Raw genomic sequence first — 80,938 nt, 5'->3', positions numbered from 1 at the left:
AGCCCCGGTTTCCCGGAGTTATCCCAGTCTTATGGGCAGGTTACCCACGTGTTACTCACCCGTCCGCCGCTAACTTCTTGAGAGCAAGCTCTCAATCCATTCGCTCGACTTGCATGTATTAGGCACGCCGCCAGCGTTCATCCTGAGCCAGGATCAAACTCTCCAATAAAGTTAGTTTGTCTAGCATCTAAAAATAAAAATTGACGTTTCACGTTGTTTGTTTCGTTCAGTTTTCAAAGAACTACTTGGTCGCTCATTTGCGACTTCCTTATGTTAACATCTTCATTTTTCAATGTCAACTAAGTTTTTCAATTTCTTTTTTGTCGTTTTCTGCGTTTCCGCATCAGCGACGGTTATTAATATATCATGCAGTATATACAGGGTCAATACTTTTTACAAAAAAATTTCACATCCCGTTAAAAACTTAAAAATCGCTGTAAAAATCATTATAGCACCCATTCATTCTTCATGGCTCCCCTCCTATCCATTTCATATCTTATCCCTTTATCAATTTACACGAGAGTGAAAATTCTAAATTTTATGTTATATTATTATTATAGGAGTGTGGTGAGAATGAGCATTAAGTATTCAAACAAAATCAATAAAATCCGGACCTTTGCATTAAGTTTAGTATTTATCGGCCTCTTCATTGCATACTTAGGTGTCTTTTTCCGCGAAAACATTATTGTTATGACAACGTTTATGATGGTTGGCTTTTTAGCTGTTATCGCTAGCACTGTCGTTTACTTTTGGATTGGTATGTTATCTACTAAGACTATCCAAATTATTTGTCCAAGCTGTGATAAGCCAACAAAAATGCTCGGCCGTGTCGATGCATGTATGCACTGCAATCAACCTTTAACACTAGATCGAGATCTAGAAGGAAAAGAATTTGATGAAAAGTATAATAAGAAGAGTTATAAATCATAAGTATCAAGGGAAATACGAGTTTGCAACACTACAAACGTTTCAACTCATTAAAAAGTTGATTTCTTAAGAAATCAACTTTTTAATTGTTTTATTAAATTTATTACACCTATTTTTTCGAAATAACAGTAAACATCCCTGTCATGTTAGGCGAATAATCTTTAAAATCATATTTTTCGTAGAATGACGTTTTACCTTGCGACGCAAACAAACCAATGAATGCTTTATCTGGAGCATTCTGATTTAAGTATTCTACTAAAGTATTCATTATTTTCTTTCCAATACCATTCTTTTGATACTCTGGATGAACCACTATATCTTGAATATAGAAATAGATAGCCCCATCACCAACAATTCTCCCCATGCCGATGATTTGATTATTATCCTTGACTGTTATACAGTAAATCGAATTTTGAAGTGATATTTCCGCCACCTCAAAGTTCATATAATTAGTCCATCCCACAGAATCACATAAATATTTATATTCTTCCAATGTTGGAATGTCACTTTTAATCTCATATTTCTTCAAAATGTCCCCTCCAAGAATTCATTTCCACCAATACAAAGTAAATTCGACAAACTTTTATCTAACCCTTCTTACTAACTTAGCACTGTAAATCCCGATTAACCTCACGCTAATCCTTATATAATAAAGAAAGAGGCTGACGTATAGCCGTCAGCCTCTTTCTTTATTATATATTACGCCTTATGACACTCTGGACAAACGCCATAAATTTCTAAGCGATGACTATTAATAACGAAGCCTGTCGTTTTTGCAGCTTCCTCTTCAAGTTGTTCCAAACCTCCATAAGGAAAATCAACAATCTTACCACATTTTTCACAAATCACATGATAATGTTGACTTGTAACATAATCAAATCTACTTGAAGCGTCTCCATAAGTTAATTCCTTTACAAGTCCAACCTCTTTAAATACACGTAAGTTATTATAGACAGTTGCAACACTCATATTTGGAAACTTACCTTCTAATGCTTTATAAATGTCATCCGCTGTTGGGTGCGTCATTGATTCCACAAGGTACTCTAAAATAGCATGACGCTGTGGAGTAATGCGTACACCCGTATTTTTCAGCATTTCTAGCGCTTCTTTTAATTCTTCTTTGACCACCGTCATGCACCCCGATTCTATACGGATTATTATTTTATAATTCTTATAAAGAGTGTACTCCTTTTCTTATAAATCGTCAATATTTCTACTATAAGTATGTGGTTTATTTTTATATTCAGGGCTTGTTTTTATGTATCTTTCCCTTTTTCTTCATATATTACATAGAAAAAAGTGCGACATAATCGCACTTGGAATACTATCATCTGAGGAGGTATGCCCTACACTTCCACTTTATGTAAGGCAGTAAAATATGTATAGACACTTGCCTTGTTTCTGCATATTTTATCTCCACTATAGATTTATTTTATATAAGAAAGAACATCCTCAATATGTCCTTTCACTTTCACTTTACGCCACTCTTTCACAAGTTCACCATCTTTATTAATAAGGAATGTAGAACGCTCGATTCCCATATACTCTTTCCCAAAGTTCTTTTTCAGCTTCCAAACATCATATAACTCTGCTACTTTATGATCTTCATCTACTAAAAGTGTAAATGGCAATTCATGTTTCTCAATGAATTTCAAATGTCTATTCGCTGAATCAGGACTTACTCCAAGAATAACCGTATCCTTCTCTTGAAATACTCCATACGCATCACGAAAATCACATGCTTCAGTTGTACATCCTGGCGTCATATCTTTCGGGTAAAAATAGAGAACTACATTTTTACCGCGGAAATCAGCTAGGCTAACTTCTTCTCCGTTACTTCCCTCTAATGTGAATTCTGGTGCCATTTCTCCTACTGTAATCATAGTTATCACTCCTACTCTTTTCCTTTACTATAACAAATGCTTCCTTATTTTTCATTGTCTATTACAGACCTCATCACAAAAGCAAAAGGGAGTGTATATCCAATTAGCGCTTCTGCAATTGCAATCCATCGCCCAATTCCAATCGGAGATATGTCACCATATCCAACAGACAATAAAGTAACTGCGCTAAAATATAAACAAACTTCAACGAGTTGAAAAGAATGAGCGTTCAAACTTTCTCCGTCCTCTTTCAAAACTGCGAAACCCATTTCCTCTAATACAACGTAACTTAATCCAAACGCGATCAGTACTGTTGTATAGATTAAAAATAATGTGGCCAAATTATACAGCGAAAAAAAACGCGTTGAATCTGAATAGGAACTCCATAATAATTGGACACTTTTCAAAATAGCGATTGCTGCAAGTAATAGAATAAATCCCCATAACATGTCCTCCACCTCATTTTATATGTATGAGACGACCATTGGATTTATCCCTTAGAAACAAACAAGCTTCTATAATTAATTCCCAGCACCACGGTACCTTTTTACCCCTTGATTCCAAAGAGTGATTGCAATCGTAAAACAGATAACACCAACAATTGGCGTCGCGAATGCATAACTATTCCATTCTGTTTTTCTTAAAAAGTATGCTGCTGGATATACTCCAACAAACGCAAACGGTAAAACAAACGTTAAAATGAAACGAATTACACGATTATAAATATTAACAGGATAGCGCCCGTAATTACCTATGTTATACATAAGGGGCATAATTGAACTTTTCGCATCTGACCAAAAACCAAGGCTCGCAAGCGTAACAAATATCCCTCCATATACAAGTGCGCCTCCTCCTACCATCAATATAAATAAGAAGAAATCATACCAGTAAAAAGATAATTGTAACTCTACAGCTGCATATCCCATTACAATCATTCCTGTAATGGCCCCAATTAAAGACTCAAGTTCCATTCTTTCTAATATAATTTGAAACAAGCTATGAATCGGTCTCGTTAATATACGATCCATCTCCCCTTTAATAATGTAACGATCATTAAAGTCCCATATGTTAAAGAAAGCTGAGAAAATGGCAAACGGCACTAAAAAGAAACCATAAATAAAGATTACTTCTTCTCTACTCCAGCCTTTTAATGCTTGTGTATGCCCAAACACAACGAGAATAAAGATTAAATTAACAGCCTGTAGTGATAAATCAGAAAGTAATCCAACGATAAAATCGCCCCGATACTCCAATTTTGTTTTTATATATTGGCTTGCATATTGCAAAAATAGTTTTATATATATCATCTCATCATCCCCCTTGTACAATTAGACGTTTTCTCGCCGTTCTCCACATAAGTACAATTGGAATAATAAGGACAATCGCCCAAATTACTTGGAATAATAATGCCTCATACAATTTATTTCCTTGTATACCTTCTGAAAAAATCATACTCGGAATATAACTAATGGCTTGAAACGGTAAAAACATCATTGCCTTTTGGGCCCATAACGGATAAAAACTAATCGGTAATAATAGACCAGAAAATAAATCAATAACAACGCGTTTTGCATACATAATTCCACTATTATTAAATAGGAAGAACGTGAGCATTCCCGTCATTAAATTAATTTGTGTATTAATAATAAAACTAAATATTAGAGACAAGAAGAAATATAACCACGTTTGAAAATTCGTTGTAATTTGCAATGAAAATAATAACGTAACGATAACCATACCTGGAATTGAAAAAAATGCAAAACGAAATATCCCTTCCCCAAGACCTTGCATCACTTTCATCCCTAAATAATTATATGGACGAATCAGTTCTACCGCTACACGTCCTTCTTGAATCTCCATCGCAATTTCCCTATCTATATTATTAAAATAAAAGGCACGTGCCATCCACGCAATTGCGATATACGTAGTCATTTGCGAAATAGATAAACTTTCAATGTTCTCTTTTCCGCTATAAATTGCTTGCCATAAAAAATAATACGCACCGATATTAATCGTATAAATTAAAATCCCGCTATAATAATTTGTGCGATACGCAAGCATCATTAAAAAGCGAATTCGAATCATTTCAATATACTTACCCATGTTTAATACCTTCTTCATAAATGTTACGAATAATTTCCTCTGTAGACACTTCATTAATTTTTAAATCTTTAATTTGAAAGGCTTGTACTACTTTAGAAATAAGCATTGAAATAATAACTTCTTCATTCGGTATTTTTGCAACCCACGCGTTTTCCTCTTTCGCTTTCGACCAAACGACATGACTATCTGGCATAACCATTGATAAAGCCTGATAGGAAACTGGTGCAATAAACTGAAAATGTATTTCCTTCTCTGCTCCCCACTGCGTACGAAGATTATTTAAAGAACCGTCATACATAATATTTCCTTCATCCAGCATGATAACACGCTCACATAATGCTTCAATATCAGTAATATCATGGGTTGTTAATAAAATTGTTGTTTTATAACGTTCATTCATTTCTTTTAAAAATTCACGTATTTTCAATTTCACAAGTACATCTAGCCCAATTGTTGGTTCATCTAAAAATAATAACGGTGGGTTATGAATTAATGCTGCCGCTAATTCACAACGCATTCTTTGACCTAGAGATAACTTTCGAACTGGTTTATCTAATAAAGGACCAATATCTAACGTTTCAATCACGTGTTCCATATGCTCTTTATACTGAGCGTCTGATACACCGTACACTTTTTTTAATAAACGAAAAGATTCTTGTACAGCAATATCCCACCAAAGTTGTGAACGTTGACCGAAAACAACACCAATGGTTCTTACAAATTCTTCTCTCTGCTTATGTGGGTTCATCCCATTTACTAAAATCTCTCCTGATGTCGGAGTCAAAATCCCCGTAAGCATTTTAATTGTTGTTGATTTACCAGCACCGTTCTCACCGATATAACCAACCATCTCACCTTGTTTTACAGTAAAAGATACATCATTTACTGCTGGTACTATTTTATAATTACGATTTAATAAATCGCGAAATGCACCCTTTAAACCCGGACGACTTGAATAGGCTGTAAATTCTTTACGTAACCCTTGTACCTCAATTACCGATTTCATAATCGGACCCCCCTCCTAAATGTCACAACGAATAGTTTACCCAACTGCCTTCTCTATCACAAACAATACGTCTTTTCGAAAAACATGTTAGAATAATACATAGATTTTTGTAAGGAGATGAATGGTAGTGAAATTCACAAAATCAGAAGCATTACATAAAGAAGCTTTAGAACATATCGTTGGCGGCGTTAATAGTCCTTCTCGTTCTTTTAAAGCAGTTGGCGGTGGCGCTCCTGTTGCTATGGAACGTGGAAAAGGTGCTTATTTCTGGGATGTAGACGGAAATAAATATATCGATTATTTAGCAGCATACGGTCCTATTATTACTGGACATGCTCACCCGCACATCACAAAAGCAATTACAACAGCTGCTGAAAATGGTGTACTTTACGGAACACCAACAGCGCTAGAAGTAAAATTTGCAAAAATGTTAAAAGAGGCAATGCCTGCTTTAGATAAAGTACGCTTTGTAAACTCTGGTACTGAAGCAGTAATGACGACAATTCGTGTTGCTCGTGCTTACACAGGCCGCACAAAAATCATGAAATTTGCTGGTTGTTACCACGGTCATTCTGATTTAGTACTTGTAGCAGCTGGATCTGGTCCTTCTACACTAGGAACACCTGACTCAGCCGGCGTACCACAAAGTATCGCTCAAGAAGTTATTACTGTTCCATTTAATAATGTAGAAACTTTAAAAGAAGCGTTAGATAAATGGGGACATGAAGTAGCGGCTATTCTTGTAGAACCGATTGTTGGAAACTTCGGTATTGTAGAGCCAAAACCTGGATTCCTTGAGAAAGTGAATGAACTTGTTCATGAAGCTGGCGCACTAGTAATTTATGATGAAGTTATTACCGCTTTCCGCTTCATGTACGGTGGTGCTCAAGATTTACTTGGCGTAACACCAGACTTAACAGCTCTTGGTAAAGTTATTGGCGGCGGACTTCCAATCGGTGCTTACGGTGGTAAGAAAGAAATTATGGAACAAGTTGCTCCGCTTGGCCCTGCATATCAAGCAGGTACAATGGCAGGAAATCCTGCTTCTATGGCATCTGGTATTGCTTGTCTAGAAGTTCTTCAACAAGAAGGACTTTATGAGAAATTAGATGAACTTGGTGCCATGCTTGAAAAAGGAATTTTAGAGCAAGCTGCAAAACATAATATCGATATTACATTAAACCGCCTAAAAGGCGCTTTAACTGTATACTTCACAACAAATACAATTGAAGATTACGATGCAGCACAAGATACAGACGGTGAAATGTTCGGTAAATTCTTCAAGCTAATGCTTCAAGAAGGAGTTAACTTAGCACCTTCAAAATACGAGGCATGGTTCTTAACGACAGAACATACAAAAGAAGATATTGAATATACAATTGAAGCTGTAGGCAGAGCATTTGCTGCTTTAGCAGATAGCAAATAATCTCGTCATTAAAAGGAAAAAAGAAAGCACATCTTTCTTTTTTCCTTTTTTCTATTTCATAAATCCCACATTAATAGTATAATTATTCATAATTATCTGTTTTATATTCTTTTACATCATTACTATCTCTGTGTACAAGGTGATTCACACCTTAAATAGTAAGATTATTCTAACTTTTACAAGAGGGGGGATTGACGGATGCTCAATAAAACAAATACATGGACACCGTCTTTATTTCGAGATTATAGAAATGCAGAACATGATGCGTGTGGAATCGTTTCCGTTATGGAGAAACGAAAAATTCCTACAAAAGAAAACATTGACCTTTGCATACAATCACTCGTCAAAATGAATCATAGAGCTGGTTTCATTAATGGCGAGGGCGATGGCATCGGCATTCACATTGATGTACCAAAAACGCTTTGGAATGAAAAACTAAAAAGTAGTGGATATAATCCAACGATTGTGGATCATCCCCACTTTATCGTTGGACATTTTTTTCTAAATAAAAAAGAAAACATTACTGCCTTAAAAGATTATATTCGTACGCAATTAAACAACAAAAACTTTACTATCATTTTCGAAAGTGATGATGCAACAAACTCAGATGCGCTCGGTCCACTCGGTAAACAAGAAGAACCTTTATTTTGGCAAGTTGCCCTTATCGCAGAAAATGAAATTACAAATATTGAGCAAACATTATTTTCTGTCACAATAAAAATAGAGGAAAACGAAGCAATTCATGTTGCTTCATTAAGTCGTGATCATGTTGTATATAAAGTTCTAGGTGCTGGTGATACACTTGTTGCCTACTATAATGATTTACAACATCCACTTATCGCTTCAACTATGACATTAGGACATAACCGCTACTCTACTAATACATTATCTAATTTTTTTCGTGTACAACCATTTAGTATTCTCGGACATAATGGTGAAATTAACACAATCGCAAAATTACGCGATCAAGCTGAAATGATTGATGTACCACTTACTGCTGGAGGCAGTGACTCTCAAGATTTAAACCGCACCTTAGAAACCCTACTTGTTCAATACGACTACAGTTTATTTGAAGCAATGGAAATACTATTTCCACCAATTATTAATGAAATTAAACTTTATGAAACACCTTTACAAGATTTATATACGTATATACGTGAAGCATGGGGACATTTTGCACAAGGACCAGCTGGCATCATTTCCCGTTTTAAAGATGAAGCTGTTTTCAGCGTTGATTCCCTTGGATTACGCCCAGTATGGAAAGTAGAGACAGAAAGCTCTTATATTTTCTCTTCTGAACCTGGAGTTGTATCACCAACTAAATATGTAGCAGAACCAAAGCCACTCGCCCCTGGAGAAAAGGTCGGATTAAAATGGAATGAACAAGATGAACTTGTTCTTTATGAATATGACAAATATCAAATCCAAGTATATAACCGTTTTAAAAAGCGAATTGATACTACCAATTATCATTTAAATTTATCTATCCCTGAAACGCAAAAAATCCAAGGGCTATGTGATTTTGTTCAAGTTGAAACGAAACAATACGTCGCTTTCGGATGGGACCGAGAACATATTCAGCTTCTTGAACAGATGGCAACAAAAGGTGTTGAACCAATACGCTCACTTGGGCATGACTCACCACTTGCCGCACTTGATACTGATAGACGAAATATCGCTGACTTTATTAAAGAAAGTGTAGCTGTTGTTACAAACCCAGCAATTGACCGTGACCGTGAAATTGAACACTTCTCTACACGTACTGTACTTGGAGAGCGTCCAAGTTTATTAAGCGGCGCAAAACGGCCATTTGTAGTTGAAATGCTTTCACCAATTATTTTAGAAGGCAGCGTGGCACAACCTATTGCAGAGGAATTACACACAATTACGTACGAACAACTCACAGCGTTATTTAGGACTCATAACTCTATTGCCACAATCTCTGCTACATTCAGCTCGTCAGAAACCCTGCAATGTGCATTAAGCCGCATTAGTTCTGAAGCGATAGCTGCTGTTAACAATGGTGCTTCCCTACTAGTATTAGATGACGCAAAAGCCCATCTAAATGAACGCTTGTGGATTGATCCACATTTAGTTACCGCGAAAGTACATCAAGAATTAAGTGAAAATAAATTACGCCGCAATTGTTCTCTCGTTATACGTTCTGGTGCCCTTCGCTCCTTACATGACATTGTCACGCTATATGGATTAGGAGCAGATAGTATTAATCCATATTTATTATTCGCGACTGTAAGTGATGGAACAAAAATACCAATTACGAATCTGTATAATGCACTTAATAAAGGATTAGAAAAAGTCATTTCAACAATTGGAATTCATGAGTTACGTGGTTACGGACGTCTCTATTCATCTATTGGGTTACATGAGGAAATTGCAAATATATTACAAATCACAAATTTCTTCGGTTCAAATGATTTAGCTTTTTCACTTGAATCACTTGCTGAAGATGCAAAAATACGAGCAGAGGATTATAACAATCCTAAAATTAGAATGCGAAAATCATTTCATATATTCCCGCGAATTTGGAAAGCAATCGGCGATGTTGCAAAAGGAAATCCTTATGATGACTACCGTGACAAGTTAAGTGAACTAGAAGAGAATAATCCAATCGCAATCAGACACCTTGTTCAAACGAAACAAACAAAACATGTCGTTCCAACTGAAGAAGTATCTATCGGCATTCAAAATCATAATTTACCATTTATTATTAGTTCTATGTCATTTGGTTCTCAAAACGAAATTGCCTTTCGCGCATATGCAGAAGCGGCCGATCAGCTAAATATGATTAGCTTGAACGGTGAAGGCGGCGAAATTAAAGATATGATCGGGAAATACCCACATACACGCGGACAACAAGTGGCATCTGGGCGATTTGGAGTAAATGCCGAACTACTAAACTCATCGAATTTAATTGAAATCAAAATCGGTCAAGGCGCAAAGCCTGGTGAAGGTGGGCATTTACCTGGTTCAAAAGTGACAGCCAAAATCGCTGAAGCACGTAATGCGACAATCGGCTCAGATTTAATTTCACCTTCTAACAACCATGATATTTATTCAATTGAAGATTTAGCTCAAATGATTACCGAAATTAAAACAGCTAATCAACTTGCCAAAGTAGCCGTGAAAGTCCCTGTTGTTCCTAATATCGGAACAATTGCTGTCGGTATCGCCAAAGCTGGTGCTGATTTTATTAACATTAGCGGATTCGATGGTGGAACAGGTGCTGCACGTATTCACGCCTTGCAACATGTAGGTCTTCCTGTAGAAATTGGTGTTAAAGCCGCTCACAACGCTTTATTAGAAGCGAGCATGAGACATAAAGTAGAGATTTGGGCAGATGGTGGTATTCGAAGTGTAAATGATGCCTTGAAAATCATGCTCCTCGGAGCAAACCGTATTGGATTTGGCACACTGTCAATGATTGCAATCGGCTGTACTACTTGCCGTGGGTGCCATCTAGATACTTGCCATGTTGGAATTGCGACACAAATTGAGTCTGAAGCACAGGCAAAAGAACATGGATTACGCCGCTTCGTCCCACGCGAATTAGAAAGCGCAGTTGCTGGCCTGCTAAATTTATTCACCTCTTTCGGTGTAGAACTAAAACGATTAACAGGACAGCTTGGGTATACAAATTTACAAGCAATTGTCGGGCGGTCTGATTTATTAGAGCAAGTTCGGGGCGAAAATTTATTAAACTTATGTAATTTACTACAAATAATAGAACATCCATCTGTTACAACAACAAAAGACGTACCAGAAAAACAATTTAAAACAGTTCATTCCGCTGACTCAAAAGAATTAGTAGGCGTTGGTGTAGAGCAACGCGTTATGGGCGGTCTAGAATCATGTTATCGCGTTCGCAGTAAACTATATGAAGCTACTCAACTTGAACCACTTACATTAAAGTATACGAATGGTTCTATCCCTGGAAATGGGTTAGGTGCTTACAATAGTGAAAATTTATTTATACACGTAAATGGCGGCGCACAAGATGGCATTGGTAAAACTTCCTTTGGTGGTGGTATTTATATAACGAAATCAAAAGGAAAAGACGGAGTATATTATAACGGTTCTGTCGGAAAAGGATTTGGATATGGGGCACAAAAAGGGGCACTATACGTGCAAGGGAACGCTGATGCTCGTGCTGGCATTCGCCTTTCTGGGGCAGACATGATCATTGGAGGTAGAATAACAAAACCACTCCGTGAAAAAGAGCAAGGAAATATAGGTGCATACTCCAATATTAAAGGTTTTGCTTTTGAATATATGACAAATGGGCGAGCGCTTGTTTTAGGTGACCCTGGTCCATGGATTTGCGCTGGCATGACTGGCGGTGTTGTTTATTTGCGTCATGATTCAAACTTAGGCTTAACAGAACAGGCCTTAAAAAGAAGAATTGCAAAAGGGGCAAATGTTACATTACAATCAATTAGTAAAAATGGTTTGAAAGATGTAACTGAATTATTGCTAGACTATATTCGTGTACTAAACGAGCATGAGCAATATGAGGAAGTTGCTTTGTTAACCCCATTATTAGATGATATACAGAACCAGTTTTTTGAAATTATCCCGAAAAAAGAACAGGCAGATCCATCTATCTCAACAGAGTAACATGAGTAATTTTCATTATTAAGAAAAAATTGACGAAGTACACTTCTCATAGTAATCTATAGTAACAATTTGAGACCTGCTGAAATTCAGCAGGTCTTTTTACTAAAAACTGATGTTTAAAAGAAATTAGGAAAAATTATAAAGTGAAACTTTAATTAGCCTACAGCAATTGAGCGTTTACCGGCATCCAGCTACTGAATTTAGAGGCGGGAATCTTACTGTTCACAATTAGCCGGATAAAATGAATACTAATTTCTTTTAACGTCACTAAAATATCACTTGCTAACATATTGTAATGAATGTATAGTATCATGTTGTACATTCATTATGACAAGAGAAAGGATCTTATTAAGGGTATGAAACTTGGTGCTCGCATTTTAAAAACGGGTATTGCCATCACGTTAGCTTTATTTGCTTGTATTTTACTTCAATTACCGAGTCCGGTATTTGCGGGAATTTCAGCTATCTTTGCTGTTCAACCGTCTGTATACCGTTCTTATTTAACCGCACTTGAACAGATTCAAGCAAATGTAATCGGTGCGATATTTGCTATCGCATTTGCTACTGCTTTTGGACATAATCCTTTTATTATTGGATTAACATGTATATTAGTAATTGCTCTTACACTGCAATTACGATTAGAAAACACAATATCAATTGCTTTAGTAACAGTTATCGCCATTATGGAGTATCAAGGCGAAGACTTCTTTAGTTTTGCCTTACTTCGATTTGCGACAATTATGATTGGTATTATTGCGGCTTCACTTGTAAATTTAGTATTTATGCCGCCGAAATATGAAACAAAACTTTATCATCGTATCGTTGATAATACAGAAGAAATTGTAAAATGGATTCGAATGAATAGCAGGCAGGCTTCTGATTTTACAACGCTAAAAACTGATATTGATCGTATGAAAGAAAAAATGATCAAACTAAATCATTACTATTTGCTGTATAAAGAAGAAAGAAGCTACACGAAAAAAGTAAAGTTCGCAAAAATTCGTAAGCTCGTTTTATTCAGACAAATGTTAGCGACAACAAGCCGTGCTTTAAGTACGTTAAAATCATTACACCGTACTGAAAATGAACTACGCTACATGCCGGAAGAATTTCAGGAATCTATCCAAAACGAACTTGATTCATTAACGCATTATCATGAACAAGTTTTATTAAAATTCATTGGTAAAGCAAAAAAACAACAATCAGTTGAAATGCTTGATGAAGTTGAAACAGGTAAACAAGAATTAATTGATATCTTTATGGAATATCAAAACAAGGACGATGAAGAAGCATATAAAACATGGTTACATCTCTTCCCTCTTATTTCTTCCATCATTAACTATAGTGAAGAAGTAGAGCATTTAGATTTACTTGTAGATAGCTTCTACACATACCATAAACCAGAAAAAGAACTCCAAATCGATGATAAAAAAGAAGACGAATAAAAAAGCAGCTCCTTTTATGCTAAAGGAGCTGTTTCTGTTATATGTTGAAGTTGATATAAATTATAATAAAATCCTCTTTTTCGCATTAACTCTTCATGAGAACCGGTTTCTTTAATCTGACCGTCTTCAATGTAAATGATCGTATCAACATGCGTAATTGTCGCTAATCGATGTGCAATTATAATCGTTGTCCGGTCAGCAGCTAACGTCTGAAGCGCCTCTTGAATATACCTTTCATTTTCTAAATCTAAAGCCGAAGTTGCTTCATCCAATATAAGTACCGACGGATTCTTTAGAAATACGCGTGCAATTGCCACGCGTTGCCTTTGCCCACCCGATAGCTTCACACCACGTTCTCCAACGACAGTATTATAACCATCTGGTAAATCTATAATAAAATCATGAATTTGCGCAGCTTTGGCAGCTGCAATCACTTCTTTCTCTGTAGCTTTCGGATTTCCATATAAAATATTAGCTTCAATTGTATCGCTAAACAATAAATTATCTTGCAGTACAATTCCAATATTACTACGTAAATTTCTCATATTATACTTCCTTACATCTATGCCATCTACATAAACCGTGCCTTCAGAAACATCATAGAAACGCGGGATCAAACTAGCAAGAGATGACTTCCCTCCTCCACTCGCTCCTACAAGCGCTACTTTCTCTCCAGACTGCATAGTTAATGACAAGTTGTGTAATATCTCTTTTTCATCTGCATTATAACGAAAAGAAACATTATCAAATACAATTTCTCCATTTAATTTTTTCGTTTGTATCGCATTTGGCACATTAACAATATCGTATTTTTCATCTAACAGTTCAAACACACGATCCATCGATGCAAAAGATTGTGTCAATGTTGTAGATGAATTAACAAGGCGGCGAAGCGGACTATATAAACTATCCATATATCCAACAAAGGCTACCATCGTCCCTAGCGTTAACTGCCCCTGAATTACTTCATATGCTGCAAAACCAATCACAAGTAACGGACCTAAATCGGTTAACGTATTTACTGCCGAAAATGTTCTCGCCGTCCAACTTGTATGGTTTAATGCTTTCGTTAAAAATTCATTATTTCTTTTTTCAAACTGCTTCCCCTCATACTCTTCTAACGCAAAGCTACGTGTCACTTGCATTCCTTGAATACGTTCATGCAAATACCCTTGCATCGTCGCTAACGCTTGTGAACGCTCTTTCGTCAATTTCCGAAGACGTCCGAAAAAATATTTCACTGCTATTACATAAATAGGTAAAATCAATAACGCAACAAATGTTAATTTTATATTCATAGAAAACATAACAATGATAGCGATAGCAATTGTTGCAGTATCTAACCAGACGTTCATCAAACCTGTAATTACAAAATCTTTCGTTTGTTCTACATCATGGATGACCCGTGAAATAATCTCCCCTGTTTTCGTATTCGAATAATAACGTAAGCTTAACTTTTGTAAGTGACCGAAAATATGCTTCCGCAAATCATACAGTATTGTATTTGCGATACGTTGCGCGAAATATTGACGATAATATTCAATCGGTGGTCTTAATACCGCAAAAATAAAAAAAGCAATTCCAATCGCTGTTATTAATTGAGATGTTTTATCTTGAAGTGAACCCGCCCCTTGAATTACATCATCGATAATATACTTTAATAACCACGGCATAATAAGTGGAATACCGAACTTAACTAGTCCAATAATAATTGTAATAGCAATAAGCCATCGATATGGTTTAACAAATTGTAAATATCTTTTTATGCCCTGCACATAATCCCCCCTCTAATAGGACAAACCTGCCGGGAAATTCCCTGCAGGTTTGTTTTAATTTCTGTACATTAAATATCGTTCATACCACATATCTACGAAATCTGGTGCGAATGGACCTTTTCTTTGATGAATCCACTGTGTTAAATGTGCTACATTTCGTTTTAAAATTGTATCTATAACAGGTGGATACTGCATAATTTGACTATGTTTTTCATACTCATCTTCATCTAGAAGCGTATATGTCATATCTGGATACACTTTAATATCTAAATCATAATCAATATACTTTAATGCTTCAGAATCATACGCAAAAGGTGAGCTTAAATTGCAATAATAATATACGCCATCCTCCCTAAGCATCCCAATCACATTAAACCAATAGTTAGCATGAAAATAACAAATTGCTGGTTCGCGCGTAATCCATGTTCGACCATCTGATTCTGTAACTACTGTACGATCATTCGCTCCGATCACAAGACTCTGTGTCCCTTTTAAAATTGTTGTTTCTTCCCACATTCTATGAATGGAGCCATTATGTTTATAACTATGTATTTGTACTTTTTCTCCTTCTTTGGGAAATCCCATATATGCTCCCTTCTTTCAACTGCAAATGCCCTTTGAACGGCATTCACTTTTTTTCTATTATAACTTTTTTGTCAAAATTTTAAAACTAAAGGGATAAGACTCTATTTTCCACACTGAATATGCAGGAGGTTTATCGTTGAATACAATAATCCCCAATCTTCTCAGGAAACAAGGTTTGTATTGTATTATTTATAAAGTGAAACTTTAATCAGCCCTCACCAATCGGGCTTTTACGGGCAGCCCGCCCCCCACCTAACTTCTTTGCTTTCGCTGAATTTTGAGGTGGGGGTCTTACTGCCCGGCAAATAGCGGGATAAACGAGGACATGTAATAAAAAAAGCCCTTCTCTATTTGAAGGACTTTTCACCTGAGACAATGATATATCTTATCCTAAATTTGAAATCATTTTTTCAGTTGCAAAAGATTGGATTACACTATTTGTTTGTTCTTCAAATTTCTCATGTAACATCTTCAACGCTACTTCTGTTCTATATATTTCCTGACGGATAAAATGCAGTTCCTTTTTATCGCACATATCTTTTTCATTCATTTCAATTTGTTGATACTTCTCTAGATGTGCTTGTAACTTTAACAACTCATCCATCGTTTCTAATTGCTCCCCTACCAACTTATCAAAATCGTTCATTACTTACCCCCTTTGGACTTATTCATCAGTTATTATTCCTAATTACATATTTCTAATTGTTAACTTCCTTTTCCTTTGACTACATTTGTTGACTTATTAGAAGTTATGTCGTTCATTTTCTTTTCATTACAAAGATCCACACACAAAGAAAACACTTCTCTCGAATTGGAGAAGTGTTTTTCTTTCATTACTCGTTTGAACTAGAAGATTGTGATTGTTTTGCAGCTGACTTAGCATTTTGTTTTTTCACAGCATGCACGTCTGTTTCAGTTGCAAATTCTGTACCATAGCTAGCGTTTGCACTTTGTGCACCAGAAGCTTGTGCTTTCTTTGCTTCTGATTGTGCGTTTGCTTGTTTTACTGCTTGTACATTTGTTTCAGTCGCAAACTCTGTACCATAACTAGCATTTGTACTTTGAATGCTAGCACCAGAAGTTGCCTTGTTATAACCTTGTTGTTTTTTACTCATCTTTCTCACCTCCACAACCAATAATGTAACCAATTCACTTAGAGGCTATCCGTAATTTTATTTTGAATAATTTCCGCATATATCTTTTGTTACTTATTCAAACTATAAGAAATGGAGGTGGAAATATGTATATAGGACGCGATATGACTGAACTAACAATGGTTTCAAAACATGAATGGAAAGAAGATGAATTAGCTTATTTTCATCACTCACTACAACAGATTCTGCCTTATTTAAATGCAGAAGGTCAAAGTATTTACAAAGAAATTGTAGTAGAAATTGAATCAAGAGGCGGCTTACAAGAAGGTGAAGCTAGTTGGACTCATGGGACAAAAATTTCTTACGACTAAAAAAGTGTTCCCTAGATTGGGAACACTTTTTTATTTATTGTATTGTAATTTTCTCCACGCAATTTTCGTAAATAGTACGATGCGATTTCGAAAAAGGTAATTGCTCAAATGCTTCTTTCGATACAAATTTCAATGTATCTGTATCAACAATATTGCCAGTTACCTTTCCATAAAATACAAATATATCCCAAGTACGATGTGTAAACGTATGTTGTACATTCATTGCATATTCATCAATAGAAACCGCGAGTTCAAATTTTTCTTTCATATAATCTATAAGCTGTTCCTTCTGATTTCGAATACCTTCTCCAAGTTCAGCATTAGGAAACTCCCACATATTAGCTAACAAACCTGTACTTGGACGTTTATTAATAACGTAACGACCGTCTTCAGTTTGAAGTACTCCTGCAACAATAGGTACCATTTTAGGAGCTTTCGCTTTACTTTTTACTGGTAATTCTTTTTGAACACCTTCAGCATATCCTCTGCAATGCTCACGTACAGGACAAAGTAAGCACGATGGATTTTTAGGAATACAAATCAGTGCACCTAATTCCATCAATCCCTGATTAAAATAAGATGGGTTTTCTACTGAAATAATTTCACGCACAATCTCTTCAAAAACTTTTCGAGTCTTCGGTTTTGCAATATCATCCCATACTGATAAAATGCGAGATAATACACGCATAACATTTCCATCAACTGCCGGCTCTGGTATACCATATGCAATACTTAAAATAGCACCTTTTGTATATGGTCCGACTCCTTTTAACTTTTCAATTTTCTTTACATCACTTGGTACAACCCCGCCGTATACTTCTTTTACCTCTTTTACTGCCGCATGTAAATTACGTGCTCTAGAATAATATCCTAAACCTTCCCATGCTTTTAATACTTCTTCATCATCTGCGTTCGCTAACGCTTCAAGTGTAGGAAACTTCCCCATAAAATTTGCGTAATATGGTTTTACGGCTTCTACTCTTGTTTGCTGTAACATAATCTCAGAAACCCAAACGCGGTATGGATCTTTATTTTTTCTCCATGGTAAGTCGCGCTGCTCCTCTTCAAACCAACCAATTAAATCATTTTGAAACTGCTCTATATTAAATTTTTTTAGTATTTCAAGTGTCAAACTTGATCCCCCTCATTTTTTTGCATATAAGTACTATTATAAAGATTTTAGGAAAAAATTTAAGTAAGATGACATAGGAAATTGAAGGCAAAGGACTTGAGGTATCGAATAAAAAGAGTTACATTAATAAAAAACGGAGGTGGATTTTTATGGACACAGCCACTCACCTTGTTATGGGTATCACTTTAGGTAGCTTAGCAACATTAGATCCAGCCATAGCACAAAGTGATATTGGCCCACAAGCTGTTATGCTTGCTACAATTGCTGGTTCCAACATTCCTGACATTGACACAGTTTTAAAATTGCGTAATAACGCTAAATATATAAGAAATCATCGCGGAGTTACTCATTCCATTCCCGCGGTAATTCTTTGGTCATTTCTTATAAGTGGCATCTCTTTCGCCTTCTTTTCAGACGCTCCATATCTTCATCTACTACTTTGGTCATTTATTGCAGTCTTCCTTCACGTCTTTGTCGATATTTTTAACGCCTATGGTACACAAGCATTACGGCCTTTCACAAAAAAATGGGTCGCACTCGGCGTGATTAATACATTTGATACCGTAATTTTCTTTATCCATATACTTGCAATTGCTTGCATGCTCGTCGGTTCTCATAAAGGATACACAGCCTTAGCAGCATATATATTAATGATTATTTACTATATCGGACGGGTTATGATGCACCGAAATATAAGAAGCGTTGTACACAAACGTTTCAAAAATGTCGAAAAGATTATCATTTCTCCTTCTTACCGATTTTATCATTATCATTTAGCAGTCGTTACAGCTGATTATTACTACGTTGCGAGATGGCACCGTGGTAACATCATGATATATGACAAATTCGATCGGGTACCGTTCCCAGAAAATGATATTATGCGAGCAGCTAAACAAGATGAAAACATCTCGGCCTTCCTATCTTTCTCTCCTGTATATCGCTGGGATATTTTTGATCATGATCATTATTATGAAGTACGATTCATTGATTTACGGTATCGCAGTAAAGATTATTATCCATTTGTCGCGATTGTTCAGCTCGACCATAATTTAAATATTATTAGTTCCTATACAGGATGGATTTTTAGTGAAGAAAAACTTCGAAAAAAGCTGGAATTACTTCCACATTAAAAAAAGCGACTTAAGTCGCTTTTTTTAATGTTTCAAATGATCTTCTTGATTAATTAAATGGCTATACTTCGGATTATTTGTACGCATTTCATGAAGGCGTACACCATGATTATTAATCCATGATCGTACCACTTGCTCAGTCATTTCCTCACCTTGATAACGCCCTGATTTTGCATAAGTTGTTTGAAAATCTTCCCAAAGTAATTCAACCCACGCACGTGCTTGTCCGTAAGAAAGCTTGTCATTCTTATCTAATAATTCTTTCGTTAATGCTTCATAAATATCATTCATGTTCTAATCTCCTTTTCCCTATTTATCCCTTCATTTCTAAAGGATAGTTTCTTCTGTTTTGCACATTCTATAAGTGATACTTCTTAAAGAGGTATCAACTGATGATGAGGAGGGCGTTCGCAATGGGTAAACAAGCCGAATTTTGGTCTGAGTCAAAAAATAACAGCAAAATCGACGGTCAGCCGAAAGCGAAATCACGCTTCGCTTCGAAGCGACCTAACGGCACAATTAACACGCACCCACAAGAACGTATGCGTGCTGCAAATCAGCAGGAAGAGTAATACAGTTACAACCTAAAAAATTAACTTCCTACACGAGGTGATAAAGATGAGCTACCGTGATCGTTTAGATAGTCGTTCTGAATTATTTAACCATACGTGGACTCGTCCGAAACATGCGAAAGCGCAAGTTAACGGACAGACGCAGCAAACCCAGTCTCTCATTATATTGGCCAACGAATGTAAAAAACGCCAATTTTAGAATCTCCTATCTCCTTTAACGCCTACCAAAGATGAAAACCAGAGAGATATTTGCTCTCTGGTTTTTATTTTTCTTGCAATAAGGAAATTGGTATTCCAATCTCTTCATTATCATTTTGTTTATAACCCCAAGCGAATACCCCATTGAAGTAAGTAATTTTAAATAATATACCAGGTTCTTCTATTAATTCATATGTTTCACCAATATGGAATTTGTTTATATCAGTCATATAAGCGCGAGCCATTGCCATCTTTCTCATTAATACATCGAACTCATTTACAATTCCAAGCTGTTCAGCCTTTATTGCTTGCTCCTTCAAATCCCCAATTTCTTCTCTAAGCTCATGTGGTGTCATTTCACTGTAGCGTTTTGGCATATTCATCTCATTATTCCCCTCATCCCTCTTCACGTTTCATTTGTAAAAATATCTCTATCTCATCAATAGAGAATCCTTTTCGATATAACGCTTGTTTCATCTTGTTTTCAAATGTCCATCCATCATACTTCTTATATTTCTCATAATACTTATTCCCATGATAGTGTAACGCTTCTTGTTGCTTTTCGTCATCTCTTTCGTCTTTCAATTCTTCCAAACAAATTTGAATTACTTCTCTAGAATACCCTTTTCGAACAAGCATCTCATCCAACTTTAGCTTCATTTGTAAAAAAGAATGCTTTTGATAAGATTTTTTTTTCTTTTCTATGAGAAACAAGGCATTCTCAATTTGCTTTTCCTTCGGATATTCTTGTAAACTATGCATAATAATTAAATCCTGAACACCTTTATTTAACAACTCTCTTTTAATAACAGTTGGACCTTTTCGATTCACATTACTTTGCGTTCGCGTATATAAAACCGCGTACTCTTTATCATTAATATATCGGTCATGTAATAATTTCGAAACGACTTCAGAGATGATGGCCTGTCCCACTTCTTTTTTTCGTAAAAAATCTTCTATTTCTTGTTTTGTTCTCATTTGATAGGATAAATAGGAGATTGCTTGTAAATATGCTTTTTGTACCTCTTCATTGTACAAAATATTTCCTAACTCTATTTCATCAATTTCTAAGCCTTTTTGTAATCCATGTTTCATTAAGATTACTTGATCCACACTAAACCCGTACTCTTCACCTTGGCCTTTATCAATATAAATATTAAATCGTTCTTTCGATCGCTTTTGTACTTCTATTTTTGTAATGACAGCCATACTCTCACCTCCCTATTATTTTAACATAGTCGAGGAACATTTTTTCTTTTCAAGAATATATATAATGAGGAGGAAATGATTATGAAAATCGCAATTTCTGGTGGCACTGGTTTTATTGGTAAATACCTCTCTACTTTTTTTATTCAAAAAGGATATATGGTCTACATTCTTACTCGAAAGAAAACTACTAGAACCTCAAACCATAACCTTCAATACGTACACTGGACACCAGATTTATCTACCTTTCCACTCTCCTCTATCGATGTAGTCATTAATCTAGCTGGAGAATCTATCAATAGTAGATGGACAAAAAAACAAAAAGAAACAATATTAAACAGTAGAATTCAAACAACAAAAGGACTTATTCAACAACTACAAGTAATGGAAACAAAACCACATACATTTATTAATGCAAGTGCTATTGGATACTACGGAACATCTGAAATAGAGTCTTTTACTGAGCAACAAGAAACTCCCGGAAATGATTTTTTAGCAGAAACAGTATTTTTATGGGAGCAAGAAGCAGCTAAAGCATGTTCTCTCGGAATAAGAACAATTTACACAAGATTTGGCGTTGTATTAGGTGCAGATGGCGGAGCCTTGCCAAAGATGTTACTTCCCTATCAATTCTATATCGGCGGCACCATTGGTTCTGGGAAGCAATGGTTATCATGGATTCATATAGACGATGTCGTTCGTATGATGGATTTCATCATACACAAAAAAGAAATTGATGGCCCTCTTAATATGACAGCACCAACACCTATAAGAATGAAGGAATTTGGAAAAACCATCGCTGTCGCAACGAGAAAACCACATTGGCTGCCTGTCCCTTCATTTATGCTTCACGCCTTATTAGGTGAGATGAGCATACTTGTACTAGAAGGGCAACATGTATTACCTAGTAAAGCAATTAAACATGGATACCAATACACATTTCCGGCAATAGACCATGCATTACAAAATATACTTTCGCATACAATGTAGTACTTCTAAAACAAAATTTTACATGGGCCCTTTTAAAACTTTCATTTTCTAGGATCCGAAGCATTACCATACAAATAACCTTTCAGTTACTTTCCCTTAACTTCCATTAGCATTATAAAGTAACAGAAATGAGGTACCTATGAAAATATTGCTCAAACAAGCCATTGTATACCCTATTACATCTCCAAAGTTTCAAGGCGATGTACTCGTTACAGAAGAGCGAATTACCGAGGTCAAACCTTTTATTCAACCTACTCAAGATATGACCGTTATAGATGCACGGGCACTCCATCTCTTACCTGGCTTTATTGATGTCCATACTCACCTTGGTCTCTATGATGAAGGTACTGGTTGGGCTGGAAATGATGCCAATGAAACATCTGAAGTTTCAACACCACATATTCGTTCTTTAGATGGTATCCACCCTTTCGATATTGCCTTTCAAGACGCTGTGCAAAATGGAATTACAACCGTTCACGTTATGCCTGGTAGTCAAAATATTATCGGGGGTACTACTTGTGTAATAAAAACAGCTGGAACTTGTATTGATCATATGATTATTCAAGAACCTGCTGGTTTAAAGATTGCCTTTGGAGAAAATCCTAAAAAGGTCCATAGTAATGGAACGAAAGAATCCATAACACGTATGGGGATTATGGGGTTACTACGGGAATCATTCTATGAAGCACAACACTACGGGCACGAAGCTGATTTTCGAATGCTTCCTATTTTAAAAGCATTACGTCGTGAAATACCCGTACGTATCCACGCTCACCGAGCAGATGATATTAGTTCTGCGCTACGCTTTGCAACGGAATTCAACCTCGATCTACGTATTGAACATTGTACAGAAGGACACTTTCTTGTTGAAGAGCTTTCGAAACACAATTTGAAGGTTTCAGTTGGTCCCACTCTGACACGCCGTTCTAAAATCGAACTAAAAAACAAGACATGGGATACTTACCATATATTATCCAAAAATGGTGTGGAAGTTTCTATAACGACAGACCATCCTTATACACCCATTCAATATTTAAATATTTGTGCTGCTGTTGCAGTAAGAGAAGGGTTAGATGAGAAAACAGCACTAGAAGGAATCACCATATTCCCAGCGCGAAATTTGCGTTTAGAGGATAGAATTGGAAGTATCGAGGTTGGAAAAGACGCCGATCTCGTGTTATGGACTCATCATCCTTTTCATTATTTAGCCAAGCCTGTACTAACTATGATTGATGGAAAAATAATTTACAAAAAAAATAAAAAAAACTAGTTTATTTTTTTGACTAGATAAAGTATTATACGATTATAAACTGAATGAAACCATAATCAATTTGTGTCGTGATTATCATTTTCAAATTGATGAATGGGGAAGGCAAATGGTGCGCCACCAGCGTTAGAAACTGGTTCTAGTGGGTTCGATTCCCACCCCGAAATTTTTTAAAGATTGATATAAAAATTTCGAGGGTGGGGTGTTTTTTCGTCATGCTACCCTCGTGTGAGGAGGAGTTAGTATGTTGAAAAAACGCGACTTACACGACAGCCACGTTCTATACGAGTTAATGGTGGATCCAGCTGTCTTCCCTTTTGTGCGTCAAAAGGCTTATTCTTATGAAGAATATTTATTCTTAACGAAACAAACAATTGAAGCTGAAGAGCGTGGTGAATTAATTTCACGCACAATTTTAGATGAATGGGGTAACCCCATCGGAACAATTACTTTATTTGATGTGCAAGAAAAAGCTGGGTTTCTCGGGACATGGCTCGGCAAACCATATCATGGAAAAGGCTATAATAAATTAGCAAAAGATTCATTTTTTAGTGAACTTTTCTATGAATTAGATATTGAAACAATCTTCATGCGTATTCGTAAAATAAATATTCGTTCTATTAAAGCTGCAGAAAAACTGCAATATGTAAATCTAGCAAACGAAACAAGAAAAGCCGTATATGATGAAATTAACGCAAACGAAGAAGTATATAACTTATATGAAATTCCAAAAGATCAATACACACTTGCTACAATGCGAGATACAACCTTCCAAGATGCTCATCAATTAAAAGAAGCATAATCTAAATTTTCTGAAATGATAATCAATCATTAACATTTTCCATATGCGTATATCCCCTCATGTCTTTGGAAACGATAAATAGTAACTTTAAGACACGAGGTGATTTGTAATGGATAAAAAGAAACGTGATAAAGCAAAAAATACATTATCTAGTACACAAGAAGTTCTCTATCAACGAGAATTTCAAAAAGCAGATCGTGCAGCAGGATATCGCTCGAAAAGCATTTAAAGTGAAAATGAATAATTAGAAGTTTCCCCCCTAATTATTCATTTTCATTACATAATTTTCTCGACTGATAGAAGTAAGCAAAAAGGACCCTTATACATAAGGGTCCTTTTTGCTGTGGACAACTTTATCCACAAAACCAACGAAATTGTTAGTAATTTTCAAAAACATTTAATATTTTTCTATATTAAAGTATATATCAGCTGTTTTAATTGTGGATATTTTTCTAAAAATTGTGGACAATGTGGATATAGTTGTTAATATTCCGACTTTACTGTTTAATGAAAGCGCAATCCTTTTGTGGATAACTAGCTGAATTTTCTTTGAAAATAATAAAGAACCCTCTTTACATATACAAAGAGGGTTTCATATTAAGTAAAAGATTGTGCAAGAGCAGGTGATTTAATAGGTATATGCCGCGGTTCTGCATGATTTTCTGCCAAAATTGCATCTACAATATGACCAGCTGGCTCTGGAAGATAGATGCTTTTCATTGCTTCTTTCATTTGAAGAAGCTTCACATCATCTTGTAATAATGCCTCTGTTTTTGCAAAAACCTCACTATCATCGCGAATGACAACTGCTGCTCCTTTTTTTTCAAAGTACATCGCATTTTCATTTTCTTGTCCTGGAACAGGTTTATATAAAATGACAGGTACTTGCAACGCTGCTGCTTCACTTAATGTTATTCCGCCTGGCTTCGTAATCATACACGAAGTAACTCGGAATAATTCATCAATATTTTCAACATACCCAAACACTTTTAATGCATCGGAATTTTGATTCTGTAAACTTAATAAATCCTGTTTTAAAGCTTCATTTTTCCCACAAACGACAACTACTTGTAAATTAGGCACTGACATAAATGATTGGCATAGTTCTTTTACATTTCCTAATACCCCATGAGCACCTGCTACAATTAGTAAAATCTTTTTATTCTTACATAACTGATATTTATTATATATGATGTCTGGATTTACCTTTAACTCAAAACTACTCCGAATTGGAATTCCTGTTTCAACAATTTGTTCCGCAGGTACACCGATATCAACCATCAATTCTTTCACGTGATCCGTTGCAACAAAATAACGATCTACTTCTCGATGAATCCATATTTTGTGCACGCAAAAATCAGTTAATACGTTATAGACAGGAATTGAAATCCCTGTTTGTTTCTTCAATTCTGGTACAGCGATAATTGGAAATGTATTAATTACAATATCTGGTTTCTCCACCTGTAACAGTGTTTTCAAACGTTTTCTTCCAAAGTTCGCATACCAAGATGCTATTTTCTTATCATAAATTTTTTCTACCCCGTAATAAAACAAACGATATAATTCTTTTCCTATTGTATAACTTTTTAAATATAAATATTTTGTAATGTCAGTTATAAATGGATGTGATTCTCCAAACAAGTCGCATACAATAACATCTTCAATTCCTTTTTGGCGAAATGTTTGTTCTAATGTTTTTGCTACTTGCACATGACCATTACCGTAATGTGCAGTTAATATTAAAACCTTGGGGTTTTTTATCAAACAAATCCACTCCTAGCTTTTTGTTTCTCCATATTGCATATACGACAATAGGAAAAACATTTTCCTTAAAAATTACATAAACAGATTCTAATAATTCCCTTTTCAGCTATGTACCTGTCGTGGATATGCAAAGCATATAAGATTGACCCCTTAATCCTATCTGTGCTCATATCTTTACATTATACTTTCCTATAAGAGCTTTCGCAATAACTTACAAATGTTCTCTATTCCATGATACTCACTCTTTTACTTCTTAATTCTTTTTACTATTTTGATTTCCCTTTACAATTATGTAAATTTCTCCACTTATTCCGTACAAAATTATGGATATTCTACTTTCAGTATACTCTTTTATCAATATATACTCTAGATTTTATTGTAAAGAAAGCAAAAAGCCTAATCCAATATTTGGATTAGACCGCTTGTAAAATATGTTTAGCATGTTCTACATTTTTCTCAGTAGGTGGTTCTACATTTGCGAGTGGATACTTATGTCCAAGCGCCTCCCATTTATATACACCAAGCTTGTGATATGGTAACACTTCAACTTTTTGAACATTAGACAGACTTTGAATAAAGCTAGATAGTTTTTGTAGATCCTCTTCATTATCCGTAACACCAGGAACTAATACGTGTCGTACCCAAATCGGTTTATCCTTATTCGATAAATAACGAGCGAATTGTAAAATATGTTCATTTGGTTTCCCTGTTAATTTACGATGCTTTTTGGAATCGATATGTTTCAAATCCAATAAAACTAAATCTGTATAATCCATTAAAATATCTAGCTTACTTTGGAATTCTGGTTCCTCAGAATAACAACCACCCGAAGAGTCGATTGTTGTATGGATACCAGCCTCTTTACACTTTTTAAACAACTCAATTAAAAAGTCTAGCTGTAATAATGGCTCTCCACCGCTAACTGTTATACCGCCTCCGGAGGCTTCAATAAATGGAAGGTAACATGTCACATCCTGCATCACTTCTTCAACTGTTATTTCTTTACCTTTACCGATTTCCCAAGTATCAGCATTATGACAATATTGACAACGTAATAAACACCCTTGTGTAAATATGACATAACGAATCCCTGGGCCATCAACAGTACCACAAGACTCTACAGAATGTATTCTTCCTTTTACCATGTTACTTCCTCCTTTATTGAAACAGCCTCCCTTCGCTATATATTAAGAGCGAAGGGACACTTTTTTCATTTACATGCTTTCATGCATTGTACGGTTAATTACATCAATTTGTTGTTCACGAGTTAATTTAATAAAGTTTACAGCGTAACCAGATACGCGAATTGTTAATTGTGGATATTTCTCAGGATGTTCCATTGCATCCATTAATGTTTCACGATTAAATACGTTAATATTTAAGTGATGGCCTTCTTTTACTGCATAGCCATCAAGCATAGATACTAAGTTACGTACTTGTACATCATCTTCTTTACCAAGTGCTTTTGGAATAATAGAGAATGTATTAGAAATACCATCTTGTGCATCTTCATATGGTAATTTAGCTACAGATAATAATGAAGCTAATGCACCTTTTGTATCACGTCCGTGCATTGGATTTGCACCTGGTGCAAATGGTTCTCCAGTACGGCGTCCATCTGGAGTGTTACCAGTTTTCTTACCGTATACAACGTTAGATGTAATAGTTAAAATTGACATTGTATGAACGGAATTACGATATGTTTTATGTTTACGAAGTTTATTCATAAATGTTTTCACGAGATTTACAGCGATTTCATCTACACGATCATCATTGTTACCGTATTTAGGGAAGTCTCCTTCAATTTCGAAGTCCACTGCAATACCGTTTTCATCACGGATTGGTTTTACTTGTGCGTATTTAATTGCACTTAATGAGTCTGCTACTACAGATAGACCCGCGATACCTGTTGCCATTGTACGAAGAACATTCGTATCATGAAGTGCCATTTCAATACGTTCATAGCTATATTTATCATGCATGTAATGGATAACATTTAGTGTGTTTAAATATAGACCCGCTAACCATTCCATTGTCATATCAAACTTATGCATAACTTCTTCGTAATTTAATACTTCAGAAGTAATTGGTGCGTACTCAGGACCAACTTGTGCTTTTGATTTTTCATCTTTACCACCGTTAATCGCATATAATAATGCTTTCGCTAAGTTTGCACGAGCTCCGAAGAACTGCATTTGCTTACCGATTCTCATTGCAGATACACAACAAGCAATTCCGTAATCATCGCCGTAATCAGCACGCATAATGTCATCATTTTCATATTGAATTGCTGATGTTTTGATGGACATTTTCGCACAGTAGTTTTTAAAGTTCTCTGGTAATTGTTTAGACCAAAGAACTGTTAAATTCGGTTCTGGAGCTGGTCCTAAATTATCTAATGTATGCAAGAAACGGAATGAGTTCTTTGTTACTAATGGACGACCATCTAATGCAATACCACCGATAGATTCAGTTACCCAAGTTGGGTCACCAGAGAATAATTCATTATAATCAGGTGTTCTTGCGAATTTCACAAGACGTAATTTCATAATGAAGTGATCTACAATTTCTTGTACTTCTTCTTCTGTTAAAGTACCATTTGCTAAATCTCTTTCAATGTAAATATCTAAGAATGTAGAAGTACGTCCAAGACTCATTGCAGCTCCGTTTTGCTCTTTAATCGCCGCAAGATATGCGAAGTATAACCATTGGAACGCTTCTTGTGCATTTGTTGCTGGTTTAGAAATATCGAAACCATGAGAAGCAGCCATTTGTTTTAGTTCTTGAAGTGCACGCATTTGCTCAGATAATTCTTCGCGTAAACGCATTGTATCTTCGCTCATTACACCGCCAGTTAAATTTAAATCAGCTTTTTTCGCTTCAATTAAATGATCAATACCATATAATGCTACGCGTCGATAGTCACCGATAATGCGTCCACGACCGTATGCATCTGGAAGACCAGTAATAACGCCTGATTTACGTGCATTTCTCATTTCTGGTGTATAGGCATCGAATACACCTTGGTTATGAGTTTTTCTCCAATCTCTAAAAATACGACTAAGTTCTTTGTCCATTTCGTATCCATAAGATTCACAAGCTTGCTCCGCCATACGAATACCACCATATGGTTGTAAAGAACGTTTAAATGGTTTATCAGTTTGGAAACCGACTACCTTTTCAATATCTTTATTTAAGTATCCTGGGTCATGTGATGTAATAGAAGAAACAATTTTTGTATCCATATCAAGAACGCCACCGTTTTCACGTTCTTTTGTTGTTAAATCCATTACTTGATCCCAAAGTTGTTTCGTTGCTTCAGTTGCTTCTGCTAAGAAAGATTCGTCTCCTTCGAAAACGTTTACATTATTTAAAATGAAATCGCGAACATCAATCTCTGCTTTCCATTTTTCACCTTTAAAGTTTTCCCATGCGTTTTTAACATTTTCTAATACTTGAGTCATCCTAATCTCCTCCATTTTTGATTAGTACAGGACTAAGATTTTTTATATAACAGCTTACACACTTAGAATACTACTTTTTTAAGAAAGTGAACGAAATAGTTGTGACATGTTTGTGAAAAGTTGAGCAAACCACTATATATATAGTGGTAACTTCATTTAAAAGTCTTTAAAATTAACCCTTTCCTTAATTGTATTTTTTTGGTATTCTTATATACGAGTCCTATTTTGTAATATAAGAACAATACCCATTGTAGAGCTGTAATACTCTTATCTCCTAATCTGTTATAGTTTTTATAACAGAACAAAAAAGTGTACACATGTTGTACACTTTTTTGTTACTTCTATAAAACATCTCTTTTTCTATTGCCATCATAGAATCCGCCACGATTGTCTGTTAATGCAATTATTTGCTCTAGTCCCTCTATATGATCACCTATAATTCGAAGTACAGCTGGAGGATGACCTATTTTTGCAAAATGTTCACTGGGACGAATACGGTTCATCTTATCAACCTCAACACGATATACACACGCAATTTCAAATCCAGAAAGAAGAGCCTTCACTTGTGCTACACAAGGTGACAATAAAGATTTATACCCAATTGCTTTCAAACACTTGTGGCTAAATGCATTAGGTACCGCAATAAGTGATCCTACCCCTAAATCCTTTCTATCACAAGCTAAATTTAGTGCATACTTAAACGCAGTTACAAGATGAAGTGGTACTCTTAGATCTAAATAATGATTTAAATCATTTAATGCGACGTCCTTTCCATCTGCAATAGCTTTTGCAAAAGGATATAGCTCCCTAGCTGGAATAACAAAATCACCATCTATAAATAACACAATTTCTCCTTTTGCAAAATAAGTTCCAAGTGAACGCCCTACATCGTTTCCAAGGGCTTCTTTATATACAATTGTCGTTGCGCCCTTGTCTTTTGCAATCGTTGCTGTTTTATCTGACGAACCATTTACGACGACGATGATTTCAAAAGGTTCAATTTTACGAAGCTCTTCTATAACGTTTCCAATTGTTTTCTCTTCATCTTGTACAGGAATAACAACCGATAGTTGCTTTCCTTTATACAAATTGGATGTAACGCCCCCTCCTTGATAAAAATCTTCGAAATTTAAAGTATGATAGACGCTATTCCTTTTCCTATTTCCATCATAATATCCCCCGCGTGTATCACTGCTTACTATCCGTTCCGCAACAGCTTCTATATGATCACCTATCATTCTTCTTTCAGATTGAGAAAGGCTCGTGCCATATGCAGCATGTTCAACCGGTCGAAATTTATTCGGCGTAATAACATCAATAGCACAATGACGGCTAATTCTCCATTTACTTTGTGCTATACGTAAATGAGCTACAATAGGATTAACTAAACATTCGTATCCAATACTCTGGACGACTTCTTTCGTCAACGCATGAGGTACAGATAATAAAGAATCTATTTTTAATTCTTCACGCTCTAACATTGCATTTAATATTTGACGCCACACTGTAACAGAATGGGGTTTTTGTTTCTTTAAAAACAATGCGTCCAAATTATTTAAAACGATGTCAGTCTGATCATGTAAAATCGGATTAAGAAACAATTGTAATTTTGAAGTTGGAATAGCAAAGTCCCCATCTATAAATAGTAATACATCACCTATCGCATATTTTGCGCCAACTGCACGTCCAACATCGTTTCCTAATAGTTCTGTATGCCTGATTACTTTACATCCTAACCGATTAGCAACCTCTTCTGTACCATCATTACAACCATTTGCTATTACAATAATCTCTACTGGATTTAACGGTTTTACCGATTGAATAACGTCTGAAATTGTATCCACTTCATTACTTGCAGGAATAATAACTGATAGCGACTTAGCCATTGTTTTCTTCATGAAACCACTTAATAGTTTCTTTCAATCCTTGTTCCCACGTTACTGTCGCTTGAAATTGAACAAGCTCTCTTAACTTCGTTACGTTCGGCCTTCTATTTGGAATTTCTTCAAAGCCATGTGGATATACTTCCTCAAAAGGAACTTGTATAATTTTTGAAGAAGATTTCGTTAGTTTTTTAATTGTTTCTGCTACTTCTTTTATACTCTTTTCGTTCTCGGAACCTATATTAATAATCTCACCATTTACCTTCTCATCCATTGCTCGAATCGTTGCCTCTACCGCATCACTTACATACGTAAAGCAACGTGTCTGCTTTCCATCTCCATATACGAGAATATCTTCTCCTTGCAGGGCCGCACTGATAAATCGCGGGATTACCCCTGCATACGGACCATCTTTCGCTCTTGGACCATAAATATTAAAATAACGAACAATTGTTACCGGTAAACCTTCTAATGCGTAGCCTAAACATAATGTTTCTTCTAATGTTTTACACACTGCATAACTCCAACGTATTTTAGAAGTTGCCCCGTACAATCGGTCCCCTTCTTCTGAGAAAGGCGGTTTGCCCTTGCCATATACTTCGGAAGTAGATGCAAAAACTACTTTCTTCTTTCCTTTTAATGCTGCTTGTAAAATGTTTCTCGTTCCATCAAAATTCGTTTCAATGAGCTCTATACTTTTTTCCATTGTCGTTTTAACACCTAAAATTGCTGCTAAATGAAACACTACATCATGTTGATTTACTAACTCATAAATAGAATTTTTGTCTAAAACACTTATTAGAATAACCCGCATCTCTCTCATTAGCTCATTATGATACTTATTTTTCCCTTTATAGAAGTTATCCACAATCGTGACTTCATAACCCCTTCTCACCAACTCTTCAGCTAAATGAGATCCAATAAATCCGGCCCCACCTGTAATTAAACATTTCTTACTCATACACTCACCTTCTTTATAATTCCCCTTGTATCTATTACTCGGTTCATTCCTTTAAAAAGCTTCCAATCGATATTAGAATGATCAGTTAAAATTAAAATACAACCTGCCTCTTTAACTGTTTGTTCATCCAAGGCAACGGATTGATACACCTTATCTCCAATTTCTGCAGAAGAAATATATGAATCATGGTATTTTATCTTGTATCCTTCTTTTATTAGTAATTGAATAATTGGCAAAGCCGGTGATTCCCTCAAATCATTTACATCTTTCTTATACGCGATTCCTACAATTAAAACTAGTCCGGGTGATTGCACCATGCCCTTTACTTTCCGGACAATTTTCTCTGGCATTTCTTCATTAATTACATGTGCCGCCTCAATTAATTGACTAATTGCCCCATTCTTTTTTATTCTCCATTGAAAATATAAAGGATCTACGGGAATACAGTGCCCCCCTATCCCTGGTCCTGGCCAATACGGAGTAAATCCAAACGGTTTTGTAGATGCCGCTTCAATAACCTCATAAAAATCAATCCCTAAACTTTCACATAGTGTGTTTAACTCATTTACTAAAGAAATGTTAACTAAGCGCTGAATATTTTCAAATAGCTTACACATCTCTGCTACTTTCGGAGAGCTAACAGGTACAACTAAGTCAAAAATGCTACTATATAAATCCTGTACTTTTTGTTTGCACTTTTCTGTTTGTCCACTAATAACTTTTGGAATAGCTTGAACTGAATATTGACTATTTGCTGGATCAATTCTCTCAGGAGAATATCCAATATAGAAATCTTCTCCTACCTTTTTGCCGGCTTGAGAAATAATAGGAATAATAACTTCCTCAAGTGTGCCTGGGTATGTGGAACTTTCAAAAATGAAGGTTTGTCCTTTTTGGAGATTTTGTTGTATATAATGCGAAGCTGAAATGAGGGCACTTAAATCTGGTTCTCTTCGTTCATTAATTGGAGTTGGAACAGTAACAATAACATAATCACTATTTTGGAAATCAGTAATACCTTTATCTGGTGTATTTACTATTAATTTATTTTTAGTCAATAAACTTTGTAACACTTTAGAAGAAACATCTGGAATATAACTTTCTCCTTTTATAATCGATTCTATTTTTCTAGTATCTTTATCTAATCCTAGTACGGTATATCCTCTTTCTGCAAAATGGACTGCTAAAGGAAGACCAACATACCCTAATCCAATAATAGCTACTTTACTACTAGCATTCATCTGTATTCTTTTCTTCCTTTCTCAATTGTTGAATAATGTCTCTATCGCGATCTCCATCCGTAAAACTCCCACGTTCGTCTGTATATTGTAATAGATAAGCAATCGCCTCAAGTTGATCACCGAAAATACGGTCAAATGCCGGAATACGTCCATTTACAAACCCATGTTGCTCCGGGCGTACCCGATTGGTTTTTATAACATCTACAAATTCTACTGCTGTAATAGAAAAAACCTCCAAAATAGCTTTCATTTGGGCTAATGGCGGAATAACAAGCGAGTCATATCCTATTTTCTCTATTACCCTTTTATGCATAGCATGTGGTACTGCCGTTAATGAGTTATTCCATAAATCCGGTCTTTTCGCTACTAAATTCACAAAATATTTCCCCATACTAATTGGATCTGCAGGATGAAACATATCTAATAAGCATTGTAAATCATTTAAAACCACGTCACTTCCATCTTCAACAGCTTGCAAAAATGGAGTGAGTTTTTTTGCTGGAATAACAAAATCACCATCAACGAATAAACAAATATCTGCCGTAGCATGCATGGCACCTATCGCTCGTGCTACATTATGTCCAAGCGCCTTCGTAAATTCAACAACAATAACATTTTCTAGCTTTGCGTGTTTAACAGTCTCAAAATCTGCGCCATTCGCGACAACAATAATTTCATCTACCCCTGCTTTTTTCACTTCTTGTATAACAGATCTTATCGTCATTTTTTCTTCTGACACTGGTATAATCGCACTATATTTCGCTTTTTCCTTCTTTAATACAACGGGTTTATAGTTCCCTATAAACTCTCTATCCCTGTTTCCCTCCGAAAAACCGCCGCGTTTACCATATGTTTCGATTACGTATTGTAAAGCACGTAAATGATCACCCATAATACGGCTAGTCGCTTTCGGATAAGGAGAACCAGGTGATGTTCCCGTATGCACAGGACGAACCTTATTTGTGTGAATTACATCGACCGAAGCCGTATCAACAATATCTACTCCTCTAGACATCGCCATCGCTTGAAATAGTGCTGGATCTGCTAAATTCCACCACCCAAGTTTCTCGATAACTTTCCTGTTCATCGCATGTGGAATTGCGATTAAAGATCCAACAACAAGCTCCTTTTTATTCAAATAACGATTCAACATGAACTTTCCAACTGTCGTATAATGTGGTCTCATCTTTAAATAAACCGACCATGTTAAATTATTCACAACAATTTGATGCCCTTGTTGAATCCCTTTCACGAAACGTTGTAACTCTTTACTATCAATAACAATATCACCATCTAAAAACAAGACAATTTCACCTTTTGCTTCTCTAGCTCCAATAGCCCGTCCAACATCATTGCCAAGAGAATGTTTATAATAAATCATGTGACAATGATGTTGTAACGCTATTTCTTTCGTCCCATCTGTTGACCCATTATCTACCACGATAATTTCGTAAGGCTCGAGCTTCTCCACTTCTACTAAAACTTGCGATAAAGTACTCGCTTCATTGTGCGCTGGAATAACAACTGATACTCTCATACTTGTATCACGCTTACCCTTCCAATCGAACATAAGCAATAATAGGAGTACGCACAATTACATCTTCCGGTGGTCCATAAGAAGGAGAAGTACGCACAATTATCGCCCCATCTGTCACAGATAAAAGAATGCCTGTAACAATTTCTACAGCTGTCACAACTTGCACTAGCTCACCAACATGGTTACGTAATTCATCAGTAAATAACATATATAACTCTCCTTTCTTACACTTCTTTAATTGATATAATGCTTGTAAATGGTAATAAAACTTCAGTTCCTATTCCTTCTTGCAATGTTAAGAAATCATCACCAACTGCTACAATAACGCCTGTTAATTGTCCAACCGTCACCGTAATTTCTACGTTTTTACCTAAATACTGCTTTGCAATTTCTTTAAAAGGTGATGTATTGCATTCTTTTAAAATATTACAAATAATAGATTGAAATTGACTTGATTTTATAAATTCTTCCGTAGCTTGCTTAGAGTTTCTTTGAATAAACCTTGCAAAGTTTTGCGAAAATAAAAGTCGTTCCACAGCAGGCAATAATTTGTCATCTAAAAAATAGCCTAATTGTCTATTAAATAATCTTGATAACTTATGCCAATATTTTCCGAACAGACACATACACTTCTCCTCCTATTATTTTTAGATTACAAAATTTTACATCCATACATCTTAATGTATACAAAACAGATATTTTTGTGATAGGTAAGACATACATTTTCTAAAAGAAATATTTGTTTAAGGGCATAAAAAAAACTATCCAAAAGGATAGTTTCTTACACTTCAATATTCCGCAACATTGTATAAATGTCGTTATTCACTTTACCAAACGATTTAATGTTGTTTTGGATGTTAGATAATAAAACGACATACACACTTCCGCTTTTACTAAATCCATTTAAGCAATTCCATCCTGGCATTACACCGTGATTCGAATAACTTCCTGGGTCTACGTACCATCCAAATCCGTAATCTTTTTTTCCGCCTGTAAACATTTGATCATAGCTCTCTTTTGAAATTAACTTTCCAGAGAAGAGTGCTTCGTTAAATAAATATAAATCATGTGCACTCGTATATATATCACCACAACCATATAGTTGTGACATGCTCGGAATATTAGGTGTTGTCATATTGTTATTTACTATTTTATAACCCGTTGATGGGAATCTTGTTTGTTCTAATTCTGTGCCAAAACCAGAATGTTTCATACCCACAGTAGCAAAAATATGTTGTTTAATATATTCTTCGAGCGGCTGTCCACTTACCTTCTCGGCAATGTATGCAAGTATAGAGTAGTTCGAATCGGAATACTTCCACTTCTCTCCTGGACCACCAATACGCTTTTGATTTCCTATTCGCTTTATCAGTTCTTCATGAGAAATATCTTCTTTTCCCTGCTCATATTCTGGAATCCCTGATGTATGTGTTAATAGATGTTTTAGCTGAATACTATTACCTTGTGGAAAATCTGGAATATACTTCGCAACAGTATCTTCTACTTGTAATTTTTTTTGATCTTTCAACTGCATAATAGCGGTTGCTACAAACGCCTTTGAAATAGAACCAATATAAAAAGTCGTCTCTGAATTATTGGGTACTTGCTGCTCTTTATTTGCCATACCGTACCCTTTATTCAGAAGAACTTTTCCGTTCTTCACAATAACAGCTGTCCCGCTAAATCCTGCGTTTTGTAAATACTGGTCCAATTGAGCGTTTTCATTAATTTCTTGAGGTGGTCCTTCAGTAGGCTGTTCCGCAGCTTGCGCTTGCTTCACTTGTTCTTCCTGCTCTTTTTGTTTTTGTTCTTCTTGCTTCTTTTTTTCTTCTTCTTTCTTTTTTAGCTCTTCTTGTTTCTTCATTTCTGCTGCCGCTTTTAAAGTTTCTTCTTTCTTATTATGCTCAACAATTTTTGTATACATGAAATATACAAGTGATAATAGTAAGACGAGAATGATTGTCCTTTTTATGTATACAATCGGCCGATGTGCTTTCCCATTCGCATTATTTTTTTCCTGATCCATAATTGCTTTTTTCCCCTTACTCACCAATAATTTAATTCCTCTACTAAAGATTTATTTTAGTAGATTATGGATAATCCATTCTATATCATCCCTACTTTATCACGCACTGCAGATATTACCAACCCATATGTACAAAAAAGAAAAAGAAAATTTACAAAAGTAAGATTCCCTTTAAATTATAAAAAAAAAAAGAAGATATCCTGTAAAAAATTGATGTTATCAATCTTTTTGGACATCCTCTTATCTCATTATTTATACGTGTTTTTTCATATCATCGGCAACAGATTCAACATTTGTACCTACGATAACTTGTACACTTGTGTCACTTAATTTCATAACGCCTTTTGCACCGGCACGTTTTAATGCTGCTTCGTTTACTTGACTAGCATCTTTTACTTGTAAGCGTAGACGTGTTGCACAGTTATCAATAACTGTTAAGTTTTCTTTTCCACCTAGAGCTGCTACGTAAGTTTCACCAATTGAACCTGCAACTGGTGCATCCACATCTTCAACTAACTCATCGTCATCTTCACGACCTGGAGTTTTTAAGTTGAACTTCTTAATTAAGAAGTAGAATACTGCAAAGTAAATTGCTGCATAAATTAAACCGATACCTGCTAATAATACAGGTTTTGTTGCAATACCAAAGTTAATAACATAATCAATAGCACCTGCGCTAAATGTGAAACCATCACGAATGCCAAGTGATGTTGTTATGAATAAAGAAAGACCTGTTAATACTGCATGCACACCATATAATACTGGTGATAAGAACATGAATGAGAATTCGATTGGCTCTGTAATACCAGTTAAGAATGAAGTTAATGCTAAACCAGCTAACATACCAGTAACTGCTTTGCGTTTTTCTGGTTTAGCAGCCGCAATCATTGCGAAACACGCTGCTGGTAAACCAAACATCATAACTGGGAAGAAACCAGTCATAAACATACCTGCTGATGGATCTTTTGCAAAGAAACGAGCAATATCACCATGAACAAGATCACCAGCTGCATTTGTAAAGTCACCAAGTACAAACCAGAAATAAGTGTTCATTACGTGATGTAAACCGATTGGAATTAATAAACGGTTTAATAATCCGAATAACCCTGCACCGATTGAACCTAGGTTTACAATACCGTGTGACACTGCATCAATACCAGTTTGGATTGTTGGCCAAATTTGACCAAATAATAATCCTAAAAGAAGCATTACAATAGACGTAATGATCGGTACGAAACGTTTTCCAGCGAAGAATCCTAACCATTCTGGTAGTTTAATCTTATGGAATTTGTTGTATAGTAATCCAGCGATAACCCCGGCAATAATACCACCGAGTATAGCCATATTTATTTTTGGTGTCAAAGCTGCTGCTTTAGAAACTTTATTCATCGTATCTGCTAATTTAGTTGGATCTACTGAACCGACTAAATCTTGAACACTTTTTAATTTATCATTTAATTCTGCTGTTGAGTAAGTAACACTTAAAGCATTAGTTGTATTCTTCATAACTAAATAACCAATTGCACCTGCAAGACCAGCTGCACCACTACCGTCAACAGATAAGCCGATTGCAACACCAATTGCAAAAATAAGTGCTAAATTATCAAAAATTGCTGCACCGGCCTGTGCCATAACAGGAATGTTTAATACGTCTTCTTGTCCTAGACGAAGCAATAATCCTGCTGCTGGTAGTACTGCGATCGGAAGCATTAAAGCTTTACCAATACGTTGTAAAAACTGCAACATTTTAATTCCCCCTAATTCAATTTATGAAATCGTTATCATTATAAGTACGCCTTAGAAAACGCTTTCTATTTACATAACCATAATAACATATAGTTGTATAGATGTGTAGTTTTTATTTTTGGATTTTTTATGGATAAATCTCCTATTTCCAAACTGTTATATAAAAGGGAAATTCTCCTTTTTTAATACAGAGGACCCGAAACGAACGACCTGCTATAGAACATGTAACTTTCGTTTTATCATTCCACTTTTTCATGTTATTATTTATTTCCGAGCATATCGGGAAAAGTAAACTTAGTTAATTCGAAATAGGAGCGTTGGTACTATGCAGTGCATTGAAACAAACAACTTACAACAGTTGTTAGAACAAGTAAAACCATATACAAAAAAAGGAAAACTTGCTACTTATATCCCCGAACTAGGAAATGCAAATCCAGACGATTTAGGGATTGCCATTTTCCATAAAGAATCAGAATATATCCATGCAGGCAACTCACAAACACTATTTACTCTTCAAAGTATTTCCAAAGTAATTACACTTGCCCTTGCCCTTTTAGACCGTGGCGAAGAATATGTATTTTCTAAAGTTGGAATGGAACCAACGGGTGACCCATTTAATTCTATTATTAAGTTAGAAACGACAAGTCCGTCCAAACCCCTTAATCCAATGATTAATGCAGGAGCATTAGCTATTACAAGCATGTTAGCAGGAAAAGATAACGAGGAAAAAACGGAGCGTATCCTTCATTTTGTACGTGAAATAACAGATAATCCTACTATTAATTATTCTTCTAAAGTTGCCAATTCAGAATTAGAGACAGCTTACTTAAATCGTTCACTTTGTTACTATATGAAACAAAACGGAATTATCGATTGTGACATCGAAGAACTTATGGATTTATACACTCGTCAATGTGCAGTTGAAGTAAACTGTATTGATTTAGCACGTATTGGCTTAATTTTTGCAATGGATGGATATGATCCATATAAAAAGAAACAGATTATCCCTAAACATATTACAAAAATTTGCAAAACATTTATGGTCACATGTGGTATGTATAACGAATCTGGTGAATTTGCAATCCGTGTTGGTATCCCTGCAAAAAGTGGTGTAGCCGGTGGCATTTTCGGCTGCGTAAAAGGTGAAATGGGAATCGGTATTTTCGGGCCAGCTTTAGATGCAAACGGAAATAGTATCGCTGGTTTTAAAATTCTTGAACTTCTTTCTGCTCAAGAAGGCTGGAGTATTTTTTAATGGAAAGTTATCCTGCTAGTATAGCGGGATTTTTTTATTTGATCTGTTATCAATATCCATACAAAAACGGTATTGAAAGTTTCTCTTTATTATGCATATTTGCTCCCCCCTCCCGAATAATATAGTACAACCTAGCGCTATATGTGGAGGTGTGAAAGATGAAACTAATATTTCAAATGGGAAAACAACCTGTTCTTGAAAAAACAATTCTTCTTTTTATATTGAGTATTGTAGAAAGCTTAAAGCTAAAAGTTGTTTCACTCGACGAAGCTCACCGATACATATTCAATTTAGAAGTACTTGAACTATTAATGGACCGGAACATCGATGATCAAGTACTTGAACTTATTCATTTCGGAATGGGACTTGAAGACATTCACCATGTGCTTCCTGAAGAACTTGAGCATACGATCGAAGAATTAAAGTGGCTTTGCATTCAAGTATTAAGTGAGTACAGTATGCATGAAGAATCCGAACAATTAATTGAAGATATACGGTAAAAAAAGCACCTATGTAGGTGCTTTTAATGTTTTTTTAAACTATTTTTATACGCCTCAATATTTACTGGTAGCTCTTCCTCTTCCAAAGTATGTTCATTTACATCTTTATGAATGAACGCACCTTTAGGTGGTTGATGATCATGCCCTTTTTTCTTATGATCAAATGCTTTCCCGCGTCCCATACAAATCCCCCTTTCTTAAAAGAAATCCGTATTAGTATGGAGAAAAGTACGTCGATATATGCAATCCCTTGCTGTATTTCCAAGGAAATACTCGAACCTTGTTTTCTACTCTCCTTACAACAACTGATCAATCCCAATAAGAATTAATAACACTCCTGCAATAACCGTCGCCCATTTCCCTAAGTATTCTGCTAAATATCGTTTTCCTACATACCCAAAACCACTTATGCAAATAAAACTAAACACCCCAGAAATAGTCGCTGTAAGCCAAAGGTTTAAATTTGTTACTCCAGCATCGAACCCACCTGCGATATTATTAATAGACAATGCAACCCCTAAAACAAGTGCTTCAGAAAAACTAATTGTTTTAGATCCATCGAAATCTGCTTTTTCTGGATCACGTAAAATTCCCATAAGTACATTATCATCTTTAGAACCTGCTGTATTTTTTTGACTCAAGAAAGGCTGGCATAAAATAAACACCCCGATTATCCCTAAAACGATTGCTCCAATCAAGTTTGCTGTAAACTCTGAAATAAATAACGCAATCCAGTTCCCAAAAAATCCCGCTAATAAAGTAAATAAAAATCCAAAGAATGCGATGATAAAATTGTTAAACCACGAAATACGAATTTTACGAATGCCATACGCAATTCCAACACCTGCATTATCTAAATTAGAAGCGATCCCGATTAAAAAAATTGAAAATAAGCCTGCCGTACTCATAAATAGTCACCCCTTTTTCTCACTTTTCAATGCATATTATGAAAATGTTGAGCAACTGTGCCTGTCTGTTTCATATACTTGTAATAAATGCTCAACATTTTTTCAACACTAAAAAAGGAGTGCCTACACTATGGCTAATGAAAACCCGAATGATCGGCTTGGTAAATTAATAAAAAAACTTTTAAAAGAACGCGCCCTATCTATGCGCCAACTAGGAATACTTACAAATATTGATCCTGCAACGGTCTCAAGAATTATTAATGGCAAACAACCGCCGAAACAAAAACATCTACAAAAATTTGCAGAATGTCTTCAAGTTCCACCCCAATTGTTATTTGATGAAATGTACCCTGATTCTCCTCACATAAATAAAGAAAAAACGGATATGTACACATCTCTTGATACCATTCAGCAAACTTTACAATCCTCTAACTTATTCGATTTCGATTACACTACAACTCGCGTAAAACAAGAACTCGAAAATTACGAACGCTATGCCCAGACAACAGAAGGCGAAAATCGTATTCGTGACAGTTTCGCAAGCAAATTAGAGCAAATTGATAGTGCTGGTCCTTTTATTGAACAATTAACAGATATGTATCAACAATTTTGCAATGAAACCATTTCAAAAGAAGAACGTGCAGTTCTTGGGAGCGCATTACTTTATTTCATTTTATCGACAGATATTATTCCCGACTATCTCTTTCCAATTGGCTATTTAGATGATGCGATTGCCGTTGAATTAGCAAAAGAGAAATTACTTGAAATGAAACGAAAGACATAGCAAAATAAAGAACTATTTCAGTTGTTTCTATTTAACTCTGAAATAGTTCACTAAAAAATAGTACAAGTATACATACCTGTACTATTTCAACATACTAATCTATTTTTTCATATGACACCATTCATATATAAATGCTGTTATTACTTTTGTAAATTCAATTAACTGCTCTACTTCTACTTTCTCATTTATTGAATGAGCTTCCTCTAATGTGCCTGGTCCGTAAATAACAGCCGGAATATGAAATTCACTAAACCAACCACCATCCGTTACCGTTGCAGACATATCTAAAATTGCGTTTTTAGAAAGAATTGATTCATGTACTGAGCTAAGCGTTTTTACAGCTGTATGTTCACTATCTATTTCTAAAGAAGGAAAAATTTCACCACGATCTACAATCATTGATTCTCCGCCCCACTTAAATTGTGGCGGATTTTCACTTAACCATGGATCGGCAGCTGCCACCTTTCCAATATACTCTTCAATTTCGTTTATTATTTGTTCATGTGTTTCATTCGGATAGAAGTGCACTGTTATCCACAATCGGCACTCATCCGCAATGAACGCCGCATGCCTTCCTCCCTCAATAACAGCTGGATTAATTGTTGTTGTTCCAGATGGATAGCCTTCATATGTTTTCATGACTGCCCAGTGGCGCTCTAATTCTTGTAAGCTTTGCACAATTTTCAGCATTTTTTCAATCGCACTCGCTCCAAATAAACGTCCTCCAGCATGGATCATTTGTCTACGCGTTGCATCATGAAACGTTTGCGGACTTTTCACTGTAATCCATCCAGTAATGACACCGCCTTGCCCTTGCATATGTAAATCACTCGTATCCACTACGACTGCAAAATCAGCATCGTAACCCCTTTTGCAGCATTGAAGTGTACCTGCTTCTCCAACTTCTTCTCCAATTACTGATTGAAAAGTTAAATCTCCAGGTAATTCAATACCAGCTTCTTGTAAAAGTTGAATGGCAAATAGCGCTCCAGCCAACCCACCTTTCATATCTGCTGCGCCACGTCCAACTAACCAGCCATCTTTTATAAATGGATTAAATGGATTTGTTTCCCACGCCTCATCTGCTGAAACTTCAGCTACATCCATATGCCCATTAATAATAAGACTTTTATATGAGTCACTTTTTATTCCTTTTTTTACTCCAACAACGTTCGGATCATTCCGATATACATCCCATTTATCAATACTAAAATTTCGTTTTCTTAAAAACTCTGCAATAAATTCTTGCGCTTCATTTGTATTTCTCGCTGGTGGTGCTGGTGTTTCAAAACGAATTAAAGTTTTTGTAAGTTCTAGTAATTCCTCTTTCCTTGAATCTATTTGTTTTAACAACTGCGAAACTTCTGGATTCATCGCTAATTCCCCTTTGCATACATAGTATGTTTCCAGCTTTATTTTCACAAAAAAAGAGACTGTTTACAATTTTACAGTCTCCTAATTAATCACTATTATAAATTCTCTACTTCCGTTGTATTTGTCTTTTCAATATGCTCCACATTACTTCCCTTATTTCTTGTAGCACGATAAAACAGTAAACAAACAATCATAAATGGAATACCACAATACAATGCCATTCTTTGTTCTGGAATAAAGGCCATGCCAACGATTACTGTTAAATTTAATACTAACGCAAGAAGTGGTACAAATGGATACAATGGTGTTTTAAATTTCAAGTCCTTAACATCCCCGCCCCGCTTCATGTATGACCTTCTAGCTAATAAATTTGATAAAGCAATAGATGCCCAAACTAGTATCGCTCCGAACCCAGCGATAGAAAGCAGCCATAAATAAACTGTATCTTCCGCATAAATACCTGATAGTAGTGAGAGACACCCTACAATTGTGCTTACGATTAATGCATAAATAGGAACACCGTTTTTAGATAACTTGCCAAAAATTGGACTAATCATTCCTTGATTAGACATAGACCATAGCATACGCGAAGTTGCATATAATCCTGAATTCGCAACGGATAGTACTGCTGTAATAATAACGAAATTTATAATATCTGCTGCATAAGGAATACCAATTTTATCAAATACAACTACGAATGGACTTTCTATTACTCCTGCTTGCTGCCAAGGGAATAGTCCAGCAAGAATAAAAATAGATAGTACAAAGAAAACAAGTATACGCCAAACTGTATTGTTAATTGCCTTCGGGATCGTTTTCTCTGGATTTTCACTCTCACCTGCTGCAATACCAACTAATTCTGTTCCTTGGAAAGAAAAATTAACTGCAATCATTGTAATTAAAATGGCTGATAATCCATTTGGAAACAATCCACCATAATCAGTAAAGCTAGAGAACATTGGCGCTGGTTCATTTCCTTTCATATCTAGAAAACCAAACATTGCTGCCCCGCCCAAAATAATAAATGCAATAATTGTAATTACTTTAATACTTGCAAACCAAAATTCCACTTCCGCAAAACTTCTTGAAGATAACGCATTAATAGCAAAGAGCAGTACTGCGAACACTACACACCAAATCCATGACGGTACATCGGGAAACCAGCGTTTCATCAAAATACTAACTGCAATTAATTCAATGCCTATCGTAGCAGACCAGTTTAACCACGACATCCATCCCACTACATAACCCGCTGCAGGGGAAATGTGCTTTGTCGCATACGTTTGATAAGACCCTGCGTCAGGCATCGCAACAGCTAATTCTCCTAAACAGAGCATCGTTAAATACATTACAAATCCACCGACAAGATACGCTACAATTGCTCCTCCAGGTCCAGCTTCATGAATCGTATAACCTGACCCTAAAAAAAGTCCTGTACCAATAACTCCACCGAGTGCAATCATAAATATGTGCCTGCTTTTCAATTCTCTTTTTAATCCTTGGTTTTGATCCATCATATAAATCCCCCTTTTCACTTTGCCAACCCATTTAATGTAAGCGTTTTTAAAATTATTCACCGTAAAAATAATGAGTTAAAAGAGCAAAATTACACGTCACTTACATTAATCACTGCCTGTTACTAAAAGGTCATCCCTTACTGTTATTAATAACTTTTGATCAGCAATAGCTTGTCCTTCTACTACTTCTAATGATTCAATATAACCACTGATCCCTATCTTAATTTCTACTTTCTGTTTATCTATTGTTTCAATTAACGCTAATTTCTCCCACTCGTATACGTAAGAACTTTCCGTAACAAATAACTTCTCTACTTTTCCATAACAAGGACTATACACACCTTCTATAACTGTCTTCACTTTATAAATTCCCCCTCTTATTAATTGACACCGCAACGTTGTATATCCTATAAAAATTCATATTCTCCCCTCTAGAGATTTCGAATATTATTTATGCAAAATACGTACCAAGTCTCTGATTCATATATTAAATGAGAGTTTCACACAAAAAAGCGTGCACAACCGCAAAATTTTTCTATCATTTGAGAAGTTTTAAAAGGAAAATAGCAAAAAAATTTTGCGGTTTTATAAGAATTTTAATAAAATTATAAAAAGTCAGTCTTCATAGGGTGAAATGAGGAGAAGATAATCTATGCGTACAGAAGACATTAATTTTAAACAGATCATTGAAATGAATATGCTATATGAAACTTTACTCAATGAACTCGATATCGGGATTCATATTATTAATGAGGAAAGTAAAACGATTGTCTATAACCGCAAAATGATGGAAATTGAATCAATGGATCGCTTAGATGTGCTATATAAAAGTCCTTTAGAGGTATTTGCATTTGAAGAAAATAAAAATAGTACTCTTATAGAGGCATTAAAATTTGGAAAAACAAAGAAAAATATAAAACAAACGTATTTTAACAATAAAGGACAAGAAATTACAACGATTAACGATACTTTCCCTATAATAGAAAATGGAAAAATTAAAGGTGCCATTGAAATATCAAAAGAGATCAGTCACTTAAAGCAAACAATAAGAATAGGCCCTTCTCGAAAACAAAGCACTAAATTTACCTTTGATCACATAATTGGTGATTCTGAAGCAATTCAATCCATCATTACAGAAGGAAAAAGAGTAATTCGTACATCTTCCTCCATACTTCTCGTAGGAGAAACAGGTACTGGTAAGGAACTATTTGCACAAAGCATCCATAATGAAAGTCAGCGTTCAACAAAACCTTTTATTTCACAAAACTGTGCCGCTATACCTGATACCTTAATGGAAAGCCTATTATTTGGTACAAATCGAGGTGCCTTTACAGGAGCAATAGATAAACCAGGTTTATTCGAAGAATCAAACGGAGGAACTTTGTTATTAGATGAAATCAATTCATTAAGCCCAATTCTTCAAGCTAAGTTGCTACGGGCTATACAAGAAAAAACAATAAGAAGAATCGGAGGTACACACGAAAAAGAAATTGATGTTCGTATTATAGCAACTATTAATGAAGATCCCTTCGAAGCCATCGCACATGATCGATTAAGAGAAGACTTATATTACCGATTAAGCGTCGTTACTTTATGTCTTCCGCCTTTACGGGAAAGAAAAGAAGATATTCCAGCTCTTGTTCAGCACTTTATTAAAAAATATAATACTCAATTCGTGCTCAACGTAACCGATGTAGATGTAAATGTAAGTGAATTTTTCTATGCATACGATTGGCCTGGAAACGTACGGGAATTGGAACATATAATTGAAGGTTCCATGAACTTGATAGAAGATGAAACCATCATTACAGCTTTTCATCTTCCTACTCGCTTTCGCGAACAAATAAAAAAAGAATTCAACATGCAGCATACACTAACTAATCACAATACTGATGCACCTAAAACTTTAAAACACACAATAGAAAAAATGGAAAAAAACTACATCAATCAAATTCTTAAAGAGAATCACGGTAACATCTCACAAGCTGCAAAATTTTTAGGATTAAGTAGACAAAATTTACAATATCGAATTAAAAAACTGCATTTACACATATGAAATGAACATTTCTCCAAATGCAAAAAATAATTTGGTAAAACATGTTACAATGAACATATAACATGCTAGAAAGGGGTTATATATATGAGTAATGATAAAAAATTAAAGTTATTACAATACTTATACTTTTTCCCTGCCATGCTCTGTATGATGTTATTCATTAATTCCGATGTAAGCAGCTCTCCTTATGCAAAGCTATTAGGAACAATTTCGGGCTCCTTTGCAGCTATTATGCTTGCTGCTTTTTGGAATTTGAAGCTACATATAAAAAACGAGAAATCTTCGTAATACTAAAAAAATCGAGCTACTTAGCCCGATTTTTTTATTTGCCATTAAAACTCAACATTCTCTAAATACAACCCACTTGCCTCAGCAAGACAATTAATTTGATTGCGCTGCTTTTCTTCTAAAATGTTTGGAATTGCTTCAGCATCTAATTGTCCTAATCCAACTTCAATTAATGCCCCAACAATTTTTCTTACCATGTTATGAAGGAATCCGTTCCCACTTACTCTAATTTGTACAAATCCTGCCTCTTCCATCACATCAAGTGTATATACTTCTCGAACCATAGATTTTTTCTTTGATTTCGCATTTGAAAAAGCAGTAAAGTCATGTGAACCAACTAAATGTTTTGCAGCTGCTTTCATGCTTTTCACATTTAATTTTTTATTCACATGCATGCTGTATTTACGCATAAATGGATTTGTATGCTCTTCATTCCAAATTTTATACAGATATGTTTTTGCTTTAGAATTGTAACGAGCATGGAAACGATCATGTACTTCTTCCACATTCGTAATGCTAATATCATTAGGTAAATATTGATTTAAATATTTTTTCACTTTATGTTCCACTAACTTCTCATCACTTTGAAAGTTAGCAACTTGATTCAAAGCATGTACACCAGCGTCTGTTCTACTACAACCGATAATTTCAATTTCTTTTCCGATCATTTCAGATATGACACTTTCGATTTTTCCTTGAATCGTATTATCGTTATTACCAAGACGTTGCCATCCTTTAAAACGTGCACCATCGTACTGAATCGTTAATTTATAATTATTCATCGTATTCTCCTTGTCTTAATGGGCTAAAAATATAATCCCTCATACAGCTTTTCCATATGAGGGAACTATAACATATTGTTACTTCATTCTAAAAGGAATAAAGTAATCTATTTACTAATTACGATTCGTTCGAATCCAGGAATCTCCTAAGTATGTTCTAATTTTTAACCAACCAAATGATGTTGTAGATTCTTCAACTACAAATACAGTTTGTGGTGCAAAAGTACCGATTGCTCTACCGAAAGGTTGATCAAATGCCGTAAATACATTTGGGACATGGTAATAAGATCCTTGTGGTGCAATCCATTTTTCTCCAACCTCAACCTTAATTTTCTTCCAACCATTTTCTCCTTGTTGAAGTACTCTTACAGATTGGGCTGAGAATTTCACACCGTGATGCATGTACTTAGGTTCATTGTATGCATAAAAATCACGATTAATATGTTCCACGTGTGGATAACGAACAATCCACTTTGGCCCTAAATACGTGTTAATTAAAGACCAACCGTTTTCTTTTGTCTGCAAAATATTAACCGTTTGTGGAGCGAACCAAGCATCTGGATTTTTAGCTTCAGGGCTACTGTATGCTGCAAAATTCTGCTTCATTATTTGTGGCATTCCATTTACACTTGTCCACTTCTGCCCCAAATATGTATCAATCAAAATTTCACCTCTTAGTGTACCATCACGTGCAATAACAGTTTGAGGACCAAATACGTACTTCGCACTGTCCATATTAATCCAATCAAAAGCTTCAAAAGTTCGATTAATTTCTACTTTAGCGCCCTCTGGTGCGATAAATCCACCACTTATCTTCCACCATCCACTAGGATGTTGATTTGTAACATAAACCCTTTCTCCTGGCTGCAGTTCTTTTTTCACAGGCGAATTAAAACTACGACTTTCATATACTTTTAATGTTTTTGTTGTTTCATATGATTCCGCATGTGCAGAAGTTGCAAATAAAGAAACCATCCCAAAAACAAACAATGCCAACCATTTTTTCATAAATCTTCTCCCTTTCAGCTTATTTTCTATAGCAAAATTGCTATGTTACATCCATATTGTAATTTATTAATACAAAGTGGTCTATACAATCTGAATACTGTATATTTTTACAAATTCTTTTCAAATGCAGAAAATAATTTCATATACTTCATACAGAAAGTATGTATATTGATTACGTAACGTGATTTAGCTGCCAGCATAACAAAAAATGTTGATGTAGTTAACTACATCAACATTTTTAATCCTTCTTATTTCAACTTTAATCTAACTACATTTTCTACATGCGCAGTATGCGGGAACATATCAACTGGTTGCACATACTCCACTTCATAACTCTTCATTAATGCTTGTACATCACGTGCTAATGAAGAAGGATTACAAGACACGTACACAACTTGTTTCGGTTTCACCTTTAAAATTGTTTCCAGTAATTTATCATCGCAACCTGTACGTGGTGGATCGACAACAATTACATCTGGACGCCATCCTTCTTTTACCCATTTCGGTAACCATTGTTCAGCTTTACCTGCTTCATATTTCGTATTTGTAAATCCGTGACGCTTCGCATTTTTTCTTGCATCTGCAATCGCTTCTGGAATTACATCCATACCACGTACTTCCGCTGCATCGTTCGCAAGCCAAAGTCCGATTGTACCAACACCACAATACGCATCTACAATTTTCTCATCGCCTGTTAACGCAGCTGCTTTTTTCGCTTCATCATATAAAACAATTGTTTGTTCTGGATTTAACTGGAAGAATGCACGTGCTGATAATTCAAATGATAAATCGCCAAGTGTTTCTTGAATTACTTCTTTTCCAGCTAATTTAAATGTTTTATCTCCAAAAATAACAGATGTTTTACGCCAGTTTACATTTTGCATAATTGATTTAACCGCTGGCATCTGTTTTTGTACTTCTGCAACAAATTGTTCTTTATTTGGTAATTCTTCTTTTGTTGTAATAAGTGTAACTTGTACTTCCCCTGTTTGAACTGCAGTACGTGTTACAATTGTGCGTACTAAACCTTTTTGTTTTTTCTCATTGTAAATAGAAACATTTAATTTTTCTAAAATACGTCTTACAACTTTTGTCGCTTCATTCGTTGCTTTATGTTGAATCATACAGTGAGCAATATCAATTAACTGATGTGAGTTTTGTTTATATAGCCCTGTAATAACCTTTTCGTCTTTACGCCCCACTTGTAATTGACTCTTATTACGGTAATGCCATGGATTTTCCATGCCAAGCGTTGGACGAATTTTCTCTTCCATACTGTTTTTCATGTACTTCTCAAATGCTTGTACAACGATATCACGCTTTTGATTCAATTGTTCTTTATAATCTAAATGTTGCAGCTGACAACCGCCACACTCCTCATATACTGGACACGGTGCTTTCACACGATGCGGTGAAGCTTTACGAACTTTTTTCACTTTCGCTTCAGCGAAGCCACGCTGAATTTTCGTTGTTTCTGCAACAACTTCTTCTCCTGGTAATGCCCCTGGAATGAAAACAACTTGTCTCTTAAAATAACCAACGCCTTCTCCGTTAATCCCAAGACGTTTAATTGTCACAGGAAACGTTTGACCAACTTCCAACTTACTCTCATGTTGCTTTTGTATCATTATTACACCTCTACTCTATACTTTTCCATAAATATAACGCTGCATAACTGCAGTATGGTTCACACTCTTGTTTCACTTTTTCTAAAAATGCATCATCAGGTTTATCATCTAATTGAAATATACCTTGCACTGCACGCTGAATCCCAATGTCCGCTTTCGGAAACATATTTTTCCGTCCAATCCCAAACATTAAAAAGTTTTGCACTGTCCATGCACCAATTCCCCTAATTGGCAACAATTGTGCTGAAACTTCTTCTTCCGTCCCAGTTTCTATACTCGCTAAATTTAATGTACCACTGACAATACTTCGACCTAATCCTACTATATATTCAGCCTTTCGCTGACTAAATTTCTGCTCTCTCAATTCTTCTATTGAAATATTTGCTACTATTTCCGGAGTGGGGAAAAAGAATACACCGTTCTTCTCTGTTCCATACCGTTTCACAAATTGTTCTGTTAACACAGTAGCAAATTTCAAATTTATTTGTTGGTGAATGATACAGCGAAGAAGACAAGCAAAATAATCAAATTCTAAAATAATTGGAGTATAAGCATATGTTTCAAATAGTGGACGTAATGATGTGTTTAAAAAATGATTTTGTATATCTTGAAACGGTTCATTCCAATGAAAAATGGCCCTCATTCGTTTCATGACTTTCTCCGGATCTCCTGTCTGACTAGAAATCCAAAACTGTGGATTTTGAACAGTACCAATCCCTTGTAAGCGAACAACAACCTGTTCCTCTTCTATGCAAAGCGGGATATAAATGACTTTCTCATCTAATTGAATGACGTTAAGAGGATCAAAAGATAAACGTTTTAATACTTCTTCAAAATGATACGGATACTCTAACGTAACATGTTCGCTCCACATACGTTTCCCCATCCTTTTTACACATCATTATAGCATGAGAAAACCGTAAGCATACATGCTTACGGTTGATTGCTTTTTACTAAGTCATCTAGACTTTTAAAATGATACCCTTTCTCGCGCAAATCATCAATGATTTTCGCAAGTGCTTCTGCATTATCTTTTGATATTGCATGAAGTAATAAAATAGATCCTGGGTGAATCATCGTCATAACATTATTATGCGCATATTGCCATCCTCTTTGCTGATCCACTTTCCAATCCAAAAATGCAAGTGACCAAAATACATTATAGTAGCCCATTTCTTTCGTAAGAGCTAACGTTCTTTCACTAAATACGCCGCGCGGAGGACGTACATATTTCACTTCTTTTTGCCCAGTTACTTTTTTAATTTCTTCCGTTACACTCGTTAATTCTTCACGAAGCTTCTCATCATTTACCGCTGTAAAATCAGGATGACTCCAAGAATGATTTCCAATAATGTGTCCTTCATCCTTCATTCTTAACAATAAATCTTTTTGTGTTTTAATGTAATGCCCCGTTACAAAGAAAGTTGCTGGTACTTTTTTCTCTTTTAATACATCTAAGATTTTCCCTGTGTATCCATTCTCATATCCATTATCAAATGTTAAATAAATATCTTTTTTCTTCGTATCTCCTAAATAAAACCCGCCATTTTTTTGCAGTAAATCCGTATATAACTTTCCTGCATCTGGTACTGTTTCATTTTTAGGACGCGGGATTCCCCAGTTATGTGGAGTATTTGTATAAGCCAATGTTGAAACTGGAACAAGTGCCATCATAATTGAAAAAATGAGACCGATATATAACCATTTATATTTCATAAATAGTCTCCTTTCCATATATAATCGTACCTGTAGTTTCTGTTTCCTTACTTACTTTCATGCTGTGCATGTTTTTCTATATATACCAAAAAATGCATCTCGAAAGATTCGAGATGCATTTTTGTTTATTTAAATACCGGCTCTTTAAAGCTCGCTAATTTTTCAAGTGATGTTTTATCAACATCTGCATGTAAACTATTACCATGAGAGTCCATCGTTACAACTGCTTTAAAACCTTCAATGCGTAAATGCCACATTGCTTCTGGAATACCAAATTGTAAGAAATCAACATCTTCCACTTCTTTAATACATTCAGCATAATATTGCGCGGCACCGCCGATTGCGTTTAAGTACACGCCACCGTGTTCTTCTAAAGCCGCTAATGTTTTCGCACCCATACCGCCTTTTCCAATAACAGCGCGAATACCAAATTTCTTCATAATATCGCCTTGGTACGGTTCTTCACGAATACTTGTCGTTGGACCTGCCGCTTTAATTTGCCAATTGTCATTGTCATCTTTCACAACAACTGGACCACAGTGGTAAATAATTTGTCCGTTTAAATCTACTGGACAATCATTATCCATTAAATGCTTATGGATTGCGTCACGACCTGTATACATCATGCCATTAATTGTTACAACATCACCAACGCGAAGTCCACGAATTTGCTCTTCTGTAATTGGTGCTTGTAATACAATCTCACGTTGCTCTGTTTTTTCTTGTGCTTCATGCTGAAGTGTATCTTCACCTTCTTGATATAACCAATCCATAATTTCACCTGTTTCAGGATGGATTGTTACACCTAGGCGGCGATATGCCCAGCAATTATACGCCACAGATACGTAGAAGCTAGCTGGCAGGCGGTTATACACGCCAATTTTACAGCCCAGTAAAGTTGTTTCTCCACCAAATCCCATCGTACCAATGCCAAGCTTATTCGCATTTTCTAATACGTACTCTTCAAGTTGTTGTAACTCTGGTACTGGATTGACATCATCTAATGTACGGAATAATTGATTTTTTGCTAATTCATAACCTGATGTGCGGTCTCCCCCGATACCAACACCAATTACACCAGCACTACATCCTTGACCTTGTGCTTGGTATACTGCATGAAGAAGGCATTTACGAATTCCTTCTAAATCACGGCCAGCTCGTCCAAGTCCTTCTAGTTCACACGGTAAGCTATATTGAATATTTTTATTCTCACAGCCACCACCTTTTAGGATTAAACGTGCATCAATATAATCTTTTTCCCATTGTTCAAACTTAATAACCGGTGTACCTGGTCCTAAATTATTTCCACTATTGTCTCCAAAAAGAGAGTCAACAGAATTTGGACGAAGTTTACCATCTTTTGTCGCCCGCTCAAGCGCATTATAGATAGCTTCCTTCAACTTTAATTGATTCACACCAACTGGTGTATAAATTTTAAACGTTGGCATCCCTGTATCTTGGCAAATCGGTGAGATGTTATCATCAGCCATTTTAATATTATTTGTAATTGTGCCAAGTGCCATCGCAGAACGAGTCCCTACATTTTCTCGCTCTTTCGCTTGTTGAATCGCACGACGAACATCTTTCGGTAAGTTCGTTGACGTTTCAACAATTAGTTGATACATGCTTTCTTGAAGCTTTTCCATTGTTACTTCCCCCTCAATTGTGAACGCTACCAAAACGTTATGAGCTGAAAATTCCATTGTTATGCTCTTTAGCTTTTTATTTGTTTCACGCTATTAAAGAATAAATGAAATTTTTCACAACTTGATTATACCTCTTTTTCTATCGTCCTTCTATTATCCGCACAGAAAAAGGCTACCAAATTGGAATTGGCAGCCTTTTTAATATATTATTCGTCTTTTTTAAATTGCTCACATTTTAATTCTAATTCATCTAACATTGCAAGAAGACGATCTACATCTTCTAATTCTACTTCTTCAGGTTCAATTGTATCAATTACTTCAATGAACATATTTAAACGCTCTTTTAAATATACTAATTGTGTATCTTTATCTTGAATTGCTTTTCCCATGAAGGCACTCTCCTTTTAATTCGAGTTGCTTTTATTATACCGCAAAAATGATTGCTATGGGCATGAAATTTCACCAATTTTGTCACAGTCATCCACTATAATGTAAGCCCTCTCTCTTTTCATGCTAAAAAGTTTCACTTTATAAAAAGCACATATTCTTCTATTATAGAGAATGGACAAATTGTTATTTCAATAGTCAAAGGAGTATTTCATATGACGATATCACAAAAAATGAAGCCGATTACTCCTTCTTACGATCCATGGGAAGCGTATATGGACCTTGAAGAGTACGGCAAACTACTATTAACAAATGTTGAATTTACAACGACGACGTTATGCAATATGCGCTGTGAGCATTGCGCTGTTGGTTACACGTTACAGCCGAAAGACCCAAATCCGCTTCCGATGGATCTTTTATTAAAACGATTAGATGAGATTCCTCATTTACGTTCTTTAAGTATTACTGGCGGAGAACCTATGCTTTCAAAAAAATCCGTCGACAACTATGTAACACCACTCTTAAAATACGCCCATGAACGAGGCGTTCGCACTCAAATCAACTCTAACTTAACTATAGATTTAGCACGTTACGAACAAATTATTCCTTATTTAGACGTGTTGCATATCTCTCATAACTGGGGAACAATTGATGACTTCGTTGAAGGCGGATTTGCAATGATGGAGCGTAAACCTACTTACGAACAACGTGCAAAATTATTCGAAAAAATGATTACAAATAGTAAGGCTCTATCAGATGCAGGTGTACTTGTATCTGCCGAAACAATGTTAAACAAAAGAACTCTACCACATATTGAACATATTCACCGCCAAATCGTCGAAGAGATGGGCTGTAAACGTCATGAAGTTCACCCAATGTATCCAAGTGACTTCGCGAGTAATCTAGAGATTTTAACAAAAGCTGAAATTCGTGATGCGATTGAGCATTTACTAGAAATTCGCGATGAAAATGTATGGATGTTATTTGGAACTTTACCTTTCTATGCTTGTAGCGATGACGAGCGAGACATTGCCACATTTAAAAAATTACAAGAGAGCAAAAATGTAACCGTTCGTAACGATCCAGATGGCCGTTCTCGTTTAAATGTAAATATTTTCGATGGAAATATTATTGTGACGGACTTTGGTGATGTTCCACTTCTAGGAAACATACAAACAAACACATTACAAGAAGCATATGACAAATGGAGTGCTTCAAAAACAGCAAAATCATTAAGCTGTCACTGTCCTGCAGTAAAATGTCTTGGACCAAATGTTCTTGTAAAAAACAGCTACTATCCGACAGAAGATTTCTTATCAAAAACAGCAAACATTACATTATAAAAAAACGTCAGCTTATAAGCTGACGTTTTTTTATGTTATTGCGAGTGGGAAGAAGAAATGAATTTAAAAAATAAATGATCATGAATTGGAATCGCCGCTCCAATTCCTTGAGAAGTAATATTTTTCACAACAAGTCTTTTTTGATTTCCCTTTAATACAAGATACACTTCTCCAAATGTTACTTTTCCCTTTTCATTTACTGCTGGTGTATAAGCGTATAAATATCCGAGTTGACTCGGACTAATATTATACACACGCTCATGTCCAGTACCATAACCAATAGTTGTTTTAAACGAAAGGGGCAATTGTACTTTTTCAAGCGCTTTGAGAAGCATCATTTTTTTCACATCTGCAGCATCTTTCATATCTGCTGTTAAATCGCCTTCAACCGTCTTTTGTGTTTCTTGCTTATAGCGAAGTGGATATAAACGGTCTCCTCCGCGATTATCATACACATTTCGATTCACTTGTTTATATTCCCAATTAATCGATGTGTCTACTGATTCATAATGTAAAGCCCATTGACCTAAATAAATTTTTGCCCGGTACCCTACTGCAAGCGGCGCATTTGAAATTGTCGTTTCATTAAACATCCGAATTAAGTCTGGATTTTCAATTTTAATATTAGCTGTTTTCAATAGTTCTTGAGCAAACTTACTTGGCTGTAAACGTGGCAAATCTTGCGCATCATTTGGAAATGTATTGTCTTTTGAAATATTTAAAACAGATGAAGGCATTTTTGTTCCTACTGTTGTCTTTGCAAAACTCATGTTAGGAAATAATAAAATAAACGAGACCATAGTTGAAAGACATATGCTGTATACTCGTTTCACCTGTCTGGCTCCTTCCTATGTAAAGGTATATATACTACTTTGTTTATTGTTTTCTCTGAGCACAATTGTTATGCCTATTTTTCATAATAAATAAAAACCAATTCCCATAATGACATACGCCGCTAGTAAAGTGCCGCCTTCAAACCAGTTTGTATCTCCATCATTTGAAATCGCAATCGTTAAGAAAACGGCTGTAATCATAGATACAAGTTCTGGTATGGTAAATACTAAAGGCATCCTCTGCGCGAAGAACATAGATAGCAATACTAGTACAGGAGCAACAAACATGGCGATTTGTAATGTAGAACCTATTGCAATTTCGACTGCAATATTTACTTTATTTTTATAAGCCATAATAATTGCAGATGCATGTTCCGCTGCATTTCCAACAATTGCAACGATAATAACCCCTATAAATAATTCTGACCAACCAAATGATTTTGCAACAGTTTCAAAAGTATGCACGAGCGCCTCTGATACATAAGCTACCGCCAGTGTTGCTATCGCTAAAATAAGGAGTGCCTTCCCTTTCGACCACTCTGGCTCTTCTTCATGCGCTACTTCGTCACTTTTATGTTGATATACACCACGGTGCGTAACTAACTTAAATAGTAATGCAGCAATGTACATGATAATCATAATAATAGAAACACCTATACTTAATTGATACGTCTTGCCAGCGTCCATCTTCATTGAAAAAATCTCTGGAATAACAAAGGCCACGACAACAGCAAATATTAATAAAGCTGAATTATGCCTTGCATCGTAAACGTTAAAGCTTTGCCTTTTATATTTAAGTCCACCTACAAAGAAGGATAGTCCTCCTACTAATAATAAATTTCCAAGTACAGAACCCGTTAAAGAAGCTAACACCACTTCAATTAACCCTGCTTGAAGTGCAAAAATTGAAATGATAAGTTCAACAGCATTACCGAAAGTAGCATTTAATAATCCGCCTATTCTAGGACCAGATACAATTGCTAAACTCTCTGTTGCTCTCCCCATAAAACCAGCTAACGCGATAATCGTAATACAATACACAGCGAACATAATTGTTTCTGGCCAATGAAGTGTTTTTCCAAGTACAGATAGTGGTACACCTATAAGTGCTACTATAAGAAATATTTTATTAAACATGCTTTTCACCCTTCCATCGTATGTATTTCTCCTCAATATTATTATTATTCTTCTCCTAACTTGTCCGATTTCATCACAATTACGTTTAAAAAATCGACTTGAAGAAAACAGTATGAAAGATATTTAAATTATCTTGTTTAAACAGAGAAAATATAAATTAGGAAAAGAGGTAAAGAATATGCACTTAAAAGAGAAAATTGCAACTATTATCCAAGGACAACGTACCGGTGTATTATCCACAGTACGTAACGAGAAACCGCATAGTGCCTTTATGATGTTTTTCCATGAAGATTTTGTACTATATGTTGCAACAGATCGACAATCAAAAAAGATAACAGATATTGAACAAAATCCTAATGTCCATGTACTACTCGGACGAGAAGGAAAAAAATTAGATGAAGATTATATTGAAGTTGAAGGATTAGCTTCAATCGAGGAAGACTCAACATTAAAAAACAAGTTTTGGAATAATAGCTTAAAACGTTGGTTACTCGGTCCTGAAGACCCTAATTACGTATTGATAAAAATCAATCCCGACACAATTTATTACATCGATGGTGCCGGTACGACGGAGCCTGAGTTTTTACGACTATAAAATAAAACAAGCCCCCTTTAGGTGGGCTTGTTTTGTCGAAAAGTTCTTTTGAAAAAAACAATAAAATAGGTGGAACTTTCTAAAGATTCTGTTATATAATAGCAGTAACTTAAATAAACTGTATTAAAACAGATTGAGAGGAGAAATAAAATTGATGAAGAGAGAAGAACGCAAAAATATGATTGAGTTTATTGAAAAGAAGAAAGGGATTGAGCGTGACGAATTACTGTTTATGACAGACGATGAAGTAGAGCATATTTATAATGTAACGTACTTTTTATATGAGGAAATTGCAGAGTAGCATAATAATCCCCACCTTATTAAAAATATAAGGTGGGGATTATTTCGTTATTTAGCCCACTATTTGCGGGCAGTAAAACTCCCACCTTAAAATTCAAGTGGAGCAAGAAGTTAAGTTGGAGTCATGCTTCCTATAAACCTTAATTACTTCAACTTTATACATGAGAATCATTTTCATGTATAATACTGTAAGATTGGAGGGATTTTACTATGAGTTCGTGGCTCTTATTTGCACTATTATCAGCAATTGCTGCTGCCCTTGTATCGATTTTTGGAAAGTTTGGTTTAGACGGAATCGATGCAAACGTTGCAACAACAATTCGATCTATTATTATGGCATTATTTATGATAGGCGTTATTATCATACAAGGTAAATTTCAAAATATCGGCGACGTACTGCTAAATAAAAAAGCACTGCTATTTATCATATTAAGTGGGATTGCAGGTGCTTCTTCATGGCTATTTTATTTTCTTGCCCTCAAAACAGGAAAGGTTTCACAAGTAGCTCCTGTCGATAAATTAAGCGTCGTATTTTCTATCATTCTCGCTATGATTATCCTCGGTGAAAAGTTAAACTTTATGACCGGTGTTGGTGTAGTCTTTATTACAGCTGGTGTATTATTTATTGCTTTCAGCTAAAAAAACCGCTATTAGCGGTTTTTCTTTTTCTTTATGTAAAACCATACAACACATGTAACAACTGCTGAAATTAATAAAATCCATATTCCATAATGATGTAAACTATACTCAACGAAGCGCCACTTCTCGCCTAACTTCCAGCCAAGCCCAATAAAAACACTTATCCAAATGAGCGCACCACCGTAAGCGTACAAACAAAAACGCCAAAGTGTCAAATTTGATACCCCAGCAAAATATGCCGTTAAATGACGTACTCCCGGTATAAAATAACCAATCATTAAAAGAAATGGCCCATATTTTTCAAATAAAATATGTGTTTTTTCAATGTGATGTTCTTTAATTCTAATTTTCGGCCCATATTTCTTTAAAACAGGGAGCCCAAGTTTTAAACCTAATATGTAGCTTAACGTAATCCCTAACATCGCACCAGCCATCCCACTTAAAAAAGCAGCAGTTCCTGACATAACTCCTTTTGAAACATTATAACCAATAAAGGTCAATAAAAACTCGTCTGGTATCGGTAATCCGACAATCCCACCAGCCAAAGCTATAACAATTCCAAAATAGCCATAATGCGCGATTAACTCGCCAATATGTTGTTCCATTCGGAAGACACATCCTATGCACGATCGTTATTCCACATTGTACCCTTTCTATCTTTAAGGCAAACATGGTATACATATTCACTATACATTGTTTTTATAATGAACTCTACTTCTATTCTTTCCTTTAACAGAGATAAAGTGAAACTTTAATCAGTGGGGCTTTTCTTCATCCTCTACTAATTATTAATCTACGCCAATCTTGCTTCTACAGACATCCCGACTCCCACATAACTCACTTACATTCACCAATTTTGAGAGTAGATTCTTACTGCCCGCAAATGACCCGATAAAAAATAAAAATTCATATGCGTGTTTTTTTGTTACAATAAAGGAAAGTTACTTTTCGCAACGGTTTAACTCTCAAGAAAAATGATATATCTAGCAAAAACATAGTTTGGTCTATATAATGCAACTTCTACCTATTAAAAGAACATGAACCCTTTTACATACAACATCATTTTTCTAAATTATACAGGGGGGAACGAACATGACCATTGAAAATCAATTTATTCAAAAAGTTTACTATAAAACATTTTTAACAGAAGAAACTTCTACTCCTGCATCGGAAGTACTCGGTGAAGCATATATAAATGAATCTAAAAATGAATTCTCCAACATTTCTAATATTCGATTTGCTCAAGGTGAATTTTATTATCAAAATAAAGATTTTGAAGCAGCTATATTTAAATGGGAAAAAGTAAATAATGCTCTTGCACTTTGGGCAACAAAAAATATTGCAGATGCTTATTTTGAACTAGGATTTTTACCAAAGGCAGAAGAAATTTATCAATCCATTCAAACAGAAGATACAACTCTTACGATGGAGGTTTCCTTACAACTTCTTTCTCTTTATATCGAACAAGATCGTTTAGGACTTGCTTTTAAGACGATTAGTGAAGCTGTTGCATTCCAACCGGATTACCCAAATATTACTGCAATTGCACGTTCTTTCTATGAAAAACAAGAAGATTGGAACAACGCTATCGAACTAGCTGTTCAAGAAGGTATTCGAACACAATCTTTACACTGGTTTGATACGTTAATAAATTACATAAATAAAGGATTTACAAAAAATATTAAGCCTGAATATTTCTATGAGTCTTTAAAAGCTCTATATGCTGTTGATCAAGCTCAATTTAAAGAACTTGTTATTGCTCTTTGGAATAGCTATCAACATGAATCCTTATACCTTCCTTGGATTCAAAGTATTAATCATTTATTCTTGCATATTGAAACAGACAATAATGACGATTGGAATGAAATTTCTACTCGCTATCAAGAAACATACTTTGCATTAATTACCGGAAATCATTTTATGCATGAATTAAACGGACTTGTACCAAATTTATTAACAAATTGGTTCAGTTTAACGAAAGCAAAAGATTCTCTAGTTGTCTCTGCAGCAGTGTTAGCATGGAATGAAGTCTCACCTACAACTTTAGAATCATTACTCGTAAAAAGTGCTGGATCCTTACTTTCTAATACATCTGCTGAAGCAGATGTAAATATGGAAACAGTTTCTCATTTATTCGAAACAATCGCTGTGTGGGCTGAGAAAAATGATGTAGATTTAAGTCATCAATTTACGCTACTCGTCCATGAACTATGCGATTTAAATGTCACGCCACTACTAATAGCTGGAACTAGTGACCATGATAAAACATCATTTGTTAATTCAATATTAGGAGAGAACATCTTAAATGAAACTTTAACAACTCCTATTCTATTTAAAGACGCTAGTCAAACTGAAATAACAGAATTTACCGCGTTAGATATACGAAGTATCCCTAACCTTAATGAATTCCATCAAATAACGGCTACATCTGCTCAGTCGGAACTTGAGAAAAGATGTATAGAAATTAAGCTACCAAGTAGGTTTTTAAGAAAAAATAAGTTTACATTTCTTATTACACCATCCATTCAAGGACAATTGGATAAAAACAATGCATACTTTGAATACTTACAAGCAGCAGATAGTCTTGTTTACGTATTAAATTCTTCTTCACCATTGCATAGTGAAGAAATTGATACGTTAATTTATTTACGTGAACAAGTATCAAACTTACAAATTCACTTCGTATTACACACAAATAATACGACTACTAATGAAAAACTAATTAGTAAACTTAAAGTGCATTTTCCAGATGCACAATTCTTCCCATACTCTCCTTCGCAAGAGAGTAGCCAGCAACTTGGAGATGTAACAGAATCTATTCTCTCTAATCTTGCAAAACGCGATATAGAAAAAGAACGTATAGAAAAGCTAATATGGTTTACGCAAAAGACGATTGCTTATCTCATAAACGAACGTGTGGAATTAGAAAATACATTAGTAAAATCCGTACGCTGGAATAAACACATCTCAGTGAAACTTACTGGATTTATTAATAACCTTACTGCTCTTGAAAAAGATAAAATTCGCTCTATTACCGAATCCTATCTTTTAACGAAAGAAGAAATTACACGAGATATACATTCTCAAATTCCTGAATTATTACAGAGCTGCTCTGATCTTGTTCAAGAAGATAGTGATTTCAAACTAGTTCATGAAGAATTAAATGCTGCAATGAATGAACGAGTTCAAAAGCATGTACAACAGGTACTTCTTCCTAAATTTACTGGGTCTATTCAAGAATGGATTGAAACAGCACATAATGAATTTATTCAAGCTCAAGCTTATTTAGATGAAATGAGTGAAACATTTAATAAATTATATAAAGAAGAACGTATGAAACTTCCTTGCGATTTCAAATTATTAGATGATTGGAATCGAGATGTTGTACGAATGACAAATCGAATTACAGTAACAAACATCAATATTTTATTACGCTTTACACCGACACAGTTTTTCTTAAAAAGTGCCGGAAAATTATTTGGTAATATGCAAAAAAACCAATCTATGCTCGCCAACAAATATAAACAATATATTGAAACAGAAGACTATACAGAAATTGCTCACACAATTTCAAAACAATTCTTCCTACAATTTGAAGTATTTGAAGGGGCATTAGAACGCGATATCATGATGTTCTTTAAAGATCCACTTAGCATATTGAAACAAAATGTGGATGCAGCTCAACTTGAGATACAGGAAGATGAACAAACATTAGCAACGCTAAGAAGCAATCCAGAAACATATCATGATCCTTTAGCGTTATTTAAACTACAATTGCTACAACATAAATTCGTTTTAAGTACTACAAAGAAACATGAAGATATCTTTGTATCTAACGAATCTCCTACTGTTTAACAGAAAAACCAAGCAAACTAAAATTTGCTTGGTTTTTTTACTTTATTATTTTCATATGTTCAAACGGATAATAAATGCCTGCTAACTTTCCTAACACATCTTCTCTATCAATAAAACCTAAACCATTTCTACTATCTTTACTTATTAGGCGATTATCTCCCATAACAAAAATCTTATTTTTAGGAATTGTAATCGGTCCAAAGTCCTCTGTTAAATTCATAAGTTTTTTTTCTGCTTGTTTTTTATTACTATCCAAATACTCTTCATCTTTCACTTCAGAATTTACATATAATTGATCATTTCTCATCTCAATAATATCTCCTGGCAATCCAATCACTCTTTTGACATAAAAATTATCTGTTTTCACAACAATAATGTCTTCTCTCCCATAGCTTTCAAATTGTTTTGCTAACTTATTAACAATCACCTTATCTCCATCTTGCAACGTCGGCCTCATGGATGCTCCTTTTACAGTCGTAGGGAAAAACACAAAAATTTTCGCCAAAAACACCAATAAACATGCAATTGCAATCGTTCCAAAAAATTCACGCCAACATTTTTTCCTTTGCATCATTTCACCATCTCATCATCTTTTTACTTTTATTATAAATAATACGACTGATATTTTTCTATAAAATTCTGAATTATTAAATTATAATATTAGAAATTTCAAAATAACAATACTGATCAAATTAAACAAGCAAAAAAGATACTCTCAAAATAGTCTATCCACTATTTTTGAGAGTATCTTTTTATAATCCCACATATACAATACACATTTGAGCAGCTACATATGTAAACCAAATCCAAAGTGGCTCATACTTCAATTTGCGCCCTCCGATATCTGTCACGCCAATAATAAAATCAGAAATCACAAACAGTAAACCACCAAACGCTGGTATCCACCATATTCCTGTATTTTCATAATATAAGGCGAATGCAAAGCACGCCATTCCCCCAACCCACAATCCATAAATTAGAGCTCCTATCGTAAACAATTTATCCTGTTTATCATTTCGGATAAAGGAGAACCATCCTACAATTAGAAAGAGCCCATATACAAGTAAGCCAATCCAAAAACCATTCCATGAAATTCCTGTTTGCAAAAATGCTTTTACATAAAAACAATGAGCAAGGGCGAAAGTAACCATCCCACCAATTAATCGATGACCAATTGGAATCAACCCAGCCATAAACAAATCTCCCACAGTCGATAAAGTCATACCAAGTGCAACCCACGTACTATACTCTACAGATGGATCTTGTAACCATATCCAAATTGCACTACCTGTTAAAGAAAAACTAAGAATAAGACGGATTGCTAAAGGTAACGGCATATTAACTTTCGTTCTTTTTGTCTGCCCTATTGCATAAATTGCACCAATAAAAAAAAGAAGTATTTGCCCAATTAACACCACGTAAAGTAGATTCATAATATGTTCTCCTCAATAAATGCTTTTTGTATCTTTTTTCGTTACACTTAGTCTATTATCCTTTTTCTAAAAAAGAAGAACAGCACTGTTCTTCCATTGTAATCGCTTTTCTGCTCTCTATGCCACTTGTTTTTCTTGCTCTATTTTTTGCTTAGCTGGCGTCCGATTTACCACAATAATTCCCGCGGCTACACATGCTAAACCAAGTAGCACAAATGAATGAATTGCTTCACCTAAAATCATGCTCGATAATAACACACCAAATACGGGTATAAAGAACATATACATAGATACTTTTCCAACCTTGTTGTATTTCATAATTGTATTCCAAATGCAAAAACCAGCTGCAGATAAGAAAGATAAATAAATCAGCATAAGTAGTGCGTGTAGACTAAATGTAAATGGCATTACTCCAACTTGTAAAGCCCCTATACATAATAATCCTATAGAACCAAAAATCATTTGGTATGCTGTCATATAGCCAACATCTAATGTTTTACTACCTTCTTTTGCTAATATGTTTCCATATGAATACAGCATTGCTGCACTAAGAAGTAATAAGCTTCCGATTCCAAAATGAAATGATAAGCTACCATCACTCGGCACATTCACTAAAATGACGCCACAAAAACCAATCGATACCCCAATTAATTTTCTCATATTGAGAGCATCATCTTTATATACAAAATGGGCGAGTAAAATTTGAAAGAATGATGATGTCCCTGAAATGATAGCTCCTTCAATCCCCGAACTATAACTCATTCCAATATAAAAACAGATATATTGAAGAAACGTTTGGAATAAACCAATTTGTATTAACTGTTTCCCCGTTCCTTTTTTGAAGCTCATATTTTTCCCTAACACTTTAAAAAAGAATAAAAGCATTACCCCAGATAACAAGAAACGATAACCAGCAAATAATATTTGCTCTCCAACTTCTTGTGGTTGAATTCCAAGTTCAACATAACTTAATTTAATAAAAGGAAATGCGCTTCCCCATAAAAAAGTTGCTACTATTGCAGCAATAAATACGCCAATCGGATGGGTAAAAAATTTCTCTGTCTTCACTTGTTGTCTTCCTTTCCGATCTTTTATGAACAATATTCATATATACCAGAGGAATTGCGAAAACACAAGTTTTCCGTTTATACTTGAAACAAAACCGTACCATCTCATAAAAACATATGATATACTATAGAATAATTACAATATAATAACGATTAAAAACAGATTCAACAGAAATGCTGCTATCCATTATGGATGGCAGCTTTCGTCGTTTTATAGGGGTTTCGATTTTGATTATTTTTCTCAATAAGAATTCGGAAGGAGCGAGTAGTAATGAACTCAGAAGTAAAAACGTTACAGGCAAAAGAAGCAATTTCCCATCCCTCTTTATGGGACACATTAAAAAAACATTATGAACTTGTATTTGCAGTAGCATCTGGTATTTTTATTTTAGTTGGCTGGTTATTCACAAAGAACGATGCAATGAATGTAGGTATTACTTGCTATATCCTTGCTTATATAGTTGGTGGATATGCAAAAGCGAAAGAAGGCATTGAAGATACGATTGAAGAAAAAGAGCTAAATGTTGAAATGCTAATGCTCTTTGCAGCTATTGGTGCTGCAATTATTGGCTACTGGGCAGAAGGGGCTATCTTAATCTTTATCTTTGCGCTCAGCGGTGCTATGGAATCTTATACGTTAAGTAAAAGCCAAAAAGAAATTTCCGCTCTTCTTGACTTACAACCTGAAGAAGCATTACGTATTTCCAACGGAACTGAAGAACGTGTTCCTGTTGGAGAGTTACAAATTAACGACATTATTTTAATTAAACCTGGTGAACGTGTTCCTGCTGACGGTACGATTCATAACGGTGAAACAAATATCGATGAGGCAGCAATCACAGGAGAACCTATTCCAAATGAGAAAAGACATGGCGATGAAGTATTTGCCGGTACTGTAAATTTACGTGGTGCTATCGAAGTTAAAATTACGAAGCCGAGCGATCAAACATTATTCCAAAAAATTATCCGTCTCGTCCAAAGTGCACAAAGTGAAAAATCACCATCACAACTATTCATCGAAAAGTTTGAAGGAACATACGTAAAAGGTGTACTACTCGTTGTTGCGCTTATGATGTTCGTTCCTCATTTCTTACTTGACTGGAGTTGGAATGAAACGTTTTATCGCGCTATGATCTTACTTGTAGTCGCATCTCCTTGTGCGCTCGTAGCTGCCATTACACCAGCTACGTTATCAGCCATTTCTAACGGAGCGAGAAACGGTATTCTCTTTAAAGGCGGTATACATTTAGAACGCCTTGCTTCTGTGAAAGCAATCGCGTTTGATAAAACAGGAACATTAACAGAAGGTAAACCTACCGTAACAGATGTATATGTTCGAGAAAATATAACAGAAAAAGAAGTACTTTCTATTACAGCATCAATTGAAAGTCACTCTACACATCCTTTAGCTGAATCCATTGTTAAATATGCACAACATGCGTACGACATTACATTAAAAAAACCAGAAAAGGTTGAAGATGTAACTGGTTTTGGTCTAAAAGGAAGATTGGAAAACATCGCTTATAAAATAGGTAAAGCTGACTTTATCGGTGAAGAAACAAAGACATTTCATAATGGTATTTCTGCCTCACTTGAAAAAGAAGGTAAAACTGTCGTTTATATTAGTGATGAGGGAGGCATTCTTGGACTTATCGCTTTAAAAGATACGCTTCGCCAAGAAACAATAGCTGCTATTCGTGATTTACAAAGCATTGGTGTCGAAGCAATTATGATTACTGGAGATAATGAAGAAACGGCAAAAGCAATTGCCTCTGAAAGTAATATAAAGGAATATTACGCATCATGCTTACCAGAAACAAAAGTTGAAACGATTAAAAAGTTAAAAGAAAAATACGGTACAGTAGCAATGGTCGGAGACGGTATAAATGATGCCCCTGCACTAGCTACTGCTAGCATTGGTGTCGCAATGGGAGAAGGAACAGATGTAGCTTTAGAAACTGCAGATGTTGTACTGATGAAGAACGAACTATCTCGCCTTTCCCAAGCAATTCGTTTATCAAAACGAATGAACCGTATTGTGAAGCAAAACGTAATCTTTTCGCTAGCCGTTATTGCCATGCTAATTTGTTCAAACTTCTTGCAATTTTTAGCTCTTCCATTCGGTGTTATTGGCCATGAAGGAAGTACGATTCTTGTCATTTTGAATGGCTTACGATTACTAAAAGGAAGCAAATAAAACGGGTCCCTCATAGAGGACCCGTTTTTTTTTAATGATAGCTATTATGACCGTTCGCACTGCTACTCGTTTTATGCTTTGGATGCGAACTGCTCTTTTGTTTATTATTACTTTTATTATTATGGTTCTTTTTATTATTACTCATGAAATATCCCCCCTGTTCCTTTTTATTATGGAACAAGAGCTCATTATTCATTACGGGAATTATTGTCACCGGTTCTATAATGGTGGAGTAAACCATTAATTTCACCGCCAAGTAAAATTACCCATCCAGTTAAATAAAACCATAACATTAAAATAATGATACCACCGAGACCACCATATGTATTGGCGTAATTCGCAAACTTATCTACATAATAAGCAAATGAGTAAGACACCACAATCCATCCTACAGTAGCAAATAACGCCCCTGAAATAACTTCTCTTCTTTTTAACTTTCGATCTGGTGCAAATGTATATAAGAAACTAAACAAAGCAAATAGTACGAAGAAACTCGCTACTAATCGTGTAATGCTCCATACGAAAGAAAAACTATCTGATAAACCGAGTGCTTTAAACACTGCTGCTCCAATAACTTGTCCGAATACCGGAACAATTAACGCAAAGACAATCATAAAAATAATAGCTAATGTAAACACAATTGATAACGCTCTTGTTGTAATAAAAGAACGTGTTTCCTTCACGTCATAAGCTCGGTTAAAAGCATTCATAACCGCATTAACACCATTTGAGGCAAACCATAACATGGATAATAAACCAAATGATAATAAACCACCATTTTGCTGGTTTACAACTTTATCTACATTTACCTCAATTAAGTTCATTGCATCATCTGGTACATAAACCTCTAATAAACTAAGCACATCCTCTGTTTGAATGGGAATAAATCCAAGAAGCGTAATTAAGAAAACGAGCCCAGGAAAAATTGCAAGCAAGAAGAAATAAGCGAGCTGTGCTGCCAAGCCCGCTACATCATCGCGCATCGTCCGGTCATATAAATCTTTACCAAACGAATAAGTACGATTTCTTCTCACCTTTTCTAAAATTTTTCTCATATATGTTTAAACGCTTTTCTTCTCTTCTTTATCTTGCTTTAACTCAATGTACGCTTCAGTTTTTTTTTCCACTGCATTTGAGTCTTTTATAAATAATTCACGCGCTTCTTTCATACCACCATCTTCAGCAACTACTGGCTCTTCTTCTGCTTTCAGCTCATCTACCTTTGGAGATACAGCTTGAATTTCAATCGTTTCTGGCTTTTCTTCTGGCTCAACTTTTTTCTTACTAAAAATTTCTTTCGTTTCTTTTAACGTCTCTACAACAGATGGCGTTAATTTTTTAATTTCTGCTACTTTCGCTTTTACCACATTGAAATCAGCAAGTTCGCGTCCTTTATCTGTAACAGTTTGCACTTTTTCTTTGATCTTTGCATTTTCACCAATTTCAATCATCTTTGTTTTTGCTTTTTCTGCTGTATTTTTTACTTTTTCACGGTTTTCTTTCTTTAACATGGATACAGCTACACCTGCCGCTACACCAATCGCAATGTTTCGAGCAATATTATTTTTCTTTGCCATATTCCTTCACCCTTTCATTTCTTATGTTAGAAAGTATTTCTTTCTAAGCTTCCTCATATTCCTTGTTCATTTCGAATGAAAGCTAATAGCTTTGCACACCCTTCTGTTACAAGGTCATATACTTCTTGGAAATTCCCTGTATAGTAAGGGTCAGGAACGTCTGTCCAGCCACCGTCTGGAACAAAGTCGGACAGTCTACCAATATAGCCTCCAGTTTTACCTAAACTTTTTAAATCTGCTATATTCTTGTTGTCCATGGCAATAATATAATCAAACTTTGTTAAGTCTTCTTTTTCTACTTGCCTTGCTTTAATTCCTTCAAAAGTGACTGCATTTTCTTTTAAAATTTTTTGTGTTCCTTTATGTGGCGGATGGCCAACATGCCAATCTCCAGTTCCTGCAGAATCAATGACAATTTTCTCTTCGAGTCCCTCTTTTACGACAAGATCTCGAAAAATCGCTTCTGCCATTGGAGAACGGCAAATGTTCCCAAGACAAACAAACAATACTTGAACCATGTTTTTGTTTCTTCCCTTCTTGGTGCATTTCTTCATATATACTTATAGTATAAACAACCAATTATTAAATATAAAGGAAATCCCTACTAATTTAATAGGATTGAAAAGATTCATTAACGAAAATGATAAAAAATGTTAAGATAGCCTTATGTTATTTTAAAGGGGGACACTTCGGTGGATTTATCCGTAAAGTCAGAAGAAAACGTTGAATATATGGTCGAAGCTATTAAAGAAAAATTACGTATGGTTAATGCTGGAGCGATGAGAGCTGCTAGTTTTAACGAAGAAATGTACGAAGATTTACGTGACATTTATGATCATGTTATGAAACGTGAAACTTTCAGCATTAGTGAAATGCAAGCTATTACAGAAGAATTAGGTACATTAATTAAAAAGTAAAAAAGCCTCTCTTATATGAGGCTCTTTTTTATTTCCAACAAATTCATGACAACTCTTCTCTTTCCCTCAACCAACTGTAAAATATTGTACAATAGAAGTAGAACCTCATCTTAGATTTTTTCTCCATACATACTACTCACAAATAATAGCAACACTACCATTGCTAACTGTTTTTACTGGAGGTGCTTACTTATGAGCAATTGGTACAGTAAGACGAAAGATCAAACATTAATTGACCTAGAAACAAACGAACAACACGGTTTAACAGATGAGATTGTAAGTGACCGTTTAAAGCAATACGGTTCTAATGAATTAGCTACAAAACAAAAACGCACTTTATGGCAGCGTATTTTCGCCCAAATTAATGACGTCCTCGTATATGTCCTTATTATTGCTGCCCTTATTTCTGCCTTTGTAGGTGAATGGGCGGATGCCAGTATTATCGCGCTCGTTGTAGTTTTAAATGCTGTTATCGGTGTTGTCCAAGAATCGAAAGCAGAACAAGCTTTAGAGGCATTGAAAAAGATGGCGACGCCTAAAGCTATCGTCAAGAGAAATGGTGAACTAAAAGAAATTCCATCTGAGCACGTCGTTCCAGGGGATATCGTTATGCTCGACGCCGGACGATATATCCCATGCGATTTACGCCTTATCGAAACCGCAAATTTAAAAGTTGAAGAATCTGCTCTAACTGGTGAATCTGTCCCTGTTGATAAAGATGCAATCTACCACCCTTCCATGCAAAGTGATGAGCAAGTACCACTCGGCGACCAAAAAAACATGGCCTTTATGTCTACTCTTGTAACATACGGAAGAGGCGTCGGTGTTGCTGTTGAAACTGGAATGAACTCACAAATTGGTAAGATTGCTACCCTGTTACATGAAGCAGACGATGATATGACACCACTTCAAAAAAGCTTAGCACAAGTCGGAAAATATTTAGGCTTTGTTGCTGTAGCTATTTGTATCGTGATGTTTCTCATCGGCTTTTTACAAGGACGAGATACACTAGAAATGTTTATGACTGCTATTAGTTTAGCCGTTGCAGCTATTCCAGAAGGCTTGCCAGCTATCGTTTCCATCGTTCTTGCAATTGGTGTGCAGCGTATGATTAAACAAAACGTCATCATCCGTAAACTTCCTGCTGTTGAAGCTCTCGGGTCTGTCACAATTATTTGTTCAGATAAAACAGGCACATTAACGCAAAACAAAATGACTGTTACTCACTTTTATAGTGATAACACATACGATCACTTAGAACATTTGAATGTAAATAATGATACGCAACGTCTATTGTTAGAGAATATGGTGCTATGTAATGATGCGTCTTACAATAACGAATCACAAACCGGGGACCCGACTGAAATTGCTCTTCTGGTGGCCGGAAGCACTTTTAACATGCAAAAAGATCATTTAGAAAAAATACATGAACGTGTTAACGAGCTACCTTTCGACTCAGATCGTAAAATGATGTCAACCGTGCATACATACGATGAAAACTGCTATAGCATGACGAAAGGTGCTATCGATAAGCTCTTACCTCGATGTAACCATATTTTTAAAAACGGGAAAATCGAGATTTTAACTGATTCTGATAAAAATCAAATATTAGAATCTGCCGGAGCAATGTCTCAAGAAGCTTTAAGAGTACTTTCATTCGCATTTAAAAAATACAATTCAAACGATGTGGATATAAATCATCTTGAAGAAAATCTTATCTTTATCGGTCTTGTCGGTATGATTGATCCACCGCGAACTGAAGTGAAAGATTCAATTACAGAATGTAAAAAAGCCGGTATTCGCACAGTTATGATTACCGGTGACCATAAAGATACCGCCTTTGCAATTGCCAAAGAACTTGGCATTGCTGAAGAAATATCTGAAATTATGATTGGAACTGAATTAGATAACATTTCAGATACAGAACTAGCTAGCAAAATTAATCATTTAAATGTATTCGCTAGAGTCTCTCCAGAGCATAAAGTGAAAATTGTAAAGGCATTACGCGCAAAAGGAAATATCGTTTCTATGACTGGTGATGGTGTCAATGATGCACCATCTTTAAAGCAAGCTGATGTTGGCGTAGCGATGGGCATTACAGGAACAGATGTCGCAAAAGGAGCAGCTGATGTCGTGTTAACAGATGATAATTTCTCATCTATCGTGAAAGCTGTTGAGGAAGGTAGAAATATTTATCGTAACATAAAAAAATCAATTCTCTTCCTACTCTCTTGTAACTTTGGAGAAATTATCGCTTTATTTTTAGCGATTTTACTTGGCTGGGCAACACCCCTACGACCTATTCATATTTTGTGGGTAAATTTAATTACAGATACACTGCCTGCATTATCACTTGGGGTTGATCCTGAAGATCCAGATGTGATGAAGGAAAAACCACGACATGCGAAAGAAAGCCTATTTAGTGGTAGCGTTCCTTTTCTTATTTTCAATGGGGCTGTCATTGGGATTTTAACGTTAATAGCCTTTATCGCCGGAGCAAAATTCTATACTGGAGATACAAATTTATTCCCTCTTTTCCCAGAGCGAATTGATGAGGATGCTCTATTACATGCCCAAACGATGGCATTTGTCGTTCTTAGTTTTTCTCAGCTTGTTCATTCATTTAACTTGCGTTCAAGAACGAAATCGATTTTTTCAATTGGGATCTTTACAAATAAATATTTAGTCTTCTCCCTTCTTATCGGTGTTCTTATGCAAGTTTGTATCATCTCCATCCCGCCCCTTGCAAATATATTCGGTGTACATGCATTAACGATGCGAGATTGGGGATTTGTTCTCTTATTAAGTATCATTCCACTTGTTGTGAATGAAATTATTAAATTAGTGAAGAGAAACTAAAAGGCAATGAGGACTATTCCTCATTGCCTTTTCATTTATCCTTGTAATTCTTTTTTGATATTCTCTGTTAATGTAGCCATACGCTTGCGACTTTCTTCACGCTCACGTTTATTTTGTTCTTCAATTTGTTGTGTTTCTTGCATACCTCTTGAAATAATGTTCCAAGTTTCCTCAAGTGTTTCCATTTTAATACTAGAAGAACCTGATAATCTCGCTACTTCTACACTTTGCGTTGCGATATTTTGTGCATTTTTCTTAAGTAATTCATTTGTACGGCGATCAAGTTCAGCCATAGAATCTGCAACAAGCTTTTGACGTTTCGCATTTACTGCTTGAATGATACCATTTTTAAAGATAGGAATCGTCGTAATAAATGCTGTATTGATTTTACCAATTAATTTATTATTACCACGTTGAATCATGCGAATTTGTGGTGCTGTAAGTAGCGCAACCATACGAGCTTTTTCTAAATCATCAATACGTTGCTCTAAAATTTCAACCGAGTTTTTAAGCGACTCTAATTCAATACCTGCTAATTGATCATTATTACGCACGCGCTCTTCATACATCGGAACTAATTCTGTATTTAAACGCTCTAATAACATTTCTCCTGCTACTACATACTTCTCTAAGTCTAAATAATATTTTAAGTTTTGCTCATACAAGCCATCTAACGTACCAATTGATTTTTTCATCTCATCTTGGTACTTCGTAATTTCCACATAAACTTTATCAATTTCGCGGCCCATCGTTTGATATTTACTAAAGATTTGTTCTATCATTTTATCCGCTTTTTTGAACATGCGCGAGAAGAAACCACTTTTTTCTTCCGCAAAGTCTTTACTATCAAATCTGTCCATAATTTTACCAAGTTGCTTTAACAATTCACCAGAATCTTCTATCTTTGATAGAGACATTGTATGTAAAATTTGATCAGCGAAACGTGAAATTTCCATAGAAGGTTCTTTTCCAAGTTCAATTAATTCCAGTTGATCTTTAATATCTACTGCGTTATAAATACGTTGCACATCTGTATCTTGTCTAAGTTGCAAGCGAACATCTTGTGCGGTTTGCTCATTCAATTCAGTTTTCGAATCTAGTACGACTGGGTTATTCATATGGTATTCTCCCTTTCCTTATAAAAATGGACGAAATAGTCCTTTTATTGTTTGTGATAAATTTTTATAGGCTGATGAGCCATGAAACTCAAGATCGAAATTAACTTCTTCAAGCCAATGGGAATCGAATGCTCCTGCTTCAACATACGGTTCAATATCGTTTCTGCCCGTGGGATTGAAATGGAATACATCTACTCCAATTTGATTCAAAAATAGTAATAAAACAGCGTCAGAACGAGTTAATTCTCCACTCTTCTCATTATTAAATATAACAATTTTCGGTACATCTTGTGAATAATCAAATTTCTCAAGCTGTTCTAAAATATTAGGTGGTATTTGAGAAAGTTGTGCGAAAACATACAGTGCTACATCTTGTTTCGTTTCTTTCGCAATTGGTTTGCATATTTCACTTTCGCACGTATGGATAATCGCCTCTGCAATCCCATGTTGTAAACCTTCCGGTAAACGCTTATGCGGCCACCAATGGCTATTCATAATTAGATCAGGATGTAATTTCCCAGCTCGGTCCAATGCATCTCGATAATGATATTGGAAATTTGCTTTTTGCTCTTTCGTAAATGGGAATGTATTAATTAATAAACTGTTATCAAATGATGTAACAACCTTTAATCGTTGAAAATATTCTTTATCATTCTTTGAAACGCCTGATATTTTCGCAAATAAAGAAGGAATATAAATATGTTTATTTTCAACAAAGAATGTTGGACGTACAAATGCCTTTTCTTTCGTAATCAAAAAGAGTTCATCATATGTCGTTTTTAACGTACGTGCTACAGGTGTATACGAACGAAATTGCCACGGTTTATATAATAGTGAATTATCGTGGTGAAGTACTTGTTCAATTTCTTTCGAAGCTTGATACGCTACTGTTGCAACACGCTCACGTCGACGATCAGGGAATGGTTCAAGCGAAATGCGACCCGGATGAGATACAACAAAAGTTCTTCCCTCTTCATCAATATTTTCAAATCCATCTTTTCCTTCGGGGTGATAATAAAGCACATCACAACCGAGCATAATAAGAAAATATAAGAAATATATACGGCTTTCCTGTGCATCACCATACCAAACGATACGCGGCATTTGTTTCTTATAATTAATCGTAGAGAACCACTTCGCTACGTAATTTTCGCTTAGTTTAATTATGTCGATTAAGAAACGACGGAAACCTTCTGTCTTTAACGACTGATTATGTTGTTTCTCATATAATTTCAATACTGAAATGAACGTCGCATGTATGTAATGCTGTAAATCAGGATTGTCTACTTTCGGTAAAAGTTGTTTCCCAGATAAATGTGCAACTAGCCTATTTACTGTCAGACCATTTGGTGCTTCTTGATGTAATCCGAACACTTCTTGAATATGACGAAGCTTTTCCGAATCAATCACTTTGTTTAAATTTTGTTCGTGTAAAACTTCGATTCCTTTCGCTTCACTATAATCAAACAGTTCATTAAAATATTCATCTACATCATTAGGAACGCCAAGGATTCGACATGCTATATAACTAAATTTCATTTCATTCTCTGTCAGCTCATATTGTGGGCGTTTTTCTAAAAGTGTTTCAAATTGCTTTAAATCTGATTCATCTTTTAATGCATATGGTTGAAGTGTAAAACGTGAAAACACAACAGTTCACCTCCAAAAACATTTACGTTTTTTCTAAATCTTTCTTCTATTATAAACTATTTTTGGTTATAAAAAATGGGCGCTCGTAAAACGAGCAAACCCATTTCAATTATTTATTGTCTTCTTTAGTAGCTGCAACTTCTTCTTTAGCTTGTCCAGAATTCTTCATGTAGTGAATTATAAATGTTGCTCCAAATGCTACAACTAAAATAATGAAGAACAGTGTATGACTAATATGAATATCAATTAGAGACAATAGCATCTTCGATGCGATAATTAAGATTAAAATATATGCTGTCGTTTCAAGCTCTGGAATACGCTCTAACAATTTTAAGAATACACCAGCGATACCACGCATCATTAAAATACCTAGCATTCCGCCTAATAATAAAATCCAAACTTCATTAGATACACCAAATGCAGCAAGTACGCTATCTACAGAGAACGCGATATCCATTAATTCAACCATCGCAACTGTTCCCCAGAAGACACCGAACATTCTAAAGAAAATACTGTTTTGATTCATACCGTGAGCTTCGTCTTCTTCACTTGCACCTTTACGCTTATCAATAAAGTATTTTACTGATAACCAAGCAAGGTAAAGTGCACCAAGAAGTTTTACCCACCATAATTTAATTAAGAACATTCCAATTCCAATCGCAATAAAGCGGAACACATAAGCTCCAATAAGTCCATAGAATAATGCTTTTTTACGTTTTTCTTCCGGAAGGTGTTTTACCATTACTGCTAACACAAGTGCGTTATCGGCAGATAACAAACCTTCAAGTACAACAAGTGTACCTATTAATCCCCAAGATACTGGATCTTGCAACACTTTAATCCACATGTCCAAGTCGAAAAACTGAGCATACGTATCAAGGATTCCTTGCAAAATACTCATCTTACCTTTATCCCCTATTCTTTGCTAGATTTATAGAAAGGTCAAAAAAAGGAAACGAATATCGTTTCCTTTCTATGCATCCAAGCCATACGCTCTTACAAGCGCACCTAAACCACCTTGGAATCCACTTCCTACTGCATTAAACTTCCACTGTCCATTATGACGGTATAATTCACAAAAGACAACTGCTGTTTCAATGGAGAAATCTTCCCCTAAATCAAAACGAAGAACTTCTTCATTCGTCTCTTCATTTGCTAAACGAACAAACGCATTTCCTACTTGTCCAAAGTTTTGACTACGGCCTTCTGCATCATAAATCGTAACTGTAATAGCAATTCTGTGCACATCTGCTGGAACTTTCTTTAAGTCCACAACAAGTTGCTCATCGTCACCTTCACCTTCACCTGTACGGTTATCTCCTGTATGTAAAACAGATCCACAAGGAGACTGTAAATTATTATAGAAGATAAAATCAGTTTCCTTCGTACATTTTCCGTTTGCATCTAATAAAAAGGCAGATGCATCTAAATCGAAATCTGATCCACCGTCATAAGATTTAATATCCCATCCAAGACCAATTACTGCTTTTGTTAAACCAGGGCTTGTCTTACCCAAATCAATTTTCTGTCCTTTTTGTAATTGAATAACCATCTATATTCACCTCTATATTTTTATCTTTAAAAATATATCCATCGGTAAACATACATTTCACCGATGGATATATAAATTAAATCTATTACTCTACGTCTAAACCAAAGTTATTACATAGAGACGCTAATCCACCTTGGAATCCACTTCCGATTGCATTGAATTTCCAGTCACCTGCATGACGGTATAATTCACCTACTACTACGGCTGTTTCAATAGAGAAATCTTCTCCTAAATCGTAACGAATTAATTCTGCATTCTTTTCTTCATCTAAAATACGTACGAAAGAGTTAGAAACTTGTCCGAAGTTTTGGCTACGACCTTCTCCATCATAGATTGTAATTGTGAAACAAATACGTTCGATATGTGCAGGTACATTTTTCAAATCTACTTTGATCGATTCGTCATCGCCTTCACCTTCGCCAGTTCGGTTATCTCCTAAATGCTCGACAGCACCATTCGCACCTTTTGGGTTATTATAGAAGACGAAATCCTCTGCACCTGAAACTTTACCGTTAGCGCCTACTAAGAAAATACTAACATCTAAATCGAAATCGTTTTGTCCGTCATAACGATTCGTATCCCAACCTAGTCCTACAAGAACTTTTGAAAGACCCGGATTCGTTTTTGTTAAGTCTACCTTTTGTCCTTTTTTCAATGAAATTGATGCCATATTCAATTCCTCCTCGGTTTATTTTATTGATAACGTGATACAATCTCACTTAAGTTTTTATCTTGTGTGCCTTCTCCAACAGCTGAAAACTTCCATTCACTTCCGTGACGATACATTTCACCTGCAATTAGAGTCGTTTTGCCAGCATAATTATCCGATAAATTATAGCGTGCTAATTCTTCACCAGTTTGCGGGTTTTGAATACGAATATATGCATTACGAATCATCCCGAAATCTTGACGACGATTTACACAGTCATAAATATTTACAACGAATACTAAACGATTAATACGGCTCGGAACTTTATGTAATTCTACGAAAATTGTTTCGTCATCACCAGCGCCTTCACCTGTTAAATTATCTCCTGAATGAATAATACTACCACAAGTAGAAAGTTTATTTCCGAAGTAAACTAAATCATTTTTGTTTAAAAAACGATCTCCTTCTAACATAACAACAGATGCATCACAATCTACATTTGGTTTACTTCCAAATAATGAAGACAGAAATCCACCTGATTGCCCAATTGGATCCCAGCCTAAGCCAACCTGTAGTTTTGCTACTTTTGGTTGTCCTTTCGTTAAATCGATCTTTTGACCTTTTTCTAAAATAATAGGCATGAAGTTTCTCCCTTTCTACAAAGCATTTTCCAAATCGGAAAATATTGTATTCTTCTCTTATATTGTAGCATTATTTACCTAGCGATAAAAAGGATAAATTCTCAGTTATATGAAAACATTCATATAATTTACTTATGATGATGTAAGAAGTGGTAAATAGCACCAATCATTCCTGCACAATTACCGTTTTGTGCAAGTTCAATCTCACAATTATTATAAATCTCTTGATTTAAGTATTTACTGACCTCTTCTTTTACTTCTTTTAAAAACTCATTTCCTCTATCGGTAATTCCTCCACCAATAATAATCTTTTCTGGATTGAAAATATAAGCAAGATTACTAATTCCGATTGCCAAATGTTTAAAGAAGATCCTAACTGCTTGAGCAACTTCCCGATCTCCTTTATCATACAACTCGAAAATTAATCTCCCATTCCACTCACCTTTGCCTTTATATTTTCTGACAAGACGAATTAATCCTGAAATCGAGGCAACCTCTTCAAACGGTTTTCCTTCTATTAACATATTCCCCCATTCACCAGCACTAAATGAATGCCCTCGGTACAATTCTCCGTCTATAAAAATCGCTCCCCCAATCCCTGTTCCAAGGGTGAGCATAATAAAGTTCTCTTTCTCTCTTCCACTACCATTCCATTTTTCTCCAAACGCTGCACAATTCACATCATTGTCAATCGATACTGGAACTTTTAATATCTCTTGCAATCTATCAATAATAGGAATAGTACGATATCCCGGAATATGATCCGCACCTCCCGTCACAATTCCTTTATTAATATCAACAATCCCCGTGGTGCTAATACCAATTCCTGCAATAGTATGTTCATTCATTATTTTTTTTGATACATATATAAGTTTTTGAATAGTTTGTTCTCCGCCTAAATGAATTTCTGTTGCAACTGTTTTACGCTTTAATACTCTCCCTATTTCTGAAACAATGCCATACTTAATTTCCGTACCGCCAATATCAAACGCTATATACTCTTTCATCTACTGCCACTTCCTCTACCGTTCTGAATGTAAATTCTCCGCCTCTACTATTTGTAGGAAATCTACATTAACTCTTTTCTGCTTTGAGAAATACACCACCTTTTTCTATATATAGTTTTTTTTGCATAAAACTCTTTTTCCTAAGAAATATTACAAAGGGATGTATTTTAGATGGAATATTAATTTCTTAGGAGGAAAACCATGACGAAAATCTTCATTTTAGCATCAACACTCTCTTTATCTTTTTTTAGCGGTTTAAATATTGGTAATGCTGCAACTGAAAACTTCCGCCCATTAACAAACGCTATTGTACAAAATAGTGATCATTTTGCAGAAGGAAACTCAAAGGATAATAATAAACCTCCAGGAAATAACGGTTCTCAGAACGATAGTGGTTCTGGTGACAACGGTTCTGGCGGCAATGGTTCTGGCGGCAGTGGCTCTGGCGACAATGGTTCCGGCGGTAACGGCTCTGGCGGCAATGGTTCCGGCGGTAACGGTTCTGGTGGCAGTGGCTCTGGTGGCAATGGTTCCGGCGGTAACGGCTCTGG

General features: G+C 35.4%; 79 protein-coding genes and 2 pseudogenes. 26 read left to right on the top strand and 55 right to left on the bottom strand.

Annotated elements, in window-relative coordinates:
- Positions 1-573: 573 nt before the first annotated feature.
- Complete coding sequence (locus tag DOS87_RS02780; RefSeq protein ID WP_000025067.1) at positions 574-930, top strand: YgzB family protein; 357 nt, start codon at positions 574-576, stop codon at positions 928-930.
- Positions 931-1,036: 106 nt separating this feature from the next.
- Here the strand turns inward: DOS87_RS02780 and DOS87_RS02775 are convergent, their stop codons facing one another.
- From DOS87_RS02775 to DOS87_RS02745, 7 genes are all read right to left on the bottom strand, one after another.
- Complete coding sequence (locus DOS87_RS02775) at positions 1,037-1,456, bottom strand: GNAT family N-acetyltransferase (RefSeq protein ID WP_000759743.1); 420 nt, start codon at positions 1,454-1,456, stop codon at positions 1,037-1,039.
- A 170-nt stretch (positions 1,457-1,626) separates the two neighbouring features.
- Entirely contained in the window at positions 1,627-2,055 is a 429-nt protein-coding gene (gene perR, locus DOS87_RS02770) for a peroxide-responsive transcriptional repressor PerR (RefSeq protein ID WP_000237831.1), read from the bottom strand.
- Between the two features lie 299 nt (positions 2,056-2,354).
- On the bottom strand, positions 2,355-2,810 hold the full coding sequence (bcp, locus tag DOS87_RS02765; RefSeq protein ID WP_000633711.1) for a thioredoxin-dependent thiol peroxidase: 456 nt from the start codon (positions 2,808-2,810) through the stop codon (positions 2,355-2,357).
- A gap of 44 nt (positions 2,811-2,854) precedes the next feature.
- A complete protein-coding gene (locus tag DOS87_RS02760) occupies positions 2,855-3,259 on the bottom strand; it encodes a potassium channel family protein (RefSeq protein WP_000964360.1) in 405 nt (134 codons plus the stop codon).
- Positions 3,260-3,331: 72 nt separating this feature from the next.
- Positions 3,332-4,117, bottom strand: coding sequence for an ABC transporter permease (locus tag DOS87_RS02755; RefSeq protein ID WP_000639350.1), 786 nt, complete (start codon positions 4,115-4,117; stop codon positions 3,332-3,334).
- Between the two features lie 4 nt (positions 4,118-4,121).
- Positions 4,122-4,913, bottom strand: coding sequence for an ABC transporter permease (locus DOS87_RS02750; protein WP_000521515.1), 792 nt, complete (start codon positions 4,911-4,913; stop codon positions 4,122-4,124).
- A complete protein-coding gene (locus DOS87_RS02745; protein ID WP_000843649.1) occupies positions 4,906-5,919 on the bottom strand; it encodes an ABC transporter ATP-binding protein in 1,014 nt (337 codons plus the stop codon). The genes DOS87_RS02750 and DOS87_RS02745 overlap by 8 nt, the downstream gene beginning before the upstream one ends.
- A gap of 121 nt (positions 5,920-6,040) precedes the next feature.
- Here DOS87_RS02745 and hemL point away from each other — a divergent pair, with 121 nt between their 5' ends.
- The 3 genes from hemL to DOS87_RS02730 all read left to right on the top strand — a co-directional run bounded on the left by hemL (position 6,041) and on the right by DOS87_RS02730 (position 13,425).
- Positions 6,041-7,345 (top strand): glutamate-1-semialdehyde-2,1-aminomutase, encoded by a 1,305-nt coding sequence (hemL, locus tag DOS87_RS02740; protein WP_000260533.1) that lies wholly within the window; start codon positions 6,041-6,043, stop codon positions 7,343-7,345.
- A 198-nt stretch (positions 7,346-7,543) separates the two neighbouring features.
- A complete protein-coding gene (locus tag DOS87_RS02735; RefSeq protein WP_098578065.1) occupies positions 7,544-11,980 on the top strand; it encodes a glutamate synthase-related protein in 4,437 nt (1,478 codons plus the stop codon).
- Between the two features lie 356 nt (positions 11,981-12,336).
- Positions 12,337-13,425, top strand: a complete 1,089-nt coding sequence (locus tag DOS87_RS02730) for an aromatic acid exporter family protein (protein ID WP_000765787.1) — start codon at positions 12,337-12,339, stop codon at positions 13,423-13,425.
- Between the two features lie 14 nt (positions 13,426-13,439).
- On the opposite strand, the gene DOS87_RS02725 is transcribed toward DOS87_RS02730, so the two are convergent.
- From DOS87_RS02725 to DOS87_RS02710, 4 genes are all read right to left on the bottom strand, one after another.
- On the bottom strand, positions 13,440-15,200 hold the full coding sequence (locus tag DOS87_RS02725) for an ABC transporter ATP-binding protein (RefSeq protein ID WP_086389644.1): 1,761 nt from the start codon (positions 15,198-15,200) through the stop codon (positions 13,440-13,442).
- 54 nt (positions 15,201-15,254) lie between these two features.
- Entirely contained in the window at positions 15,255-15,785 is a 531-nt protein-coding gene (locus DOS87_RS02720) for a nucleoside tri-diphosphate phosphatase (protein ID WP_000506625.1), read from the bottom strand.
- 385 nt (positions 15,786-16,170) lie between these two features.
- Positions 16,171-16,431 (bottom strand): YgaB family protein, encoded by a 261-nt coding sequence (locus tag DOS87_RS02715; RefSeq protein WP_000997574.1) that lies wholly within the window; start codon positions 16,429-16,431, stop codon positions 16,171-16,173.
- Between the two features lie 187 nt (positions 16,432-16,618).
- Positions 16,619-16,900, bottom strand: a complete 282-nt coding sequence (locus DOS87_RS02710; RefSeq protein ID WP_000039034.1) for a gamma-type small acid-soluble spore protein — start codon at positions 16,898-16,900, stop codon at positions 16,619-16,621.
- A 125-nt stretch (positions 16,901-17,025) separates the two neighbouring features.
- Here DOS87_RS02710 and DOS87_RS02705 point away from each other — a divergent pair, with 125 nt between their 5' ends.
- Complete coding sequence (locus DOS87_RS02705; protein WP_000275441.1) at positions 17,026-17,250, top strand: hypothetical protein; 225 nt, start codon at positions 17,026-17,028, stop codon at positions 17,248-17,250.
- Positions 17,251-17,284: 34 nt separating this feature from the next.
- Here DOS87_RS02705 and mutY read toward each other — a convergent pair whose 3' ends face one another.
- Positions 17,285-18,382 (bottom strand): A/G-specific adenine glycosylase, encoded by a 1,098-nt coding sequence (gene mutY, locus DOS87_RS02700; protein ID WP_000171380.1) that lies wholly within the window; start codon positions 18,380-18,382, stop codon positions 17,285-17,287.
- 149 nt (positions 18,383-18,531) lie between these two features.
- Here mutY and DOS87_RS02695 point away from each other — a divergent pair, with 149 nt between their 5' ends.
- The gene (locus DOS87_RS02695; RefSeq protein ID WP_000379114.1) at positions 18,532-19,512 is read left to right on the top strand and encodes a metal-dependent hydrolase; all 981 of its coding nucleotides are present in this window, start codon (positions 18,532-18,534) and stop codon (positions 19,510-19,512) included.
- Between the two features lie 24 nt (positions 19,513-19,536).
- Here DOS87_RS02695 and DOS87_RS02690 read toward each other — a convergent pair whose 3' ends face one another.
- Positions 19,537-19,803, bottom strand: coding sequence for a YfhJ family protein (locus DOS87_RS02690; RefSeq protein ID WP_000998159.1), 267 nt, complete (start codon positions 19,801-19,803; stop codon positions 19,537-19,539).
- 122 nt (positions 19,804-19,925) lie between these two features.
- Between DOS87_RS02690 and DOS87_RS02685 the strand changes: the two genes are divergently transcribed.
- Positions 19,926-20,084, top strand: coding sequence for a small, acid-soluble spore protein K (locus DOS87_RS02685; RefSeq protein ID WP_000517891.1), 159 nt, complete (start codon positions 19,926-19,928; stop codon positions 20,082-20,084).
- Positions 20,085-20,130: 46 nt separating this feature from the next.
- Positions 20,131-20,283 carry a YpzG family protein gene (locus tag DOS87_RS02680; protein ID WP_000122093.1) on the top strand — a complete coding sequence of 51 codons (153 nt, stop codon included), beginning with the start codon at positions 20,131-20,133 and terminating at the stop codon, positions 20,281-20,283.
- 64 nt (positions 20,284-20,347) lie between these two features.
- Here the strand turns inward: DOS87_RS02680 and DOS87_RS02675 are convergent, their stop codons facing one another.
- On the bottom strand, positions 20,348-20,665 hold the full coding sequence (locus DOS87_RS02675) for a YfhH family protein (protein WP_001057028.1): 318 nt from the start codon (positions 20,663-20,665) through the stop codon (positions 20,348-20,350).
- A gap of 13 nt (positions 20,666-20,678) precedes the next feature.
- A complete protein-coding gene (gene recX, locus DOS87_RS02670; RefSeq protein ID WP_000268512.1) occupies positions 20,679-21,491 on the bottom strand; it encodes a recombination regulator RecX in 813 nt (270 codons plus the stop codon).
- Between the two features lie 81 nt (positions 21,492-21,572).
- On the opposite strand from recX, the gene DOS87_RS02665 reads away from it, so the two are divergent.
- From DOS87_RS02665 to DOS87_RS02650, 4 genes are all read left to right on the top strand, one after another.
- A complete protein-coding gene (locus DOS87_RS02665) occupies positions 21,573-22,478 on the top strand; it encodes a TIGR01777 family oxidoreductase (RefSeq protein WP_000684388.1) in 906 nt (301 codons plus the stop codon).
- 139 nt (positions 22,479-22,617) lie between these two features.
- Positions 22,618-23,748, top strand: coding sequence for an amidohydrolase (locus DOS87_RS02660; RefSeq protein ID WP_000698293.1), 1,131 nt, complete (start codon positions 22,618-22,620; stop codon positions 23,746-23,748).
- 241 nt (positions 23,749-23,989) lie between these two features.
- On the top strand, positions 23,990-24,547 hold the full coding sequence (locus DOS87_RS02655) for a GNAT family N-acetyltransferase (protein WP_000914737.1): 558 nt from the start codon (positions 23,990-23,992) through the stop codon (positions 24,545-24,547).
- A gap of 109 nt (positions 24,548-24,656) precedes the next feature.
- Positions 24,657-24,776, top strand: a complete 120-nt coding sequence (locus tag DOS87_RS02650) for a YfhE family protein (RefSeq protein WP_000358482.1) — start codon at positions 24,657-24,659, stop codon at positions 24,774-24,776.
- A gap of 368 nt (positions 24,777-25,144) precedes the next feature.
- On the opposite strand, the gene DOS87_RS02645 is transcribed toward DOS87_RS02650, so the two are convergent.
- The 12 genes and pseudogenes from DOS87_RS02645 to nagE form a co-directional block, all read right to left on the bottom strand.
- Positions 25,145-26,311, bottom strand: a complete 1,167-nt coding sequence (locus DOS87_RS02645) for a diglucosyl diacylglycerol synthase (RefSeq protein ID WP_000594686.1) — start codon at positions 26,309-26,311, stop codon at positions 25,145-25,147.
- Positions 26,312-26,724: 413 nt separating this feature from the next.
- Positions 26,725-27,456: a pyruvate formate-lyase-activating protein gene (gene pflA, locus DOS87_RS02640; protein WP_000238468.1), complete on the bottom strand. Its 732-nt coding sequence runs from the start codon at positions 27,454-27,456 to the stop codon at positions 26,725-26,727.
- Positions 27,457-27,525: 69 nt separating this feature from the next.
- Positions 27,526-29,775, bottom strand: coding sequence for a formate C-acetyltransferase (pflB, locus tag DOS87_RS02635; RefSeq protein ID WP_000195467.1), 2,250 nt, complete (start codon positions 29,773-29,775; stop codon positions 27,526-27,528).
- Between the two features lie 152 nt (positions 29,776-29,927).
- Positions 29,928-30,148 (bottom strand): annotated as a pseudogene (locus DOS87_RS02630) (hypothetical protein).
- The gene (locus tag DOS87_RS02625) at positions 30,117-31,661 is read right to left on the bottom strand and encodes a glycosyltransferase family 2 protein (protein ID WP_142330509.1); all 1,545 of its coding nucleotides are present in this window, start codon (positions 31,659-31,661) and stop codon (positions 30,117-30,119) included. The pseudogene DOS87_RS02630 and the gene DOS87_RS02625 overlap by 32 nt, the downstream one beginning before the upstream one ends.
- Positions 31,654-32,619 carry a UDP-N-acetyl-alpha-D-glucosaminuronate decarboxylase gene (locus DOS87_RS02620; RefSeq protein WP_000037051.1) on the bottom strand — a complete coding sequence of 322 codons (966 nt, stop codon included), beginning with the start codon at positions 32,617-32,619 and terminating at the stop codon, positions 31,654-31,656. Before DOS87_RS02620 ends, DOS87_RS02625 begins: the two co-directional genes overlap by 8 nt.
- Complete coding sequence (locus tag DOS87_RS02615; protein WP_000994265.1) at positions 32,616-33,860, bottom strand: nucleotide sugar dehydrogenase; 1,245 nt, start codon at positions 33,858-33,860, stop codon at positions 32,616-32,618. Before DOS87_RS02615 ends, DOS87_RS02620 begins: the two co-directional genes overlap by 4 nt.
- Complete coding sequence (locus DOS87_RS02610; RefSeq protein ID WP_003309053.1) at positions 33,850-35,397, bottom strand: glycosyltransferase family 2 protein; 1,548 nt, start codon at positions 35,395-35,397, stop codon at positions 33,850-33,852. The genes DOS87_RS02615 and DOS87_RS02610 overlap by 11 nt, the downstream gene beginning before the upstream one ends.
- A 13-nt stretch (positions 35,398-35,410) precedes the next feature.
- Positions 35,411-35,605 (bottom strand): LSm family protein, encoded by a 195-nt coding sequence (locus tag DOS87_RS02605; RefSeq protein WP_000899475.1) that lies wholly within the window; start codon positions 35,603-35,605, stop codon positions 35,411-35,413.
- A gap of 16 nt (positions 35,606-35,621) precedes the next feature.
- On the bottom strand, positions 35,622-36,023 hold the full coding sequence (locus tag DOS87_RS02600) for an LSm family protein (RefSeq protein WP_000335512.1): 402 nt from the start codon (positions 36,021-36,023) through the stop codon (positions 35,622-35,624).
- A gap of 155 nt (positions 36,024-36,178) precedes the next feature.
- Positions 36,179-37,423, bottom strand: a complete 1,245-nt coding sequence (locus tag DOS87_RS02595) for a serine hydrolase domain-containing protein (protein WP_000371815.1) — start codon at positions 37,421-37,423, stop codon at positions 36,179-36,181.
- A gap of 252 nt (positions 37,424-37,675) precedes the next feature.
- Complete coding sequence (gene nagE / locus DOS87_RS02590) at positions 37,676-39,169, bottom strand: N-acetylglucosamine-specific PTS transporter subunit IIBC (protein ID WP_000938888.1); 1,494 nt, start codon at positions 39,167-39,169, stop codon at positions 37,676-37,678.
- A 325-nt stretch (positions 39,170-39,494) separates the two neighbouring features.
- Here nagE and glsA point away from each other — a divergent pair, with 325 nt between their 5' ends.
- Positions 39,495-40,424, top strand: coding sequence for a glutaminase A (gene glsA / locus DOS87_RS02585; RefSeq protein WP_001149847.1), 930 nt, complete (start codon positions 39,495-39,497; stop codon positions 40,422-40,424).
- 158 nt (positions 40,425-40,582) lie between these two features.
- Positions 40,583-40,924, top strand: a complete 342-nt coding sequence (locus DOS87_RS02580; protein ID WP_000766603.1) for a DUF3969 family protein — start codon at positions 40,583-40,585, stop codon at positions 40,922-40,924.
- 23 nt (positions 40,925-40,947) lie between these two features.
- Here DOS87_RS02580 and DOS87_RS02575 read toward each other — a convergent pair whose 3' ends face one another.
- Complete coding sequence (locus DOS87_RS02575) at positions 40,948-41,106, bottom strand: hypothetical protein (RefSeq protein ID WP_000532409.1); 159 nt, start codon at positions 41,104-41,106, stop codon at positions 40,948-40,950.
- A gap of 114 nt (positions 41,107-41,220) precedes the next feature.
- Complete coding sequence (gene ytaF / locus DOS87_RS02570) at positions 41,221-41,832, bottom strand: sporulation membrane protein YtaF (RefSeq protein WP_000100730.1); 612 nt, start codon at positions 41,830-41,832, stop codon at positions 41,221-41,223.
- 130 nt (positions 41,833-41,962) lie between these two features.
- Here ytaF and DOS87_RS02565 point away from each other — a divergent pair, with 130 nt between their 5' ends.
- Positions 41,963-42,616, top strand: a complete 654-nt coding sequence (locus DOS87_RS02565; RefSeq protein WP_001262777.1) for a DUF1232 domain-containing protein — start codon at positions 41,963-41,965, stop codon at positions 42,614-42,616.
- Between the two features lie 99 nt (positions 42,617-42,715).
- On the opposite strand, the gene DOS87_RS02560 is transcribed toward DOS87_RS02565, so the two are convergent.
- The 3 genes from DOS87_RS02560 to DOS87_RS02550 form a co-directional block, all read right to left on the bottom strand.
- On the bottom strand, positions 42,716-43,990 hold the full coding sequence (locus tag DOS87_RS02560) for an acetylornithine deacetylase (protein ID WP_063674820.1): 1,275 nt from the start codon (positions 43,988-43,990) through the stop codon (positions 42,716-42,718).
- Positions 43,991-44,085: 95 nt separating this feature from the next.
- Positions 44,086-45,507 (bottom strand): amino acid permease, encoded by a 1,422-nt coding sequence (locus DOS87_RS02555; protein WP_000969252.1) that lies wholly within the window; start codon positions 45,505-45,507, stop codon positions 44,086-44,088.
- 105 nt (positions 45,508-45,612) lie between these two features.
- Positions 45,613-45,867: a biotin/lipoyl attachment domain-containing protein gene (locus DOS87_RS02550; protein ID WP_000859489.1), complete on the bottom strand. Its 255-nt coding sequence runs from the start codon at positions 45,865-45,867 to the stop codon at positions 45,613-45,615.
- Between the two features lie 292 nt (positions 45,868-46,159).
- Between DOS87_RS02550 and DOS87_RS02545 the strand changes: the two genes are divergently transcribed.
- Positions 46,160-47,563 carry a sigma-54 interaction domain-containing protein gene (locus DOS87_RS02545; RefSeq protein WP_001258425.1) on the top strand — a complete coding sequence of 468 codons (1,404 nt, stop codon included), beginning with the start codon at positions 46,160-46,162 and terminating at the stop codon, positions 47,561-47,563.
- An 84-nt stretch (positions 47,564-47,647) separates the two neighbouring features.
- Positions 47,648-47,851, top strand: a complete 204-nt coding sequence (locus DOS87_RS02540) for a hypothetical protein (protein WP_000063865.1) — start codon at positions 47,648-47,650, stop codon at positions 47,849-47,851.
- Positions 47,852-47,895: 44 nt separating this feature from the next.
- Here the strand turns inward: DOS87_RS02540 and truA are convergent, their stop codons facing one another.
- From truA to DOS87_RS02505, 7 genes are all read right to left on the bottom strand, one after another.
- Positions 47,896-48,633, bottom strand: coding sequence for a tRNA pseudouridine(38-40) synthase TruA (truA, locus tag DOS87_RS02535; RefSeq protein ID WP_001067298.1), 738 nt, complete (start codon positions 48,631-48,633; stop codon positions 47,896-47,898).
- A gap of 114 nt (positions 48,634-48,747) precedes the next feature.
- Positions 48,748-49,641, bottom strand: coding sequence for a hypothetical protein (locus DOS87_RS02530; protein WP_000758929.1), 894 nt, complete (start codon positions 49,639-49,641; stop codon positions 48,748-48,750).
- Between the two features lie 248 nt (positions 49,642-49,889).
- Positions 49,890-51,269 carry a 23S rRNA (uracil(1939)-C(5))-methyltransferase RlmD gene (gene rlmD / locus DOS87_RS02525; RefSeq protein WP_000615212.1) on the bottom strand — a complete coding sequence of 460 codons (1,380 nt, stop codon included), beginning with the start codon at positions 51,267-51,269 and terminating at the stop codon, positions 49,890-49,892.
- A 10-nt stretch (positions 51,270-51,279) separates the two neighbouring features.
- On the bottom strand, positions 51,280-52,143 hold the full coding sequence (locus DOS87_RS02520) for a DNA-3-methyladenine glycosylase family protein (RefSeq protein ID WP_000269427.1): 864 nt from the start codon (positions 52,141-52,143) through the stop codon (positions 51,280-51,282).
- 59 nt (positions 52,144-52,202) lie between these two features.
- Positions 52,203-52,985, bottom strand: coding sequence for a delta-lactam-biosynthetic de-N-acetylase (pdaA, locus tag DOS87_RS02515; RefSeq protein WP_000875970.1), 783 nt, complete (start codon positions 52,983-52,985; stop codon positions 52,203-52,205).
- Between the two features lie 125 nt (positions 52,986-53,110).
- Positions 53,111-54,631 (bottom strand): class I fumarate hydratase, encoded by a 1,521-nt coding sequence (gene fumA, locus DOS87_RS02510; RefSeq protein WP_000413535.1) that lies wholly within the window; start codon positions 54,629-54,631, stop codon positions 53,111-53,113.
- A gap of 206 nt (positions 54,632-54,837) precedes the next feature.
- Positions 54,838-55,020 (bottom strand): SE1561 family protein, encoded by a 183-nt coding sequence (locus DOS87_RS02505; protein WP_000513558.1) that lies wholly within the window; start codon positions 55,018-55,020, stop codon positions 54,838-54,840.
- A 213-nt stretch (positions 55,021-55,233) separates the two neighbouring features.
- Here DOS87_RS02505 and yfkAB point away from each other — a divergent pair, with 213 nt between their 5' ends.
- Positions 55,234-56,361, top strand: coding sequence for a radical SAM/CxCxxxxC motif protein YfkAB (gene yfkAB / locus DOS87_RS02500; RefSeq protein WP_098578067.1), 1,128 nt, complete (start codon positions 55,234-55,236; stop codon positions 56,359-56,361).
- Positions 56,362-56,396: 35 nt separating this feature from the next.
- Here the strand turns inward: yfkAB and DOS87_RS02495 are convergent, their stop codons facing one another.
- Both DOS87_RS02495 and cax read right to left on the bottom strand, forming a co-directional pair.
- A complete protein-coding gene (locus tag DOS87_RS02495) occupies positions 56,397-57,194 on the bottom strand; it encodes a YfkD famly protein (RefSeq protein ID WP_002083605.1) in 798 nt (265 codons plus the stop codon).
- 81 nt (positions 57,195-57,275) lie between these two features.
- The gene (gene cax / locus DOS87_RS02490) at positions 57,276-58,331 is read right to left on the bottom strand and encodes a calcium/proton exchanger (protein WP_000482131.1); all 1,056 of its coding nucleotides are present in this window, start codon (positions 58,329-58,331) and stop codon (positions 57,276-57,278) included.
- A 178-nt stretch (positions 58,332-58,509) separates the two neighbouring features.
- Between cax and DOS87_RS02485 the strand changes: the two genes are divergently transcribed.
- From DOS87_RS02485 to DOS87_RS02475, 3 genes are all read left to right on the top strand, one after another.
- Positions 58,510-58,926, top strand: a complete 417-nt coding sequence (locus DOS87_RS02485) for a pyridoxamine 5'-phosphate oxidase family protein (RefSeq protein WP_000550220.1) — start codon at positions 58,510-58,512, stop codon at positions 58,924-58,926.
- A gap of 154 nt (positions 58,927-59,080) precedes the next feature.
- A complete protein-coding gene (locus tag DOS87_RS02480) occupies positions 59,081-59,227 on the top strand; it encodes a BH0509 family protein (protein WP_000817786.1) in 147 nt (48 codons plus the stop codon).
- 209 nt (positions 59,228-59,436) lie between these two features.
- A complete protein-coding gene (locus tag DOS87_RS02475) occupies positions 59,437-59,865 on the top strand; it encodes an EamA family transporter (RefSeq protein WP_098578068.1) in 429 nt (142 codons plus the stop codon).
- A gap of 11 nt (positions 59,866-59,876) precedes the next feature.
- On the opposite strand, the gene DOS87_RS02470 is transcribed toward DOS87_RS02475, so the two are convergent.
- On the bottom strand, positions 59,877-60,470 hold the full coding sequence (locus DOS87_RS02470) for a DedA family protein (RefSeq protein WP_000434870.1): 594 nt from the start codon (positions 60,468-60,470) through the stop codon (positions 59,877-59,879).
- Positions 60,471-60,957: 487 nt separating this feature from the next.
- On the opposite strand from DOS87_RS02470, the gene DOS87_RS02465 reads away from it, so the two are divergent.
- Entirely contained in the window at positions 60,958-63,720 is a 2,763-nt protein-coding gene (locus tag DOS87_RS02465) for a tetratricopeptide repeat protein (RefSeq protein ID WP_000151407.1), read from the top strand.
- 37 nt (positions 63,721-63,757) lie between these two features.
- Here the strand turns inward: DOS87_RS02465 and lepB are convergent, their stop codons facing one another.
- From lepB to DOS87_RS02450, 3 genes are all read right to left on the bottom strand, one after another.
- The gene (gene lepB / locus DOS87_RS02460; RefSeq protein WP_000983696.1) at positions 63,758-64,294 is read right to left on the bottom strand and encodes a signal peptidase I; all 537 of its coding nucleotides are present in this window, start codon (positions 64,292-64,294) and stop codon (positions 63,758-63,760) included.
- 178 nt (positions 64,295-64,472) lie between these two features.
- Positions 64,473-65,153, bottom strand: a complete 681-nt coding sequence (locus DOS87_RS02455) for a lysoplasmalogenase (RefSeq protein WP_044783766.1) — start codon at positions 65,151-65,153, stop codon at positions 64,473-64,475.
- Positions 65,154-65,270: 117 nt separating this feature from the next.
- Entirely contained in the window at positions 65,271-66,221 is a 951-nt protein-coding gene (locus DOS87_RS02450) for a DMT family transporter (protein WP_000845710.1), read from the bottom strand.
- 270 nt (positions 66,222-66,491) lie between these two features.
- Here DOS87_RS02450 and DOS87_RS02445 point away from each other — a divergent pair, with 270 nt between their 5' ends.
- Positions 66,492-68,417 (top strand): heavy metal translocating P-type ATPase, encoded by a 1,926-nt coding sequence (locus DOS87_RS02445; RefSeq protein WP_001083768.1) that lies wholly within the window; start codon positions 66,492-66,494, stop codon positions 68,415-68,417.
- A 188-nt stretch (positions 68,418-68,605) separates the two neighbouring features.
- Here the strand turns inward: DOS87_RS02445 and DOS87_RS02440 are convergent, their stop codons facing one another.
- The 3 genes from DOS87_RS02440 to DOS87_RS02430 are packed head-to-tail and all read right to left on the bottom strand — an operon-like array spanning position 68,606 to position 70,512.
- The gene (locus DOS87_RS02440) at positions 68,606-69,472 is read right to left on the bottom strand and encodes a YihY/virulence factor BrkB family protein (protein ID WP_001226536.1); all 867 of its coding nucleotides are present in this window, start codon (positions 69,470-69,472) and stop codon (positions 68,606-68,608) included.
- Positions 69,473-69,478: 6 nt separating this feature from the next.
- On the bottom strand, positions 69,479-69,994 hold the full coding sequence (locus DOS87_RS02435; RefSeq protein ID WP_001085387.1) for a DUF4075 domain-containing protein: 516 nt from the start codon (positions 69,992-69,994) through the stop codon (positions 69,479-69,481).
- A 53-nt stretch (positions 69,995-70,047) separates the two neighbouring features.
- Entirely contained in the window at positions 70,048-70,512 is a 465-nt protein-coding gene (locus DOS87_RS02430) for a low molecular weight protein-tyrosine-phosphatase (RefSeq protein WP_000250910.1), read from the bottom strand.
- Between the two features lie 174 nt (positions 70,513-70,686).
- Between DOS87_RS02430 and DOS87_RS02425 the strand changes: the two genes are divergently transcribed.
- Complete coding sequence (locus DOS87_RS02425) at positions 70,687-70,911, top strand: DUF1128 domain-containing protein (protein WP_000366196.1); 225 nt, start codon at positions 70,687-70,689, stop codon at positions 70,909-70,911.
- A gap of 192 nt (positions 70,912-71,103) precedes the next feature.
- The gene (locus tag DOS87_RS02420) at positions 71,104-73,770 is read left to right on the top strand and encodes a cation-translocating P-type ATPase (protein ID WP_000073682.1); all 2,667 of its coding nucleotides are present in this window, start codon (positions 71,104-71,106) and stop codon (positions 73,768-73,770) included.
- Between the two features lie 35 nt (positions 73,771-73,805).
- Here the strand turns inward: DOS87_RS02420 and DOS87_RS02415 are convergent, their stop codons facing one another.
- From DOS87_RS02415 to DOS87_RS02385, 7 genes are all read right to left on the bottom strand, one after another.
- Positions 73,806-74,888 (bottom strand): toxic anion resistance protein, encoded by a 1,083-nt coding sequence (locus tag DOS87_RS02415; RefSeq protein ID WP_098578069.1) that lies wholly within the window; start codon positions 74,886-74,888, stop codon positions 73,806-73,808.
- An 18-nt stretch (positions 74,889-74,906) separates the two neighbouring features.
- On the bottom strand, positions 74,907-76,538 hold the full coding sequence (locus DOS87_RS02410) for a YceG family protein (RefSeq protein ID WP_000492853.1): 1,632 nt from the start codon (positions 76,536-76,538) through the stop codon (positions 74,907-74,909).
- 109 nt (positions 76,539-76,647) lie between these two features.
- Positions 76,648-77,439 (bottom strand): TerC family protein, encoded by a 792-nt coding sequence (locus DOS87_RS02405; protein WP_000025702.1) that lies wholly within the window; start codon positions 77,437-77,439, stop codon positions 76,648-76,650.
- Positions 77,440-77,511: 72 nt separating this feature from the next.
- Positions 77,512-78,090, bottom strand: coding sequence for a TerD family protein (locus DOS87_RS02400; protein ID WP_000236653.1), 579 nt, complete (start codon positions 78,088-78,090; stop codon positions 77,512-77,514).
- Between the two features lie 85 nt (positions 78,091-78,175).
- The gene (locus tag DOS87_RS02395; RefSeq protein WP_000146729.1) at positions 78,176-78,760 is read right to left on the bottom strand and encodes a TerD family protein; all 585 of its coding nucleotides are present in this window, start codon (positions 78,758-78,760) and stop codon (positions 78,176-78,178) included.
- Positions 78,761-78,783: 23 nt separating this feature from the next.
- The gene (locus tag DOS87_RS02390) at positions 78,784-79,380 is read right to left on the bottom strand and encodes a TerD family protein (protein WP_001121586.1); all 597 of its coding nucleotides are present in this window, start codon (positions 79,378-79,380) and stop codon (positions 78,784-78,786) included.
- Between the two features lie 128 nt (positions 79,381-79,508).
- Positions 79,509-80,387 (bottom strand): ROK family protein, encoded by an 879-nt coding sequence (locus DOS87_RS02385; protein WP_000666101.1) that lies wholly within the window; start codon positions 80,385-80,387, stop codon positions 79,509-79,511.
- Positions 80,388-80,588: 201 nt separating this feature from the next.
- On the opposite strand from DOS87_RS02385, the pseudogene DOS87_RS02380 reads away from it, so the two are divergent.
- Positions 80,589-80,938, top strand: a pseudogene (locus tag DOS87_RS02380) (peptidase); the annotation flags it as partial.

Source organism: Bacillus sp. CR71, assembly GCF_003429245.1.
Taxonomy (GTDB): Bacteria; Bacillota; Bacilli; order Bacillales; family Bacillaceae_G; genus Bacillus_A; species Bacillus_A thuringiensis_S.
This window is presented reverse-complemented; position numbering and strand designations above follow the sequence as displayed.

Coding starts and splice junctions, on each gene's coding strand:
- DOS87_RS02780 (WP_000025067.1), top strand. CDS start 574: ATGAGCATTAAGTATTCAAACAAAATCAATAAAATCCGGACCTTTGCA.
- bcp (WP_000633711.1), bottom strand. CDS start 2,810: ATGATTACAGTAGGAGAAATGGCACCAGAATTCACATTAGAGGGAAGT.
- DOS87_RS02760 (WP_000964360.1), bottom strand. CDS start 3,259: ATGTTATGGGGATTTATTCTATTACTTGCAGCAATCGCTATTTTGAAA.
- DOS87_RS02755 (WP_000639350.1), bottom strand. CDS start 4,117: ATGATATATATAAAACTATTTTTGCAATATGCAAGCCAATATATAAAA.
- DOS87_RS02750 (WP_000521515.1), bottom strand. CDS start 4,913: ATGGGTAAGTATATTGAAATGATTCGAATTCGCTTTTTAATGATGCTT.
- DOS87_RS02745 (WP_000843649.1), bottom strand. CDS start 5,919: ATGAAATCGGTAATTGAGGTACAAGGGTTACGTAAAGAATTTACAGCC.
- hemL (WP_000260533.1), top strand. CDS start 6,041: ATGGTAGTGAAATTCACAAAATCAGAAGCATTACATAAAGAAGCTTTA.
- DOS87_RS02735 (WP_098578065.1), top strand. CDS start 7,544: ATGCTCAATAAAACAAATACATGGACACCGTCTTTATTTCGAGATTAT.
- DOS87_RS02730 (WP_000765787.1), top strand. CDS start 12,337: ATGAAACTTGGTGCTCGCATTTTAAAAACGGGTATTGCCATCACGTTA.
- DOS87_RS02720 (WP_000506625.1), bottom strand. CDS start 15,785: ATGGGATTTCCCAAAGAAGGAGAAAAAGTACAAATACATAGTTATAAA.
- DOS87_RS02715 (WP_000997574.1), bottom strand. CDS start 16,431: ATGAACGATTTTGATAAGTTGGTAGGGGAGCAATTAGAAACGATGGAT.
- DOS87_RS02710 (WP_000039034.1), bottom strand. CDS start 16,900: ATGAGTAAAAAACAACAAGGTTATAACAAGGCAACTTCTGGTGCTAGC.
- DOS87_RS02705 (WP_000275441.1), top strand. CDS start 17,026: ATGTATATAGGACGCGATATGACTGAACTAACAATGGTTTCAAAACAT.
- DOS87_RS02695 (WP_000379114.1), top strand. CDS start 18,532: ATGGACACAGCCACTCACCTTGTTATGGGTATCACTTTAGGTAGCTTA.
- DOS87_RS02690 (WP_000998159.1), bottom strand. CDS start 19,803: ATGAATGATATTTATGAAGCATTAACGAAAGAATTATTAGATAAGAAT.
- DOS87_RS02685 (WP_000517891.1), top strand. CDS start 19,926: ATGGGTAAACAAGCCGAATTTTGGTCTGAGTCAAAAAATAACAGCAAA.
- DOS87_RS02680 (WP_000122093.1), top strand. CDS start 20,131: ATGAGCTACCGTGATCGTTTAGATAGTCGTTCTGAATTATTTAACCAT.
- DOS87_RS02675 (WP_001057028.1), bottom strand. CDS start 20,665: ATGAATATGCCAAAACGCTACAGTGAAATGACACCACATGAGCTTAGA.
- recX (WP_000268512.1), bottom strand. CDS start 21,491: ATGGCTGTCATTACAAAAATAGAAGTACAAAAGCGATCGAAAGAACGA.
- DOS87_RS02665 (WP_000684388.1), top strand. CDS start 21,573: ATGAAAATCGCAATTTCTGGTGGCACTGGTTTTATTGGTAAATACCTC.
- DOS87_RS02660 (WP_000698293.1), top strand. CDS start 22,618: ATGAAAATATTGCTCAAACAAGCCATTGTATACCCTATTACATCTCCA.
- DOS87_RS02655 (WP_000914737.1), top strand. CDS start 23,990: ATGTTGAAAAAACGCGACTTACACGACAGCCACGTTCTATACGAGTTA.
- DOS87_RS02650 (WP_000358482.1), top strand. CDS start 24,657: ATGGATAAAAAGAAACGTGATAAAGCAAAAAATACATTATCTAGTACA.
- pflA (WP_000238468.1), bottom strand. CDS start 27,456: ATGGTAAAAGGAAGAATACATTCTGTAGAGTCTTGTGGTACTGTTGAT.
- pflB (WP_000195467.1), bottom strand. CDS start 29,775: ATGACTCAAGTATTAGAAAATGTTAAAAACGCATGGGAAAACTTTAAA.
- DOS87_RS02625 (WP_142330509.1), bottom strand. CDS start 31,661: ATGGCTAAGTCGCTATCAGTTATTATTCCTGCAAGTAATGAAGTGGAT.
- DOS87_RS02620 (WP_000037051.1), bottom strand. CDS start 32,619: ATGAGTAAGAAATGTTTAATTACAGGTGGGGCCGGATTTATTGGATCT.
- DOS87_RS02615 (WP_000994265.1), bottom strand. CDS start 33,860: ATGAATGCTAGTAGTAAAGTAGCTATTATTGGATTAGGGTATGTTGGT.
- DOS87_RS02610 (WP_003309053.1), bottom strand. CDS start 35,397: ATGAGAGTATCAGTTGTTATTCCAGCGCACAATGAAGCGAGTACTTTA.
- DOS87_RS02605 (WP_000899475.1), bottom strand. CDS start 35,605: ATGTTATTTACTGATGAATTACGTAACCATGTTGGTGAGCTAGTGCAA.
- DOS87_RS02600 (WP_000335512.1), bottom strand. CDS start 36,023: ATGTGTCTGTTCGGAAAATATTGGCATAAGTTATCAAGATTATTTAAT.
- DOS87_RS02595 (WP_000371815.1), bottom strand. CDS start 37,423: ATGGATCAGGAAAAAAATAATGCGAATGGGAAAGCACATCGGCCGATT.
- nagE (WP_000938888.1), bottom strand. CDS start 39,169: ATGTTGCAGTTTTTACAACGTATTGGTAAAGCTTTAATGCTTCCGATC.
- glsA (WP_001149847.1), top strand. CDS start 39,495: ATGCAGTGCATTGAAACAAACAACTTACAACAGTTGTTAGAACAAGTA.
- DOS87_RS02580 (WP_000766603.1), top strand. CDS start 40,583: ATGAAACTAATATTTCAAATGGGAAAACAACCTGTTCTTGAAAAAACA.
- DOS87_RS02575 (WP_000532409.1), bottom strand. CDS start 41,106: ATGGGACGCGGGAAAGCATTTGATCATAAGAAAAAAGGGCATGATCAT.
- ytaF (WP_000100730.1), bottom strand. CDS start 41,832: ATGAGTACGGCAGGCTTATTTTCAATTTTTTTAATCGGGATCGCTTCT.
- DOS87_RS02565 (WP_001262777.1), top strand. CDS start 41,963: ATGGCTAATGAAAACCCGAATGATCGGCTTGGTAAATTAATAAAAAAA.
- DOS87_RS02560 (WP_063674820.1), bottom strand. CDS start 43,990: ATGAATCCAGAAGTTTCGCAGTTGTTAAAACAAATAGATTCAAGGAAA.
- DOS87_RS02555 (WP_000969252.1), bottom strand. CDS start 45,507: ATGATGGATCAAAACCAAGGATTAAAAAGAGAATTGAAAAGCAGGCAC.
- DOS87_RS02545 (WP_001258425.1), top strand. CDS start 46,160: ATGCGTACAGAAGACATTAATTTTAAACAGATCATTGAAATGAATATG.
- DOS87_RS02540 (WP_000063865.1), top strand. CDS start 47,648: ATGAGTAATGATAAAAAATTAAAGTTATTACAATACTTATACTTTTTC.
- truA (WP_001067298.1), bottom strand. CDS start 48,633: ATGAATAATTATAAATTAACGATTCAGTACGATGGTGCACGTTTTAAA.
- DOS87_RS02530 (WP_000758929.1), bottom strand. CDS start 49,641: ATGAAAAAATGGTTGGCATTGTTTGTTTTTGGGATGGTTTCTTTATTT.
- rlmD (WP_000615212.1), bottom strand. CDS start 51,269: ATGATACAAAAGCAACATGAGAGTAAGTTGGAAGTTGGTCAAACGTTT.
- DOS87_RS02520 (WP_000269427.1), bottom strand. CDS start 52,143: ATGTGGAGCGAACATGTTACGTTAGAGTATCCGTATCATTTTGAAGAA.
- pdaA (WP_000875970.1), bottom strand. CDS start 52,985: ATGAAATATAAATGGTTATATATCGGTCTCATTTTTTCAATTATGATG.
- fumA (WP_000413535.1), bottom strand. CDS start 54,631: ATGGAAAAGCTTCAAGAAAGCATGTATCAACTAATTGTTGAAACGTCA.
- DOS87_RS02505 (WP_000513558.1), bottom strand. CDS start 55,020: ATGGGAAAAGCAATTCAAGATAAAGATACACAATTAGTATATTTAAAA.
- yfkAB (WP_098578067.1), top strand. CDS start 55,234: ATGACGATATCACAAAAAATGAAGCCGATTACTCCTTCTTACGATCCA.
- cax (WP_000482131.1), bottom strand. CDS start 58,331: ATGTTTAATAAAATATTTCTTATAGTAGCACTTATAGGTGTACCACTA.
- DOS87_RS02485 (WP_000550220.1), top strand. CDS start 58,510: ATGCACTTAAAAGAGAAAATTGCAACTATTATCCAAGGACAACGTACC.
- DOS87_RS02480 (WP_000817786.1), top strand. CDS start 59,081: ATGAAGAGAGAAGAACGCAAAAATATGATTGAGTTTATTGAAAAGAAG.
- DOS87_RS02475 (WP_098578068.1), top strand. CDS start 59,437: ATGAGTTCGTGGCTCTTATTTGCACTATTATCAGCAATTGCTGCTGCC.
- DOS87_RS02470 (WP_000434870.1), bottom strand. CDS start 60,470: ATGGAACAACATATTGGCGAGTTAATCGCGCATTATGGCTATTTTGGA.
- DOS87_RS02465 (WP_000151407.1), top strand. CDS start 60,958: ATGACCATTGAAAATCAATTTATTCAAAAAGTTTACTATAAAACATTT.
- lepB (WP_000983696.1), bottom strand. CDS start 64,294: ATGATGCAAAGGAAAAAATGTTGGCGTGAATTTTTTGGAACGATTGCA.
- DOS87_RS02455 (WP_044783766.1), bottom strand. CDS start 65,153: ATGAATCTACTTTACGTGGTGTTAATTGGGCAAATACTTCTTTTTTTT.
- DOS87_RS02445 (WP_001083768.1), top strand. CDS start 66,492: ATGAACTCAGAAGTAAAAACGTTACAGGCAAAAGAAGCAATTTCCCAT.
- DOS87_RS02440 (WP_001226536.1), bottom strand. CDS start 69,472: ATGAGAAAAATTTTAGAAAAGGTGAGAAGAAATCGTACTTATTCGTTT.
- DOS87_RS02435 (WP_001085387.1), bottom strand. CDS start 69,994: ATGGCAAAGAAAAATAATATTGCTCGAAACATTGCGATTGGTGTAGCG.
- DOS87_RS02430 (WP_000250910.1), bottom strand. CDS start 70,512: ATGGTTCAAGTATTGTTTGTTTGTCTTGGGAACATTTGCCGTTCTCCA.
- DOS87_RS02420 (WP_000073682.1), top strand. CDS start 71,104: ATGAGCAATTGGTACAGTAAGACGAAAGATCAAACATTAATTGACCTA.
- DOS87_RS02415 (WP_098578069.1), bottom strand. CDS start 74,888: ATGAATAACCCAGTCGTACTAGATTCGAAAACTGAATTGAATGAGCAA.
- DOS87_RS02405 (WP_000025702.1), bottom strand. CDS start 77,439: ATGAGTATTTTGCAAGGAATCCTTGATACGTATGCTCAGTTTTTCGAC.
- DOS87_RS02400 (WP_000236653.1), bottom strand. CDS start 78,090: ATGGTTATTCAATTACAAAAAGGACAGAAAATTGATTTGGGTAAGACA.
- DOS87_RS02395 (WP_000146729.1), bottom strand. CDS start 78,760: ATGGCATCAATTTCATTGAAAAAAGGACAAAAGGTAGACTTAACAAAA.
- DOS87_RS02390 (WP_001121586.1), bottom strand. CDS start 79,380: ATGCCTATTATTTTAGAAAAAGGTCAAAAGATCGATTTAACGAAAGGA.
- DOS87_RS02385 (WP_000666101.1), bottom strand. CDS start 80,387: ATGAAAGAGTATATAGCGTTTGATATTGGCGGTACGGAAATTAAGTAT.